This is a genomic window from Pyrinomonadaceae bacterium, assembly GCA_036277115.1.
GTDB lineage: Bacteria > Acidobacteriota > Blastocatellia > Pyrinomonadales > Pyrinomonadaceae > UBA11740.
Genome location: DASUNM010000002.1, coordinates 172,397 through 257,036, shown reverse-complemented (window position 1 = coordinate 257,036; position 84,640 = coordinate 172,397). Strand labels below are relative to the sequence as shown.

At 56.6% G+C, this 84,640-nt stretch carries 83 protein-coding genes and 1 tRNA gene (1 of these 84 only partly in view); 54 read left to right on the top strand and 30 right to left on the bottom strand.

The genetic code is table 11. The features are described 5' to 3' along the window. Both rpoD and VFX97_01170 read left to right on the top strand, forming a co-directional pair. Nucleotides 1-1,234: RNA polymerase sigma factor RpoD (gene rpoD / locus VFX97_01175; protein ID HEX5701811.1), on the top strand; the 1,234-nt coding region annotated here is incomplete at its 5' end. Between the two features lie 72 nt (nt 1,235-1,306). After that, complete coding sequence (locus VFX97_01170; protein HEX5701810.1) at nt 1,307-3,310, top strand: radical SAM protein; 2,004 nt, start codon at nt 1,307-1,309, stop codon at nt 3,308-3,310. 54 nt (nt 3,311-3,364) lie between these two features. On the opposite strand, the gene VFX97_01165 is transcribed toward VFX97_01170, so the two are convergent. The 3 genes from VFX97_01165 to VFX97_01155 form a co-directional block, all read right to left on the bottom strand. Next, entirely contained in the window at nt 3,365-4,489 is a 1,125-nt protein-coding gene (locus VFX97_01165) for a S41 family peptidase (GenBank protein HEX5701809.1), read from the bottom strand. A gap of 138 nt (nt 4,490-4,627) precedes the next feature. Beyond that, nucleotides 4,628-5,137 (bottom strand): zinc-ribbon domain-containing protein, encoded by a 510-nt coding sequence (locus VFX97_01160; protein HEX5701808.1) that lies wholly within the window; start codon nt 5,135-5,137, stop codon nt 4,628-4,630. A 57-nt stretch (nt 5,138-5,194) separates the two neighbouring features. Further along, entirely contained in the window at nt 5,195-5,587 is a 393-nt protein-coding gene (locus VFX97_01155; GenBank protein ID HEX5701807.1) for a hypothetical protein, read from the bottom strand. A gap of 405 nt (nt 5,588-5,992) precedes the next feature. Here VFX97_01155 and VFX97_01150 point away from each other — a divergent pair, with 405 nt between their 5' ends. Further along, a complete protein-coding gene (locus VFX97_01150; protein HEX5701806.1) occupies nt 5,993-7,984 on the top strand; it encodes a S8 family serine peptidase in 1,992 nt (663 codons plus the stop codon). An 88-nt stretch (nt 7,985-8,072) separates the two neighbouring features. On the opposite strand, the gene VFX97_01145 is transcribed toward VFX97_01150, so the two are convergent. The 11 genes from VFX97_01145 to aroB all read right to left on the bottom strand — a co-directional run bounded on the left by VFX97_01145 (nt 8,073) and on the right by aroB (nt 19,490). Next, a complete protein-coding gene (locus tag VFX97_01145; GenBank protein HEX5701805.1) occupies nt 8,073-8,564 on the bottom strand; it encodes a DinB family protein in 492 nt (163 codons plus the stop codon). 15 nt (nt 8,565-8,579) lie between these two features. Then, on the bottom strand, nt 8,580-9,650 hold the full coding sequence (locus tag VFX97_01140; protein HEX5701804.1) for a caspase family protein: 1,071 nt from the start codon (nt 9,648-9,650) through the stop codon (nt 8,580-8,582). A 29-nt stretch (nt 9,651-9,679) separates the two neighbouring features. After that, a complete protein-coding gene (locus VFX97_01135; protein ID HEX5701803.1) occupies nt 9,680-10,387 on the bottom strand; it encodes a DUF3592 domain-containing protein in 708 nt (235 codons plus the stop codon). Nucleotides 10,388-10,498: 111 nt separating this feature from the next. Continuing rightward, entirely contained in the window at nt 10,499-10,885 is a 387-nt protein-coding gene (locus VFX97_01130) for a VOC family protein (protein ID HEX5701802.1), read from the bottom strand. Between the two features lie 20 nt (nt 10,886-10,905). Next, complete coding sequence (locus VFX97_01125; protein ID HEX5701801.1) at nt 10,906-11,529, bottom strand: NAD(P)H-dependent oxidoreductase; 624 nt, start codon at nt 11,527-11,529, stop codon at nt 10,906-10,908. 358 nt (nt 11,530-11,887) lie between these two features. After that, a complete protein-coding gene (locus VFX97_01120) occupies nt 11,888-12,781 on the bottom strand; it encodes a pepsin/retropepsin-like aspartic protease family protein (GenBank protein HEX5701800.1) in 894 nt (297 codons plus the stop codon). 229 nt (nt 12,782-13,010) lie between these two features. Next, nucleotides 13,011-14,180, bottom strand: a complete 1,170-nt coding sequence (locus VFX97_01115) for a hypothetical protein (GenBank protein HEX5701799.1) — start codon at nt 14,178-14,180, stop codon at nt 13,011-13,013. Nucleotides 14,181-14,751: 571 nt separating this feature from the next. After that, on the bottom strand, nt 14,752-15,870 hold the full coding sequence (locus VFX97_01110) for a GNAT family N-acetyltransferase (GenBank protein ID HEX5701798.1): 1,119 nt from the start codon (nt 15,868-15,870) through the stop codon (nt 14,752-14,754). A 60-nt stretch (nt 15,871-15,930) separates the two neighbouring features. Beyond that, nucleotides 15,931-17,667, bottom strand: a complete 1,737-nt coding sequence (locus VFX97_01105) for a hypothetical protein (protein HEX5701797.1) — start codon at nt 17,665-17,667, stop codon at nt 15,931-15,933. A 274-nt stretch (nt 17,668-17,941) separates the two neighbouring features. After that, nucleotides 17,942-18,331 (bottom strand): hypothetical protein, encoded by a 390-nt coding sequence (locus tag VFX97_01100; GenBank protein ID HEX5701796.1) that lies wholly within the window; start codon nt 18,329-18,331, stop codon nt 17,942-17,944. A 7-nt stretch (nt 18,332-18,338) separates the two neighbouring features. Continuing rightward, a complete protein-coding gene (gene aroB / locus VFX97_01095; GenBank protein HEX5701795.1) occupies nt 18,339-19,490 on the bottom strand; it encodes a 3-dehydroquinate synthase in 1,152 nt (383 codons plus the stop codon). Nucleotides 19,491-19,669: 179 nt separating this feature from the next. Between aroB and VFX97_01090 the strand changes: the two genes are divergently transcribed. Beyond that, nucleotides 19,670-20,659, top strand: a complete 990-nt coding sequence (locus tag VFX97_01090; GenBank protein ID HEX5701794.1) for a hypothetical protein — start codon at nt 19,670-19,672, stop codon at nt 20,657-20,659. 336 nt (nt 20,660-20,995) lie between these two features. Here VFX97_01090 and VFX97_01085 read toward each other — a convergent pair whose 3' ends face one another. From VFX97_01085 to VFX97_01075, 3 genes are all read right to left on the bottom strand, one after another. Then, nucleotides 20,996-21,511 carry a hypothetical protein gene (locus VFX97_01085; protein ID HEX5701793.1) on the bottom strand — a complete coding sequence of 172 codons (516 nt, stop codon included), beginning with the start codon at nt 21,509-21,511 and terminating at the stop codon, nt 20,996-20,998. A gap of 340 nt (nt 21,512-21,851) precedes the next feature. Next, nucleotides 21,852-23,834, bottom strand: a complete 1,983-nt coding sequence (locus tag VFX97_01080) for a radical SAM protein (protein HEX5701792.1) — start codon at nt 23,832-23,834, stop codon at nt 21,852-21,854. Nucleotides 23,835-24,041: 207 nt separating this feature from the next. Then, nucleotides 24,042-25,172: a hypothetical protein gene (locus tag VFX97_01075; GenBank protein ID HEX5701791.1), complete on the bottom strand. Its 1,131-nt coding sequence runs from the start codon at nt 25,170-25,172 to the stop codon at nt 24,042-24,044. Between the two features lie 278 nt (nt 25,173-25,450). Here VFX97_01075 and lpxD point away from each other — a divergent pair, with 278 nt between their 5' ends. From lpxD to VFX97_01055, 4 genes are all read left to right on the top strand, one after another. Beyond that, nucleotides 25,451-26,500: a UDP-3-O-(3-hydroxymyristoyl)glucosamine N-acyltransferase gene (gene lpxD, locus VFX97_01070; protein ID HEX5701790.1), complete on the top strand. Its 1,050-nt coding sequence runs from the start codon at nt 25,451-25,453 to the stop codon at nt 26,498-26,500. A 1,080-nt stretch (nt 26,501-27,580) separates the two neighbouring features. After that, a complete protein-coding gene (locus VFX97_01065; protein HEX5701789.1) occupies nt 27,581-28,816 on the top strand; it encodes a hypothetical protein in 1,236 nt (411 codons plus the stop codon). Nucleotides 28,817-28,981: 165 nt separating this feature from the next. Next, nucleotides 28,982-30,154 carry a c-type cytochrome gene (locus tag VFX97_01060; protein ID HEX5701788.1) on the top strand — a complete coding sequence of 391 codons (1,173 nt, stop codon included), beginning with the start codon at nt 28,982-28,984 and terminating at the stop codon, nt 30,152-30,154. 2 nt (nt 30,155-30,156) lie between these two features. Beyond that, nucleotides 30,157-30,807 carry a hypothetical protein gene (locus VFX97_01055; protein HEX5701787.1) on the top strand — a complete coding sequence of 217 codons (651 nt, stop codon included), beginning with the start codon at nt 30,157-30,159 and terminating at the stop codon, nt 30,805-30,807. Nucleotides 30,808-30,888: 81 nt separating this feature from the next. Here VFX97_01055 and VFX97_01050 read toward each other — a convergent pair whose 3' ends face one another. Next, nucleotides 30,889-31,827 (bottom strand): ROK family protein, encoded by a 939-nt coding sequence (locus VFX97_01050; protein ID HEX5701786.1) that lies wholly within the window; start codon nt 31,825-31,827, stop codon nt 30,889-30,891. Nucleotides 31,828-31,942: 115 nt separating this feature from the next. Between VFX97_01050 and VFX97_01045 the strand changes: the two genes are divergently transcribed. The 3 genes from VFX97_01045 (at nt 31,943) to VFX97_01035 (ending at nt 34,377) form a co-directional block, all read left to right on the top strand. Then, nucleotides 31,943-32,446: a universal stress protein gene (locus VFX97_01045; GenBank protein ID HEX5701785.1), complete on the top strand. Its 504-nt coding sequence runs from the start codon at nt 31,943-31,945 to the stop codon at nt 32,444-32,446. Nucleotides 32,447-32,563: 117 nt separating this feature from the next. After that, nucleotides 32,564-33,250 (top strand): DedA family protein, encoded by a 687-nt coding sequence (locus tag VFX97_01040; protein HEX5701784.1) that lies wholly within the window; start codon nt 32,564-32,566, stop codon nt 33,248-33,250. Nucleotides 33,251-33,366: 116 nt separating this feature from the next. Next, on the top strand, nt 33,367-34,377 hold the full coding sequence (locus VFX97_01035; GenBank protein ID HEX5701783.1) for a hypothetical protein: 1,011 nt from the start codon (nt 33,367-33,369) through the stop codon (nt 34,375-34,377). On the opposite strand, the gene VFX97_01030 is transcribed toward VFX97_01035, so the two are convergent. Continuing rightward, complete coding sequence (locus tag VFX97_01030) at nt 34,374-35,411, bottom strand: hypothetical protein (protein HEX5701782.1); 1,038 nt, start codon at nt 35,409-35,411, stop codon at nt 34,374-34,376. The genes VFX97_01035 and VFX97_01030 overlap by 4 nt on opposite strands. A gap of 296 nt (nt 35,412-35,707) precedes the next feature. Between VFX97_01030 and VFX97_01025 the strand changes: the two genes are divergently transcribed. Beyond that, nucleotides 35,708-36,217 carry an NUDIX domain-containing protein gene (locus VFX97_01025; protein HEX5701781.1) on the top strand — a complete coding sequence of 170 codons (510 nt, stop codon included), beginning with the start codon at nt 35,708-35,710 and terminating at the stop codon, nt 36,215-36,217. Nucleotides 36,218-36,263: 46 nt separating this feature from the next. Next, entirely contained in the window at nt 36,264-36,890 is a 627-nt protein-coding gene (locus tag VFX97_01020; protein HEX5701780.1) for a hypothetical protein, read from the top strand. Between the two features lie 164 nt (nt 36,891-37,054). Here the strand turns inward: VFX97_01020 and recR are convergent, their stop codons facing one another. Next, the gene (gene recR, locus VFX97_01015; protein HEX5701779.1) at nt 37,055-37,669 is read right to left on the bottom strand and encodes a recombination mediator RecR; all 615 of its coding nucleotides are present in this window, start codon (nt 37,667-37,669) and stop codon (nt 37,055-37,057) included. A 140-nt stretch (nt 37,670-37,809) separates the two neighbouring features. After that, nucleotides 37,810-38,124 carry a YbaB/EbfC family nucleoid-associated protein gene (locus VFX97_01010; protein ID HEX5701778.1) on the bottom strand — a complete coding sequence of 105 codons (315 nt, stop codon included), beginning with the start codon at nt 38,122-38,124 and terminating at the stop codon, nt 37,810-37,812. Between the two features lie 134 nt (nt 38,125-38,258). Here VFX97_01010 and VFX97_01005 point away from each other — a divergent pair, with 134 nt between their 5' ends. From VFX97_01005 to hutI, 8 genes are all read left to right on the top strand, one after another. Beyond that, nucleotides 38,259-38,990 carry a hypothetical protein gene (locus VFX97_01005; protein HEX5701777.1) on the top strand — a complete coding sequence of 244 codons (732 nt, stop codon included), beginning with the start codon at nt 38,259-38,261 and terminating at the stop codon, nt 38,988-38,990. Next, entirely contained in the window at nt 38,983-39,678 is a 696-nt protein-coding gene (locus VFX97_01000) for a hypothetical protein (protein HEX5701776.1), read from the top strand. Before VFX97_01005 ends, VFX97_01000 begins: the two co-directional genes overlap by 8 nt. 77 nt (nt 39,679-39,755) lie before the next feature. Beyond that, entirely contained in the window at nt 39,756-40,415 is a 660-nt protein-coding gene (locus VFX97_00995) for a DUF1287 domain-containing protein (protein ID HEX5701775.1), read from the top strand. A 174-nt stretch (nt 40,416-40,589) separates the two neighbouring features. Further along, complete coding sequence (locus VFX97_00990) at nt 40,590-41,042, top strand: nuclear transport factor 2 family protein (protein HEX5701774.1); 453 nt, start codon at nt 40,590-40,592, stop codon at nt 41,040-41,042. Nucleotides 41,043-41,126: 84 nt separating this feature from the next. Beyond that, nucleotides 41,127-42,572 (top strand): APC family permease, encoded by a 1,446-nt coding sequence (locus VFX97_00985; GenBank protein ID HEX5701773.1) that lies wholly within the window; start codon nt 41,127-41,129, stop codon nt 42,570-42,572. 115 nt (nt 42,573-42,687) lie between these two features. After that, the gene (locus VFX97_00980) at nt 42,688-43,104 is read left to right on the top strand and encodes a hypothetical protein (protein HEX5701772.1); all 417 of its coding nucleotides are present in this window, start codon (nt 42,688-42,690) and stop codon (nt 43,102-43,104) included. 161 nt (nt 43,105-43,265) lie between these two features. Beyond that, nucleotides 43,266-43,685, top strand: a complete 420-nt coding sequence (locus VFX97_00975) for a hypothetical protein (protein ID HEX5701771.1) — start codon at nt 43,266-43,268, stop codon at nt 43,683-43,685. Between the two features lie 15 nt (nt 43,686-43,700). Then, nucleotides 43,701-44,960, top strand: a complete 1,260-nt coding sequence (gene hutI / locus VFX97_00970) for an imidazolonepropionase (GenBank protein ID HEX5701770.1) — start codon at nt 43,701-43,703, stop codon at nt 44,958-44,960. A 648-nt stretch (nt 44,961-45,608) separates the two neighbouring features. Here hutI and VFX97_00965 read toward each other — a convergent pair. The 6 genes from VFX97_00965 to VFX97_00940 form a co-directional block, all read right to left on the bottom strand. Beyond that, a complete protein-coding gene (locus VFX97_00965; GenBank protein ID HEX5701769.1) occupies nt 45,609-46,250 on the bottom strand; it encodes a nuclear transport factor 2 family protein in 642 nt (213 codons plus the stop codon). A gap of 210 nt (nt 46,251-46,460) precedes the next feature. Next, complete coding sequence (gene gltX / locus VFX97_00960) at nt 46,461-47,963, bottom strand: glutamate--tRNA ligase (protein HEX5701768.1); 1,503 nt, start codon at nt 47,961-47,963, stop codon at nt 46,461-46,463. 162 nt (nt 47,964-48,125) lie between these two features. Continuing rightward, nucleotides 48,126-48,216, bottom strand: a tRNA-Ser gene (locus VFX97_00955). Between the two features lie 53 nt (nt 48,217-48,269). Next, nucleotides 48,270-48,686: a hypothetical protein gene (locus VFX97_00950; protein ID HEX5701767.1), complete on the bottom strand. Its 417-nt coding sequence runs from the start codon at nt 48,684-48,686 to the stop codon at nt 48,270-48,272. Nucleotides 48,687-48,697: 11 nt separating this feature from the next. Then, on the bottom strand, nt 48,698-49,087 hold the full coding sequence (locus VFX97_00945) for a metalloregulator ArsR/SmtB family transcription factor (protein ID HEX5701766.1): 390 nt from the start codon (nt 49,085-49,087) through the stop codon (nt 48,698-48,700). A gap of 36 nt (nt 49,088-49,123) precedes the next feature. Then, nucleotides 49,124-49,684 (bottom strand): GNAT family N-acetyltransferase, encoded by a 561-nt coding sequence (locus tag VFX97_00940; protein HEX5701765.1) that lies wholly within the window; start codon nt 49,682-49,684, stop codon nt 49,124-49,126. A 56-nt stretch (nt 49,685-49,740) separates the two neighbouring features. On the opposite strand from VFX97_00940, the gene VFX97_00935 reads away from it, so the two are divergent. The 3 genes from VFX97_00935 to VFX97_00925 are packed head-to-tail and all read left to right on the top strand — an operon-like array spanning nt 49,741 to nt 51,345. After that, nucleotides 49,741-50,256: an ArsI/CadI family heavy metal resistance metalloenzyme gene (locus tag VFX97_00935; protein HEX5701764.1), complete on the top strand. Its 516-nt coding sequence runs from the start codon at nt 49,741-49,743 to the stop codon at nt 50,254-50,256. After that, nucleotides 50,253-50,930, top strand: a complete 678-nt coding sequence (locus tag VFX97_00930) for an MIP/aquaporin family protein (protein ID HEX5701763.1) — start codon at nt 50,253-50,255, stop codon at nt 50,928-50,930. Before VFX97_00935 ends, VFX97_00930 begins: the two co-directional genes overlap by 4 nt. Then, the gene (locus VFX97_00925) at nt 50,923-51,345 is read left to right on the top strand and encodes an arsenate reductase ArsC (protein HEX5701762.1); all 423 of its coding nucleotides are present in this window, start codon (nt 50,923-50,925) and stop codon (nt 51,343-51,345) included. The genes VFX97_00930 and VFX97_00925 overlap by 8 nt, the downstream gene beginning before the upstream one ends. A gap of 186 nt (nt 51,346-51,531) precedes the next feature. Here VFX97_00925 and VFX97_00920 read toward each other — a convergent pair whose 3' ends face one another. Then, nucleotides 51,532-52,038, bottom strand: coding sequence for a Spy/CpxP family protein refolding chaperone (locus VFX97_00920; protein HEX5701761.1), 507 nt, complete (start codon nt 52,036-52,038; stop codon nt 51,532-51,534). Between the two features lie 230 nt (nt 52,039-52,268). Between VFX97_00920 and dxs the strand changes: the two genes are divergently transcribed. From dxs to VFX97_00870, 10 genes are all read left to right on the top strand, one after another. Continuing rightward, complete coding sequence (dxs, locus tag VFX97_00915) at nt 52,269-54,188, top strand: 1-deoxy-D-xylulose-5-phosphate synthase (GenBank protein ID HEX5701760.1); 1,920 nt, start codon at nt 52,269-52,271, stop codon at nt 54,186-54,188. A 182-nt stretch (nt 54,189-54,370) separates the two neighbouring features. Continuing rightward, a complete protein-coding gene (locus VFX97_00910; GenBank protein HEX5701759.1) occupies nt 54,371-54,970 on the top strand; it encodes a hypothetical protein in 600 nt (199 codons plus the stop codon). A 221-nt stretch (nt 54,971-55,191) separates the two neighbouring features. Next, nucleotides 55,192-55,449 carry a hypothetical protein gene (locus VFX97_00905; GenBank protein HEX5701758.1) on the top strand — a complete coding sequence of 86 codons (258 nt, stop codon included), beginning with the start codon at nt 55,192-55,194 and terminating at the stop codon, nt 55,447-55,449. Between the two features lie 116 nt (nt 55,450-55,565). Next, nucleotides 55,566-56,327, top strand: a complete 762-nt coding sequence (locus VFX97_00900) for a TlyA family RNA methyltransferase (GenBank protein HEX5701757.1) — start codon at nt 55,566-55,568, stop codon at nt 56,325-56,327. Nucleotides 56,328-56,462: 135 nt separating this feature from the next. Continuing rightward, a complete protein-coding gene (locus tag VFX97_00895; protein HEX5701756.1) occupies nt 56,463-57,341 on the top strand; it encodes an NAD(+)/NADH kinase in 879 nt (292 codons plus the stop codon). Nucleotides 57,342-57,473: 132 nt separating this feature from the next. After that, complete coding sequence (locus VFX97_00890; GenBank protein ID HEX5701755.1) at nt 57,474-58,943, top strand: dicarboxylate/amino acid:cation symporter; 1,470 nt, start codon at nt 57,474-57,476, stop codon at nt 58,941-58,943. Between the two features lie 111 nt (nt 58,944-59,054). Next, nucleotides 59,055-59,840, top strand: coding sequence for a rhomboid family intramembrane serine protease (locus VFX97_00885; protein HEX5701754.1), 786 nt, complete (start codon nt 59,055-59,057; stop codon nt 59,838-59,840). Beyond that, a complete protein-coding gene (gene queF, locus VFX97_00880; protein ID HEX5701753.1) occupies nt 59,840-60,268 on the top strand; it encodes a preQ(1) synthase in 429 nt (142 codons plus the stop codon). The genes VFX97_00885 and queF overlap by 1 nt, the downstream gene beginning before the upstream one ends. A 62-nt stretch (nt 60,269-60,330) precedes the next feature. Further along, nucleotides 60,331-60,591, top strand: a complete 261-nt coding sequence (locus VFX97_00875; protein HEX5701752.1) for a hypothetical protein — start codon at nt 60,331-60,333, stop codon at nt 60,589-60,591. 15 nt (nt 60,592-60,606) lie between these two features. Further along, nucleotides 60,607-60,915 carry a cupin domain-containing protein gene (locus VFX97_00870; protein HEX5701751.1) on the top strand — a complete coding sequence of 103 codons (309 nt, stop codon included), beginning with the start codon at nt 60,607-60,609 and terminating at the stop codon, nt 60,913-60,915. Nucleotides 60,916-60,971: 56 nt separating this feature from the next. On the opposite strand, the gene VFX97_00865 is transcribed toward VFX97_00870, so the two are convergent. Next, the gene (locus VFX97_00865; protein ID HEX5701750.1) at nt 60,972-61,496 is read right to left on the bottom strand and encodes a hypothetical protein; all 525 of its coding nucleotides are present in this window, start codon (nt 61,494-61,496) and stop codon (nt 60,972-60,974) included. A gap of 236 nt (nt 61,497-61,732) precedes the next feature. Here VFX97_00865 and VFX97_00860 point away from each other — a divergent pair, with 236 nt between their 5' ends. The 20 genes from VFX97_00860 (at nt 61,733) to VFX97_00765 (ending at nt 83,984) form a co-directional block, all read left to right on the top strand. Further along, nucleotides 61,733-63,511 carry a DNA polymerase gene (locus VFX97_00860; protein HEX5701749.1) on the top strand — a complete coding sequence of 593 codons (1,779 nt, stop codon included), beginning with the start codon at nt 61,733-61,735 and terminating at the stop codon, nt 63,509-63,511. Nucleotides 63,512-63,641: 130 nt separating this feature from the next. Further along, complete coding sequence (locus tag VFX97_00855; GenBank protein ID HEX5701748.1) at nt 63,642-64,196, top strand: hypothetical protein; 555 nt, start codon at nt 63,642-63,644, stop codon at nt 64,194-64,196. Between the two features lie 185 nt (nt 64,197-64,381). Continuing rightward, nucleotides 64,382-64,954: a sigma-70 family RNA polymerase sigma factor gene (locus VFX97_00850; protein ID HEX5701747.1), complete on the top strand. Its 573-nt coding sequence runs from the start codon at nt 64,382-64,384 to the stop codon at nt 64,952-64,954. Continuing rightward, entirely contained in the window at nt 64,917-65,456 is a 540-nt protein-coding gene (locus VFX97_00845) for a hypothetical protein (protein HEX5701746.1), read from the top strand. Before VFX97_00850 ends, VFX97_00845 begins: the two co-directional genes overlap by 38 nt. 20 nt (nt 65,457-65,476) lie before the next feature. Continuing rightward, nucleotides 65,477-66,076, top strand: coding sequence for a periplasmic heavy metal sensor (locus tag VFX97_00840; GenBank protein ID HEX5701745.1), 600 nt, complete (start codon nt 65,477-65,479; stop codon nt 66,074-66,076). Nucleotides 66,077-66,349: 273 nt separating this feature from the next. Beyond that, nucleotides 66,350-67,585, top strand: coding sequence for a type II secretion system F family protein (locus tag VFX97_00835; GenBank protein ID HEX5701744.1), 1,236 nt, complete (start codon nt 66,350-66,352; stop codon nt 67,583-67,585). 2 nt (nt 67,586-67,587) lie between these two features. Next, a complete protein-coding gene (locus tag VFX97_00830; protein ID HEX5701743.1) occupies nt 67,588-69,309 on the top strand; it encodes a GspE/PulE family protein in 1,722 nt (573 codons plus the stop codon). A 193-nt stretch (nt 69,310-69,502) separates the two neighbouring features. Then, a complete protein-coding gene (locus VFX97_00825) occupies nt 69,503-72,280 on the top strand; it encodes a secretin N-terminal domain-containing protein (GenBank protein HEX5701742.1) in 2,778 nt (925 codons plus the stop codon). Between the two features lie 3 nt (nt 72,281-72,283). After that, on the top strand, nt 72,284-72,991 hold the full coding sequence (locus VFX97_00820) for a prepilin-type N-terminal cleavage/methylation domain-containing protein (GenBank protein ID HEX5701741.1): 708 nt from the start codon (nt 72,284-72,286) through the stop codon (nt 72,989-72,991). Further along, nucleotides 72,966-73,448: a prepilin-type N-terminal cleavage/methylation domain-containing protein gene (locus tag VFX97_00815; GenBank protein ID HEX5701740.1), complete on the top strand. Its 483-nt coding sequence runs from the start codon at nt 72,966-72,968 to the stop codon at nt 73,446-73,448. Before VFX97_00820 ends, VFX97_00815 begins: the two co-directional genes overlap by 26 nt. 86 nt (nt 73,449-73,534) lie before the next feature. After that, complete coding sequence (locus VFX97_00810; protein ID HEX5701739.1) at nt 73,535-74,455, top strand: hypothetical protein; 921 nt, start codon at nt 73,535-73,537, stop codon at nt 74,453-74,455. A 126-nt stretch (nt 74,456-74,581) separates the two neighbouring features. Continuing rightward, nucleotides 74,582-75,181 carry a sigma-70 family RNA polymerase sigma factor gene (locus VFX97_00805; protein ID HEX5701738.1) on the top strand — a complete coding sequence of 200 codons (600 nt, stop codon included), beginning with the start codon at nt 74,582-74,584 and terminating at the stop codon, nt 75,179-75,181. Nucleotides 75,182-75,195: 14 nt separating this feature from the next. Further along, nucleotides 75,196-75,780 carry an anti-sigma factor gene (locus VFX97_00800; protein HEX5701737.1) on the top strand — a complete coding sequence of 195 codons (585 nt, stop codon included), beginning with the start codon at nt 75,196-75,198 and terminating at the stop codon, nt 75,778-75,780. A gap of 134 nt (nt 75,781-75,914) precedes the next feature. Next, nucleotides 75,915-76,880 carry a polymer-forming cytoskeletal protein gene (locus VFX97_00795; protein ID HEX5701736.1) on the top strand — a complete coding sequence of 322 codons (966 nt, stop codon included), beginning with the start codon at nt 75,915-75,917 and terminating at the stop codon, nt 76,878-76,880. A gap of 30 nt (nt 76,881-76,910) precedes the next feature. Continuing rightward, a complete protein-coding gene (locus VFX97_00790) occupies nt 76,911-77,489 on the top strand; it encodes an RNA polymerase sigma factor (protein HEX5701735.1) in 579 nt (192 codons plus the stop codon). Between the two features lie 108 nt (nt 77,490-77,597). Beyond that, nucleotides 77,598-78,020, top strand: coding sequence for a hypothetical protein (locus VFX97_00785; protein HEX5701734.1), 423 nt, complete (start codon nt 77,598-77,600; stop codon nt 78,018-78,020). Further along, nucleotides 78,017-78,415 carry a hypothetical protein gene (locus tag VFX97_00780; protein ID HEX5701733.1) on the top strand — a complete coding sequence of 133 codons (399 nt, stop codon included), beginning with the start codon at nt 78,017-78,019 and terminating at the stop codon, nt 78,413-78,415. Before VFX97_00785 ends, VFX97_00780 begins: the two co-directional genes overlap by 4 nt. 146 nt (nt 78,416-78,561) lie before the next feature. Beyond that, nucleotides 78,562-79,812 (top strand): hypothetical protein, encoded by a 1,251-nt coding sequence (locus VFX97_00775; GenBank protein ID HEX5701732.1) that lies wholly within the window; start codon nt 78,562-78,564, stop codon nt 79,810-79,812. 89 nt (nt 79,813-79,901) lie between these two features. Beyond that, on the top strand, nt 79,902-83,057 hold the full coding sequence (locus tag VFX97_00770) for a carboxypeptidase regulatory-like domain-containing protein (GenBank protein ID HEX5701731.1): 3,156 nt from the start codon (nt 79,902-79,904) through the stop codon (nt 83,055-83,057). Nucleotides 83,058-83,216: 159 nt separating this feature from the next. Then, the gene (locus VFX97_00765) at nt 83,217-83,984 is read left to right on the top strand and encodes a hypothetical protein (protein HEX5701730.1); all 768 of its coding nucleotides are present in this window, start codon (nt 83,217-83,219) and stop codon (nt 83,982-83,984) included. A gap of 52 nt (nt 83,985-84,036) precedes the next feature. Here VFX97_00765 and VFX97_00760 read toward each other — a convergent pair whose 3' ends face one another. After that, nucleotides 84,037-84,640 carry the 3' portion of a hypothetical protein gene (locus VFX97_00760; protein HEX5701729.1) on the bottom strand. It continues 587 nt past the right edge of the window, so 604 of the gene's 1,191 nt are visible here — the last part of the coding sequence; its start codon lies off the right edge, out of view; it ends in the stop codon at nt 84,037-84,039.

Genomic DNA, 84,640 nt, shown 5'->3' with positions numbered 1-84,640 from the left:
CTCCGAGCAGGCCGAGCTGACGGGCCAGGAGGATAAGGCCGACGAATACCTGCGGTGGACGCTCGAAGGCGTCGAGAACATCCGGCGCGTCTTCAAGGCGGGGCTCAAGGAGTGGGAGAAGCTGCGGGCCGAGCAGAAGCTTTTGCGCGGCAAGAAGTCGAAGAAGCTCCTCCGGCTGCGGCGCAAGGTGGCGCGGATGCGGCTCGAAATCTCGCAGGAGATGAAGCTCCTCAACCTCACGGAGAAGGCGCGCCAGCAGCTCATCAACGCCATCCGCAAGGTCGCCAAAGAGATCCGCATCGCCGAGAACGAGATCAACACCAACACCGAGAAGCTGGGCAGGAAGCGCATCCGGCCCGACGAGGAGCGCGACTACAAGCGCCACATCACGAACGCGCGCAAGCGGCTCCAGCAGGTCGAGGCCGAGCACCACGTCTCGCCGGTCGAGATCAAGCGCTCGCTCCAGGCGGTCGTCACCGGCGAGGCCGAGACGGCGCAGGCCAAGCGCGAGCTGATCGAGGCCAACCTCCGCCTCGTCGTCTCCATCGCCAAGAAGTACACCAACCGCGGGCTGCAATTCCTCGACTTGATTCAGGAGGGCAACATCGGGCTGATGAAGGCCGTGGACAAGTTCGAGTGGCGGCGCGGCTATAAATTCTCGACGTACGCAACGTGGTGGATTCGCCAGGCAATCACCCGCGCGATCGCCGACCAGGCGCGCACAATCCGCATCCCCGTGCACATGATCGAAACCATCAACAAGCTGATTCGCACCTCGCGCGCGCTCGTGCAGGAACTGGGGCGCGAACCAACCAGCGAAGAGATAGCGAAGAAGATGGACATTCCGGTTTCGAAGGTGCGCAAGGTCCTGAAGATTGCGCAGGAACCGATCTCGCTCGAGACGCCGATTGGTGAAGAGGAAGATTCGCACCTTGGCGATTTCATCGAAGACAAATCGATCCTGAATCCTTCGGACGCAGTCGTGGCGTCAAACCTGCGCGAGATTACGGACGAAGTGCTCGCGACCCTAACGCCGCGTGAAGAGAAAGTGATCAAGATGCGTTTTGGTCTGGGCACGACCGGCTCGGAACACACTCTGGAAGAAGTCGGCCAACATTTCGCGGTCACGCGCGAACGTATCCGGCAGATTGAAGCTAAGGCCCTGCGCAAGCTTCGCCATCCCTCACGCTCACGGAAACTCAAGGCGTTTTTGGAAACGGTACAGCATAATTAGCATTGAGTGGCACAGACTTCAGTCTGTGATTTCCCGGTTGAATCACAGACTGATGTCTGTGCCACTACCTGTATGAAAAAAATCGTCGAAAGCTACAAACGAAAGCTCGCCAGCGAAGAAGGCTGGGTGCTGAAGCGCGGCGCGAAACTGCGCATCGCGCTCTGCTATCCGAATGTCTATTCGATCGGTATGGCGAACCTTGGCTTTCAGGCGATGTACGAACTCTTCAATAACATCCCGGAAGTTTCGTGCGAGAGAGTTTTCCTGCCGGACAGTTCCAGAGGTTTCTCCGTCGAGGAACACTCCTCTTCAGCGCGCAGCGTGCCGAACGGCGGTTCAGAGTATTCACGCAACGGCTCCGGCTACAACGTCAAAAAGAGAAAACCCGAGAGCAGGATCAACGAACTCGCGGAATACGAACGGACGGGGACGACGCTGCTTTCACTCGAGTCGCAATCGCCAGTTCGCAAGTTCGACGTCATCGCGTTCTCAATTTCGTTTGAAACTGATTACGTCAACATGGCGCGCATGCTGCAAATGAGCGGCGTGCCGGTGTGGTCAAAAGACCGGACCGAGCAGGATCCGCTGATCGTCATGGGCGGTGCGGCGTCGTTTCTGAATCCCGAGCCGATCGCCGACTTCACCGATGTGATTGGCGTTGGCGAAGGCGAGATTCTCGGGCCGAAGCTGGTTGACGCTCTTTTCGAATACGAATCGAAGGCGGAACTTTTATTGGCGCTGGCGCGAGAGGGCCGCGGCTTTTACGTGCCTTCGCTTTACTTCGTCAGCTACAACGATGACGAAACGGTAAACGCCTACACTCCCACTGAAGAAGGCGTGCCGCCGCGTGTCGGTCGGGCCATTTCCGCAGAGAGTCCGAAAGAAGGCAGTTTGCGCCGGGCCATTCGACGCGAGCAACACGACCTGGTGGCGCAGCTCAAGCGCGACGAAGTCTTCGCGCCTTCGACCACGATCTTTGCGCCGCAGGCCGAGATGGGTGATCGCTTCCTGGTTGAAATCTCGCGTGGCTGTTCGCAGGGCTGTCGCTTCTGTTGGGCCGGTTACAACTACTGGCCGCCGCGCGTGGTGCCGGCGCGAGACATTCTGGCGAAAGCAAAAACATGGCGCGCGAAAACCGACAAGATTGGCCTGGTTTCGACTGCCGTCTGCGACCATCCGGAGATCAGCGAAATCCTCCAAGGCCTGCGCGCGATGGATTATCGAATCTCGGTTTCGTCTTTGCGGCTCGATCAGATTTCGGAAGAGCTGCTGGACGCCCTGGTTGAGTCGCGGGACCAGCAGATCGCGGTCGCGCCGGAAACTGGATCAGATCGCCTGCGCAAAGTAATCAACAAGAACCTGACGAACGACGAGATAGTCGATATCTGTGGCGCGGTTTTCGATCGCGGCATGCTGACGGTGAAACTTTATCTGATGGTCGGTCTGCCAACGGAAACTGATGAAGACCTGGAAGAGATGGTTAAGCTGGTCGAGCGCATCAAGGATCGCATGCTCGAAGCCGGCAAGCGCTTCGGTCGCGTCGGTAAGATTATTCCGTCTTTGAACGGCCTCGTGCCAAAGCCGAATACGCCGTTTCAATGGGAAGCGATTTGCGATGAAAAGGAAATGAAGCGCCGTCTGAAGTGGGTCTGCAAGAACCTGGCGCGCATTCCCAACGTCGAAGTCCGTGCGATGTCCGCACGTATCGCGCATGAACAGGCGCTGTTCTCGTCCGGCGATCGGCGTATTGCGCCAGTGATTGAAGCTTCGGCCCGGCTCGACGGCGACCTAAAAGCCGCGCTCCGCGAAACCGGCATCGACGCGCATTTTCACACCAGCCGCACGCGCGCGCATGATGAAGTACTCCCCTGGGAAATTGTGGACTCAGGCCTGTCGCGTCCTTTCATGGAACGCGAACATGAACGTTCTCACGAAGCTGCATCGACGGCTCCCTGCCCTTCCGTGAACCAATGCACTCGGTGCGGGGTCTGTCCGACGACCTGGCTCGCCGAAGCTCCGGCAGCGCTCGTGCAATTGAAAGCCTTCGCGACCAACCCTTCTCCAGCCTCTGTTTAGCGGCGGGCTACCGCCTCCGGTGCGTACAAGATTCCCGGGCCTCCCGGGGGTGCTTTACGGCTTGGGAGTCATCTCTTCCAACTCTTTTTTCAATCCCTGAATAAGCGGTTCCAGACGATCTTTTTGGCTGGGCTCTCGCGCTAACTTCTTAGCCAAAGCTTCCAAGTGGGCTCGCTTGAGCGCTTGATTGGCTGGAACCGCGATGTCTGGCGTCACAGGCGTGCCTTGATAATCGGTTTTCGTGGTCGGATAAACGGGCCGGTCAATGGGAACTGAAGGCGTCCCGGTCGGATAGATAAACCAACTCATCGGGACGAAGACCGCAAAGTTCGGATGAACCCGCACCATTCTTCCCGGATGTGTTCCACCGCTCGTTTTTTCCCCGACGATGGTGGCCCGCTTGTGATGCTGAAGGATCGAGGCAAGACCTTCGACTGCGGAAAAGGATCTGCGGCTGACCAGGATGTAAACGTCCTTGCCGACGTAACGGCTGCCGGGCACGTAAGGCAATGTCCACCACTGCTGCGTTCGATTCTCCGCCCGCACAAACCAGTCGCCAAGATGAAACGGCTCCTCATCAAAGAAGTAACTCGCGAGGAACAACACCATGTCAGCGGACCCGCCGCTGCTTCTGCGAAGATCGATGATCAGCGCATCTGTATTCGCGACGAAGTCCATGACTGATCGGGCCGTTTCGCCGCTGAACTCCGGGCGCACAAAGCTGTTCATTTCCAGATATCCGATGTTCCCCGGCAGACGCTCGACCTTTTCAAATCCAAAGTTTCTCGCACGAGCCGCCGTGCGACCCTCCGTTTTTTCGGCGGCAGTTTCCGGGTCAAAGTCACGGCCTTCGAGTAAGGGTTCAGGACGATAGCTGTAAGCCAGTGCCAGGTGACGATCACGGCTAACTCCCTGCATGTGTGCGTCCAGCGCATCCATCAGATCGTACGCGCTCGTAATCTTGTCGTACTCGCCTTTTTGCAATCGCTCCCGCAGATTATCTTCAACGCGCTTGGCCACGTCGGCTGAAACGTAATACTTGTTGACGGCCCGGATGGCGCCTTCGACAACTTGCCGGTTGATGGCTGGATTCAGAGGTATGTCAGGTGGCCGTTGCGCGAGTGCTGACGAACCAACTAGCAGAAGCACGACGATCGAAGGAATGACGCGTAGTTTCATTGGGCTCACCAACGGCTTAAGAAATCAGGAAAACAGTACGTTCACGCTGGACGCCGGGCTCGCGTTCCAACAACACGGGTTTGAAACCGTCTCTCTCAGATAAGAGCTTTTTCATGATCTTGCCCGCTCGTTGAGGTCCTAACCGTTCCCTTTGGCCTGGGCTTTAGTTTCCTCAGCCAGCAATTCTGTGGTGCGATCAGTCACGCTGAATGGGGGAGTTTGTTGGGCTGTGTACTCGGGAAGCTCACGAGTATCAGCCGATTTCAAATCTATTGGTTCCGGTGTTGGCCGGTTCGCCGGCGTCTCTTTCACTTCGTTCGCTTTGGCAAACAGAATCACTGAGAGTAAGCCGCAACCCAAAACAATTATCAGTGCGAGCAATCCGAGTCCCGCCATCACTTTTCCCTGCGCATACATCATTTTGTAGAAGATTCCATAAAGAAGCGGGATGGCGACGCCGGCGCCGAAAATGCTCAATGCGGCGACGCCTAACTTCTCAAACCGTTCCTTCTTCTGCTGAAGCGACACGTCGAGCTTCGTTGGCAGTTGCTCGCTTAGCGTCTGGGCGACCTTCTGCAGGCCCAGACCACACGATCGGCAAAATTTCTGGTCAGGTGAGTTTTGGTTTCCGCAATTCGGGCAGTACATCGGAGGTCTCGTTAAGAGGTGGATATATTCACTTACGCAAGGGCGAACGTCTGAGTTTCAATCCTGCGTGCCGAGCCGGAACCTGCGCGACGCGCTCCGGAAGGAAAGAAACAACGCGGTGACAGAGGTGGCCCACAACAAAAACTTCACAATTACCACTATGAAGTTATTCGGTTCGGATGAAGTTTGCTTAATGGTTTCTTCGAGCTGATACCAGAAGCTGCTGCTCATTAAGCCGGTGAAGTAAGCCCACGCCAGCAACAGAAACAACGCTCCCCATGAACGCGCGCGATACGTCGCCCAGGCGCCGATGAGCAGCAACGCGCCAGCCACGTAATCCTCGAACATCGTCGTGAACTCGACCGTCCAGTGACCGACGCCTCGACGGCAAGTCTCCAGTACCGGGAGCAAAGCGCCGAGAATGAATGCGGCAATAACTTCGAATCTCATGGTGCGTGGCGACCCGGCAAGTCACTTCGGTTGGAAGTCATTAAACCGAAATTACGCAGATTCTAAAGTGCGCGCTCGCTTTTTTGAAAGCCTGCCGCAACGGTCAACAAACGGCCGTAGCGCGCGTCGAACTGAAGTGATGGTCAAGTCTTTTTGAACGAATCGGTCAGCCGCCTCCAACGAGAAACCTTTAACGATGCGGGAACGCCTTAGAAATCGAAGGTTTGCCACTTTCCAGCACGGCACACCACTCGCAAAGTGTGCTGCGACTCGAGACGTCTCGAGCGCGATCTTTCAAGTATCAGCGAGAAGAGCGTGCTGCTCGCGAAAGCAGTAGCAGGCGTGCACTTACCAGACTAAGTGCCGGCGCGGCGGCAGAGGGCAATCGGAGTTCCCGAAGGAGATATGAAAAAAGCCAAACCCACCAAAACCGTTCGATTGACGATGCTCCTGGTTTTAATCGCTGTCGCCGCAGGTGTCGCGTTCAGCGTGTTCAGCGGTGAAAGATCCGCGGCGAAATCGGCCAGGAACAAGGGCGACAAGATCTCACAGGCCATGCGCCAGCGCCTGGCCGGCACCGGCTCGAACGGCGAAATAGTATCCGTAATCCTCCGACTCAAAGAGAAACCCAAAGGCGAGCTAAAGACGCTGCTCAAACGCAACGGCGTCAAAGTAAAAGGTGAGTTCGAACAGTTTTCTTCGATAGCCGTCGAGCTTCCCGCTTCTGTAGTGGAAGAACTCGCGGGGTTCGATGAGGTCGAAGTCGCCTCGCCCGATCAGGAAGTTCGATCTTTCGGCTTCGTTGAGGGTGCGACCGGCGCCCGCGATATGCGTTTGCAAAACGGCAACAGCGGCCTTAAAGGGAAGGACATGAATATCGCGATCCTTGATTCGGGTATCGACAAGGACCACCACGGCGTTGGCGACATCGCCTTTCAAAAAGACTTCACCGGAGAGAACCGCACCGACGATCCCTTCGGGCACGGAACGCACGTGGCGTCACTCGCGACCGCGCCGGCTCACATCGCTAGCGGCGCGTACTCGGGAATCGCGCCCGAGGCAAAGATCATCAATCTGCGAGTGCTTGATTCACAAGGCATCGGTAAAACCTCAAACGTTCTCAATGCCCTGCAATGGATTTTGGCGCCCGTCGATCCGAATAAGCCGCTCGGCGAAAAGAATTATCAGAAATATCGGATTCGTGTTGTCAGCCTCAGCATTGGCGCGCCGGCAATTGACTCGTACAGGATCGACCCGCTTTGCCTCGCCGTACGGAAGCTCGTAGACACGGGCATCGTTGTGCTCGCGGCGGCCGGCAACGATGGAACTGACTCGACCGGACAAAAGTTTTATGGTCGGATTCACAGCCCGGCCAACGAACCCACAGCGCTAACTATCGGAGCCTCGAACACCTTTGACACGGAATCGCGCGCCGATGACGCAGTGACAACCTACAGCTCACGCGGGCCGACCCGAAGTTTTCAGATGGTCGATGGTCGTAGAATTTACGACCACGTCATCAAGCCGGACATCGTTGCTCCGGGCAACAAGCTGATTGGGGCCGAGGCGCTGAATAATTCGATTGTCAGAGAGCACAGTTTGCTGGAAGTCACACCGGGCAGCAATGCTAATCACAAAGTCATGTTGTTGAGCGGAACTTCGATGGCCACGCCAGTGGCTGCGGGCGCCGTAGCTCTCTTGCTTCAAGCAAACCCCAAGCTGACACCGAACATGGTGAAGATGATTCTTCAGTACACGTCGCAGCCTCTGAAAGGCTACAACATGCTCGAGCAGGGCACCGGCCAACTGAATGTCCAGGGAGCAGTGCAGCTCGCCAAGCTCGTGCGCACGGACTTGACCGCCACTACACCTGCCGGTACGTCGATGCTGACGACAACGACCTTGCCGGCCCCGCAAACCACGATTGCCGGCCACACATTCACCTGGGCGCGCGGTATTTTCTTCCCGCGTTGGTACGCGACCGGCACGAGTCTGATTACAAAATATAAGACTTATTACGCGCAGGGCGTTGTGATCGGTGATGGTGTCGTAATCGGCGACGGCGTAGTAATCGGGGACCGCGTCGTAATTGGTGACGGTGTGGTGATCGGGGACGGCATATTGCTTGGTGACGGCGTCGTGATCGGCGACGGCATTTGGACAAGCAACGGCGGTGTCCTTGGTCACGGCACACTGTTCTGCACCGGGGTCGTGCTGGGCGATGGGATTCTTTTGGGAGACGGCGTCGTGATTGGCGACGGCATCATTGTTTCCGACAGCCTCGTCTTTGGTAACGGCATTCTGCGCTCTCAACGTGTCTGGGCCACGCATGTGATGGTGCAGGGCGACAATACGACCGGGATGCCAGTGGTCTACGAGGACGGGGCCACTCCGTAAAACGGGAACCGCTGCGACGCGCTTCTGAGGACGTCGCACCGAAAAGACCTCTAAAGGCCAGGAGAGCGGACCGAGATTGAGGCGCGCCTTAATCTTCCGCTCTCCTCAACTTTTTCAACAACTGAATCTGGCCGGCGTGATAAAGATCGTGAGATGCAATGCCCATGATGATCGCGTCGTTGCTGACCTTGCTGCCTTTCGGCGTGACTTTAAGTTGCGCATCGGTCATTCCGGCCACGGCGGCGCGCATGCTGCGGTGCGCTTCGACCAGCAGCTTCACCTCATCACGCCAATCAGCCTCAGTCGATTTGCCATCCGCCGGCCGCACAAACCAATTCGAGCCCTCCAACGAAAATGAACCACGCGCTTCCGAGAGAATTCGGCGACGCACGATGTACTTCCAATAAGCCGCGTGCACCACGGTTTCCCAAATGTTGTGCCGGCCGGGCGCGGGTCGCCACGTCACGTCGTCAACGCGCAATCCACGAATTGAGCCGCGCAGGTTTGTCCCGTGCCAGGCGCGATGATCGAACGCCTGGTCGATCAAATCAAGAAGTAGAGAGATTTGAGGATCCGGCATCGTTGGGTTGGTATTCTATGGTTTTTTGGCGGCTTGCTTGCGCACAAAAACGAAATCGCCACTCTCGTGGCCTGAGTTCCGCAGCGGATTATATTCCGGGGTCTGATCTGCTTTGCCCGCCACCCGCTCCTGAACAAAATCGCGAAACAGTTCCGCACCGGTAAAACTGTTGCGCTCAATTTTCGTAAGTCCGGTAAGAAACACTCGCGCGAAAACCGAATGCCCGTCACCACCGCCATCGGCGACCGGCTCGTTCCCACCGCTGGCCATCAAGGTGCGTGATTTCCCCGCCTGCATCTTTTGCAGAAAGCGGTCGCGCTCAGAAATTTCTCCGACTGCCAATCCCAGGCTGCGATAAATCGTGCCCGAGTAACAACTGTCTGAAACTATCAAAACATGTCGGGCCGGAATGGCTTTGACGTTACTGGTGATGTCGTCGGCGCTCACCCAGTTGGCGCTATCTTCGCGCCGCGCATCGATGGGCAGCCAGTATGCCTTATCAGCCTCACGATCAAAGTGACCGTGACCCGCGTAGTAGACCAGCAGGTTGTCGTTGTGATCGAGTTTCTGCCGGTAGAAACTGATCGCCTGGAAGATGTCCTGCCGGCCGGCATTCAATATGAGTTTCGTTTCAAAGCCGTATCGCTCGCGCAAAATCGAATCGACTACGCGCGCATCAGCGACTGCGGTTTCCAATTTAGGCAGATGGCGGTAGGAATTGTTGCCGATGACTAAGGCGTAGTAGCGGCCGGGACTAACAATCGGAGCCTCGGCCGGCGTTTCGGTAGTTCTCGCTGCGGGGGGCAAAGGTTCAGTTTTCTTAGCCGGTTCCTCGTACGCCGATTTTTCGTACGCATCCATCCAAGCTTTCACGGTCCGATCCGTGTTGTTACATCGTTTCAGAAATTCCGACGCAGCTTCGTAAGCGACGTCCGGATTCGTCTCGCGGTTATCTTTGTAGGTCTTGTACAGAACCGGACACGGTTTGTCGCGCAACTGCGCGTGCGCCAGGCCGGGTAAACCAAAAGCCAGCAACATAAGGACGAACATCAAATTTCGTCTCTTGGTATTTAAGTTTACGAGCATGTTGTCCTCCTTACCGCGACCAACGCGCATCACAAACCTGAACGTTCGAGGGCGATCTCCGTCAAGTCCTCAGGATTGTATCGAACGGTAACCATCTGACCGGGCTGAAACTTGTACACGGACGCTTCGGCAATCACATTGCCGTGCGCCTGAGCCGTGAAAGCAGCGGCGCCTGCTGGTTGCACTTCTACAATCAAATTGGCCGCGGGATTGTTGCCGTTAACGTTGACCCCCATCGGCATGTATTGAAGTATCTTCGCGGGCGCGGACACGCCTGAGCTGAGGATGCGCTCGTTCTCTGCCTGATATCGCGACAGCAGTTGCTCGGCTTGCTGTCTGTTCATCAACCCCGGACCGCTGTCCGCGCTCGAGCCACCGATTACACTGACAATCGCCACGTTCGTAGGCTGGGCCGGGTCGTACTTCACTTCCAGTTGCGCGCCCGGTTGAAACATGGGCATCTGCACGATTGACACCGTTTCTTTTACCTCAGCCTGAAACGGAGCGCCCGTGGTTGGTTGAACTTGCAGCAGCAGGCCCACGCGCGGGTTGTCGTTGATGCGTGTTCCGGTATCCCAGAGTCGGACTATGGTGGCGGTGGCGGCCACGCCGGTTTGCAGAATTCGCTGTTTGACTCGCCAGCGAAAAAACATCGCGCCAAACACCAGTGCAAGGATGAGGAATGTGAATCCGACAATCGCCACGGGAATGATCCAACCAAGATTGTTAATGTCCATAATTGTGATCACAAAACTGACGGTTTGGTTGATGGATTTTGCGCCGGGAATTATTGTGAATTTGCTGCTGCCGCCCGGCGGTCTTTTGCCTGACAAGCTGCTCTAACCTGACTAGGTTTCGCGCGCGTAACTAACGGTTAACATCTCCCATTGATGTCCGTCAGGTTCGTTCCAGTACACGCCCCGGCCGCCATTGAAAGTGTTGATTCGAAAATCGACCGAGCCGTGAACATTGCTGCGATACGCTATGCCGGCGGCTTTGATCCGTTCAAGAATCGCGTCGAATTCATCTGCCCCGACGCGAAAGCAGTAGTGAATCAGCGGAAACGGATCCGTCCATTCATCAAAGTCGAACGTCAATCCATCATTGATGTACACGGCCGAGAATGGGCCGACGGTCGTTTCCGACCACGGCACTCCGAGCAACTCTCCGAGCAGCCTGGCAGCGGCGACTTTGTCGCGCGACGGAATCATTATGTGATCGAGTTGAATTGCCATCGCAATTCACAGTGGACCGCTTAACTCGCTACTTCAGCGTCCTGCAATGGATGGTGTTTCGACGGCAGGTTCTCGCGTCCCCATTTCAGGACGCGGCTCATCCAGACAAGCTCATCCAGAAAATCTTTGACTCTTTTCCCGTACGCGGAATCCAGTAAGACGCCGTTCTGATCGAATTTCTCGTGCACCTTCGGGAAATTGAGATCGGCGAACGTCACGGCCAGACCCAGCTCGCGCACCATCGGCACCAGCGACTCAACGACGCGGGTTCCTCCGAAAGTCCCACCCGAGATGCCCACAAGCGCAACGGCTTTGTGGACGTATTCTTTGAGCAGCAGATCGAGCACGCTTTTCAAGGCTCCCGGATAGCCGTGGTTGTATTCCGGCGTGACAATCACCAGTCCATCGGCGCGATTGATCGCGTCTCGCCATTCAGGAAAGGCATCCTTGATTCCGGTTCCGTAGTCGTCTTGCGGGAGGGCAAAATCCATCACATCGAAAAGTTGCGTTTCGATCTCGGGCCGCTTTTCCATCTCACCGTGCAGCCAATTCGCGACGAAGACACTTTTTCTGTCTTTCCGATTGGTGCCGAGGATTAGCGGCAGGAAAAGTTTGCTGTCCAGGTAAGTGTCCATAACAGGCATCAGCCAAGTGATATATCCGTTCGACGAAGTCCGCGGAGCGGACGTCAGCGTAAAGCCTGGGGCGCAAGCCCCAGGAAGCGTCGGCAAACATTCGCGCGAGCCCGCGGAGCGGGCGACAGCCTAACATCAGACGTTGCGATCGTCATATTCAATTGCGTTAGCATTCAAAACATACAGCGGATTTGCTGCGAAACGATTCGCATATGATTGTACTCCCAGGGCTGTCACCCGCTGCGCGGGCTCGTCGCGTTCGGTGACTTGATCCTCGGGTTCCGCTCCGCTTCACCCCAGGGCGGGGCCCCTGGCCGAGCAGCTCGGCTGGGGTGCTAGACTTTATGCTGACGCCCGCTCCGCGGCCTTACTCACCCGGATCAATGGGATAGGGGGCGTTTAGGTCCTTGTTCGGTTCGAGAATCATCTGCCGGCGAGAATAATCGATGATTACTTTGAAGCGGCGAAAGATCTCGCCGCCGATCACGCCGTCACCTTCCTTAGCCGCGCCGTCACGTTCCGGATGACGTACGAGTCCGACTGTCGGATTAGTGAAAACAAGTTTACGCAGCTGAGCGGTTTTGGCTCGCCCGACCACAATTTGCTGCTCACCGCCCGCGCCACGACCGGTGCTCTCTTTAATCTCGGTCATCGCCGCAACCAATCCGTGTTTCGTGACGACCGAATTGTTAAAGATGAATGCGCGGTCGGCGCCTGTGTCCACTCCCAGTACAGCGTTGAACGGAGCGCCTTTCGGCGGTGTGATCGTGACATGCACCAGAGGAATTCTCCGATCGTCCAGGACGAGGGGAATGACTTCGCCGCGGCCTCTGTACGAGTAAGTTCGCGGGTCGTACAGATTCATGATCTTCTTCAGGTAATCGATCTCAACCACGAAAGCATTGATGAAGTCATAACCGATCACTCCGTCGAATTCGAACCCGGGTGGCACGGGAAAATCGATCATCCCAATTTGCTGGTTCGAGACTTCAGCGCCGGCAACTTTCAACGAAACGCCCGATGTAAGACTGCCTTCAATAGCTCCACCAGTCGCGGTGCCGCTCACTTGTTCCTCCGGCTTCAATCCTAATTCGGACCCGCGCCGCGAATGAAGTATCGTGTGCGACGCGCCGGTGTCGAAGATGAAACGAAGCGGCTTTGAGTTATTCACGGCCACCTGCATCAGGATGATGTTGTTATCGATCTCGAGGGGAATGTTCAGCGCGCTGTTGCCCGACGTGAACCGAGCATGCGGCGCCACCTGACGTTGCCGATTTAAAGAGCCTTGGTCCGGCAACTGAGCGGAAGGACTTGGCGGAAATGAAAGAACTAAAACCCAGACTGAGAGTGTCAGTATGAGCGTGCGCAAATTAACGCGATATCTCACCCGCTTATTCTGCCATATGAATGAAGATTTAGCCGAGATGCGGCGCCCAATCGATCGCAGTGGCTGAGCAGTGGTCGAAGCGGGAGTCAGTATTCAGTTTCAGTCATTTTCTCAGAATTTCCACAACAACCTGAGGACGGGTTTGATTTTGACCGTCGAGCAAGTATGAATTCCCTTTTCGCAAAAATTTATTAAAGAAAGCCAAAATATACTCGTTAATGACTTTTGCCCGGAACTGTCGTTCGGCGAGCGTCTCATTCGTTGGATTTGCTTCGAGCAAAGGAATGTCGCTGAAACTTCTATGAGTGCCGCCACGAACGACGGCGAAGTAAGCGCCTTGCTTGAGGACCGCTAAACGGTCTTTGAGAGCAGGTTTCCAAAGCTCGAGCATTCGGCGGCGGTCTCTCGCATCGTATTCGCTCCGATTAAGGCCCATGATGGTCAGCTCATAATCAGTTGCAACCGAATTCTTCGTGAAGAATAAAAAGGGTTGTCTTAAATTCTCGCCTTTCGAGTTAGGCAGGAAGGCATTGCCCTGGGCCAGACCGTCAAGATTCGCACACGCCTTTAACCGTAGATCTTCAGCACAAGCGATCGTTACTGATTGGCCGCCGAACGAATGTCCTAAAGCACCGCTGTTGGCGATATCCAACTTCCCCTGGAAAAATCCGTCACGGTTTAACCTGTCCAATTGATTAATCACAAACGAAGTGTCTTGCGCCCACCCTAAGCGTCGTTCATCGAAAAACTGTTTTCGCGCGTCAGCCGTCCAGGAATCCGAAACCGGTTTGTCCCACAGACTGGTTTCGTAACGAATAATCACACCATCAGAGAATTTGAAGTCTTCCGCATCGTAAGCATGATTGATTGCCGCTACGACGTATCCGTTACTGGCCAGATTCTCAATGATCGTCGCGTACCTGGAAATACTATTTCCAAGACCTGGTGAAAAAATGATCAGCGGTAACGGCGCTTTGGATTTAGCTAGTGGAACGTCTGCCTTTGCGTGAGTGCGGATCGCGCGAAGGACGTTGAGATTAGGGTTTTTGGCTTGTAGTTCTTCCACATCAGGATAGTAAACTGCCGCCGCACCGCGATTGCTCGATCTGGCCGGATACCACAATTGCACAAACAGTTTGCGTCGATCTGCTTCGTCGGGAGTTATTGCCTCCGCCCGACTTTCATCCGTCCAATGGAAAGTGCGTCTGCCAATCGGAAATGGACCGGTTGGTTTTGGGAGTTCAACTTTGCCCCTGGGAACAATGGGCGCCAACTCAGCCGATTTGCTCAAAAAAGAATCATCGACTCTTCTCAGGTTCCAATTTCCCGAAATGGGCCGGTCGTTTGCAACAAGTTCAATCGAACCGCTCAGGGCGTTGTTCTGGAACTTACCGAAGAACTTAATTTGCTCTTTAAATACTTCTGCCTGAAAGGAAACGTCTGCGCCCTGGATGACGAAATTCTGAACCGGTGCGACGCTTTCCTGGCCGTAGACATTCACGATTAGCTTAGAGTCTGCCCGGTCCTTCTGGCTTGTAATCTTCAGTCGGATCGCTGCCAGACTGCCGGGCGAAATAAAAGTTCCAGCCCAACTACCTTCGACATCGGCAGCCAGGGAGCTCGTGGAAAGCAGTAAAAGTAAGAGGGGGGCGAAAGGTATTCTGAGCGTCGAATAACTAACCAGCATTGAATGACTCCAGTGGTCCGGGTTCGAATTTCCCAAAGTCAAATGCAATCTTTCAAATACCTATACTTCGTTTAAAGCAGAAACGTTGAAACCAAAAAATGAAGATTCGCCGGAAATCATAGGGCTCGGGTTTCCTTCTCCCTGTGTGAAACGGCGATCAGACTCTTAGCATGGCATTCAATTCTTTCCGATAGATGTCGAAGTTTCTTGTTACACGGCCGCCGAGTTTCTCTGCGGTCTTTCGCGAGGGCCAGTTATCATCCATCACCACTGTGTAGCTGGCAGTCTTGTAGCCACGCTCAATCATCGCGAGATAACTCTTAGCAGCCAGCGCCAGATTCACACCACGCCCTCGGTATTCCTTCTTCACGCCGATAACCAGGAGGACGCCATGATCCACTTTCGCAAGGTGCTGCTGGAACTCAGCGAAGTTTTCTTCGATGCTCCGGCCTCGCATCGGATGAAGCGCCTGGTTAAGGTCGGGCAGCGAATAAACAGCGCCGGCGGTTTGCCCGTCCGCCTCAGCGAAAACCATGAAGTCGGCCACCAACAGATCTTTCATTTCCACCGTCAGGCCGCGCATGACTTCAACCGGCAGGGGCATGAATCCGAAATGCGCACTGAAAGTCTCGTTGAAGATCTTTGTGAAGTCTTCATTCTCCTGTTCCAGCCGTTCGAAGTCACAGGAGCGCAGTGAGATTCCCGAGCTGGTCACGCGCTCAACCATTTCGCGATAGCGTTCAGCCAATTCAGAAGTGAATTGAATCTGATACTGGACGACGCCCTTCTCAGTTACGAAGCCGCCGTTCTTGATGTAACTGTGGTAGTACGCGGGATTAAAAGTGTGGAAGATGGTCGGCACCTGGTCGGAAGCGTCAATGGTGTAAGGCATCTGAATTCCCGGCAGCATCGACAGCCGCGCCGCCTCGCAGCCTCGGCTCTTGAGCCAGTCACCCGCCGCGCGCAGCAGCGACTCTACGGCTTCATTCTGATCGGGCAACGCCTCGAAGAAGAAAAGATGGCCCATGCGTTCGTTCCAGTGCCGGTCGTAAACCGGACTCGTCGCCGCCGTGACCGTTGCTAACACACGGCCGTTGTCCTCGGCCCAGAAAGGCTGGATCTGCAGCTCGGGGCCGAAGCCGGCTCTACCGGCCAGAATCTTTGTCAGATGATGAGCATCTGGCGGGACCCAATGCGGATTGTCGCGATAGACTTCCTGTCCGAAGTCAACATAACGCTGGAACTCTTCAGCAGTGGTAAGTGGCCTGACATTCATAGGCGTAATCCTCTTCGCATTTTAGTCCGGTGAGCGGACGGGAGCCTGCCTCGCAGGCTATCAATACCGCCAACTCTTCAAATCCGCTCCCGGTGGTGCAGTTTTTAACATACGCTCAACCGCGCGTGGCATGAACATCTGGTGATAGCGCAGTCGCGAGAGCGCGTTGGGACGAGTGTGGTCGCCGTTCCAACAGTGCTCGGCGCGAGGTTCGTAATCGACTTCGCCGCCGTATGCAGGATCTTTCGTCGTCTTGAGAAAGTCTTCGACCAGGTACACGGCGTTGTTTAGATAATAGTTGTCTGCTTCGCCCACATAGATATGAAGTTTTCCGGCGAGCTTCGGCCCAAGCTTCTGCCAATCGCGTTTCAGGATGTAACCAAGATCGTAATGCTCGCGCCAGTGCTCAGCCACAGACCGATCAATCTCTCCGGTCAGCTTGTTCCAGATGGGTTTGGGATAACCGTCGGCGCCCACCGGCGAATAGACAGCCTCCCAGATGTCGAACTGCCCGCCGGAGCGGCTCTTCGTTCCCAAGGCCAGCTCCATGTGATTCATGTCTTCGATCGTCGCTGCCAGCTCGCCCAGATAGTTTCGCTTGCCCGGCCGCGGCGTTCTCTTCCACGAATCGTCGATGTAGTAAGCGTTTTTATGCCGGTAGATATCGACGACCATGTAGGCGCGAAAATCGATCGGGTCGGGACACGCGATGTACGCGCCGTTGTATTCGTCGGGATAGAACACCTGCGCGGCCATTGCTTCCCAGCCGCCCGTCGATCCGCCGTACATGAAGCGCGCCCAGCCTTTACCGATGCCGCGAAACTTTTCTTCAATGTAAGGAATCAACTCGTAAGTGATCGCATCGCCGTACGGGCCGAGATTAGCCGAGTTCACCGCGTACGAATCATCGTAGTAAGGATTCGCGTGCTGGATCTCGAGCATCAGCATGCGGGGAAAGTTCGGCCCGGTCCACTCTTTATAAAACTGATGCGCGTGTTCCTGGACAATGCGGTTGTAGCCTTCGAGTTTGAAGCGCTCGCTGTAGTCAGGTTTGAGATTTGGATCGGGCGGCGTCTCGCGAAAGTTTCCGATGTCCGCCGGAAAGTGCCCGTGGAAAATCGCCAGCGGGTAACGCGCATCCGGATGTTCGTCAAAGCCTGCGGGTAAGAGCACGTGCGCGCCAATGTGCATCGGCCGTCCCCAGAATTCAGTGAGCAGCTTGCTCTGAATCTTGACGTGCTTGATGTATTTCGTGTCTTTGGGTGGCTCAATCGGCGGAATGATCTTGTCGAGAGTGATTTTGATCGATGCATCCTTGCCCGGATCAATGGTGAGCTTGAGCGGCGTGCTGTAGAGATTTCCCGGCGCGCGGCTCCATTGCTGGCCTTCGCCGCGATCCATAGGCAGCTTCACGGTGTGCCCGTCTTTACGTTTGAAGGTTTCGTAAACGTGCAGCAGCGCCTGCACCCAGTACTCGCCCGGCTTCAATTGCGAAATCGATCTGACCGGATAACCGAAGGCGCCGGCGTCGACCGTCGCGGTCTGGCCGGGGTTTAAACTATCGACGTCGATACCGAAGACCTGCTGTGTGGTTGGGTCTTCGGAAATTTGCAGCCGCGGCTCGCGCGTGTTGTTGTTCGAAATGAGGAGAAGCATCCGCCCATCAAGAGGCTTCGCGCTGCTCGCGGCAGGAACTGAAATCTCGAAGCGAAGCTTGTTTTGGGCTGATGCCGAAGCTGCAAAGGCCGTCGCAAAGATCAAAGACGCGATTGTTACGATAAAGCTCTTCTTCTTCATGGCGGCGAGAGGATATGGCAATCCCCGCCATCCAGCAAGAAACCATTCGTGCGTCAGCCTGGCGCGCGTCAGGCCTCATGCACCCCCCTCTCGCTTCAGCAGGGTGTAGGCACCCGACGAGTGTTCGTTCGGCCGGTCAACGGCACAACAGGATTGCAACCCGAAGGGTTGCTAGAGAGTAGCCGGGGGTCGCAGCGAAGCGCAGCCCCCGGAACGCCAGAGTAGAGTTCGGCACCCTGAAGGGGTGCAAACGAATAAAGCGAACTCTCTCGAACTATTTCGGTGTCAGAAACGTCGTGCTCTGGGCGGTGTAATCGAACTCATAGTTGTAGGTGAAAACGGGGGTTGAAATCGGCCGGGTGAATTGCACGCGCACTTCCATGCGCCCCTCTTTCTGGGCGGGCGTGATTACCGCGTTGTCTGGAACATTGTGGTCGGCCTTGCTCTTGGAAATCTGATCGGTGAGCCAGGCTCCGTCGTAGCCCTGGGCCGCCGCCAGGTTCACCTTGTTCTGCATCGCGTCCTTGAAATAGTACGCGTCGACGGCCACAGGAATGTACATAACGGCGGCGTAACCGGCGATCGCGACAATGGCCAGAAAGATGATGAGCTTCAGGCGCGCGCCGCCGCGTTCGCCTCGGTGGTGAAGTGTTTGGTTTTTCATAGCAAAACTATTTCGATCTTAAGCCTGCGGCTAGAGCAGAGCGAAGAACGCTCGGTTTGATTTCCGCGGAATCAACAATGCGGGGTTTGCCGATCCTTTCAAGCAGGACCCATTTCAATTTCCCTTCAACGACCTTCTTGTCGGCGGTCATCGCTTTAGTGATCTGAACAGCCGAGAGATCGTCAGCGCTCGGCAGCGCCCCGCACAACGCGACCGCCTCGCGCAACAATTCTAACTCGCGGGACGGGAGCATGCCTAGACTTTTTGACAGCTCGCCTGCGACCAGGATTCCGTAACCGACCGCCTCGCCATGACGGAAGCGCCGGTAATCCGTGACTTTTTCGAGCGCATGCGCCGTTGTGTGGCCAAAATTCAGGATGCGACGTGAGCGCCGATCGGTGCGTGAAACGTCCTCGCGTTCGTCGCCGGTGACAATGGAAGCCTTGAAGCGAACGTGGGCCGCGATGGTGGCGGCCAGGTCGGTACGCATGCCTCCGGCTTGCAGCACTCCGGAGGAGTGCGTACCCGCGCGCAGCAGCCGCATAGTTTGATCGAACAGATTGCGGCTGCCGACCGCACCCTGCTTCACCATCTCGCAGAACCCCGCAGTCAGCTCGCGTCGTGGCAGCGTGCGCAAAGTGTCTGTGTCGATCATAACCAGAGCCGGCTGATGGAACGCGCCGGCCAGGTTCTTTCCGTATCGCAAGTTGATTCCGGTCTTGCCGCCAACCGACGAATCGATTTGCGCAAGCAGTGTCGTCGGCACTTGCACGAACGGTACGCCGCGCAGATAAACGGCTGCGGCGAAGCCCGCAAGATCGCCGACCACCCCACCCCCAAGCGCCACGACGACGTCGCTCCGTTGAAGCCGGTTCTCGGCAAGGAATCCAACGACCCGATCAAGAGTTGGGAATGATTTATGAAGCTCGCCATCGCCCACGAGCAGAGGCTTGACAGTGAAGCCCGCGCTTCGCAGACTGCGGATCGCTGGTTTGCCGTATAAGTTGAAAACGGCTTGATTGGAGACGATTGCGACGGTGCGCGCCGTCTGGCCGCCGCTTTCGCGGATCGCCGGTCCCAGGTCGCCCAGCAATGCGGCGCCGATTCGGATGTCGTAAGTCTTTGATTTCGCCGGCAGGCGCACTCGGACGGTGGGCATGGGCTCAGACTTTATTACAGCCGGGCGGTCTCCGAAAGCCCAGCCCGTTTGGAATGCGGCCGCAATTGGCTCTTTTATTTTGCTAGTTATCTCTGGTTTCCAGAGGCGCGGAGGCTTCGGCTGCGCAAATCGAAGGCCGGCGGCTCAATTGCCCGGGCCGCCAGATGAAAGGGCTTAACATGATACTTCGCAAGACTTTACTGTTTGGTACCGTCGCCGCAGTTCTTATCGGTGTATTCGCGACGTCGTCGGCGGCGCAGCAGAGAACGCGCGGCGCGGGCGCGCCTTCGCTCTCCCTGATGGCTGAACCATCCGTCGTTCGCAATTGCGAAGGCGACGCGTCGACCGTCCGGTTGAACGCGAATGCGAGGTCGAATTCCGGAAACGCCATGAACTACAAGTGGACCGCCAACGGCGGCCGGATTTCCGGAACCGGCGCTAACGTCACCTGGGACCTGGCCGGCGCGCGACCCGGTGTTTACCAGGCCGTCGTCGACGTTGACGAAGGTGATCCAAACTGCGCAGCGTTTTCTTCGGTAGCCGTGGTTGTGACTGAGTGTCCGGTGGTGCCACCGCCTCTGCCACCGCCCAGCTGCCCGACGGTCAGCGTATCTTGTCCGGACTCCGCGAGTGAGAATGCGCCGGTGACCTTCAGCGCGAATGTCAGCGGCGGCTCGGGCAACGTGACCCCGACTTACAATTGGACGATCACCGCCGGCCGCATCATCAGCGGTCAGGGCACAACCAGCATCACCGTTGATACGGCCGGTTTAGCTGGTCAGACGATTCGGGCGACGTTGGATGTTGAGGGTTACGGAATGCCTTGCCCGGCGAGTTGCTCAGTTTCACTGCCGATCGACCTCAAGCCGCGCAAGTTCGATGAGTATTACGACATCGCGCGTAACGATGAGAAAGCTCGGTTAGACAACTACGCGATTCAAATGCAGAACGAGCCGGGCGCGCAGGCCTACATCATCGTCTATCCAGCCCGGAAGGCGAAATCAAACGCCGCGCAAGAGCGCGCTACGCGAATTTCCGATTACCTGGTTAATTCGCGCGGCATCGACGCCAGCCGCCTCACCGTCACGATGGGCGGGGCGAGAGAGAATTGGATGATCGAATTGTGGATCGTTCCCCAGGGCGCACCGCCTCCGGTGCCTCAGCGGTAAAAGTTTTTCCTGCGGGTGACTTGACGGCGCGATTCCCCATTCCTCGGGAATCGCGCCATTTTTTTTGCAAGAGAATTGGAACCGGATTCGCCAGTTCGTGTTCTCATTCACACCTCGCTTTAGCGAGTGGCTGCGACGCCACTCCCCAAGTTAACGGTTTTAACCGTTTCCATTAAGCCGTTGAAACGGCTACCAGCGTTGGTTCTTCCTCTGAACACCTCGCTGAAGCGAGGTGTGAATGAGAGTTACGTCGCCAATGAAAGATCTCTCAATCAGGACACATACGTCCTATTGAAGATTAATGGTGGAAGCTAATTCTTCCGAAGATCCGAAGTTTCAACGATCGATGCGCGGCACCTTAGTTTCGTTTGGGATTTTTATAATCGTGTCCTTCTGAACGTAAACAACGAAGCGCTTGCCTTCCGGCAGCACAGCTTGTTCGCCGCGCTTGAACCCATGCATCAAGGCGAGCGGCGCTCCCACGATCGTCGGGGCCAGCAACGCGCCCATCACTGCCGTCCTCGTCGCCACTTCGGCGCCGTGGCTCTGTCCCGTCACTCCTTGTTGACCTCCGGGAAAATCCGGATTCGCCATCAGTGACACGCGTGTCAAATCAACTGCGACGACGTCTCGCATCGTCCAGGTAAGCTTACCGGCCTTACCCCAGTGCCCGGCGCGTTTCGCTTTGGCGATTTGGGCGGTCACGAGCGCGTTGCTGCCAATCACAATCGAATCGCCGATCTTGACCGGCACCAGTACGCGAAAGCTAATCAGATCGCCCAGCTTCGCGTCCTTCGAACTAACGTCGTGCGTGGCCTGGATATCGAGCGCTGTTCCCGCAGGGATTTTCACCTCGAGAAACTGCGGTCCTGGCGCTGGGGCGGTGGCCGCCGGCGACTCTTGGACAGGATTTGCTGCGCCAGATGTCTCGGTAGCGCTCTGGGGGCGCACCGCCGACGCTGTCAGCAAACAGAGTAACGTTAGGAAAATTGCTCTTTTCAAAGTTCGAACCTCCCGGGGAAATCTCAAAGCCTTCCCGGGAAGGGCAAACCGAATACCACGCAAAGCGAGCTAACGGTTCTTCTCGTCGTCCTCGATCTTGCGTTTCAGGTACTTCGGTGTTTTTAGAAAAACGGGGAGAGTCGCCTTGAACGAGGAGAGATAAATCTGGAGAGAGCGTGGCTAACTCTAACTAGACTCCCACAGCCTCTTGTTCCGGCTGCGGTTCTTCGACCAGGTAGGGAGAAATGTTAATAGGCTTCTCTTCGATGTCTTCGGCGAGTACAGCGTTTATTATCGGCAAACTCAGCGAATGCTTCTTCGGAATATTCGGCACGTTATGACCGGCGGCATAAACCGGATGGCGTTCGTTTTCTTTGTACCACTCTGACAGGTTCGCGGTCTTGTGCATGTTCTCGATAATCTGCCGCCAACCGACGCCGGTGTTGTAAGCGCAGAATGAAATCTCGCCTTCCTGCGTGCCGTATGGAATCACACACATTTCAGTGCGCCGGAAATCGTAATTGAACAGGTCCTGGAACCACATGCCTTCGACGCAGAGCACGCGCCAATTGTCAGCCAGGGTGTCCTGGCCGGCGCTGGTCATGCGATCGTTGCGGTCCGAATTTGAATTCGTCGAAGAAGGCTTGAACAGATTAATGATTTGCGAAATCGGAAAGCCTTCCGGCGCTTTGCTCGCGTCGAAATTGCGCATGATGGCCATGCCCAGCTGCGCGTACGAGAGTTTCTTGCCGCGCGCCGTATCGGTGATCACCGCGACGTCCTTCATAAACTGTTCGTAGTTGAAAAACTCGAACAGCGATCGGAAGTCGCCCGTCTGCTTATTCACCACGGCGAGGGTGAAGATGCCGCAGTTCGGATGGCAATTACATGACGACCAGCCCCAAGGCGCATCCGCACCCTGTAGCATGTCCATCACACTGGTGAACGCCGAATAAGACGAGAGCGGGAACCAATCACGCAGCGGTTGAATACGTCCGCCGAGCTGGTCCTTTAAATCGTGCGTCATGCCCGCGAGCGTGTAACGCCACTTGCTTCGCATCTCGTCTGAGATGTCTTCATCGCGGCCGGTAAATGAAACCGGTTGGAAAGCAATCGTCTGGACCTTGTCGATATTCTTGGCCGCGAACTCAACGATCTGTCCAATCGCATCGTTGTTGATGCTGTTGACGATAGTGACGACCAGCGTGACTTTGATTCCTACGTTGTGCAGGTTCTCGATCGCGCGCACCTTCACGTCAAACAGATTGCCAACCCCACGATGTTTGTTTTTCTCTTCGCCCACGCCATCGAACTGCAAGTAGACGCCGTGCTGACCAGCCGCCTTTGCAGCTTTGCAGAATTCAATATCTTCGGCGAACCGGATTCCGTTGGTGGCGGCGAGAATTCGATAGAAGCCGGTCTTCTTGGCGTACGCCACTGCATCGAGGTAGTAAGGCGATAACGTCGGCTCGCCACCCGAGAAAAGAATGATTACCTGGCGGCGCGGTTTGAACGAGACAGCGCGATCGAGGATCGCTTTCGTATCTTCGAAGGTCGGCTCGTGAACGTATCCCACCTGGTTCGCGTCCATGAAGCATGGATCGCACATCATGTTGCAGCGATTCGTCAGGTCAACGGTCAACACCGCCCCACGTCCAAACTTGATGTTTGAAGTGCCGTGCTTATGTACGTCTTTGTCTTCCGCAGCGCGAAAGTCTCGACCGAAGAACAACGATTCAATTCGCTCGAGGAATGCCGGGTCGGTAGACATCACGTCCGTAAACTCGCCGTGCTTCGGACAAGTCTTCCGCATGATGACCTGGCCGTTCTCTTCCAGAATCTGCGCTTTCAGTTCGCCGGGATGCTGGTGCATCAGCGTCTCGAGCGTGGTCTCGCCGGAAATCACAGCGGTGCGCACTTCCTTAACGCAACGCGGGCACAGCGAATCGGTTTCTCTGGGGAAGCCAAGCGGCGGCGCGCTTCGTTCGTAGGATTTGAGCAGTGGCCCCGGCGCCCACTTGGGCCGGATGGCTTCACCTTCGGGGAGAAGGCGGTTTACGGATTGAAAAGCCTTCCAGGCAACACCTGACAGAGCCGAGACGACTTTCGACCCGGTTACACCAGGCATTTTGCCTTTATCTGACTCGCCTCGACGAAATTGATCGCTAAACAATGAAAGCTACTCCTCAGCGCAATCCAGACGCACTCACGCGCGTCCGGGGTTATTAGGGCGCAAAACCACGTATTAGTCGCCGCAAATCAAGAATATGAGACATCGGCGATAGCCCTCATGATAGTTTGGCTCGCCGATCATAGCAAGACAAAAACCCTTCGGAGTCGGAACAATTGCCCTTTTTCCTCGGAAATGGGGCTAACTCGGTCATTTCGAGCACTTCGGAAACGGCTTCTCAAGTTGCGAATCAATCAATGTGTCGCCGACCGCGCAGATTTCAACTTTCTTAACGGTCGGAAACTGGCGCGCCGTCATCTCGATCGCTTTGGCAAAAACGAACGGCCCTTGCGAGCCGTAGTTCGTGGCTCCTTCAGGCTGATAGAACTTGATCAAAGCCACGCCATCCTTCAGCGTCACGCCGGCCAGTCTCATTCCAAAAGTCGGAAGAGTCAGCCCCCGATCCTCCTCTTCCTTTGAAAGAGTCGTGCCGAACAGCCAACCCATCGTCATTTCAAGCACGTTCTCACCGATGCTTCGTCGTGTGACGGCGACTAGCTGGATGTCGGGTTTGTCACTGTTCGCATCCCACAGATAGATCTTTGTTGTACGTGCTTTCGGTGACCGGCTCGGAGCATTAAGGTTTGGACGCCGGTTGTAGATCACTCGATTGCGAAGCAACCGTTTCAGGTCGTGCGTTTCAATCTTGTAAGGGGTGACTTTGGTTTTCGCAATCACCTGATTAGACGGTCCCGGTTTCCAACCTCGCTCATCGTTGATCGCTTCAAAATCGTCGGCGCGATAATTTGCGAGCGTTATGTTGTCACCATTGATAGCCGTGACCTCAGCCCACCTGCGAAAGAAGACCTCGCCGCGCTTCGGATCAACCACGGCGAAGTATGATCCGCCGAGCCCGCCGTCCCCCATCGCGACGAGTAAAGCCGTAGCCCCGGTGCTCGTCTTCACTTCCTGGACGGCAACTATTCCCACGGTCTCAGACAAAATCTTTCGGATGGAGCGAGTCGCAACGTTGTAAATCCGCAGCGACTGGCCTTCATTCTCGAAACCTCCCGCGCCGTCGTGACTCGAGAAGACGACGTCCTGTCCGTCGTTGATTAGCCACGCCTCAAACGCTTCGTTGTAGATCTTACGTTCACGTCCTGCGACGGTAATGTAGAGTTTGCCGCCGGTCGAAGTCGCAGTGTCCACGACGCGAAAACTCGAGGCGGTGGCGCGCGCGGCTGGCCGCTGGGCGAAGTTCGCAAACAGCGGGACGGTGGCTAAATGAGACGCAGTTAAGACCGCCAAAGAGAGACCCGCTAAGCGTAGTTTGTGTGACATCAATCTCTCACGATGGTGCGATGTGGATGAAAAACCCGTTGAGATTAGCAAATGCGCCGGCCGCCTGCACCTGTAGTGTGCTGATTTGCTTTTCTCTGTGCGTGCTCTGTGGCCCTCGGTGTCTCTGTGGTGGTAGTTTCTTAAGGATAATTCACCACAGAGACACGGAGTTACACAGAGTCCCACAGAGATTTTGAAATTGGGACACAACGACCGCACCCGCTGGTTCGCGGTTCTCGGCACTGCGTTGTACTATCTGCGCTTCACGATCCATTCTCATGGCTGCAAACGAGAAACGAGTCTCGGAACTATCAGACCACGTTGCCGGTACCGTCATCGGCGACGGCGAGGTGGTGATTCACCGCGTAAACAGCCTGGAGGCTGCGGGCGAAGGCGACATCGCCTACGTTGCGGATGAGAAGTTCTTTGCAGCTGCGGCGAGCTCGAACGCCTCGTGTGTGATTGTCCCGGAAGGCGCCGCTTTAGAGTTGCCATGTGCGATCAAAGTGAAGAAGCCGAAATTGGCGTTCGCTTTGATGGCCGAACTCCTGCATCCGCCGAAACGCCGGGAGTCGGACGCTCATCCATCAGCGGTGATTGCCGACACTGCTGATGTCGCCCTGACCGCGTTTATTGGACCCCACGCGACTATTGGCGATCACAGCACGGTCGGCGGCGGCACTCAAATCCTGTCGGGCGTCACGATCTGCGACAACGTCTCCGTCGGGACCGACTGTGTAATTCATCCGAACGTCGTCATTTACCACGATGTGACAATTGGCGACCGAGTGATTCTGCACGCGGGCGTTGTCATCGGCGCTGACGGATTCGGCTACGTTCGCGACGAAGGCAGCCATCACAAGTTTCCGCAGATCGGCACGGTCGTAATCGAAGACGATGTTGAGTTGGGCGCCAACACCTGTGTCGACCGGGCAGCGCTCGGCCGCACGCGCATCGGCAAAGGTACAAAGCTCGACAACATGGTGCATGTCGGCCACAACTGCGACATCGGCGAACGGGTGGTAATCGCCGCGCAAACCGGCATCAGCGGCAGCGTCACGATCGAAGACGATTGTGTCATTGGCGGTCAGGTCGGTTTTGGCGATCACATTCACGTCCAGAGCGGCGCCATCATCGGCTCGAAAGCCGGAATCTTGCCGGGGAAAATTGTTCGCCCCGGCGTCTGGTGGGGAATTCCGATTCAGCCGCTGGACGAATACAAGCGCCTGAATGCTCATTTTGGACGCTTGCCGCAGATGCGAGATCAAGTCAAAGAATTGAATGAACGCGTCGCAAAACTGGAGGAACCCAGTAAGAAAACCGACTAGACCTTGTCCTGATAAATTCAGTCTCCCGCCAATCCCCTTTTCACGGCGTACTAGCAAAGAAAACTAATTGACTTCGGCGTGTTTGCCATTATAGTGGCGGCCACAAACTGGCTCCCGGCCGCACATCAACCGATGTCTCCGACCGCCAGCCTTCGGTCATTCAACCCTCAACTGAAGGAGAAGAAAATGAAACAGAAAACGAGAAGCCGTATTAGGACAACGGTTCTATTCTTGACGTGTCTCGCGGTCCTGGGGATGGGAAATGGAAATCCAGCCACTCGCGTTGGCGCCACGACCTGCACCGAAGCGTGGGACAACTGGCTGAGTGCAGAGTGGGGTTACATGTCAGCTCGCTGGAGTTACTTTTATGGCAGTCCCGAAAGCTGTGACTCACAATGTGGACACTTCTTACCACACGACCCAACAGGATTTGCAGACTGCGTTAGCGAATGTAACGCAGATCGACTCGCAGCACTCGGAGCAGCTGAGATCACTATGTTTAGCGCTGCGGAGATGACTTGCGAGCCGCTACAGGTTGACGAATGCGACCACGCGCAACTGACGTATGAAAGTTGTTTGAATACGTATATCAATGCGCAGTGGCAGAGTCCTGAGGAATATGATGCTGTCCTTGCGACGTATACGGCTTGCGTGACAGCCAGTAAGATTGATATGTGCCGTTGAATCGCCGTACGATCCGAGGACTAACCGGCTGGAAAGACAAAGCGCACCAGACACTGCGTGTCGATGTTGTTCTGGTTTTGGTTTTGTAGGTTTGGGCAAACTCCCACCCTGCCCGCTGACCCCAGTAGGCGCCTGCTTATTTGCCGCCGAACGCGATCTTCGCGTAATTTAAAAGCCGAAACGCGCGACGAATTCAGTCCCAGGGAAACTGGAAACGGGCCTTGCGTTTTCCACAAAACTTTCTGGAAGCACACGCGTGGTTTTCCATAAAAGTTTTGGAATTTAGTGCACGATCTTCCAGAAAAAAAGTCGTTGACAACCAACTTGCCGGTGCGCGAATCTGAGTTCCCAGCTTCGCACTCCCGCGAAGTCATTTCCCCTCGGTTACAAGCAATCATGAAAACTCCAGCGACCCTTTTTATCGTCACGCTCGTACTCTCCGCCTTCGTCAGCGTATCCGCTCAATCAGTTGCCCAGCAAACACGACCGCGAATCGTTTCGGCAAAGCCCAAACCGGTTAACGTCGCGAATCACACACGTGCAAAGCAGGAACCGGCCCAAAAGCCCGCGGTTGAGAGTCCAAACAAATCCAATGGGAACCGCTTAGCACCCAACCGAGTTCGTGCGCGCATCGACGAAGCGAAGCGCATGTTTAAGAGCCGGCCGCATCCCACGGCAATGACTTCTCCGGCGCTGTTCTATGTGACGATCGCGGCGATGATCCCGGACAATTCGCACATTCACCTAATCCGTATCCCGAAAGAGACGTTCCTGAAAAAGGGATCTGAGCTGCCATCGATCTCGAACCTCGGATTGCCGGTGACCGTGCGCATTCTCCGGGCAAATGGCGTCAACACAGCCGTCACAATCTTCGACGAGAAGAACCGTGCGCTGATGCCGCTGGTTGTTGAATATCCGATTGAGCGCAAAGGCGTCTTTCGCGAAATGGCCTATTACACGTCCGCGCACCCGGCTTTGTTGAGCGCCGATCTCACGAAATCGGGACAGTCCTACGTCAACTCGATGGTTGACCTCGCGGCTAAGCGTCTGAAATCCAAAAACTTTTCGGTCGCACCGCACCTGGTCGAAATCGCGAAGAAGCTTTGCATCGTCGAGCACGTCGATCACGAACGCTTCCGCAATGAGAACCGGATTGCCCTCTACGACGAGATTTATTCGCTGTACGCTTTGAATGAACTCGACACATATCGTTTTTCGGTGAGTTCGGCCGGCGCGGGTGGCATGGTGCAGATGATTCCCTGGACGTACCGGCTGATGCGCGAACGTCACGGCGCCATCGGGCTGAATCCCGACTTCGTGCTGGGCATGCGCAATCACGGCAACGCGCTCGAAGCAATGCTGCTCTACATGCAGGACACCTGGAACGATCTCGTGGCCAATGAAGAAGTGCGGGCGGGACTCGAATCAAAGCAGATCACTCCGCATGAGTTGATGGCGGCAGGCTACAACTCAAACGCGGCGAAGATTCCTGGTTACATCCGGCGCGGCGGCATTCCCGGCTGGAAAACCCTCATTCCACGTGAGACGCAGATGTATCTCCAGATTTATCACTCGTTCGACACGTTGATGAGGGCGAAAGCGAATCACGCGCGCCGGGTGGCGAAGCGATAGTTACGTTGGATAGTTTAGCAGTGGGCTACCGCCCGCCGGGCGGACAGGATGTCCGCGCTTCCAGCTGATACGCCTGGCTAACGCCGGGCGTTTTCGTTTTGCGCTTTCCTGGACTTTCAACTATCTTGGCCCTCCACCCCAAAATCCGGTCGAGGAGCCGCCAAGATGAAGCGAACTGTTCTCAAGCTCACTGCCCTAACGCTGTCGGCTATGGCAGTGTTCGTCATCTCAAACCGCAACACGCAGGCCGAGTTTGGCGCCGCGGCCGTTGCGCCCCAGGAGAAACCGGTCGAGCAGACGCGAAAGAACATCAAGGTATTAACCGGACTGCCGGACTCACAGTTGATCCCGGTGATGAATTTCATGTCCGCGTCACTGGGGCGACGCTGTAACTTTTGTCACATTACTGACAAGGGGCGCGACGGATTCGCCCTCGATGACAAACCGGAGAAGAACACCGCGCGCGAAATGATCAAGATGGTAATGGGCCTGCACAAGCAAAGCTTCCCCGGCGCGAGCGAGATCAGTTGCTTCACTTGTCATCGCGGACAAAACCATCCGGTAAATGTGCCGCCACTGCCGCTTCCGACTCCATTACCGCGACCGCCCGCAACTCCGTCTCCGACACCCGGGGCAGCGGGAACTCTTCCGGGTACCACACAAGAGAGTCCACCGCCGTCTCCGACCGCCGATACAATTTACAACAACTACATTACGGCGATTGGCGGCCAAGCCAACGTCGACAAGATCAAGACGCGCACGGTCAAGGGAGCCGTGGCTCAACCGAACGGCACCGTCACAATTGATATTTCGCAAGGCGCGCCGGACAAATTTCATATCAAGGCGATGACTCCGGGCGGCGCGTTCGAACGCGGATTCAACGGCAGCGCCGGCTGGGAGAAGGGCCCGCAAGGCGTGCGACCCCTTTCACCTGCTGAAGTAGCACAGTTGCAGAACTCCATGGGCTTGTTACGCCACATCCGCCTGAAAGAACAGTTCACCAGCATGCGTGCCCGGGGCAACCAGAAGATTGGCGACCGCGTAGCTTACCTGGTGATTGGCACGACGGCCGACAACCGGCAAGAGCGATTGTTCTTTGACACTCAAACAGGCTTGTTGTTGCGCCGGATCTCTTACATGGCGACGCTGCTGGGACTGATTCCGGAACAGATCGATTTCGAAGATTATCGCGACGTGGATGGCGTGAAGTTCCCCTTCACGGTGCGCGTGTCGTCTATCGAAGTCGGCAATCCCGTTTCCACACGCACTTTTTCCGAAATGAAACTCAACGCGCCGGTAAGCGAAGCCATATTCAACATGCCGGCGGCAACTCCATAGTCATGACACCCGAGGAACCACAGCAACCGACACCCACGCGCGTCAGTATCATCGCGCGCGTAGTCTCCGCATTTTCATACGCCCTGCCGGCGCTCGGCGCCGCGGTCAGTGCCATGCTTCTTTTGGGTGTGTTGCGCGCCATGCGCAACGCCGAAGGGGCCGGGATCGGCGCCGTTGCGGCAGGTATTTCCGAGGCGAACCTCGCTATTCTCATAACTCTTTACCTTGCCATTTTCGTCGGCGCTGCCGGAGTGGTGATTGGTCTGGTGCGATTGTTTACGACGACGACCACGGCCTCACCTTCCGCGTTGTACTACCTGATTGCGGGAATCCTCGGCCTCGTACCGATGTTCGCGTTGTGGTACGCGCAATCACTTCTGTTGAATGCGATCTTTCCCCAATCAACAGGCGCCGGAGTTTCCGAGGTCGCCGGTCAAATAACTCTCTTCTCGATTGTCGCGATTGTCTTAGGCGGCTTGAGTATTCTGATTGTGCTGGCCAGCTCGTTTCTGCCGTTGCCCGCGATACTGCGGGCGAAAAGGAAGTGGGCTCCTTTGATTGCGCTGCTCGTGATGGAGAGCGCAATTATCGCGATGACTGTCGTCTATCACCTGCGGACGGCCTGGCTGTATAGCAGCTTCCGCGACTATTGATCGAGACGTTTAGAGGCGGCACTGCCCGCCAGCCGTCGGGCGGTAGCCCGACTCTAAACAATCAGGGATCGCACGAGCAGTCTAAGTGTCGCGCGCTAACAAAGCCGCTCCCACAGAAACCGCATCGACACCCAACTCACCGGCAACGATCTTCGTCGATTCGAAGCAGGGCTGGAATGACCGCTTGCCGGCTTCCTTCATGATCGGCGCAAGGATCAGCTCGCCCGCACCCATCACCGCGCCACCGAGAACAATTCGCTGCGGACTCAGCAGATTGATAATCCCCGAGACAGCGGTGCCAATGAATTTTCCCGTGCGTTCGATCATCATGATCGAGAAGTCGTCACCTTCGGTCGCCTCGTGAGCCAGATCAGCCGCGGTAAAGTCGTCGCGGATCGCGAGCCGTGACAGCGAAGAGGTCGAATCGCGATTCAGACGCTCTCGAGCCCGGCGCGCAATGTTTGGCGCTGATGCTACTGTCTCGAGGCACCCAATGTTCCCGCACTCGCACTGGATCCCGTCGGGATTGATCATGGTGTGGCCGATTTCGCCGGCACATCCCGACGAGCCCGTCCAAAGCTTTCCGTTGACGATGAACGCGCCGCCAACATTGTCGCCAATGTAAATGTAAAAGAAATCGAGAGCTTCGCGAGCCGCGCCGGCGTGCAATTCCCCGTAGGCCGCCGCGTTCGCGTCGTTCTCAAGCTCGAGCTTCGTGCCAATGGCTTTCGTCAATTCCGCGTGCAGATCGGCGCCGACAAACGACGGCATGCCGGTCGAAAGCAGCACGCGGTCAGCGTCCCGATTGACGAGACCCGGTACGGCCAGTCCGACCCGTTGAATTTCGCCGGCTTCGCGCAAAGTCGCAACCAGCGCGGCAAGGTCTGAGATGAATGTGTCAGATTGATAAGGCGCTTCGCGTCTGGCGACGACTTTGCCGTCCGCGGACACGACCGCCGCGCGCATCAAGCTCGGCGCGACTTCCACACCGGCAAAAAAGTTATTCGAGGGGGTAGACATAGGTACAGGTTCTTTCGAATGAACTAGGGCGGGCAGGAATTTCGCGGCGATCTTAAGCGACGCGTGTTAGGCTGTCAAACGGCGTCTGGTGCGTGTAGAATTGCCCGCGAATTCAATGGTCGCGGCAAGTCAAACCAATTCAGAGTTTCCCCGACTCAAGAAGATCCTGCTGCCAACGGACTTTAGCGGCTGTGCGAATTATGCACTGCCGTACGCAGCGGCCATCGCGCGCGCGGCAAACGCGCAGATCATTTGCGTTCACGTCGTCGAGCCGGTAGTGCCCGCGGTCGGCTATACCGGGCTCGCTGATCCGATGCCGATCGCAGACATCAGTGAGCAACTCGAAGATTCGGCTGAGCGTCAATTGCCGAAGCTGGCTGAGTGTGAAGAGTGCACCGGCCTCAACGTCGAGGAAGTGATCGTGCACGGTGATGCGGCCGGTGAAATCGTTCGCGTCGCGTCTGAAGAGGAAGTGGATTTGATCGTGATTTCTTCGCACGGTCGCACCGGATTTGGCCGAATCATTTTCGGATCGACCGCCGAATCAGTAGTCCGACATGCCAGTTGCCCCGTGCTGGTCGTCAAGCCCCCACCAGAGGAGGAAACGGAGGAACAGTGAGCGGTGAACGGTGTGCAGTGAGCAGTTGAGAGCTTTAGCTCTTCTGCCAGTCGCTGCAATGCGAATGCTATTTCGGTTCGAACTGCTCACAGCTCACGGCGAACTACTCACTAGCCCATGACCAGCCTCGACTTTCTTTCCCAACTCATTCACGACTACGGCGTTTATGCGGTGTTCTTCCTCGTCATGATCGAGGGCGATATCACCCTACTGCTGGCAGGCGTGCTGGCGCACAGCGCTTTTTTCGGCGATTCAGCGACAGCCAGCTTCGCAAGGGTGCTGCTTTGGGGAACTCTAGGCGGTGTGGCCAGCGACAATCTCGCGTATTTCGCCGGCCGGGCGTTCGGCAAGAGCGTGCGGAATTTTCGTTTTTACCGCAGCGCGAAAGAGCGAATGCAGCGGTTGACAGATCGTTTCGGCACCCTATCGATTTTTCTGTCGAAGTACATTTACGGATTGCGCTGGGCGTCGTGCACTTTCTACGGCGTGGCGCACATGCCGTACGTGCGGTTCCTGCTGCTTTCGCTCGCCAGCTGTTTCGTTTGGGTGCTGATTCTCAGCGGCATCGGATTTTTCTTCAGTACTGCCGTCATGGGCCTGCTCGGCGACTTCCGAAGACTGGGCAAAGCACTGCTTGTGATCGTCATCGTCGGCATCCTCGGATTCTATTTGGTCAAGCGCGTTTGGCTTTCGAAGAAAGTTGAAGAAGCCGAGCCTGAAAAACTACACGAGATCGAACATGCCGCAATCGAAGGCTTGAAGGATTTGAAAGACGAAATTCGCGAGAAGATACACTTGAAATAAGCGGTCTTTGGTCTTTGGCGTTTGTTCTTCGATCGTGGTGGCCGCCTTGGCGGAATATAAATAAAGCAAAGACCAAAAACCAAAGACCCAAGACCTAAGTCTAAGACCGCTTTTCTATGATCATTCAATCATCAGCACCAACCCGCGTTGACCTGGCGGGAGGCACGATCGACATCTGGCCGCTCTATCTTTTTCATCCGGGAGCGATGACGGTGAATTTCGCGCTTTCGCTGCTGGCATCAGTCCGGATCGAAACGCGCGACGATAAGCGCGTCATTCTCGAGTCGCGCGATCGCGGCGTTGGCTTTGAAACAACCGTGGACGGTATCGATGAACTTGCGCGGGACGAGCGGCTTGAGCTGGTGTCGAAGATGGTTCACTTCTTCCGGCCCGCCCAGGGCTTTCATCTGGTTGCGAACAGTGATGCTCCTGCCGGTGCCGGCATTTCGGGCTCGTCAGCGCTGGCAATCGCGCTAATTGGCGCGTTGAACCGGCTGGTCGGCGATCGTTACAACCAGCGGAAGTTCATCACCATCGCGGCCAACATCGAAACCACTGTCATCAAAGTCCCGGCCGGCTTTCAGGATTATCATCCGGCGTTCCATGGCTCGGCTTCCTGCATTCACTTTCGGCCGGATGGGATGGAACGCGAACACTTGAACATCGATCACGAAGAGATCGAACGGCGTTTTGTGATCTGCTACACCGGCGAGCCACGCAACTCTGGCATCAACAACTGGGACATCTTCAAACGTCACATCGACGGTGACGCCGAGCTCTTTCAAATCTTTGAGAGTATTCGCGAGGCAGCCACGCGCATGCGAGCGGCGCTGGCGGCGAACGACTGGGCTGAAGTTGCAAATGTGATGCGCGACGCCTATCCACGTCGCAAGCGACTTTCACCGGGAATTACGACGCCGCACATGGATGCGCTGGTGACGAAAGCGCTCGCAAACGGCGCCGAAGCAGCAAAAGTTTGCGGGGCCGGCGGCGGTGGCTGCATCGCATTTCTCTGTCCGCCTGAACGGAAGCAGGAACTTGAACGCGCGCTAGCCTCGGAAAAAGGCGCGGAAGTTTTGAAGTGGAAAGTTGCGCGTGAGGGCCTGGTGGTGAAGCAGAGCGATTAGCCTTCTTTTTGTTGCTTCACAGCTTCCACCACCGCCGCCAAGCGCGCGATCTTTTGTTCGCGAGTCTCGCCCGGAACCGGCCCGGTATCCACCACACCTGCATAGCTTCCTCTTGTCATTAGCGAGCGGTCCGGATCGCCCGTCGGTGCGTGTGATGACGTTGAAGTCGGCTGTGTCGCTGGCGCGACTGAATCCGGCGCAAGATCGGCAGGTGTTTCCGCGCCGGCAACTGGTGAAGCGGTCGCCGCGGCTTCGCTCAGAGGAGCGGCTGAAGCGGCGCCGGTTGCGGCTTGTGCTTCTGCGGCCGGACGGTGCGCATCAGCAGCAGGCGAAGAATCCACCACAGTTGCTGCTGGTGCAGATTCGGGCGCGCCACCTTCTTCACGTAGTCTCTTTACAGCTTCCGCCAGTTGGGTTAGCCGCGCAATCTTCTGCTCCTTCGACTCTCCCGCAACCGGTCCGGTGTCTTTAAAGCCAGAGTAAGTGGATCTGGTATTGAGGGTTCGATCCGGATCGCCCGTGGGTTTTGCGGCCGGCGGAGGCGCCATCGCCTTTTCCGCAACCGCGGCCGCTTGAGCCGCAGGCGCCGAAGGTTTCTGAGTCGCAACCGGAGCTGCAGCGGCAGCGGGTTTCGCCGCCGGCTTGCCGTGCGCAGGCGCGGCGCCTTCAGGTTCGACAATTACGTAAACGCCCCGGTCATTCTTCTTGATGACCGGCATCGTGCCACCGGCGGCTTGCAGCAATGCCGCCAACTCATGTTCGACAAATCGGCTCTGCTTCTCGGGATCGCGCACGTGTCCCAGCGGCGGGCCCATGTAAAGCGTGCCGCAAATCTGACACTTGAACAGCACGTCATCGCCGCGCAGGTGAACATCTGACAACTCACCCGCAGTCTTCAACTGTTTCAGATGACCATTACAGAGTTTGTTCTTTTCGTTGCGTTCGTTGCAGACCGTCTGCGCATTCGTGATGTGTTTCGGAACGCGAGGCGGCGTGGCGTTCGTTGCGGCAGTTTCGGTGATGTTTGCTGACATTGATGATTCGCTGGCTTAGTTGCGATCCAATTCCAAACGTCGCGCAAATCTTAATGACTGCAAGCACGCGCGTCAAATCATAATTGGAATACAAGTGCTGGTTTGTTTGACGCAGATTAACTTCTCGTTCTTCGGTTTCCCCTCCCCGTAAACGGGGAGGGGTTAGGGGGGTGTGCGCGCGTCCTACCTCTCCCCAAACCCCTCTGCGCCACCGCAACAGTATCTCGGCAGAAACCGTTTTAAACGGTTTCCACTTTCACACACTTGCACAAGCACCGCGCTGAAGCACGGTGTGAATGAGAGGCGGATATCGAGCATGCTATCCTTCGCCCGTGCTCGCGAAAGTCTTCGGTTCGATCTTTCGTCATCTTCCGGGCGTGGTTCGTCGCCGCGCCGTGCGTCTCGGCCAGTGGCGATTCACGGTTACGGCGGGCGCGTTTGTGTTCGATGAGCAGGACCGCATCCTGCTGCTCGAACACGAATTTCGTCCAGACAGTCGCTGGGGAATTCCCGGGGGCTTTCTCAACAAAGGCGAACAACCGGAGGTGGCCATGCGTCGTGAACTACACGAAGAAGTCGCTTTGGAAGTTGCGGACGTTGAGTTTCTCTTCGCGCGCACCCTGCCAAGACCGCGTCAGGTTGAGATTTACTTCGCGTGCACGACGAAGGGTGAACCGACTCCGAGCAGTTTCGAAATCAGGAAGGCCGCCTGGTTCGCTCCCGACGACTTGCCGGACGATCTGTCGCGGGATCAACGTCGAATGATCAAGCGCGCGATCGATATTATAGAAAAACACCGAGAATGATGTATTCTACGCCTCGCAATTCATCACAATTCACCAGGAGAAGAAGATGGCGGCACCAAGTGTCCAGCTAATTCCCTCGTCCGAAGTGGTCATGCAGGCTCTGCGCAAGACCGGCGCGTTCCGTGAAGGTCATTTCGTTTATCCAAACGGCAAACACACCGCGCATTACTTTCAGATGCCTTTGGCGTTTCGGCTCTATGACACCGCCCGCGTTTTGGCGGTGGCGCTCAGCCGCAAGTTCCGTGTCGAACGCGACATCGCCAGCCAATTGCCGAAGGTCGCCGTCATCAGTCCGAGCTCAGGCGGAATTCCGGTCGCGTTCGGCGTGCGCGAAGCGCTGAGCGCTGAGCAGATCTATTGGGCCGAGCAGGATTGTGCGACTAACAAACGCGCGTTCCGCCAATACGTGAACCAGGGCGACATCAATCCGTGCATCATTGTCGACGACATCATCCGCAGCGGCAGCGCGATTGAGGAGACGGTAGAACTGGTGAAAGAGTTAGGCTCGCCGATCATCGGCTGCGGCGCTATCGTCCGCTTCACCTCTGCCCCGGACAACATCGGCGGCGTTCCGATTAAATCACTGGTCGAATTTGAAGAGCACTTCTACGACCGGGCTGAGGATTGCGTGGAATGCAAGAAAGGCGTGCCGGAAGAACTCGTTCGCTTCTAATTGAGCCAGTAGGCAGCAGCACGAAGCAGAAGGCAGTAAGTTGAGGTCAGAACCACCTGCGGTAGCGGGTGGTGGTTCGTTCATATAACGGACTGCGGCCATCCTAATTAAACCGCCGGCTACCGCAGGCGGTTCTGACTTTTAAGCCGTCTGCCGCCTTTCCTCTACATGTCGTGGCGATTCGACAGCGCCTTATCCATCGTTACTTCATCGACGTACTCAAGATCACTTCCCACCGGCATGCCCATCGCTAAGCGTGTGACGCGCACGCCGAGGGGTTTCAGCAAACGGCTGATGTAGTTCGCCGTCGCTTCGCCTTCGGTGTTTGGATTTGTGGCCACGATCACTTCTCGAATCTCGACGCCATCGTTGTTTTCCGGTTTCAGCCGCAGCAAAAGATTCTCCAGCCGCAGATCATGCGGACGAATGCCGCGAATCGGTGAAAGCGCGCCGTGCAAAACGTGATAGAGGCCTTTGTAGCTGCGTGTTTTTTCCACCGCCAGCAGATCGTAAGGCTGCTCGATCACACACATCTGCGAACGATCACGCGTCGGCGAAGCACAGAATCCGCAGGGATTTACATCGGTGAGGTTATTACAGACCGAGCATTCGGTGATGCGTTCTTTAACTTCGTGAAGCGCCGCAATCAGACGTTCGACATCGGCTTCGGTCGAACGGAGGATATGAAATGCGAGCCGCTGCGCCGACTTCTGCCCGATGCTCGGCAGGCGTTTGAATTCGTCAATTAGTTTGGTGACGGGTTCGGCGTAATCAAGCATCTCTGATTTTGGTGCTTTGTACTTTGTGCTTCGTGCTTTGTTGTCCTGGTTAAGATTCGAGTGAATTCGTTAAGGGCAGGTGGAGACAGAGATCAAAGTACAAAGCACCAAGTACAAAGAACAAAGTCACTCAAGCAAAACTAAAAGAGATTTCCCAACCCAGGCGGCAACATCGATCCCAATTTGCTCTTCATCGCTTCGTTAACTTTACGATTGGCCTCGTTCACTGCCGCGAGAATCATGTCCTGAAGCATTTCGACGTCGTTTTCTTTCACCAGTTCCGGATCGACGCGCAGTGAAAGGATCTCGTGATCGCCCTTCATCGTCACGTTAACGACGCCGCCTCCGGCTGATGCTTCGACGCGCATCTCGTCCATCTCGCGCGCCATCTGTTCCTGCATCTGCTGCGCCTGCTTCATCATCTGCTGAATGTTAAGTCCGCCCGGAAATTTCATCTTATTAGCCTCTTTGGAGCGCGGTCATCGTTGCGCGCATTTTGAATTCGTATGACCAGCATCGTAGCCGTGTCTCATCGTGAATGCAAAGCTAACGTGGTCTGGGTCAAAGCGACGTGATATAAGCCGCGAGCATGTCTGAGGCCGTTCAAGCCAAGTCTGAATTACAAAGATGGCGTGATGCTTTGGGCGTCATGATAAGGCTGATCTGCTTTCGCGCCTCATCATCAGAACTTGCGAAAATCGGCTGGCGACATTTTGCCATCGGGCTCTTCTGCACTTGGCTCGTTGGCGTGGGGCGCTACTGGGACAATCCGCGCGTCGGCCTGCTGCAACATCTCGGTATCGGCTCGGTCATCTACATTTTTGTCTTGTCTCTTTTTCTCTGGCTCGTCATTTGGCCGCTGGGTCCGCGGAACTGGACGTATCTCAAAGTCCTCACCTTCATTTCGCTCGTTTCGCCGCCGGCCGCGCTTTACGCAATCCCGGTTGAGAAGTTTGCAGGTCTTGAATTTGCGAACACAATTAATGCGTGGCTTTTGGCGATTGTCGCGACCTGGCGTGTAGCTCTTTTGATTTTCTATCTAAGGAGGTCGGGACAACTTAAATGGCTCCCCACCATCGTGGCGGCCGGCTTGCCGCTGACAATAATCGTGGTTGCCCTGGCGATGCTCAATTTGGAACGGGTCGTGTTCAACTTTATGGGCGGTATTGACGACACATCGCCAAACGATTCTGCGTACGGCATTCTATTCCTGCTTTCGTTGTTGTCCGTCGCGCTTTTTGTTCCTTTGCTAATCTGCTACCTCTGGATACTGGTCGACCGGCTCACTACCGCGAAATATCGCGTTAAGAATGATGAGTAACGACGAAAGATCGCAGCCGATTGAGCGGACGCTCACCTCGCAAACCAAACTCTACTACGACGTGGTCGCGGCGGCGTCAGCAGCGGCGCCACTGCTCATCGCTTTGCATGGTTATGGCGCGAGCAAATGGCACGCGCTGCGTGAAGCGAAGCTGATCGCGCCGGAAGGTTTCGCCATCGCTTCTTTACAAGGGCCTCATCAACATCTGCGAGAACCGAAGGAAAAAGGCGGACCGCTGCGCTATGGGTTTGGCTGGCTGACTAATTTCCATCCTGAGGACTCAGTCGCAGTTCATCATCGTGGAGTGCTCGACATGATTGACGCGCTCGTCAGCGAAGGGACCGCGGACGCGCACCGCATTTTCCTGCTCGGCTTTTCGCAGAGCTGCGCGTTGAATTACCGCTTCGCGTTCACGCATCCGGACGTGCTACGCGGGGTGATTGGTATCTCTGGCGGATTACCCGGAGATTGGGAAAGTGGGCCGTACAAGCAAACCGGCGCGGCAATTTTTCATCTCACCGGCGCGCGCGATGAGTTTTATGGGCCAGCACGCGTGGCCAACTACGCGGCCCAGTTGCGACAGCGCGCGAAAGACGTTGAATTTCGGAGTTACGATGCCGGGCATGAAATATCGCCCGCGATGCGGCACGACATCAGCGAATGGTTGAGGCAAAAAGCAGTCCAATAGCGCGTCATGTTCGTTTAGAGGCCTCACTTGTGCGGCCGGGGAACGCGCGGACAATTCCGGCGTCTAAACGAATCATGATGAAGCACTTCTCTACTGCACTCCTTCTGACGTCATTTGCCGTCGCTGCGGCCTGTGGACAACAACAAGTCGCGAGAACAATCGCGCCGCTGAAACCGCCTGAGCAGCAAACCGAAGTGCGCGCGCTGGCGGCGAACAGCTCGCCAAACCTCAAACTAATCATTGACGGCGCGACGAATCAGGTTGGGAAGACGACCAGCTACGATCCTTCTTACCAAAAGCTCGATTACCCGAACGGCGACGTGCCGATCGAGACTGGCGTCTGCTCAGACGTCATCATTCGCGCGTTTCGGACGGCGAGCATCGATCTGCAAAAAGAAGTTCACGAAGATATGAAAGGCAACTTCTCAGCGTACCCGACGAAGTGGGGCTTGCGCGGCACCGACCGCAACATCGATCATCGCCGCGTGCCGAACCTGCAAACTTACTTCGCGCGCAAAGGCAAAGAGATGGCGACGACCGGTAGCGCCGATACCTTCCTTCCCGGCGACATCGTGACGTGGGATCTGGGCGGCGGCGTCGATCACGTCGGCATTGTCACCAACGTTTGGTACAAACCTTCACAGCGTTATCTCATCGTTCACAACATCGGATCAGGCACGCGCATGGAAGATGTTCTGTTCGCGTGGAAGATCACCGGGCATTACCGATACTTCTAGTCAACCTTCGACGGTGTTCGCCCCGTCAGGGGCGAGATGTTTAGCACCTGAACCTTTCAATTTTTCCTAGTACGAATCGGCCCGGCATGATAGATTGCCGCGCCGATTCGTACTGAATTTAAGGTTCACCCAGTCTATAAACATTTTGGCTCCTACGGAGCCTCCATCGCTTCCATGAAATATAGAATTCTCAAATCCGTTCTGCTGGTAACGATTGTCACCGCGTCTATCCCGGCACTCGCTCAGAATCGAGGGAATAACGAACCAATAGCCGCAATTCGCGCCGTCCTCGACGCGCAAACCGCAGCCTGGAACCGAGGTGATATTGAAGGCTACATGGACGGCTACGAGCGGTCACCTCACATCGTTTTCATTTCCGGGGATCGCCTTACCCGCGGTTGGCAGACTGTGCTCGAGCGTTACAAAAAGAGCTACGACACGCGCGAGAAGATGGGTGTGCTGACGTTTTCCGATGTTGAGATCACGGTTCTTAGCAAAGACGCCGCCCTCGTTTTTGGCCGCTGGCAGTTGCAAACCAAAGACGAGCCGCGCGGACGATTCACTTTGTTGTTCAAGAAAACAAAGAACGGTTGGCGAATCGTTCACGATCACACTTCGAGCGCATAGGCAGTCAGTACCGGGAGCGGCCGGGATCCCCGCGCGGGCAGCCCGCGTGGGGTGGTGGATGCGACCGGATCCGTCCCTCGATTCATGACAACGCAGACAAATCTCGCCACCGTCGAACACCAGGTAGAAGCGCGCAGCGCGTCGCTGAAAAAGGAACTTGGCCTGTTCGATCTGGTGCTGACGCAGGTCGTCTTTGTCGTCGGCACAATTTGGGTGGGCTGGGCCGCGCAACTCGGACGCCATCAGATGGCGTACTGGGTGCTGGCAATCATCACTTTCTATCTGCCTCTGGCGGCGGTCGTGATCTTTTTGAATCGCCTCGCGCCGCTTGAAGGTGGCGTCTATCAATGGGCCAAGGTCGCGTTCAACGATTTCATCGCGTTCATGGTGGCGTGGAACCTTTGGATCTTTGGCATCTCAGTAATGTCGGGCATCGGCTTGATCATTAAGAAGAACATTGCCTACGCGATTGGTCCGCGGGCCGCGTGGATGCACGATAGCAAGCTGATGACGATCGGCGTCTGTGTCGCCTTAACGATCACGATCATTGCGGCATCGCGTCGAGGTTTGGTTTTCGGCAAGTGGGTGCAGAACGTCGGCGGACTGTTCCTGCTGGTGACGTTCGCAACCCTGATCCTGCTTCCCTTTATTACCGGCAACCTCGCGAACTACCATCCGTTCGCGACCAGCTTGCCGGAAGTCAGCAGTCAAAACATCAACGTCTTCAGCAAGCTGGCGGTGGGCGCGCTTTCCGGCTTTGAATACATCGCGATCCTCGCCGGTGAGTGTCGCGCACCGGCGCGAAACATCAGCCGTTCAGTATTGATTGCCGCGCCGATCATCGTGGTGATGTTCGTGCTGGGAACTGCCTCAGTGCTGGCCTTCGTCGCCCCGGAACAAGTTGATCTGATCGGTCCGATACCGCAGGTGCTTAGTCTGGGCTTTAATTCGTTCGGCTGGGTTTCGACCCTTGTATCGATCACGATCTTCGGCGTGGCCGCGCGACAGATCGCTTTGATGAGCATTTACTTCGCGGGCAACACGCGTCTGCCCATGGTGGCGGGCTGGGACAATCTTCTCCCGAACTGGTTTAGCCGTCTTCACAAACGATATCGCACGCCGGTGAATTCCATTTTGTTTGTCGGCGTGATCACTTTGGCTTTCAGCCTGCTTCCGCTGATCGGAGTACTAGAAGAGGAAGCTTTCCAGATTCAGGACAACGCCGCGACGATGTTCTACGCGTTAATTTACGTCGTACTCTTCGCCATTCCCTTTGTCGCGATTCGACGATTCGGGGCCAAGGCGCCGCTGTGGCTGAAGATCGCCTCAGCATCCGGCTTGATCGTCTCCCTGATCGCAGGCTTCTACTCAATGTTTCCCATCAAAGCTGTGGCCCAGCCGCGCGCATTCGCCTTGAAGGTGTTCGCGGTAGTTTTGATTGCGAACGTCATCGGCGTCGTCCTTTACGCCGTGCGCGGCAAACGTTCTTCGAAGGCCGCCGCTGGATTGTCTCTCTCGTCGGACGGATAGCCCATTACAACCCACGCGGCCGATTGGAAGAACGCTGGTTTTCGTCTGGCCGTTGTGATAGAACGCGCGCGCAAGCGGGACACTTCAGTACTCTTTACCCGATAGGAGAACAAAGATGAATTATGGACGCGTGATTCTTGGCGGTCTCGTAGCTGGCCTCGTCCTGAATATCGGCGAGTTCGTGCTGAATGGAGTGATTTTACACGCGACAATGGTTGAATGGGCGAGTCGTCACAACTTCCCTACCGAACCGGCCCCGTTATTCATGGCCGTGGCGATCGGTCTCACGTTCTTGTTGGGCATAGTAATGGTTTGGCTGTATGCCCTCATCCGCCCGCGCATGGGACCCGGCCCTAAGACCGCGGTGATCGCAGCGCTGGTGATGTGGTTCGGCGTCTGCTTCTATTGCTCCATAATCTACGGACTACTGATCCAGCAGCCAACCAATTCGTTGGTGATCGCGATCGGGTGGTGCCTGGGTGAATACGTAATCGCCGCGATTGCCGGCGCGTGGCTGTACAAAGAAGTGTGACGGATTTCAGGGTTGCCGACTCACCCGCGATAATTTAATTATTCACCGCTGGTTACCCTTGCGGGCGCCCACCGGTCCGTTTGGAGTAGACTTGGCGCAATCCTTTAATCGCGATTCGCGCTGACGAAACCGACTCACAGTGAACTCAGGAGGAGACCCCAGTGAACATTAACATTGGACGCGTTCTGCTTGGCGGTCTGGTGACCGGAATAATCTTGAACGCCGGAGAGGTCGTTCTGCACGATGTCCTTTTGGGCGCGCAGACAAAGGCGTTCTTTGCCGAGCACAATTTTAGGGACCCTGGGCCCAGTTTCTTGATCGCGGCGGTCGGCGGAACTCTGTTGCTGGGGATCGTCATCGTGTTCGGATATGCGGCGATCAGGCCGAGGTTCGGCGCGGGTCCCAAAACCGCAATCATCGCGGCTCTGTTCGCGTGGTTCGGCATTTACCTGTATACGGGAGTTTTACATGGACTAATGTTTGGTATGCCGGTGAACTCGATTCTGATAACGATCGGCTGGGGCTTGGTTGTTTACATTCTGGCCACGTTGGCCGGAGCGGCGCTCTACAAAGAAAACTGAAAAGCACGTCCAGACTTGTCAAACTCGCTTGCCGTAATTAATTGTGCACAGCTCGTTACGGTTGCGGGCGCCCACCGGCCTCGCACGGGCGGCGATCTGCGTCAGCTTGCGATTATTGAAGACGGCGCGATGTTCATCCGCGGCGATCGGATTGAAGCCGTCGGACGCCGCCGTGAAATAGAAGCTCTCGTTGATTCAGATTGCGAAGTAATCGACGCCGGCCGGCGCGTGGTGCTGCCCGGCTTTGTCGATGCCCATACTCATCCCGTCTTTGCCGGTAACCGGGCGAACGAATTCGAACAAAGAACTGCCGGAGCGACTTATCGCGAGATTGCGCGCGGCGGCGGCGGCATTCGCGCAACCGTCCGCGCCACCCGCAATGCCTCGCTGAACGATTTAGTAAAAGCCGGCAAGCATTACGCTGAATGGTTTCTGCGGTGTGGCACGACCACCGTCGAAGCGAAATCCGGCTATGGCCTGACGCTGGAAGACGAGCTGAAAATCCTGCGTGCGATCAGACAGCTCGACGAAAATACGGCGCTCAATTACGTGCCCACTTTTCTCGGCGCGCACGATATTCCTTTTGAGTACAAATCGCGGCGGCAGATGTACGTCAGCCTCTTGATCAACGAGATGCTGCCGCGCGTCGCTGAAGAGAAGCTTGCGGAATACTGCGATGTCTTCTGCGAAGAAGATGTCTTCACAAATGATGAAACCTGGCAGATCCTCTCGGCCGCGCGCTGTCACGGGCTCGGCTTGCGCGTCCACGCGGATCAGCTTTCATTGTCAGGTGGCGCGAAACTGGCGGCGGAACTGAATGCGGCCACCGCGGACCATCTCGAGCACACCGATGCAGAGGGAATCAGTGCGTTGAAGGCCGCCAAGGTTCAGCCGGTGCTTCTGCCCGGCTCGGTTTACGCGCTCGGATCGAAGGGTTATCCCGCGGCGCGCGAAATGATCGATGCGGGTCTCGCGGTCGTGCTGGCGACAGACTTTAATCCCGGTTCATCGCCGACGCCTTCCATGACGATGATTCTTTCGCTCGCTTGCACGCAGATGAAGATGACGCCGGCTGAGACCATAACCGCCGCCACCATCAATGCGGCTTACTCACTCGGGCGCGGTGCTGAAGTGGGCTCGCTGGAAAAAGGCAAGCGCGCTGATTTCGTGATTCACGACTGTAGCGACTATCGCGAACTGCCGTACTTTTTTGGCGTTGAGCATCCGTGGCGCGTGTATGTGTCCGGCAAGCTAGCGTTTGCTCGCGCGGGGTAGTAGCTCGACCCTTAGGGAGTGCGCGGGTTCCTCTGTTTGCCTCCGTGGTGAAAATATCGCGAAGAAGGTATTCACCACAGAGTCACAGAGAATTCACAGAGACACTGAGAGCGAGTCATCTCTCGATCCAAAAATTTTTTATTGACGGCTCCGCACTTCTTTCTTATCATCCGCATAACACTGGAAAGGAGGTGATCTAAAAATATATGAGTTCTAATCACAGTGAGGTGGCTGAGACCTAGCCTCAGGATACAATCGGTTGTTCGGATTGCTTTCCTGAGTAAGTCACCGTGACACCTTCTTTCCGAAGGTCCGGAGCCCAGGTCAATCCCAACAGTACACCGGAAAGCCGCTCTGCGACCGATCGCGAGCGGCTTTCTCATTTGCACCACGGATTCTCAGGATTCTTCGTTGAGCTAAATCGTCTAAAAAACAGCCCGCATAGAACATGTCTCCCGTCGGTGTCCAGGTCTCTCCACCGTCATAAGAGATATACCAAACCCACCAATAGTGCGTGCATGGCTGAGGTGGAGGTTCCCTCCCCGAAAAAGATAAAGACGACGGACAACGGCTCTAGGGCGCCGCAGGAACGTAACCGGCCGCTTATAACCGTGGGCACAGCCTATGTCAATAAACTACTTTGATGCTCTAAGGCCTGGGCGTAGCCGGCTCCGAAGCAGTCGTGCTGTCCGGCGAGGTGTGCAGATGAACGGCCTTCCAGTCTTTGCCAATCTTCCGGAAAACGATCGTCATCCGGCCGTTGTCCGTCTCAGGAGTTCCATTGAAGGTCATCGACTGCGTCCACTGACAGGTAATAAACGCCGAGGTGGGGCTAAGCATCGTCACCCGCACATCGCGGACGTCGAGCTTCACGTCTTTCATCTGCGGATAAGATGCTTCGCGGTTCGCCTTGAGCTGGTCCCAACCTTTGGTCACGGTGCCGTTGTAGTTGAAGAGCAGAAGACGCGGTGTGTTCTGATACGCGTTCGTTGCTGCCTTCACATCCGCGTGGCGAATTCCATCGAGCAGACTGTTAAAGGCAGCCAGCACTGAGCCTGATGGTGAGACCGCGCCCGTTGCTCCCTGACGTGGAGTCGCGCTTGGCTTCGGATCAGAAGCCGGCGTTTTAGTGACGGTCCTGGGGGTCGGCGACGGCCGCGGGGGCGCCACCTGGCGTTCACGCGTGGTAGGGGACATGTTCGGGTCGGTGGTTGATGAATTCGAGTTCTGCGCGAACACGAAACCGGTGCATGAGATCAGAACTGAAGCTGCCACGAAGAGTCTTTTCATTTATATAATCCTCAGTTAAAAGCCGCGGGGGCACGGTGCGGGACGATTCTAAACTAAGTCAACTGAATTGCGGCTAATTATTTATGGGATGGGAGTGGCCCAGACTTGCTCCGTGTTCGTTAAGAGGGTAAACACGCTTTCAGCGTGCTTGATCGCCAAAGAGTAAGCACGCTGGAAGCGTGCGTACCGAGTTACCGGCTGAAGCTTATGCTACGAGAACTCATGCCACGGCACCTGGCTGCGCAGCCTCGTTCCGGAACGGTCGCGGCCGATGATATCGAAGACTTCAAACATCGATGGACCCACGGCCTGGCCAGTGAGCATTGTGCGGGAAGAGTTAATCAGCAGACCCGCCTTCACGCCGGCTTCATCTGAGAAAGCCCGCAAGGCTTCTTCGGCAGTCGTCGCATTGAACGGCTCAATATTTTCCAGGCGGTCGGCCAGCGACGGCAGCAGCTCCTTCAGACGCGGCTCCTTCAAAATATTCTTCTTCACCGCCGCTTCATCAAAGTCGAAGTCTTCTGAAAAGTAGGCGCGCCCTTGCGCAGAAAAATCCTTGAGCGTAAAGAACCGATGGCGGATTAGCTCAACCGCTTTTTCGAACCAGTCGCGCTCGTCCTCATCGTATTCTTCCCGCCAAAGTCTCGCCGCCCGCAGTTCTTCCTTAACCATCGGCAGCAATTCGCTGAGCGGCATCGTGCGAATGTACTCAGCGTTCATCCAAAGCGCTTTGTCGTCAGTCCAGTGCCGCGGATCGTTCTCCTGAAAATTGAAGACGGCATTCGCGCGGCCGATGCCTTCCAGCGAGAACTTCTCGATCAGTTCATCACGCGACAGAACCTCTTTTTCGTCCGGCGGCGACCAACCAAGCAGCGCGAGAAAATTCTGAAAAGCTGCGGGCACAAAGCCCCGATCGCGATAAGTGGTGAGCGAAACAACTTCGCCGTGCTTTCGTTTGGATAGCTTCGCCTTGTTTGGCGCGAGGATTAGCGGCAAATGCGCGAATTGCGGGACAGGCGAGCCGAACGCCTGATACAGCAGAATCTGTTTGTGAGTGTTCGTCAGGTGGTCCTGGCCGCGAATCACATGAGTGATGCCCATCTCAATGTCGTCGAGCACGACCGACAGGTTGTAAAGCGGATGGCCATCGGATCGCAGCAGCACCAGGTCTTCAATTTCGGAATGAGTGCGTTCCTGCTCGCCGTAAACAATGTCCGTGAAGCGCGACGCGCCTTCACGCGAGACTTTCAATCGAATCGCAAAGGGCTCACCCGCCTCGGCCCGGGCATCCGACTCTGCCAGTGGCAAATCGCGATACGGATTGCTGCGCTGATCGAGGCCTTCGGCGGCGTGCGCGCGGGCGCGGTCGGCGATGTCCTGCTTAATCCCTTTGTCATCGCGTTGTTCTTTCGGGGTGAAGTCGCGATAAGCCTTGCCTTCTTCCACCAGACGCCGGGCCGCGAGGCGATGCTTATCGGCATTATCCGATTGGAAAACTATCTCTTCGTCATAGTCGAGCTCAAGCCACTTCAAACCGTCGATAATCGAACGTGTCGATTCGTCTGTTGAGCGCTGGAGATCCGTATCTTCGACGCGCAGCAGAAACTTGCCGCCGGTCTTGCGTGCGTACAGCCAATTGAACAGCGCCGAACGCGCCGCGCCGATGTGCAGATAGCCAGTTGGTGAAGGAGCAAAGCGAACTCTCGTAGTCATTGGTCAGTTGTCAGTTTGTCAGTGGTCAGTGGTCAGTGGTCAGTTGGTTGTGGGTCGCCACCTTCGCTAACAACAAAAATAGCCAGCAAGCAGAAACAGAAGCCAGCAACAAGCGCGTTCAACTGACTACTGACAACTGACCACTGACTACTGAATAAAGTCTGGCGGAGATGGCAGGATTCGAACCTGCGATAGGCTTTTGACCTATAACGGTTTAGCAAACCGCCGCCTTCAGCCACTCGGCCACATCTCCGCGCGATCCGTGAAAAGTTATTCTAAGGCGCGAAGAATCAAAGTCAAGGTAGGTCACGGCAGAGTCGGCTTCACACCGGCGTATAACTTCCGCCCTTCCGTGCTGAACAGGAACCACAGCGCGTAAATCGCCAGGAACGTTCCTACCGGAAAAGCCCAGAAGACCAGAATGGCGGCGATGATGCCCCAGCCGCGCGCGCCGCGCCCCAATTTCCACAGTTTGCGGCCGGCCACCGCGGTCGGCAACACGAGGAGCAAGCCCAGGACAACATAAAAGACAACCGTAAATACGCCGCCCAAAACTCCGATGCCGGCCTGATTCGCGTCGCCGGTTTCGTTCGCGAAAGAAATACCCAAAGCGACGAAGACGCCGAGGGTCACGAACATCAGGAGCAAGAATGTAAGTCCGAATAACGCTGCGAAGATCCCAAAGCCTATGGCTAGGTATTTATTGTGTTCAAGCGCGGTCATGGGAAAGCAGACTAGGCGGCGACTTCGATCGGTTTTGGCGCGTGGCGCAGTTGCACAGGAAGCTGGGGTGCGCAGCAGATCTGCATGAGCTTCTCCCGGTCGCGCTGCAACTCAGGATATTCGGCAAGCGATGCGCGCACTTCGCGGAAAATACGAGCGGCGTGGTCGTCCGGTGGATCGATCAGGCGGTAGTGCATCCATTTTCCTTCACGGCGCGCATCCACAATCTGCGCGCGGCGCAGGTATGCAAGGTGCCGCGAAATCTTCGGTTGGCTGGTCTTAAGAATTGCTACCAGAAAGCAGACACACACTTCCGAATCGCCAATCAAACTGATCAGCCGGAGACGCGTGCGATCGGCAAGCGCTTTGAAAAGATTCTCGATGTCGTAAGTCTTGCTCATAGACTCATTCGGAAAGCGGTGGGCAGTAGCCCGCCTCTAAACGTCAGTTCTGTGGTCAACGCATGTTGATTTATTCACTCCAACTGTTTCGCTGCGCCGCTCGAGCAAAACCGTATCGCGCCAGATGTTATTCAATGTACTGATCCGTTCCCGGCGGCCAACTTCTCGAAAGCCACAGCGTTTGTGAAGAGCGAGGGTCGCGGCGTTTTCAGGAAACACAGCAGCCTGCAACGTCCAGATTCCATTCTGCTCCGAATCTTGAATCAGTTGGTCGAGCAGCGTCCGCCCTACACCTTGGCCGCGACTGTTCTCGGCAACGTAGACACTAACTTCCGCGACGCCCTTGTATGCCTCGCGTCGCGATACTGGGCTCAGTGCGGCCCAACCAATGACGGCCCGATCATCGCGCGCAATCAGTCGCGCGAAAGGCAAATGCGCCGCGTCCCACATCTCCCACGAAGGCGCCGCCGTTTCGAAAGTCGCCTGGCCGGTCGCAATTCCTTCCAGATAAATCGACCGCACCGCAGACCAATCGTCAGCCGTCATCCCCTCGGTGCGGCAGTCGCTCATATTCGGCTTGACAGATATGTCCTGCATGGCTATCATCGGCTTCACATTCGCGAACGCGAATATGATTCTAGAGGAGGATTGCGATGGAAAGCAACATTGAAAACGGAGTAGCAGTGAATGCCTTGAAGGCTCATTTGGCGTTGAACGTGAGAGACGTGACGGAAAGCATCGACTTTTATCGAAAGCTGTTTGGGATCGAGCCAAGCAAGGTTCGCACCGGATACGCGAAATTCGACCTTCAGAACCCGCCGCTAAACTTCACTCTGAACCAGGGCAGCGTGCCGAATCGCGGCGCCCTCTCGCATCTGGGTATTCAGGTGCGCTCGACTGAGGATGTGCTGGCAACGCGGCAAAAATGGCACGAAGCCGGGCTTTTGACGCGAGATGAAATGCAGACGAACTGTTGCTACGCGACGCAGGACAAAACCTGGGTGCGCGATCCGGACGGCAACGAGTGGGAAGTCTTTGTGGTCCTGCAGGACAATCTCGCCGAAACGGCCCCGTGCGAATGCAGCACCGATGTAGCAGTTTCGGCAGACGCGGATGTGCAACCTGCGACGTCTTGTTGCGCGCCTGCTCCGGTGGAAATCGCGCGGTGAGTCTGGCACGACGTGCGGTCGCGGAAATCCTCGGCACGGCGATGCTGCTGGCGGCGGTAGTTGGCTCCGGGATTATGGCTGAGCGATTGGCCGGCGGTAATGTCGCGCTGACGCTATTGTCTAACACCATCGCCACCGGCGCGGCCCTGGTCGCACTGATTCTGACTCTCGGACCGATTTCGGGCGCGCATCTAAATCCGGCGGTTACGCTCAGCTTCGCTTTACATTCCGAGATCGGCTGGCGTGACGCGGTCGTTTATGTGCTCGCGCAGATAGTGGGCGCCATCGGCGGAGTCGTTACCGCAAATCTGATGTTCGGCTTGCCGCCGATCTTTTTTTCTTCGCGTACGCGCACCGGCCCAGCGCAGTTTTTCAGCGAGTTTGTTGCCACGCTTGGCCTGGTGCTTGTGATTCGAATTTGCGCGACGCTCCAACCGCGCATGATTGCATTTGCGGTGGCGGCGTACATAACTGCCGCGTATTGGTTCACCGCTTCTACGTCGTTCGCGAATCCGGCGGTGACTCTGGCTAGATCGTTGAGCGATACGTTCACCGGCATCCGGCCCGCTGATGTGCCAATGTTTGTCTTAGCTCAACTGCTCGGCGCTGGGGCGGCCGCGCTGCTTGCTCGGTGGCTTATCGCGGCCGAGCCACGAAGGAGATCCAATGATTGACAAGAAACGAGTGCTCATCCTGTGTACCGGGAACGTCGCGCGCAGTCAGATGGGAGAGGGTTTACTCCGTCACTTCGGTGGCGATCGATTTGAGGTTTTCAGTGGCGGTCTGGTGCCGAGTTACGTCCGGCCAAACGCGATTACGGTGATGAAAGAGCTGGGCATCGACATCTCGCATCATCGCTCCAAGTCGCTAAATGAATTTCTCGAAACGCAGTTCGATTACGTGATTACGGTTTGCGACCACGCCGCGCAGTACTGCCCGACGTTTCCCGGGGACGCCAAACGAATTCACTGGAGCATCAAGGATCCCGTCGTGATCGGCGACGATGAAGCGCAGCGCGAAGCTTTTCGCGAAGCCCGCGATGACTTGAAGAGTAGAATTCAGGATTTCATTGCGAGTGAAGGCAAGTGATACTTGGTGGTGTAACTCGCTTTGCTGTTCGGGGCAGTAGCCCGACCGTCAGGGAGGGCTCATTTTTAATCATGTGTTTGAAGCCCTCCCTGACGGTCGGGCTACTGCCCCGCCTGCGTTACGCACCCAAAGAAAAACGCTGCCAGGTTCTGAACCTGACAGCGTGTGTTGTCGTGAAGTGAAGAACTAGATAGGCCGATTCATTCCCTTCCGGCCATATCGCTCGCGGCGTTCGCGGCGATTCTTCATCCGCTCTTCTAGCTTTATCTTCTGCTCAGTGGTCAGCAGTGAAGACAGCTGGTTCCGCGCGCTCATCCTCGATTCGCGAAGTTGATTGTGCAGTTCCTTTGCCCGCGCCTTGTCCGCGTCACTCAACCCGTCACGTCCTTTTTGACGCAGTTGTTTGAGCTCTTCGATCTGCGCCTTGTGGCTCTCGAAGTTGGCGCGCATGATGGCCCGCGCCTGTTCTCTCTGCTGGTCAGTTAAATCGAGCCCGCGCAACCCGGCGCCGAGCCTTTGGCCCCGCATCTCACGCCGTTTGCCGCGGCGCTCTAACCGATCGCCTCGATTCTGTTTCTGAATTTGGGGAGTGCCAGTCGTGGGCGGTTGTTGGTCCTGAGCCACCACAACTGCCCCCGACACGCTTAGCACGGCGATCAGCGCCGCGCTCGAAAGTCTTATCTTTTCAAACATTTCATTACTCCTTTTACCTAATAGTTCATTCGGCGCATTTTGGGCCGAAACCAAATGAAGGCTCCTCAGCGAGCACTTAGACGCGCGGCGGGCCGAAAGGGTCGAAACTAATTGAGTGTGGCTTGCCACATGCCAGTGACGGAGTGCGCCTCGCTTGCGTCAACGGTTGGCTGGGCATTACTCTGTTTTCGATAGCGAAACGTCAGGTTACCGTTTACAATCTCGCGCGCATGAAATTGCTTCAAAACATCGAATCGCCCGCAGACCTGCGGCGGCTGAAAGTCGATCAATTACAAGAAGTCGCCGAAGAAATTCGGCAGCACATTCTGGAAACGATGGCGCGTGTCGGCGGCCACACGGGAGCCTCTCTGGGCGCTGTCGAATTGGCTGTGGCGATGCACTACGCGTTCGATACGCCTCACGATCGGCTGGTTTGGGACGTCGGCCACCAGGCGTATGCGCACAAAATCCTGACGGGGCGCCGCGACCTTTTGCCGACGGTGAAGCAGTATGGCGGCATCAGCGGTTTCCTGCGCCGCGATGAATCTGAGTACGACACCTTTGGGGCGGGCCATGCCTCTACTTCCCTTTCCGCCGCGCTCGGAATGGCAATCGCGCGCGACCGCAAAAACGAAGATCATCACGTCATCGCATTGATCGGCGACGCATCGCTGGCGGGCGGCATGGCGATGGAAGCCGTCAATCAAGCGGGTCATTTGAAAACGCGTCTGATCGTCGTGCTCAATGACAACGAGATGTCGATCGCGCCGGCGGTCGGCGCCTTGACGGGTTATCTCAATCGCATTCGCGAAGCCCATGGTTATCACCGCTTCAAAGACGAAGTGGAAGAGACGCTACTCTCGATTCCCGCACTCGGCGGAGCGCTGCATCACGCGGCGAAGACGATGAAGGATGCGATTGCCTCGGCGGTTTTGCCGGGTGCGCTCGTAAATGAACTCGGCTTCAAATACATCGGCTACGTAGACGGACACAACGTCAAGTCTTTGGTCAGAGCGCTCAACGAAGCCAAGCAAATCAAAGACGGCCCCGTCATCGTTCACGCGCTGACGACCAAAGGCAAAGGCCACCCGGCAGCGGAAAACGATTACTACAAGTGGCATGCGACCGGTCCTTTCGATCTGAAAACAGGCAAGCCGGTGAAGTCGGCGGCCAAGGCGCCAACCTATACCAAAGTGTTCGGCGAAACGTTGTGCGAGTTGATGGCCAGGGACGAGAAGGTCGTCGCCCTCACCGCCGCCATGCCGGACGGAACCGGTGTTTGCGATGCGCTGGAAAAGTTCCCCGAGCGATCATTTGACGTCGGAATCGCCGAGCAGCACTGCGTTACTTTCGCCGCCGGATTATCAGTCGAAGGACTGAAGCCGGTGTGCGCGATTTACTCGACTTTCCTGCAACGCGCGTTCGATCAGTTGGTCCACGATGTCTGCATCCAGGATCTGAACGTTAAGTTCTGCCTGGACCGCGGCGGCATCGCGGGCGGCGACGGCCCGACGCATCACGGTCTTTTGGACATCGCGTATCTGCGCGGCGTTCCGAACATAGTGGTGATGGCGCCGAAAGACGAAGGCGAAATGCGCGACATGATGTTCACGATGATCGAGCACGTCGGCCCCGCGGCGATGCGTTACCCGCGCGGTAACGGTATGGGCGTGCCCATCGATCAGCCGCCGCAGTTGCTGGAAATCGGCAAAGCCGAACTGCTGCGGGACGGCGGCGAAGTAGCAATCGTCGGGTATGGCTCGATGGTGCATCCGTCGCTTGAAGCCGCTGCGAATCTGGCGAAGGACGGCATTGAAACCACCGTCATCAACGCGCGATTCGTGAAGCCGCTCGACAGTGCTCTACTGCTGGCGCTGGCGCGCACCAAACGCCTGATTGTCACCGTGGAAGAAGCTTACCTGGCGGGTGGCTTCGGCTCCGCCATTCTCGAGTTGCTGGAAGAAAACGGACTTCAGGACAAGGTCAGCCTCGTTCGCATGGGGATTCCCGACCGCATCGTGACGCATGGTGATGCGAAACTACTGCTCGCCAAGTACGGCCTCGATTCGGATGGGATTTACACGCGCGTCAAAGAAGCCGTTGACGTCCTCGACGATCGCCGCGCGCAGCACCATAAGGTCATTGCCTGACCCCATATCCGGCACCAAGTCAGAACCACCTGCAGTAGCGGGCGGGCCCACAATCTCGCACTAGAGCGCTCCCATCGCTGTGAGAACCCTCACAACTCAAACCGCAGTACGCTTTTACAACTTAGAAACGTGAGGCCTTAGAGTTGCATCTAAACGCGTCGGACCGTTGCGTCCGTGATGAAATGAGCACCTCGAGAATAGAAGTTCCGTTGACACTCCCGCCGCCGCATTTCGATGACGATGCGACGATCGCCACGGCGCGGCAGGTGGTGCCGATCCAAGGCGCTCGGAAAACCGAAGGACGACGCAAGGTTCTAATTCTGTTGCCGCTGCTGCTGGCGTCAACTTTGTGCGGCGCCCTGGGCGCCATCGCGGTCAATTATTTTGAGCGACGGCGTGACACGACTCCGTCCGTTACGCAGCAGCAGGCGCTGCCAAATGTTTCGACGCCGGCCAAGACCGATCCGCCTCTGGTTGCCATCGCCCCGGAATTGAACGCAAAGGACACGGAGACTCAGGCTCCGGTTCAGCCGGAAACATCTTCAGTCATACCCGCTGACGGGCCGGCTCCTAAAAACGAGGCGCCAAAGATCGCAAAACGAGAAGACGCAGATCGGAAACCAGCCCCGCCTGCCGCAGTCAAACGCGAACCTACTCAGGACGCCGCCAAACTCGTCCGAAAGCGCAGGGTGCAGCCGGCAGATTCAGAGACTCCCATGAGACGAAATCGAAGAACCACCGCCAGCAGCATCGAGGATCTCTTCACCGGTCCAAATCCTTGAGTGGCCTGGTGCCCGTACTTTCACGGTCAAATCGTCGGCATTTCAGTCACAACAATTTGAGTATTGACCGCCTTGGGCGAGCGTGGCATTATGCCGCCTGAGGCGTACAGCAAGTTTTGCCCTTTCCTGGTTCGCCCGCCCCTTCCTCAATTTAATAAGCAGCCCGACTGACCCGGATTTTCGTGTGCTCGCGCGGTGCGGCGCGAGAGGAAGGCACCCCTATGAAGCGGCAATTTTTTTATGAGCGCGAATGCTGCCACCGTGACAGCGGAACCGATGGCGACACCTACAACGGAATATTCTTTATTCAGGCACTTCAGCGACTACAAAGTGACGACGCCGTGAAGATGGCCACCAAAGTATCTCCGTTCTATTGGGTCGATGCCCCAAGAGTCCTGGTTTGGCTTTGCAAACCGTGCGCGGCAGAGCTGTCGCTGATCGACTCGCCGCGGGCGGTGATGCAGGGCGCGCGGCGCTGAGTCGGAAGCCCGACCGTTAGGGAGGGCCAGAGATCTCAAAACAGATTTTAGATCTCAGTCTCAGATTTCAGATCTCAGATCTCAAATTTGAGATCTCATTCTGATACGATGACCGCATGCCGCGCGAGCGGATTGATAAACTTCTCGTCGATCGTGGTCTGGCCGATTCACGCACGAAGGCCCAGGCGCTGGTAATGGCCGGCGCGGTGCTGGTCGATGAGCAACTTGTCCGAAAGCCCTCAGAACTTTTCGACAAATCCCTAAACATCAGAATCAAGGACGAGGCGACATCCCGTTATGTCGGTCGTGGCGGATTAAAGCTGGACGCCGCCCTGCGCGAATTCAAGCTCGACGTCGATGGCCTGCTCTGCATCGATGTCGGAGCGTCAACAGGCGGATTCACTGATTGCCTTTTGCAGCACGGTGCGCGACGGGTGATCGCAATTGATGTCGGTCACAATCAACTCGATTGGAAAATTCGCAACGATCCGCGCGTGGCGGTGCGTGAGGGCGTCAATGCGCGTTACCTCAAACCGTCCGACTTTGATGAGCAGTTCACTCTCGCGACGATCGACGTTTCCTTCATTTCTCTGACGAAGATCCTGCCCGCGGTTGTTCCCCTTCTGACCGAGTCCGGTCGCATCGTCGCGCTAATCAAACCGCAGTTCGAAGTAGGCAAAGGCGAAATCGGTAAAGGCGGCATCGTGAAGGATCCCGCGCAGCATCAGCGCGTCGTTGAGGAAATCAATGCGGCTGCCGAATCGCTCGGCCTAAAAACCACTGGTGTAATCGAATCTCCCATTAAAGGCGCCGACGGCAATGTGGAATTCCTTGCGCTGTACGTGAGGTCAGAACCACCGGCGGTCGCGGGTCGTTGATCCAAGCCGTCACGAACAAACATCTATTTTTGGGCTGATGGTGAACCAGGCTTCTTGATAGGGAAGATCAAGCACCCGCTACCGCAGGTGGTACTGACCTCAATTTTGTGGTTAATTAGGCACTCGCAGACCGACATGCCCGCCCTCAAACGCATCGGCGTTGTCGTTAAACCGCATCAGCCGGATGCGCTTGCCACGCTTTGTCGCCTCACTGAGTGGCTCAATAAACTAAACGTCAGCCTTGTCGGAACACCCGAGCTCGATCATGAGCGCATCGAGCACGAAACCGGCTGCGCCGTCCCGATCATTGAGAACGATGAGATTGCGCGACAAGTCGATCTCATGCTGGTGCTCGGCGGCGACGGCACGATGATCGCGACGTCCCGCCTCATCGGCGACACCGAAGTGCCCGTCATGGGTGTGAACTATGGCGGACTTGGTTATCTCGCCGAGTTTCGCATCGAAGAACTGTTCACTGCCCTCGAGGCAATCCTCGCAGGCGACTTCAAAGTGGAACGGCGCCTGATGTTGTCGGTTGAGTTGCGTCGCGGCGACGACGTTGTCACTCGCAATCGCGTGCTGAATGACGTGGTCGTTAACAAGTCGGCCCTCGCTCGCATCATCGAGATCGAAACATATTTGGATGGACAATTCGTGAATTCATTTCGCGCCGACGGCCTGATCGTGGCGACGCCGACCGGCTCGACGGCCTACAATCTTTCGGCCGGCGGCCCAATTATTTTTCCTTCGATGAACGCGGTCGTCATCACGCCCATCTGTCCGTTCACGCTTTCGAACCGGCCCATCGTTGTACCTGACGATTCATTGATCGAGGTGCGTTTGAAGACCGAAAAGGAAGAAGTCGCCCTGACCCTGGATGGTCAGGTTGGTTTCCCTTTGGCCGCCGGTGATCGCGTCGTCATTCGCAAAAGCAAGACCAGCTTTAATCTGGTGCAGCCCAAGAATCGGAACTACTTTGATCTGCTGCGCGACAAATTAAAGTGGGGACGATAGTACTCAGTGTGCAGTGTGCAGTGAGCTTGTAGGCAGTAGCCCGACCAAGCGGGGTTCCCGCGCGAGCATCTGGCGTGGTGCTCGCTAGAGAGGGCGTGAGAGTCGAACTCCAAACGCGAGGCTGAAAACGACATGGCCGATAAAAAAGACAAACCAACCAAAGCGAAACTCGATGCCGACGCATTTGAACGCGAGCTGACCACCGACCTCGACGCGGAAACACCGGACAAGCCTAAAGGCCTGGCGTTGCACACGCGCATTCTAATCGGGCTGGCAGTCGGTGTCGTTGCCGGCGTTACCGTCAATGCGATCTTCGGAGGTGACCATCCGCGCGTCGCTTGGGTGATCGATCATTTCACAAATCCTATCGGCCAGCTTTTCCTTCGCCTTCTGTTAATGATCGTGGTGCCGCTGGTTTTTGCTTCTCTGGTAGTCGGCGTTGCCGGCATTGGCGACATCCGAAAACTGGGGCGAGTCGGAGTGAAATCGTTTGCCTACTGTTTAATTCTTTCGGCGATCTCGGTGGTCATCGGCCTGACGCTGGCGAACACGATCAAGCCGGGTACGCGCGTCGATCCTGCAACCCGGGCGGCGCTTGAAACACGTTACAGCACAGATGCGACGAAGCAGGTCGAGGCAGCGAAGAAGGGCGCCACAGTTAAAACGCCTCTGATGCAGGTGGTTGAGACGATCGTGCCATCGAATCCTTTCGCCGCAATCTCGGGCGTACCGTCAAATCCCAGCCAGGCAACCGAGCCCGCCAATCCGAACATGCTCCACCTGATGTTCTTCGGGCTCGTGATCGGTATTGCCGTCACGCTTCTGCCCATAAGCGTAACCGCGCCTTTCCTGAGTTTCATGCAAGGGCTCTATGAAATCACGGCCAAGATCATCGAGATGATCATGAAGTTTGCGCCGTTTGCGGTCGCGTGCCTGCTGTTCAATAACACGGCGCGCTTCGGTCTTGACCTGTTGCAGGCGCTCGGATGGTTCGTCGTCACTGTGCTGGTGGGACTCTCTCTGCACATGTTTGGCGTGTACTCATTGTCGGTGTGGCTCTTGTCGCGCCTGTCGCCGATCGAGTTCTTCCGGCGCATCAAGACGGTGATCCTCACCGCGTTTTCTACTTCATCTTCGAACGCAACGCTGCCGACGGCTTTGCGTGTTTCGGAACAGAACCTGGGCGTCCCGCAGGAAATCAACAGCTTCGTTTTGACCGTGGGCGCCACGGCGAATCAGAACGGCACCGCCTTGTATGAAGGCGTGACGGTCCTGTTTCTCGCGCAACTTGCCGGGGTCGATCTGACGATCGGCCAACAGTTGATGGTGGTGTATCTGGCGATCCTCGGTGGCGTGGGTACCGCGGGAATTCCTTCCGGGTCGATTCCCTTCATCATCGGCGTCCTGGTGACGATTGGCGTCAATCCGGCGCTGATTGCGATCATTCTTGGCGTCGATCGCATCCTGGACATGTGCCGCACAACTCTGAATGTAACCGGAGATATCACCGCGGCAACTTACGTCGCGCGCTCGGAAGGTTATGAGCTGTTAAAGCCTCATGATCCGGCCATTGTCCGCGCGGGAGTCGGGCGGGCGACTTAGGTCGGGTACGCACGCTATGGCGTACAGCATGCCGATGGGCAGCATGAAGATTTCTACACAGGACTGAAACAGCCTGCGCAACTTTCCCGCTGAAGATACGCTGATTGAGCCATGCTTTTTCCGATAGGTGACGAAAACACAGATCGCCACACGACGCCGTTCGTAAACTACGTTTTGATCGGCATCAATCTACTGGTGTTCGTATTTCTGCAAGGGCTCGGCTCAAACGATAATTTCACCTACGCATACTCAACCGTCCCGGCGGAAATCATCAGCGGCCGCGACATCACCACACCCAATCGAACGCTCGAGCATCCGGTCACCGGGCAAGTCGTGGAAATACCTGGCCTGCAACCGACGCTGGTTCCGGTTTGGTTCACGCTGATCACCTCGATGTTCATGCACGGCGGCATCGCGCACATTTTCGGCAACATGCTCTTTCTTTGGATCTTTGGCGACAACATCGAAGACCGACTAGGCCACGTACGGTACATAATCTTTTATCTGGTCTGTGGCGTGCTGGCGAGTCTTGCCCATGTGTTCACAACCGTCGCGTTTGCATCGCAGGAAGCGAGCATGCTGATTCCCAGCTTGGGCGCATCGGGCGCGATTTCCGGCGTGCTTGGCGGGTACCTGCTGCTTTTTCCGACGAAGAAGGTGACGGTACTTATCTCGTATTTCATAACCCCGGTTCCCGCGTTTGTCGCGATCGGCTTGTGGTTCGTGTTCCAGATCATCAACGGCCTAGGCATGCTCGGTTCCGGTAGCCAGGCGGGCGGGGTGGCCTACGCCGCGCACATCGGTGGGTTTGTCGCCGGATTGGTTCTTATTAAGTTTTTCACCATCGGCCGTTCGACCAGTGATTCTCAAGCCCCGCGCGGGTATTATGAACAGTGATGAGCGCGCCAATATCCGCACCCAACCAACAAGGCCTGAATATTCAATCAACCCCGCGCGAAGAGATGCAGCTCTATCCGCTGGATACGTTCGCGTACGAGTTCCCCGGCAAGCAAATCAAGATCGAGTTCGAGATTCCTGAGTTCACCTGCGTCTGCCCCTTCTCAGACTTTCCCGACTTCGCCACGATTCGAATCGAATACGTTCCGAACGAGCGCTGCATAGAGCTGAAGAGTCTGAAGCTCTATATCAACTCTTTTCGCGACGTGAAGGTCTTTCACGAGCACGTCATCAACATGATCCTCGAAGATTTTGTGAAGGCGTGCGATCCGCTCAAGGTAGAAATTGAAGGCGACTTTAACGTCCGCGGGAACATCAAAACCACGGTCAAGGCCGAATACAAGAAAGCAGTGAGCAGTGAGCAGTGAGCAGTGAGCAGTGAGCAGTGAGCAGTGAGCAGTGAGCAGTGAGCAGTGAGCAGTGAGCAGTGATGAACGAATCCGTAATCACAACAGTTGCAATACTTTTCCTCCTCGTCATTGTCGGCGGGATTTTCCTGATCATCGCGAAGCGCGTGCTGCGACTGGCACTAAAATTCGCGTTTGCGATGGCGCTGGTCTTCATGCTGGTTGCGGGTGGCGCAGTAGGCTGGTGGCAAGGTTGGTTTTCCTCGTCATCCTCATCCGCGCGTCGTCCGGCAGTGCAGACCAATCAACGGTCAAACACTAATCGCCGACCCTCCTCACGTTAGGTCTAAACTCAAATCATGAACATTGAAGTTGAACACTGGGGCGAGGCGAGCCCGCCCAATCCCGCGGAATTACGCGCGCTGCTGCAAGACGAAGGTTACAGTGTGTTCGAATGGACTGACGCGCCGGGAACAAAGTACGGTCCGCACTCTCATTCCGAAGATCAGTCGCACTGGATTCTCAGCGGTGAACTTGAGCTGCGGGTGGGACACGAGACCTACAGGCTGCGGGCCGGCGATCGAGACTATCTTCCTGCCAACACAATGCACTCGGCTTTTGTACCCGGTGACGAGCCGGTGACATATCTAATCGGCGCGAAGCACTGACGTGAGAAGTCGGTAGGGTGGCGCGTCCCCGAGGCTTTCCCGTCCCACACGTTCGGCTAGTTTCCGGATCCGACCTTACGAGATCTCTTTCGGACGACCACAATCGCCCCCGCGCCGCCAACCAACAAAACAGCGAGTCCAACCGGTAAAGCAACCCACAAACGCGATGGTTCAGCGCTCGCTGAAACAAACATTTGCGCCGGTGACGCTGGCTGAGCACTACGGTGATAAGCTTCAGTTTCCGCAGCGGCAATGGCAGCTTCCAGAGTCATGCGCCGCTCTTCATGCCGTTGCAATTGTTTCGCGACGCCGTCTCTTTCGATTGTCAACGTTTTGCGCCGATGCTCGCGCAACTCTTCCGGACGCGTCGAGCCCACACCAGCCAGCGACCGCTCGATATTTTCGGGTTTGATCGCTTCGTTAAGTTGTGCCAGCCGCGCGCGCAATTCGGTTTCTTTCAACTGAACTTCGTTCAGCTCCTGTCTCAGCCGCTCAAGTCTGGCGGTCGCATCCTGAGCCGCGAGCTGCGCTGTGAATAGCAAAGCCGTACACAGGACGGCTAGTCTGATTACGCTTCTCATAAACATCTCCTCAATTCAGATAGCGTCAAATCATCGCGTTTTGTTGCATGCCTCCGGCAAAGTTGTTTTCCGGAGAAATATGCCGAATTGAGACGCACTGATTGCCTGCGATTCTACCAGTCAGTACCACCCTGCGTCAGCAGGTGGGATAAGGACTCATTCCGAGTGCAGTGTTTGTCCCACTCGCTCACGCGAGTGGTACTGACCTCATGTTTGTGGCTAAATCTCCCTGACCCATGAACACGCAGTACGAACTCGTCACCACCCCGGAACAACTCCGCCGCGCCGTCGATCAACTCGCAAATCGACAGGTTATTGGTCTGGACACGGAAACCACGGATCTCGATCCATATGTGTCGCGGTTGCGGCTGATTCAACTGGCGACCAACGAAAATGTTTTCATCATCGATCTCGACAAGTTTTCCGGTTTCGATCTGAAGCAGAGTGACGAGTTGGCGCCGCTCCGCAGGTTGATCACGTCGGCACGTCCGATCAAGATCGCCCACAACGCAAAGTTCGACGCGAAGTTCATCAAGCACAACTTCGGCGTTGATATCGGTGGATTATTCGACACTCTGCTCGCCAGCCAGCTCGTGTCCGCCGGCGACATCGAAGAGCGGCATGGCCTGGAAGCCATCGCCGGTCGTTACCTGAACGAAGCGGTCGATAAATCAGAACGATTAAGCAACTGGGAGTTCGAACTTTCCGAGTCGCAGTTGCAGTACGCTGCGCGCGACGCCGCGGTGTTGATTCCGCTGCGCGAAAAGCTGGTGGAAAAGATCAAGTCGAACGATTTGATTGATTGCGCGAAGCTCGAATTTGACTGCGTGATGCCGGTCGTTGACATCGAGCTGACCGGGTTCTACATGAACAAGCATCGCTGGCTCGAACAACTGGCGATTGTTGAGGAGCGGCGCGGGGAACTCGCGAACGAATTGCAGGAGATGCTGGGCGAAGGCGCCGCGCAGGCTTCTCTGTTTGGACCGCCACGCGCGAACATCAATCTGGATTCACAACAGCAGGTGACTGAAGCGCTGAATCGACTTGGCATTCCCCTTCCCGACTCGACGCGCAATTGGAAGTTGCAGCCGCTCGCGTTGCAATATCCGGTCGTGGCCAAGCTCCTTGAGTACCGCACGATGCAGAAGGCCCTGACCAGCTACGGCCAGAACATGATTGAGTTCATCAATCCGAAGACGGGCCGCCTGCACGCAGACTTTCGTCAGATCGGCGCGCCGACCGGCCGCTTCGCCTGCACTAATCCGAACATTCAACAGGTGCCGCACGCGGCTGAGTATCGTCGCTGCTTCACGGGTTATCCGGAGGGGCGGCGATTGATCATCGCCGACTACTCGCAGATTGAGCTGCGCATCTTGGCCGAGTTTTCCGGCGATGAAGCGTTCACGAATGCATTCAAGTCCGGCGCGGATCTGCATCGCGTCACCGCCGCCCAGGTGTTCGGCGTCGCTGAGGATCAGGTCACGAAAGAGCAACGCGATTTCGCGAAGCGTTTAAACTTCGGCGTCGTTTACGGCATCGGCGCGAGCAGGTTTTCGCTGATGACCGGCGTCGGCGTGTCGGACGCTGAAAACATCCTGCGCCGCTACTTCTCGACCTACCGTGGCTTAGATACTTATTTGCGAGAATCGGCGAATCGCGCCGTGGATGAAAAGCAGGCGCGCACCGGGTCCGGACGTATGGTTCGCTTCAACTACGACCCATCAGATCGTCAGCAGGTTTCTATGACGCAACGCAACGGAAAGAACGCGCCAATTCAAGGGACCAGCGCTGACATCTTAAAACGCGCGCTACGCCTGCTGAACGACGAACTACGCGACACGTCGGCCCAAATCGTGAACATCATCCACGACGAAATTGTCGTCGAAGTTAACCAAGGCGAGGCCGAATCCGTGGCTGCGAAGGTCGAGCGCGCCATGATCTCTGCCGGCGAAGAATACGTGCACAACGTCCCGGTTACTGTTGAATCTCACATTGCCAGCGAGTGGACAAAGTAATGGCGGTACGCACGCCCCTGGCGTGCTATTGGGTACGCACGCCTCCGGCGTGCTAATGATTGCGCCGGTTCAGAGCCCGCCGGAGGCGTGCGTACCGCGTTGAAAGCACGCCGGAGGCGTGCGTACCAATATGCTGATCGATTCATTCGCACCCACACCTGACGCGGTCGAAATTCACAGCATAGTCATTAACGCGTCGCGCGCGACTGTATATCGCGAACTCAGGACTGCCGATCTCGGTCAATCGGTCATCATCAAGTCGCTGCTCGCGTTGCGTTCCATTCCGGGATACATCGCCCGTCCCTGCGCGATACCGCAGAATCGTCAAATCACAATGCAGACTCTGATGGACTCCGGCTTTGGTCTGCTCGCTGAGAACCCGGACGATGAGATTGTCCTGGGAATAACGGGAAGGTTCTGGCGGCCCGCCGGGAATGTCTCGCCATTTAATCGGCCGGATTTTGATCGACCGGTGAGCGCAGGATTTGCCCGCGGCGTCTGGAATTTTAGCGTTAGCGAACCAACCCCAGGACAGACCCTTCTTAGGACTGAGACCCGAGTTACATGTGGCGACCCGGCCAGCCGGCGAAAGTTTCTTGTCTATTGGCTTGTTGTGCGGCCTTTCAGCGGGCTGATTCGTTTGATAATGCTCAGGAGCGTGCGAAAAATCGTGGAGGGCCGATAGTTCCCTCTCCCTCTGGGAGAGGTTAGGTAAGGGTCCGAACGTTAGCTGAAAAGAAGTATTTTTCGTTTTTTGCCTTCGCGCTAGCTTCGCCCCTCACCCCATCCCTCTCCCAGAAGGAGAGAGGGAAACATGTCATATAATCCGGCCGCCGCGTGCGACTAATTCACTGAACACGGCGCTATACCGTGAAAACACAGCAGAACGACATGGTTGAGCTCCAGGATGAGCTCGAAAAATTGCATAGCGCCAGTTTCGGCTGGGCCTTGAGTTGCTGCCGTCGCGACCACGCCGAAGCCGAGGAAGTCTTGCAGACGGTCTATTTGAAAATTCTGGAAGGTAAAGCGAAATTCCGCGGCGAGTCGAGCTTGAAGACATGGCTCTTCGCGGTGATTCGCAAGACAGCGATCGGCGAGTATCGGAAGAAGCTTTTGCGGAATCTGGTGTTCATCGGCGGCCTGGAAAAGCGCGACGATGCGCCGTTGGTCGATGCGCCTGGCGCGGCTTTTGAAACCTCCCAAATTCAGAAACAGTTTAGGGCCGCGCTGGCCAAATTGCCGCCGCGACAACGCGAAGTGCTGCACCTGGCGTTCTACGAAGACATGAGTTTGAGTGAAGCCGCGGTCATCATGGGAATTTCCATTGGCAGCGCGCGGCAACATTATGAGCGTGGCAAGAAACACTTGCGCGAATGGCTAAGCGGAACGGAAACGGAAAATGGAATTGTCTGGCGAAGAAAAGAAACTCCAAGCGCTGTTTAGCGAGCTGAAGACGGCGGACGAAGAAGCCGCGCCGCGATTCGCGCGCGTGTGGAATCGCGCGACGCCGGCGGCCCGGCGCGCTTTCGTCTTCAATCCGGCGTTTGTCGCCGCGGCCGCGCTGCTGGTTTGCGCCGTCATTTCGCTTGCAGTTTGGTCGCGATACCGACCGGAGACACAACCGGCCATCGTGCGCATCGGGATACCGGTTGCGCCTAACACAGAAAAATCGACAGTGCCGCCAACTGTCCCAGCCGGAATTCCTGCGACAACACCGACGAAAGAGAACACGACTGCGCGTCGTAACCGAACGACCGCGCGGCGAAACTCAATTCAGCTTGCCGTGAACCGCAAGCTGACGCGCGAGGCAAAAGCGATTTCCGATTGGCAGTCGCCGACTGCGGCTTTGTTGAGTTCGTCGAGTGACGAACTGTTTAGTTCCCTGCCGCAATTGAACGAAAACGCGAACGGGCTGCAATCGTTCCTGCCGAACCGCCCGAACTAGTTTTCTAAAGGAGAGACTTGATGAAGAAAGTATTGGGACTTCTGATCGTAGCCGCGGCTTTCGCTTTGAGCGTGGTTCCGGCTATCGCACAGGAACCGCCGCAGCAACCGGAACCATCGCAACCGCGCACACCAAAGCCGATGCACGACCCGTTTGGCAGCATGTTTCCGCCGGAGATGGTCATGCAGAACCAGCGCGAGTTGGGTCTGACCGATCAGCAGAAGACGTACATGCGGACTGAGATCGGCAAGACCTCGGCCCGCTTCAACGATTTGCAGTGGCAATTGCACGACGCGATGGAAGTGCTGCACGAAACCATGAAAGCGAGCCAGGTCAATGAACAACAGGCGCTGGCCCAGCTCGATCGAGTGCTCGAGACTGAACGCGAGATAAAACGCCTGCACATGGAACTGGCGATCAAGATCAAAAACAATCTGACGCCTGAGCAGCAGCAGAAACTACACAGCCTGCGACGTGTTCGCGATCCCGGGCCGCGCGGAATGGGTCCGGGACACGGACCGGGCCATGGACCGGGTGACAGCCCAGGTGTCCGCCGGCCGGGTGGACCGGGGATGGGTCCGGGAGGCGGACCGCCGCGACCACCACAACCAAACTTCTAAGGCAATCAGACGTTCAAACCAGCCCGCGAGATCCGACGACGTGTTCGGTTCTCGCGGGTTTCATTTTTTAAGGGCGGTCAGAATCCCGACGCGCGTCGGGAGTAGCGGGGTGGTTGTTTTCGTACTCTGCTGTGATTGAATTCAACCACCTGCTAACGCCGGTGGTTCTGACTGCGCTTCGATTTCCGAAACAATTCGTCCCGTCGCGCGTTCTTGAACACGCTGGGTCATCGCTGACGCACGCGCAAATGAACCTGATATACTCCGACCGCAATGGCTGAATTTGTTTGTCGTTTAGGAACTCCGGCGGGCGAGATCGTCACGCGCACAATTGAGGCGTCGGCTGTACATGAAGCACGCGCGCGGCTCGAGCGCGAAGGCTTCAAAGTCTTCCACATCACTCCTCCGAAAGTGGAAGGCGCAACCACATTCACGAGAGTCAGTGGCGGAAGTGGTCGCACTAAGGTTAAGGCCAACGACTTTCTGCTTTTCAATCAACAACTCGCAGCCCTGTTGCGCGCGGGCATTCCTATCCTCCAGGCGATTTCCATGTTGCGACGCCGCGCTACTTCGGTGCGGCTGCGCGCCGTGCTTGAGGCTGTCGAAGACGCAATTCGCGGCGGCGCGGCCCTCTCTCAGGCATTCGCGGCGCAAGGCCCAATCTTCCCCCGGATCTACACCGCGTCGATTCTTGCCGGCGAACGTTCGGGCGCGTTGGACGAAGTTTTGTCGCGGTACGTGAACTACATGCGACGGTCCGTCGCCCTGCGTCGAAAGATTCGCGGCGCGTTGGCGTATCCGCTGTTTCTGCTGCTCGCGTCGCTTAGCATGGTTGTGTTTCTGATTGTGTATGTGGTCCCCAAAATGTCCGATTTGTTCGCGGGCTTTGGTGGAAAATTGCCATTCATAACGCAGGTCGTGCTGACCCTCTCCGGCTGGCTGACCGGAAATATTTTCTGGCTGGCGCCGCTTGTGATCGTCAGCGCAGTCGGTATCGGCATCTGGTCGCGTACGCTCGGCGGAAGACTGACGATCGATCGGCTGAAGTTGAAGATTCCCATCGCAGGGAAGTTGCTGGTGCAATTGTCTGTGGCCCAGGCCGCGCGATCGCTCGCCACCCTGCTCGCCGGCGGCATCACGCTGGTTGAGTCATGGGAGATCGCGGCTGAATCGATCACAAATCTCGAATTGCGCCGGCGCAGCTCGGCGATTTTGCCGATGATTCGCGAAGGTCAATCGTTCACGGAAAGCCTGGAATCAGCCGGATGGCTGCCCGCTCTGGCGATCGACATGATCGGAATCGGCGAGCGATCGGGCAGCTTGCGCGAGATGCTCGATGAGGTCGCAACCTTCTATGACGCCGAAGCAGAAGTGAAATTAGAGCAGTTGACGACCACACTTGAGCCTGCGATCCTTGTCTTGATGGGCGGCATCGTAGTGGTGATTCTGTTGGCGATCTATCTCCCGATTATCGAATCGATCTCCGGCGGCCCAATGATAAAGCGGTAAATATGAAGCAGTTTTCTGAAGAACAGACCGAAAAGACCGTCACGGACCCTGTCCCAAACAACGGGGGCGCGCCGGCTGACGACGACCTCCCGCAAGCCATCGAGCCACCGGAAGTGCGCCAGGCGAAGGACCTCGCCCGGCGTTATCGCCTGCCCTTCGTGAACCTGCTGCCGCAGGACGGCGAGTCACCCATCGATTATGCCCTTTTGAGCGAAATTCCCGTCGATCTGATGGTGCGCAACCAGTTTGTGCCGCTGCGACGTGAGAACGGAAAGCTGCACATCGCGATGGCCGATCCGACGGATTTGGATCGGCTGGATGATCTCGCCGGAGCGCTGAGAACGCGTCTGGTTCCACATGTCGCGACCGCAGGCGCAATCGACGTGGTGCTGCGCAAAGGCGATGCGACCCAACGCGTCCTGCAGGAGGCCGCCTCAGGTTTTCGCATTTCGCTGGTGCGCGAGACTGAGGCGGGTGAAGAGGTTCTGGATCTCGATCGGCTCGCCACCGACAGCGAGATGTCGCCGATCATCAAGCTGGTCGACACGGTCATCTACAATGCGATGGAATCGCGCGCCTCGGATATTCATATCGAAACGCGCGACACCGAAGTGCAGGTCAAGTACCGCATCGATGGCGCGCTTTATCAAAAAGTCGATCCCATCGATCTCGCCTATCACCAAACATTGATCTCGCGTATTAAGGTCATGTCGGAACTCGACATCGCCGAACGTCGCGTGCCGCAGGACGGCCGCTTCCGCGTTCGTTACAAAGGCCGGAACGTGGACTTCCGCGTTTCGATCATGCCCACGGTACACGGCGAAGACGCTGTCATTCGTATTCTGGACAAGGAACAGATCAATGAGTCCTTTAAGAATCTCGATCTCGACGTGGTCGGTTTCGATCCGGAGGATTTGCGAAAGTTCCGGCGCTACATTGCTGAGCCGTACGGGATGGTGCTGGTAACCGGACCCACCGGTTCGGGTAAAACGACGACGCTGTACGCAGCGCTCAACGAAATCCGCAATGAAGAAGACAAGATCATCACCATCGAAGATCCGGTTGAATATCAACTGCACGGCATCACGCAGATTCCGGTGAATGAAAAGAAAGGTCTGACCTTCGCGCGCGGCTTGCGCTCGATTCTGCGTCACGATCCGGACAAGATCATGGTCGGTGAAATCCGCGATGAAGAGACGGCACAGATCGCCATTCAGTCCGCGCTGACCGGCCACCTGGTTTTCACGACTGTTCACGCGAACAACGTGATCGACGTCATCGGCCGCTTTCTGAACATGGGGGTCGAGCCTTACAACTTTGTTTCGTCACTCAACTGTGTTCTGGCGCAACGGCTGGTGCGCATCCTGTGCACGATCTGCCGGCGTCCCTATCACCCTTCGGACACTGAGTTGATCGAATCGGGCCTGCAACCGGACGAGCATCGCAATCGAGTGTTCTATATGAATACCGGATGCGAGAGCTGCAATCACACCGGCTATCGGGGCCGCACCGCGATTCACGAGCTGCTGGATTTGAGTGACAACATCCGCGAGATGATCGTGGAACGTCGTCCCGGCTCGGAAGTTCGGCGCGCGGCAGAGGCTGAAGGCCTCACCAGCCTGCGTGAATCGGCTCTGAAAAAGATCTTTACCGGTGTTTCCACTCTCCATGAAATCAATCGCGTGACATTCGTCGAAGAGGTGAATTTGAACACTCAGCGATAGAGCCTTTCCCCGTAATAATCGCCAAAATAGAACTTGTTCCACTTTCCATCTCTTAAAAAGCTTCCGAGTTTCTGTTAAACTGCGCTAGTTTTTCGGTCATTGAGGAACCGAGTGTGTGCCGCTCGCGTGTAACGAGCAGTGAACCGGGGCTAACCGGCATCAAAGGTAGCCAAACCTCCGAAAGGTAATACTTATGAAAACGCAGACCCGTAATCCGATTGTTTCCCTTGTTGTCGTCCTGTGCCTGCTGGTTGTGCCGTTGACGGCCTTTGCCAAGAAGGGCCGGGACCATTTCAAACGCGGCCTGAAGCACGAGCAAGCGCAGCAATGGGACAAAGCGGCGCAGGAATACACGCTCGCGCTGGCGTCTGATCCGTCGAACGCGGAGTTTCAGCTTCATTACCGGCGCGCGATCTTCAATGCGTCGCAGATGTTCATGCAGCAGGGACGCGCACTGGCAGAGCAGCGGGACTACATCGGAGCTTACAACGCGTTTCGCCAGGCGTTTGGTTACGACCCGGTAAATCAATTAGCTGTGTCTGAGATGGAGCGCATGCTGCGTCTTCAGGAGGTTAAAGAAGGCGGCGCGGTCAAGAGTAACGGAACCGCGACGGAGGGTACCGGTGGCACGCCGGCCGGGGCCTCAAAGCCGGGTGAAGAGCCATTGCCGCCGTCTGCGCTGCCGGGACAAATCCGTCAGGGAAACTTCAACGGCGATCTGAAGCATTACATTCGCACGCTCGCCGAACAGTTGGGCCTGAACGTTGTTTTCGACAAACAGTCTTTCGCGCAACCGCGGACGCTTGAGATGGTGCTGAACCATCCCGTCACGACTGCCAAAGCACTGGACTACATCTTCTTGCAGGAGAGCTTGTTCTTCCAAAAGCTGGATCGACACACGATCCTCGTCGCCGACCAGGCGCGTCGGCCGCAGTATCAGCAGTTAGTTGTGCGCACGTTCTTTATCTCGAACGCCGATCCGGAAAAGGTGAAGACGCTCATCGGGCAGGCGTTACCGGCGTCGGTGGGACGCCCTTCGATGATTGTCGTCGCCGACAAGGACACGAACAGTTTGACCGTCCGCGATACGGCTGAGAACGTGAGGCTAATCGGCGAACTCATTCAGAGTATCGACAAAGATCGCGCGGAAGTTGTCATGGACGTGGACATCTATGAAGTCTCACAGTCCGATTTGCTGCAGTTCGGCAATCAGATCGGCGGACCCGGGCTCTTCAACCTTGGCGGGTCACCCGGCCTCAGCGTCCTCAGTAGTTCCGGTGCGGTAAACAGTTCTCAACCAGGCGTAAATCTCAGCAGCATTGTCGGACAAGTACCGACCGCGCTGGCGGCGGCGTTGGTCATTCCGTCGTCTGTCTTCCACGCATTTCAATCGAAAGACAACACGAAACTAATTGCATCGACGCAGGTGCATGCCTTCAACGGCGAAGAATCAAAGGCGCGCATCGGACAACGCGTGCCCGTGCAAACGGCGCAGGCTTATCCGTTCGGCGTCCAGACCGGCACGCCTCAGCCCGGCACGGGAGGCTTTCCGTCAGGCGGTTTTCCCGTCATCAACTATGAACCGACGGGACTGACGCTTACCTTCACGCCGCAGGTGTTTCCGAATCTGGACGTGCAAGTGAAGATGAACATCGAGTCAAAGGACGTGCTCGGTGCGAGCACCCTGACGCCGACATTCACTGAACGGACAATTACCGGAACTGCGCGCGTGCAGAACAATCGGACCATGCTGCTGGCGAGTGTCTCGCAGGACGTTGAGACAAAGGGGCGTTCGGGACTGCCTGTCCTCGGCGGCCTCCCGATCGTGGGACGACTGTTCACCTCGCCGACGCGGAACAATCGTCGGGTTGATATCGTGATCGCGGTCACGCCACGCGTGCTGCGTGCACCGGCGCTGACTCCGCGTGACGAAGAAATGCGACCGAGCGGTACTCTGCAATCGCCGACGACCGGGTCGCTTGAAGCAATGCTGCGCGAGAACTATCGCGAAGAACAGATACTCGCGGCGCGCCGCATACCAAAAGAAGTGAATGTTCAGTTGCCTGACGCGCCGGCGTATGTTCCGGCGGCCGGGGCTGAAACACAGACGCAAGCAGCGGCCAACAATGGGGCGGCGACACAAACAACGCCGACACAAACAACGCCCACCCAAACAACGCCGACCCAAACAACGAACGTTGCCCAGAATAACGGCAGCGCCGCGAAGACAGAGCCGGCAGTGACAACAAATCAAGCGACGGTCGTGAACGGCACAAATTCGCCGGCCGCAAACGATTCGACGATGCCGCAACCGAAAGCAGCGGCTTCGTTCGCGCCGCAAACTCCGGCTACTGAGACAAACAAACTTGACGTGGCGTCCGCAATCAAAAGTGTCGTCACGCCGAATACTGAAGTCACTGCGACGTCGGCCAGTGCAAAGACCGAAGCAAATGTGACGGCGCCCGTCGAAGACCTCGCGCCGAAACCGGCGGTGACTGAGGCGACAGCGAAGTCAGCCCCACTGCCCGCCGTCATCGAATTGGGATTCCCCTCTGAGACAGCGGAGGTCACGGTGGGCGAGAAGCGTCAACTCTCGCTTGATTTGAATTCGCCGGCGCCGCTGGGCGTCGCGGTCGTGATGCTTCGGTTTGATCCGAACATTTTGAAAATCACAAACGTCACGGCTGGAAAGATTCTGACCGACGCGAAAACCGGGGCGACTATTTCCGTCATGAAGAATGAGGGCGGCGTCTTGCTCGTGTCGATTGCGCCGGCGGCCGGCGCCACGATCTCGGGCGCAGGCGCGCTCCTCAATCTTGAAGTTGAGGGTCTCGCCGGTGGCAACAGCTCGCTCGCCTTCGATCTGGCGAGTGTCCACATCGTCACTGCCGACGGCAGCGCTTCGGTAGTGCAGGTGGCTTCACCGGCAACAGTGACAGTGAAGGCGGCGGCGGCAGCCGTGAAGCCGTAACGTATGAAGGTCAGCACCAGGCATTCCATTCGACCGGCAACGCGCGCCGCGCGACTCCCGCAACGCGGGTTCACCCTCATCGAGTTGGTGATCACGGTTTTCGTGTTGGCGATTCTGACGCTCGGCGTGATTCCTCTGGTTCAGGTTTCCGCCAAACGTCAGAAAGAGGAGGAACTGCGCGCATATTTGCGCGAAATGCGCGAGGCCTTCGACCAGTTTCACCGCGAAGGTGTAGTCGGGGCTCAGATGCAAACGATGCAACCTGGCAGTACGGCCCAACAGGAGCAAGCGCCGCGGCCGCCGCAAGCACAAAACCAGGCGAGTATTTTCGGAGACCCGCGCGTCCGGGTTTTCATTAGCGACCAGACAATCTTTGGCGTCGATAACCCGGATCGATATCCGCCCGATCTGGAAACGCTGGTCAACGGCGTCGATGTATTGCCGATCACGGCAGGTGGTCTGGGGCGTCGGGGACAAATGGGCGTCTCCGCGACCGATGCGGCCAGCCCGGACTCAGTGATTCCGAAGATCAAGATTTATCTGCGCCGCATCCCCGTCGATCCAATGACGGGTAAGGCCGACTGGTGCCTTAGGTCGTCCTACGATACTGCCGACACCTCGTGTGATGGTTGGGGAGGCGAGAACGTTTTCGATGTTCGTTCAAGATCTGAGGGCACGGCGCTGAATGGAACAAAGTATCGTGACTGGTAAGCGAGCAGAGGGCAAAGGGCAAAGGGGAAAGGGTAGAGAGAAGCGCTTTGCCCTTCGCCCTTGGCTCTTTGCCGCCGCGCGGCAGCGCGGATTCACCCTCCTGGAACTGATGATCGTAATTTCGATCATCATCATCCTGGCGGCGGTGGCCCTGCCCCAATATCACAAGACGATCATGCACGCGCGCGAAACCGTCCTGCGCGACGATCTTTACCGGATGCGCTCGCTCATCGATCAATACGGGGCCGACAAGGGAAAGCTGCCGCAGTCGCTGGACGACCTCGTCAGTGCCGGCTACATGCGTGAAGTTCCCACCGACCCGATCACCGAACAGAAAGACTGGAATATCGAGGTCGGCGAAGACCCTTATTCCAGCGAAGGCGGCAGCGGTATCCGCGACATCCACAGCACGTCTCCCGAGGTTTCGACCGAGGGTACGCCGTACAGTCAATGGTAAAAACGTCAGTTGTCAGTCGTCCGTTGTCAGTCGTGAATGCGTACGACTGAAGTAGCTACTGACAAATGACAACCGACAACTGACAAATGCTGGACAAACTCCTCCAACCACGATTTCCCTCGGCGGCCGTCGGCATTGAAAGCAGTGCGGCATCAGTAGTGCAGCTTGACCGCGCGCGCGGCTCATTTGTACTCAAGCGCGCCGCCACGGTGAACCTTCCGGCGAACCTGATCAAAGCCAGCTTTGATGAAAGCAATATTGCCGAGCCGGAGGCGCTGATCGAATCTTTGTCGGACCTGGTGACCAGCGCCGGATTGTTGCGCCAGCGAAAATGGTCAGTCACCCTGCCCGAAGCTACGACGCGCTCCGCAATTCTGACGATTGAAGCGGCCGGCGGATCTCGCCGCGAAATTGAAGAGGTTCTGGAATGGAAAATCGAGCGCGCCTTTGGCGCCCCGCTTTCTGAACTGCGTTTGGGCCGCGAGGAACTACCTGGCAATCAACAAAAGCAGGCGCGCTATCTGGTCACGGGAGTCCGGCTGTCGGTGTTGGCGGAATACGAATCTGTGTTTGCCGCGCTCGGGTGGCAGATGGGACTTGTACTGCCGCGTCATGTGGGCGAAGAGCAGTGGCTACGAGGCGGCGCCGCTGGAGACGGACTGCTGCTCAGCGCGCATGACGAAGGCTTCACGGCCGTGCTCATGCGGAACAACCGGCCGCTGACCCTGCGTAGCGTTTTCTGCGAAACAGCGGAATGTGACGACGAATTACATCGCATCCTCCTTTTCTATCGCGACCGGTCGGGATCCAACGGGGACGGAACAGTAGGCCGATTGCTGGTGATGGGCGACCGTCTCGACAAAAAACGCGTTGCGGAAATTGCCGAAGAGACGTTAGGCGTGAGACTTCAGCCCCTGGGCGCGGCGGACGTCGGACTGACAGTGCCCGGCGATTTGCCTTTCGATCTGGTTGCCGGGCCGGCGGGCTTAGCGCGCATGGCGTGGTAAGGTCCCGATAATCGCATGTCCCATGTGTCCCATGTGTCCCATGTGTCCTATGTGACCTATGGGACAAATGAGACCCATCGTTGAAACTTTGGCTTTCCTCGAGACGTAAACCCGAAGCAATTGCAAATGAGAACTTCGACGGCAGTGGCGAACTGGAACGCGTTGGCCGATAGCGAGCTTGTGCTGAGTGCGCTCGCCGGCCGCGAGTCCGGGTTTGAAGAACTGGTGCGCCGCTATCAGCGGCCGATTGCGGCCTACGTCTATCGCATGGTCGGCGATTACGACGCGGCGCTCGATCTAACGCAGGAAGTCTTCATTAAAGTTTACGGTTCGTTGTCCCGCTATCGTTCGGAGTTCAAGTTTTCGACCTGGATTTACAAGATTGCCCACAACGCCGCGATCGATCATCTGCGGCGCGGCGCCGCGCGCGAGACAACCATTGGTTCAAACGAAGACGAGCGGCCGGCAATCACAATCGACAGCCGGCGACTGACGCCGGAACAAGAGAGCGAACGTAACGAACGCTGCTCGGAAATTGAAACGGTCGTCCATATGCTGCCCACGGCGTACCGCGAATTAATCGTGCTGCGCCATTCAAATGATCTGAGCTATGACGAGATTGCCGAAGTTACCGGTCTGCCATTGGGCACGGTGAAGAACCGGCTGTTTCGGGCCCGGGAAGCGATGCGTGATCTGCTGGTACAGAGGGGCATCACGACCGCCTAACCGGAACTGTTTCGATGACGTTAACGGCTGACAAAGACATTTGCCCGCGCGAAGAAATCGCCGCCTATCTTGACGGTGAGTTGAGTGGGGTTGCGCTCGAAACTTTCGAAGCACACCTAAACGAGTGTTCGGACTGCGCCGGAGAACTGCGCAGTCAGCGCCAACTTCTATGCACCCTCGATGCAGCGTTCAGCAGTTCGTTACGTATTAAGCTTCCGGAAAACTTCACGCGCGTGGTGGCCACGCATGCTGAACACAACCTGCGCGGGCTGCGTGAAAAATCCGAGCGACGGCGGGCGCTGCAATTATGCGCGATGCTTGCGGTCACCGCTTTCGCACTGCTGGGCGCCGCATCCGGAGCATTAGTGCTGCAACCGGCGCGCAATTCTTTGCGGATTGTCGCCCGCTTACTTGAAGTTCTGTCCCAAGCCGTCCTGGAAGCCGCGGAGGGCTTCGCGATCATTGGTCGCATGATTGGCCAGGCCGCCGTGGCCAGCCCGTACGGCATTGGCGCTCTGATCGCTTTCGTTTTCATTGGCTCAGTTTTCCTGCTGCCTCGGTTAATCGCCAGTTATCACCGCACCCAAATCATCGAATAGGAGACCGCCACGTCCATTCGATGACTTCGCCTCATTTCATTTTCCATTTTCCATTTGTCATTTTTCCTTTGCCATTGATTCAGGCCGCGGTCAGATCCGCCGGCGGGCCGTCAGTCCCAAATGGCAAATGGCTGATGACAAGTGGCAGATGGCAAATTAACGCCCGGCCCGCGTGCCTGATCCCCTTTGTCATCGCGGCCATATTGTTAATCTTCACCTTCGCCAAGGCTCAGACCGCCGCACTTCCCCCTCCCGCGGATCCCAATGCGCGCGTCATTGAAGGCGTCAACAAGGGCACCGTCTTCGGCATGGGACAATCGATTCGCATTACCGGCACGGTGAAAGAAGGCGCCATCGCGTTCGGCGGCGATGTCATCGTCGAGGGCACAGTCGAAGGCGACGTTGCGTCGATCGGCGGCTCAGTCGTGCAGCGAACGGGCTCGCGCATCGGCGGCGACGTGATTGTCATCGGCGGCGTTTATCATCACGACAAATCTGAGCAGGGCCGCGACCCGAAATCCGTGACGATCATGTACGCCGGCTATGAAGAGCAGCTGAAGCGACTGATGCGCGAGCCGTTTAGCTTATTGCAGCCACAGTTCTCAGCAGTCTTTTTCGGGATGCGGCTGCTGGCAATTCTCTTTTGGTTCGTCATTGCCTTGGCGCTCACCGCCGCGATGCCGAACACCGTCAGTCGCGCGGTCGCGCGTCTGCAGCTGACCAGTTTGCGGGTCGCCATCATCGGGCTGGTGGGCTCGATTGCAATAACCGTGGGTGTGTTTCTCTGTTTACTGATTCTGCCTTCAATAGTTGGCGCGATCGTGGCGCTGCTGGCGTTTCTGCTGGTGGTCGTGGCCACGCTCTTCGGCCGCGCGGTTATTTCGGCCGCCACCGGTCGTTGGTTACAACGCCGATTTTTTCCTAAACTTAAATCTGAGTCCGTCACGTTGCTGATCGGCGTCACGTTTTGGGTGATCATGACCTCTCTGCCGTATGTGTGGCCGATTGTCGTCGGCGGTTTGCTCGTCACTAGTCTGGGCCTGGCCTTGACGGCCCGTTATCGTCTCAGTTGGAAGAAGTCTGAGTCGGCAAAGGTTTGATCGCGACCGACCGCGTGCGAAGAAACGATTGTGCATCCTGCCGAACAACCGACAGATGACGCGCTGGTCGCTGCTGCGGGAACCGGTGACGAGGCCGCGTTCGAAACGCTCTTCAATCGTCATCGTCGCCAGGTGGGGCGCATCGCTGGACGCTTCTTTGCGCAGCGTGAACAGATCGAAGAGATAATTCAGGACACCTTCACGAAACTTTACCTCGCACTGCACACTTATCACGGAACTCACGAAGCATCATTCAAAGCTTGGCTCGCACAGATCACCGTCAATGCCTGTTACGACCAGTTGCGCCGCCAGCGGCGCCGCTCAGAACAGTCGCTGGGCGATCTCACGGAAACCGAGACGCACGATTTTTCCACCCAGCTTCGCTCCGCCCGCAGCGACATTGAAGGCGCACTCGTTTCGCGCGATCTGGCTTTGAAGCTGCTCACGCGTTTGAGCGCGGAAGACCGTTTGGTGCTCACCCTGCTCGATGTCGAGGGTTTTTCGGTGGCGGAAATTTCCGAGATGACCAACTGGTCGATCTCGAAAGTGAAGGTGCGCGCGCATCGCGCCCGGGCGCACTTGCGCCGGATCATGAAGAAGTTTGTGTAGGTTTGCCGCCTTTAGCGGCCAGAACAATAACTGCGTGTAACCCCGTGGGCGGCTTGGTCGTCTCTGGTTTGTGGAGCTAAACGCACGGAAAAGCGGAGATTAGGCACCATGTTTGGAAAGAACCCCCAAAACGACGAGCAACTTGACCGCTTCGGCAAGCTGGTTTTGCGCGCCGCGGCTGCTGACGAGCAGGAAATTGAAGCAGCTTCGACTGCCCCGTTTCTGTTCACACGCATTCGCGCCCGGATCGACGAAGGGCGGCGCGAACCTTCAACCGGATGGCAATCGTTGCCGCTAATCGCCTGGCGGGCGATCCCCGCGATGGCTTTGATTGCGATGCTGGCGGGCGGCCTGACGATTTGGACGGCGGAATCAAACACGACGCCGGTCGGCTTTGGCATTTTCGAAGAGGCGCTCTCCGATACGACTAACCCCGGGATCGAGCAGGCAGTCCTCAACCAAAATATTTTGTCGCGCGATGACGTGCTCACCATTGTGGTGGAACGTAGCAATCGGGAGAACAAAAAATGACGTTAACAGGTCGAACGACATTGAAGATTTGGTTGGTGCTGGTGGCGGTGTTCCTGCTCGGTTCAGTCACGGGCGCGGCGCTGACCGGCCTGTATCGTTCGCGCGCGAGCGCGGGGCGCAACGGGCGCGATCGCGGCAAGCATGAACAACGGTTCGAGAAGATGCGGCAGGAGCTGAATCTCACCGATCAGCAGGCCACCGACGTGCGCACGATTTTGGATCAGACGCGCAACGATTATCGCGCGCTGCGCGAGGAGCTGCGGCCGCGTTTCGAAACGCCGCGGTTGAATGCCCGCGCAAAGATTCGCGCATTGCTGAACACAGAACAGCAGAAAAAGTTTGACGCGCTTGTGGCTCAGCAGGACGCCGAGCACAAGGCGGAAGAGAAACGGTAAGAACAGTCGATGGAATGTTAATGAACCCGGCCCGGTGAGCGTCTTTTCAGAGGCTGGCAAATGACTTATTCCCTCGATATTTGTGCAACTAACGACACGTTTAGGGCGTAGATGAGATTACTTCCACAGGGGGCAATCTGAACATTGTGAAAAGAACACTTTCATTCATTGGGCTTTTTGTTGTCTTCGCGTTTGCGACCGCGCAAGCCATTTCAATATCACCCCAGCAACCCGGCGACCCGGCCATTACAACCACGAGTGTGAGGGGCAAGGTCACCGAGAAGAACGCGGCCGCAGGCACATTGACCATCAAGACCGACGCGGGTTCGGTGGTGTTGGTTAACACCAGCGAAAAGACGACGTTCGACCGCATGCCCCCGGGCGTAACCGATCGCACGAAAGCCATTAAGACTTCGCTGACTGAGATTACGGTTGGCGACGGCATTTACGCGCGCGGTTTTGTCGCAGCTGATCGCAAATCAGTTCCGGCGCAACAGATTGTTGTCGTCAGTCAATCCGATATCGCGCAGAAGCAGGAAAAGGAACGGATGGAGTGGCGTCGTCGTGGCGTCAGCGGCATTGTCGCTTCCACGAACCCGACGACGAAAGAAGTCACGATCACCAGCCGGGCGTTGATGGGCGGACCACAGTCGGTTGTCATTCCGATCAGCGACAAGACAAAAGTTCTGCGTTACCCGCCTGATTCGATCCCTAAATACAGCGACGCGAAGCGGAGCAGTTTTGAAGAGGTGAAAGTCGGCGATCAATTACGCGCTCTCGGCGACAAAAGCGCCGACGGTTTGCGTTTGACGCCGGAAGAAGTGGTGTTCGGAACATTCAAGATCGCCGGCGGAACAGTTACCGCAGTCGATCCGGCGACGAACACGATTACGATTAACGATCTGCAAACGAAGAAACCGATGACGATCGTGCTCAAGCCTGACACTGTCGTGCGTCGCTTCACCGGAATGATGGGTGGCGGCCCCGGAGGTCCTGGAGGTCCACCGGCAGGAGGCGGCGCGCCACCGGCCGGAGGCACCGCGCCTCCGCAGGGACAGCCTCAAGGGCCCGGCGCGGGACAACGTCCTGGTGGTGGAGGCCCGGCAGGCCCGGGCGGTCCGCCCGCCGGAGGCGGAGGACCGAGCATGGCCGATATGATCGAGCGCCTCCCAACGATTGCCATCACCGAGATCAAAGTTGGCGACATGATCATCATGTCCACTCTGCCGGGCGCGGATCAAACCCGCCTGACGGCAGTGTCAATGGTCACCGGTGTTGAGCCGCTGCTGACGATGCTGGCGCAACGCCAGGCAGCCGGCGGCGGCGGGCAGCCTCGACCCTCGAACGTTGATCTGCAAGGAAACTTTGGCGGCATGTTCGGCGGCGGTGGTCCGTGAGGTTTTTTCGAGTAACTCAACGCGAACGAAATGAGCGCCCCCCTCGCATTTGATTACGCTGCGCTCGCAGTTTTGAAAGAGAATTGATGATGACTAGAAAACTATTAACTTTAATATCTGCATGTCTTCTGACAGTGGCGATTTGCGCAACTGCCAGTGCGCAAACGCGAGCAACTTTGCGCGGTTCGGTCAACGACGAAGTTGGCGCCGTCATTGTTGGCGCCACGGTAACGCTTACTGATGCTTCGGGCGGCGCGCCGAAAACGGCCCAGTCGGGCGCCGATGGCGGTTATGTATTCAACGGCCTCACGCCGGGCAAATACATGATTCACGCTGAAGCGGCCGGCTTCTCAGCGTCTGAGCCGGTTGAGGTCGAAGTCACGACTGCTCGTCGCGATCCGCTCACCCTCACATTGAAAGTCGCCGAGATTGAAAGCGAAGTGAGTGTCGCGGCTGACACGCCGATTAATACCGACGCTGCCAACAACGCCAATCAACAAGTAATCAGCGGCAAGGACCTGGAAGCGCTGCCGGACGATCCGGACGAGCTCGCGGCCGCCTTGCAGGCGCTGGCCGGCCCTTCGATCGGTCCGGGCGGCGGCCAGATTTTCATCGACGGTTTTTCCGGCGCGAACATGCCGCCGAAGGAATCCATTCGCGAGATTCGTATTAACCAGAATCCATTCGCGGCGGAAAACGATCAGCCTTCAGGTCGTGTCGATATTCTGACCCGTCCCGGCACTGACAAGTTCCGCGGCGGCGCCAATTTCAGCTTTACCGATGAAAGCTTGAACTCGCGCAATCCGTTCGCGGTTAGCTCTAGCAAGCGGGCGCCATATCAGATCCGCCGGTACGGCGGCAACGTTAGCGGACCAATTATTAAGAACAAGATGTCGTTCTTTTTCGACATCAACCGGAACGAAGAGGAAGACAACGATCTTATCCGCGCCACGGTCCTCAATGTGAGCGATCCAAATTTCGCGCCGACAGAATTTGGTATTGCCATTCTGTCGCCTCGTGACCGCACCAACTTAGGCATCCGCCTCGAATACGCAATCAACGAGCGGAACACTCTTATCGGGCGCTACAACTTTAATCGGAGCGTCAGTGAAAATCTTGGCTTAGGCAATGGTTTCTCGCTGCCGGTGCGCGCTTACGATGGCGAGAACACTAATCACAACGTACAGTTGACGGAAACTGCCGTGCTGAACGCGACGACGATTAACGAGACGCGTTTTCAGTTCTCGCGAAGCCGGAACCAGTCGTTCGGCAATAACACCATTCCCGTGCTCACCGTCAGTTCGGCATTTGGCGGTTGCGCCATTCCCGACGCCAGCTGCTCGCAGATCGGCCTCGCATCGAACGAGAGAACCAGTTGGGAACTGAACAACTTTACGCAGATGCAGAGGGGCTTGCACACCGTTAAGTTCGGTGGGCGCGTGCGCAATGTAAACATCGACGATATCAGTCCGAATAATTTCGGCGGCAGTTGGTCATTCACCGGCGGCTTTGGCCCGGAGTTTGACGCGGCGAATAATCCATTAGCGGGCACGAACACTTTCCTGACCAGCATTGAACGTTATCGCCGGACGGCGCTGATTTCTGCGCAGGGTTTGACTGCGCAGCAGCAGGCGTATTGCGGCGCTGCGACGGCGGCTCAGTGTATCCGCATCCTGGGTGGGGGCGCTTCCCAGTTCGGCATCAATACGGGGAATCCGTTGGCATCGGTTTCACAGACTGACCTGGCCGTTTATGTGCAGGATGATTGGCGGATCAGGCCCAACTTTACGCTCAGCTACGGACTACGTTACGAGTATCAGACCAACGCCGACAGCAGGTTCAATTTTGCGCCGCGCCTTGGCTTTGCCTGGTCACCCGGCGGCGGCGCTCAATCGACCCGCCCGCCGCAAATGGTCATCCGCGGCGGCATCGGCGTTTTTTACAACCGCTTCAGTGAAGGCCAGACGCTTTTTGCAAATCGCTTCAACGGCACGAATCAAATTCAATATGCGGTTCCTGAATTTATCTTCCGGAATCCCGACGGCTCCGGGCGACCACCCACAGCTGCGGAGCAGGCCGCAAATCCCGCATTTGGCTTACTCAACAACTTCCCGGTGGTACCCACGACCGCGCAGCTCGCGATAGTTCCGGCCACCCAGCAGACCATCTACCGGGTGGACCCGAACCTTCAGACGCCGAATCTTTATCTGATGGGTCTCCAGGTCGAACGTCAGTTGCCCAGAAACATGACGATGTTTCTCGGCGCGTACACGATGCGCATGACTCATGGCATTCGCCTGCGCGATATCAACGCGCCGCTGCCGCCGAACTTTACGACGCGGCCGACACCGGGCGTCGGCGATATCTATCAGTACGAAGGAAGCGGCAAGTTCCGCATGAGCCAGATGTTCATTGGCTTTAACAGCCGCTTGAACCCGAGACTCTCGCTGAACGGCTCATACAACCTGAGCAAAGCGCAGGGTGACATGGATGGATTTGGCGCCACGGGTTTGCCGATGAACTCGTACGATCTTTCGACTGAGTTCGGCCGCACATCAGGAGACGTGCGGCATCGCTTCACCCTGATCGGAACGATTACTCCAGGGTGGTGGGGAATCGTCTTCAATCCGTTCATCATTGCTAACACAGGTCCGCCGTTCAACATTACTACCGGCCAGGATCTCAATCTGGACCGGGCCTTTAACGAGCGGCCCACGTTCGCGCAACTGAACGCGTTTTGCACCGAGAACGCGAGTCGTTGCACGGCTTTTGACTACACAAGAACAGACAATGTGTTCATTCCCCGGAACTATGGACAGAGTCCAGGTTCGGTCGTGGTCAACCTTAATGTGAGCCGCACGTTTACCTTCGGCGGAGAATCTGCGCCCCGCGGTTCGGCGGGTGGTGGTGGCGGCCAACGTGGTGGCGGCGGTCGCAGCGGCCCGTCAATGCCCGGCGGCGGTGGCCAACGTGGTCCCGGCGGCGGTGGCCCTCCGGGCGGCGGCATGATGGTGGGTGGCCCCGGTGGCGGCGGTGCGCCCGGACGCTACTCGCTGAACGTATCGGTAAGCATTCAGAACCTGTTCAATCATGTGAATCTGCGACAACCCGAAGGAAACATATCATCGCCCAACTTTGGCCAGTCGCTCGGCTTATCATTCTTTGGCGGATTTGGCGGATTTGGCGGTGGCGGTTCAGGTGCCGGGAACAGAAGGGTCACCCTCAATCTCAGATTCAATTTCTAGGGACCGCGGCGAATCCGATCAACTTATTTCTGAACTTACGCCTGGCGTGGGCGTAATAAATCCCGGAGCCTTAAGTTTCATCAAAGGCTTCGGGATTCTTTTTTGCCCGAGGCCAAATGTTCTGACGAGAGCCATCTCGCCATTCTCAGGAGAGTCACAATGAAAAAACTCACGTTAAGCCTGTTCCTACTTCTCTTTTCTACTGCGGTAGCCTTCGCGCAGGCGGGCGCCGGCAGCATGCCTGCAGGCAACGGCAATTCAGCTTCTAATGCGAGTGCGGCGATTCCGGCGCCCCCCGCAATTAACGCCAACAGCACTCCAGTCGAACTGGCGCGCGCTGCCCTCGCCGCGCAGGGTGGAGACAAATTCAAGAACGTGAAGAATATTTGGCTGGTCGGGAGCGTTGATCTTTACGCCCCGAACAGTGCGCGGGCGCTTCCCGGGAAGTTTTCGCTGGTAACTGCGGGCCCAAAGATGCGGCTCGACGTAAATGCGGAGCCGGTTTTCCAGTTCAAGCAAATCTACGACGGGCAGCAATCGTTCAGTTCGATGCCCGGTGTGGAAATGCCGCCCGCAGATAGATTCGGTATGCCCGTCCTGGCTAAATATGATCAGCCCGGCTTTACCGTCTCTGGCTTGCCCGACAAAAAGAAGCTGCGCGGATTTCGCATCGTCGATTCCGCCGGCAACACCACCGACTTCTATATCGATCCCACGACGGCTCGCGTTACGCAGTACTTGATTCCGTATGGCAGTTACACCTTCGGCATCGAACACTCGAAGTTCAAAGAATTCGAAGGCGTGCTGGTGGCTATGAGCTTTTCGCAGCGTATAGAATCGACCCAGGGCACGTACTTTGCCGAATACAAAGCTAAGGAAGTGAAAATCAACCAGCCGCTAAACGATGATGTGTTTGTAATTCAGTAAGTCCGATTGAGGAATCAGGTCCGGCGATTGTTAGGCGGCGGCGATGGTGCAGCTATCGTGTGAGGCCGGTTGCCCGAGCTGAAGGAGAACCTCCGTCGAACAGCTCTTTAAGGCGCTCAGCCAGGTATATTTCCGCCGTTTCAAATGGCTGAACAAATATTTCGTGGTCTGGGGTTGTCTGGTCGTTAGCTTGCCGCCAATCAAAGTTTTTCCGGATTAGGTCCTGTGATGCCCTCAGCGGAATGACTAGTTTGGTTGATTCTTCGATGACAGGCTTTTGATCGCGGTAGCGGATCAAAGCATAGTAGAGATGCGCTTGGATGATCAGGATGCGCCACAGGATTGGCCGGGTCTTCGGGTGAAAGTCACAGAATAAGTCAAAGACAATTTCAAATGTTTCATTTATTGGTGAGCCTATCCTTCTCCACTGATCCTCAAATTCCCCGAAGCTCATACATTGTCCGGTCGTATCATTAATAAGAAGACTAACTACTTTATCAAGCCTGCCGGTCGGAATACCTTGCCGCCAATAGACACTCGGATTTGTTTCGCGAAATTTATTCCACCCGGGCTGATTAGGCTCGTACGGCAAATTCGCGAGGTTCCTTACGACAAAGTCATCCGTAAAAGACCACGATAGGTATCTTGCAATTGTG

Coding starts and splice junctions, on each gene's coding strand:
- VFX97_01170 (HEX5701810.1), top strand. CDS start 1,307: ATGAAAAAAATCGTCGAAAGCTACAAACGAAAGCTCGCCAGCGAAGAA.
- VFX97_01165 (HEX5701809.1), bottom strand. CDS start 4,489: ATGAAACTACGCGTCATTCCTTCGATCGTCGTGCTTCTGCTAGTTGGT.
- VFX97_01160 (HEX5701808.1), bottom strand. CDS start 5,137: ATGTACTGCCCGAATTGCGGAAACCAAAACTCACCTGACCAGAAATTT.
- VFX97_01155 (HEX5701807.1), bottom strand. CDS start 5,587: ATGAGATTCGAAGTTATTGCCGCATTCATTCTCGGCGCTTTGCTCCCG.
- VFX97_01150 (HEX5701806.1), top strand. CDS start 5,993: ATGAAAAAAGCCAAACCCACCAAAACCGTTCGATTGACGATGCTCCTG.
- VFX97_01145 (HEX5701805.1), bottom strand. CDS start 8,564: ATGCCGGATCCTCAAATCTCTCTACTTCTTGATTTGATCGACCAGGCG.
- VFX97_01140 (HEX5701804.1), bottom strand. CDS start 9,650: ATGCTCGTAAACTTAAATACCAAGAGACGAAATTTGATGTTCGTCCTT.
- VFX97_01135 (HEX5701803.1), bottom strand. CDS start 10,387: ATGGACATTAACAATCTTGGTTGGATCATTCCCGTGGCGATTGTCGGA.
- VFX97_01130 (HEX5701802.1), bottom strand. CDS start 10,885: ATGGCAATTCAACTCGATCACATAATGATTCCGTCGCGCGACAAAGTC.
- VFX97_01125 (HEX5701801.1), bottom strand. CDS start 11,529: ATGCCTGTTATGGACACTTACCTGGACAGCAAACTTTTCCTGCCGCTA.
- VFX97_01110 (HEX5701798.1), bottom strand. CDS start 15,870: ATGAATGTCAGGCCACTTACCACTGCTGAAGAGTTCCAGCGTTATGTT.
- VFX97_01105 (HEX5701797.1), bottom strand. CDS start 17,667: ATGAAGAAGAAGAGCTTTATCGTAACAATCGCGTCTTTGATCTTTGCG.
- VFX97_01100 (HEX5701796.1), bottom strand. CDS start 18,331: ATGAAAAACCAAACACTTCACCACCGAGGCGAACGCGGCGGCGCGCGC.
- aroB (HEX5701795.1), bottom strand. CDS start 19,490: ATGCCCACCGTCCGAGTGCGCCTGCCGGCGAAATCAAAGACTTACGAC.
- VFX97_01090 (HEX5701794.1), top strand. CDS start 19,670: ATGATACTTCGCAAGACTTTACTGTTTGGTACCGTCGCCGCAGTTCTT.
- VFX97_01075 (HEX5701791.1), bottom strand. CDS start 25,172: ATGTCACACAAACTACGCTTAGCGGGTCTCTCTTTGGCGGTCTTAACT.
- lpxD (HEX5701790.1), top strand. CDS start 25,451: ATGGCTGCAAACGAGAAACGAGTCTCGGAACTATCAGACCACGTTGCC.
- VFX97_01065 (HEX5701789.1), top strand. CDS start 27,581: ATGAAAACTCCAGCGACCCTTTTTATCGTCACGCTCGTACTCTCCGCC.
- VFX97_01060 (HEX5701788.1), top strand. CDS start 28,982: ATGAAGCGAACTGTTCTCAAGCTCACTGCCCTAACGCTGTCGGCTATG.
- VFX97_01055 (HEX5701787.1), top strand. CDS start 30,157: ATGACACCCGAGGAACCACAGCAACCGACACCCACGCGCGTCAGTATC.
- VFX97_01050 (HEX5701786.1), bottom strand. CDS start 31,827: ATGTCTACCCCCTCGAATAACTTTTTTGCCGGTGTGGAAGTCGCGCCG.
- VFX97_01045 (HEX5701785.1), top strand. CDS start 31,943: ATGGTCGCGGCAAGTCAAACCAATTCAGAGTTTCCCCGACTCAAGAAG.
- VFX97_01040 (HEX5701784.1), top strand. CDS start 32,564: ATGACCAGCCTCGACTTTCTTTCCCAACTCATTCACGACTACGGCGTT.
- VFX97_01035 (HEX5701783.1), top strand. CDS start 33,367: ATGATCATTCAATCATCAGCACCAACCCGCGTTGACCTGGCGGGAGGC.
- VFX97_01030 (HEX5701782.1), bottom strand. CDS start 35,411: ATGTCAGCAAACATCACCGAAACTGCCGCAACGAACGCCACGCCGCCT.
- VFX97_01025 (HEX5701781.1), top strand. CDS start 35,708: ATGAGAGGCGGATATCGAGCATGCTATCCTTCGCCCGTGCTCGCGAAA.
- VFX97_01020 (HEX5701780.1), top strand. CDS start 36,264: ATGGCGGCACCAAGTGTCCAGCTAATTCCCTCGTCCGAAGTGGTCATG.
- recR (HEX5701779.1), bottom strand. CDS start 37,669: ATGCTTGATTACGCCGAACCCGTCACCAAACTAATTGACGAATTCAAA.
- VFX97_01010 (HEX5701778.1), bottom strand. CDS start 38,124: ATGAAATTTCCGGGCGGACTTAACATTCAGCAGATGATGAAGCAGGCG.
- VFX97_01005 (HEX5701777.1), top strand. CDS start 38,259: ATGTCTGAGGCCGTTCAAGCCAAGTCTGAATTACAAAGATGGCGTGAT.
- VFX97_01000 (HEX5701776.1), top strand. CDS start 38,983: ATGAGTAACGACGAAAGATCGCAGCCGATTGAGCGGACGCTCACCTCG.
- VFX97_00995 (HEX5701775.1), top strand. CDS start 39,756: ATGAAGCACTTCTCTACTGCACTCCTTCTGACGTCATTTGCCGTCGCT.
- VFX97_00990 (HEX5701774.1), top strand. CDS start 40,590: ATGAAATATAGAATTCTCAAATCCGTTCTGCTGGTAACGATTGTCACC.
- VFX97_00985 (HEX5701773.1), top strand. CDS start 41,127: ATGACAACGCAGACAAATCTCGCCACCGTCGAACACCAGGTAGAAGCG.
- VFX97_00980 (HEX5701772.1), top strand. CDS start 42,688: ATGAATTATGGACGCGTGATTCTTGGCGGTCTCGTAGCTGGCCTCGTC.
- VFX97_00965 (HEX5701769.1), bottom strand. CDS start 46,250: ATGAAAAGACTCTTCGTGGCAGCTTCAGTTCTGATCTCATGCACCGGT.
- gltX (HEX5701768.1), bottom strand. CDS start 47,963: ATGACTACGAGAGTTCGCTTTGCTCCTTCACCAACTGGCTATCTGCAC.
- VFX97_00950 (HEX5701767.1), bottom strand. CDS start 48,686: ATGACCGCGCTTGAACACAATAAATACCTAGCCATAGGCTTTGGGATC.
- VFX97_00945 (HEX5701766.1), bottom strand. CDS start 49,087: ATGAGCAAGACTTACGACATCGAGAATCTTTTCAAAGCGCTTGCCGAT.
- VFX97_00940 (HEX5701765.1), bottom strand. CDS start 49,684: ATGCAGGACATATCTGTCAAGCCGAATATGAGCGACTGCCGCACCGAG.
- VFX97_00935 (HEX5701764.1), top strand. CDS start 49,741: ATGGAAAGCAACATTGAAAACGGAGTAGCAGTGAATGCCTTGAAGGCT.
- VFX97_00925 (HEX5701762.1), top strand. CDS start 50,923: ATGATTGACAAGAAACGAGTGCTCATCCTGTGTACCGGGAACGTCGCG.
- VFX97_00920 (HEX5701761.1), bottom strand. CDS start 52,038: ATGTTTGAAAAGATAAGACTTTCGAGCGCGGCGCTGATCGCCGTGCTA.
- dxs (HEX5701760.1), top strand. CDS start 52,269: ATGAAATTGCTTCAAAACATCGAATCGCCCGCAGACCTGCGGCGGCTG.
- VFX97_00910 (HEX5701759.1), top strand. CDS start 54,371: ATGAGCACCTCGAGAATAGAAGTTCCGTTGACACTCCCGCCGCCGCAT.
- VFX97_00905 (HEX5701758.1), top strand. CDS start 55,192: ATGAAGCGGCAATTTTTTTATGAGCGCGAATGCTGCCACCGTGACAGC.
- VFX97_00900 (HEX5701757.1), top strand. CDS start 55,566: ATGCCGCGCGAGCGGATTGATAAACTTCTCGTCGATCGTGGTCTGGCC.
- VFX97_00895 (HEX5701756.1), top strand. CDS start 56,463: ATGCCCGCCCTCAAACGCATCGGCGTTGTCGTTAAACCGCATCAGCCG.
- VFX97_00890 (HEX5701755.1), top strand. CDS start 57,474: ATGGCCGATAAAAAAGACAAACCAACCAAAGCGAAACTCGATGCCGAC.
- VFX97_00885 (HEX5701754.1), top strand. CDS start 59,055: ATGCTTTTTCCGATAGGTGACGAAAACACAGATCGCCACACGACGCCG.
- queF (HEX5701753.1), top strand. CDS start 59,840: ATGAGCGCGCCAATATCCGCACCCAACCAACAAGGCCTGAATATTCAA.
- VFX97_00875 (HEX5701752.1), top strand. CDS start 60,331: ATGAACGAATCCGTAATCACAACAGTTGCAATACTTTTCCTCCTCGTC.
- VFX97_00870 (HEX5701751.1), top strand. CDS start 60,607: ATGAACATTGAAGTTGAACACTGGGGCGAGGCGAGCCCGCCCAATCCC.
- VFX97_00865 (HEX5701750.1), bottom strand. CDS start 61,496: ATGAGAAGCGTAATCAGACTAGCCGTCCTGTGTACGGCTTTGCTATTC.
- VFX97_00860 (HEX5701749.1), top strand. CDS start 61,733: ATGAACACGCAGTACGAACTCGTCACCACCCCGGAACAACTCCGCCGC.
- VFX97_00855 (HEX5701748.1), top strand. CDS start 63,642: ATGCTGATCGATTCATTCGCACCCACACCTGACGCGGTCGAAATTCAC.
- VFX97_00840 (HEX5701745.1), top strand. CDS start 65,477: ATGAAGAAAGTATTGGGACTTCTGATCGTAGCCGCGGCTTTCGCTTTG.
- VFX97_00835 (HEX5701744.1), top strand. CDS start 66,350: ATGGCTGAATTTGTTTGTCGTTTAGGAACTCCGGCGGGCGAGATCGTC.
- VFX97_00830 (HEX5701743.1), top strand. CDS start 67,588: ATGAAGCAGTTTTCTGAAGAACAGACCGAAAAGACCGTCACGGACCCT.
- VFX97_00825 (HEX5701742.1), top strand. CDS start 69,503: ATGAAAACGCAGACCCGTAATCCGATTGTTTCCCTTGTTGTCGTCCTG.
- VFX97_00820 (HEX5701741.1), top strand. CDS start 72,284: ATGAAGGTCAGCACCAGGCATTCCATTCGACCGGCAACGCGCGCCGCG.
- VFX97_00815 (HEX5701740.1), top strand. CDS start 72,966: ATGGAACAAAGTATCGTGACTGGTAAGCGAGCAGAGGGCAAAGGGCAA.
- VFX97_00810 (HEX5701739.1), top strand. CDS start 73,535: ATGCTGGACAAACTCCTCCAACCACGATTTCCCTCGGCGGCCGTCGGC.
- VFX97_00805 (HEX5701738.1), top strand. CDS start 74,582: ATGAGAACTTCGACGGCAGTGGCGAACTGGAACGCGTTGGCCGATAGC.
- VFX97_00800 (HEX5701737.1), top strand. CDS start 75,196: ATGACGTTAACGGCTGACAAAGACATTTGCCCGCGCGAAGAAATCGCC.
- VFX97_00795 (HEX5701736.1), top strand. CDS start 75,915: ATGACAAGTGGCAGATGGCAAATTAACGCCCGGCCCGCGTGCCTGATC.
- VFX97_00785 (HEX5701734.1), top strand. CDS start 77,598: ATGTTTGGAAAGAACCCCCAAAACGACGAGCAACTTGACCGCTTCGGC.
- VFX97_00780 (HEX5701733.1), top strand. CDS start 78,017: ATGACGTTAACAGGTCGAACGACATTGAAGATTTGGTTGGTGCTGGTG.
- VFX97_00770 (HEX5701731.1), top strand. CDS start 79,902: ATGACTAGAAAACTATTAACTTTAATATCTGCATGTCTTCTGACAGTG.
- VFX97_00765 (HEX5701730.1), top strand. CDS start 83,217: ATGAAAAAACTCACGTTAAGCCTGTTCCTACTTCTCTTTTCTACTGCG.